This is a genomic window from Arthrobacter sp. THG-b23, assembly GCF_059091265.1.
The window spans coordinates 115344-228710 of record NZ_JBNHGM010000004.1; the positions used below are offsets into that span (position 1 = coordinate 115344).

Below are 113367 nucleotides of genomic sequence, written 5' to 3' on the forward strand. Positions count from 1 at the left end.
ATGCGACTCGATACCAACATGCAAAGCATCGCCCTGGGTTTGGCTCTCATTCTCGCGGTCGTGGCAGACCGCTTCCGAGCCTCAGCCAAGGCCCGCCTTATCGCTAGAGGGGTCACGTCATGACCGAGCCGCTCTTCGAATCGCTGATGGTAGCCAACCGGGGCGAGATTGCCCGGCGGATCATCCGGACGGCGAACGCCCTCGGCATCAGGACGATAGCGGTCTGCTCGGACGTCGACGTGGAGCTTCCCTTTGTGAAGGAAGCCTCGGAGTCCGTCTCCCTGGGACCTGCCAATCCTGCCGAATCCTACCTGAACGTCGACAAACTGATGGACGCAGCCCAATCGGTCCGGGCTTCGGCCATCCACCCGGGCTACGGTTTCCTCGCTGAAAATCCCGGCTTCGCCCGGCGGGTTATCGAAAGCGGCATCGCGTGGGTGGGGCCCTCACCGGAATCGATGGAAATGGTGGCGGACAAGATCAACGCCCGAAACCTGATGCAGGCCGCCGGCGTGCCGGTGGCGACCGGATCAGCCGAACCGGTAAGCGACCCCTCTGAAGCAGTCAAAATCGCCAATGCTGTCGGCTATCCCGTTATCGTCAAACCCTCCGGAGGCGGAGGCGGCATCGGCATGATAGTTGCCGACAATGACGAAGCCCTGAAGGCAGCTTTCGATACTGCACGGTCGCGAGCAGAGCGCTTCTTCGGGGACACGCGGATCCTCATTGAACAGTTCATCCAGCACGCCCGCCACGTCGAGGTTCAGATCCTCGGGCTCGCCGATGGCAGGGTCATAGCGCTCGGAGAGCGCGACTGCTCGGTCCAGCGCCGGCACCAGAAGGTCGCCGAGGAGTCGCCGTCTCCGGGAATCACACCCGAACTCAGGGCCCGGATGCTGGACGCCGCGGTAAGAGCGGGGACTGCTGTCGGGTACCGCAATGCCGGTACCGTCGAATGTCTGGTCGATCCCGAGCGCCAGACCTTCGTTTTCTTGGAAATGAACACCCGGCTGCAAGTGGAGCACCCTGTCACCGAAGCCGTGTTTTCCGTCGACCTTGTCGAAGAACAGCTCCGTGTCGCCGCCGGCCAGGAGGTTGGCTTTGACGCCCGCAACCTCCAGCCATCCGGACATGCCATAGAGATGCGCATCTATGCAGAAGACCCTAAACGCTTCCTGCCATCGCCCGGGCATATCAGTGAGTGGACGGAACCAACAGGAGAAGGTGTCCGCGTCGACAGCGGCTATGCAGCCGGCAATACCGTAACCACGGCCTACGATCCGCTCCTGGCAAAACTCATCGTTTGGGGGCAAGACCGGGAAGAAGCACTCGCACGTGCCGGGTCCGCCGTCGCAGCCTTCCAAGTATCGGGGCTAAAAACCAATCTCCCCTTTTTCCAGATGCTTTTGAACGATCCGGCATTCAAGTCGGGCCGCTACAGCACCGGCATCGTGGCCGAAGTGCAGGACCGGGCTGCGGAGTCGAAAGCAAAGGGCGAGACAGGTCAGGAGGAGTACTCGAGATGAAGCCCCACAAGGTCTCCAACCAGTACATCTCGGAACAGTGGGCAGGGGTTCCCTCTGCGCTTTACGAACAACGGGCGGCCACTGACGGAAAACCCGCTGTCACGTACCGGCTCGCAGGGGACAGTTATCTCCTGGTTGAGTTCGGTGACATGCATTTTGACCTGAACCTCAACTTCTTTGTGCACAACATCAACACCGAGGTGAACCAGTCCCGCCCTCCGGGACTGGTTGAAACATCCCCCGGTTTCCGTTCCATATTGCTCTCCTATGACCCGGCGGAAACAAACGTCGGGAATCTGGTTCGGGCACTGGATGAGGCCTACGACAATGCAGCAGGTACGGAAAACCTGGTGCTTCCCAGCCGAAGAGTAAATCTTCCTGCTGCTTTTCACGATTCGACGTCCAAGGCAGCTGTTGCCCGCTATGTCCGCAGCATCCGTTCGGATGCCCCCAACTGCGTGAATGATAACAACGTCGATTACACGATCGCCTACAACGGTCTTCGAGACGTTGACGAGTTGATTGCAGTCGTGACAGGGACAGACCTCTGGGTCGGATTCATCGGGTTTTTCCCCGGGCTACCCTTCACTTTCCCGTTGGATCCGAGGAAGGTCCTCTTCGCTCCCAAGTACAATCCGACACGTACTTGGACAGCGGAAGGAGCCATCGGTCTGGGCGGACCGTGCTACTCGATCTACCCCGTGGAATCGCCGGGCGGATATCAACTGCTCGGCAGAACGCTGCCTGTGTATGACATCCAACAGCGCAATCCTGCTTTCGCCCAGTCGCCTCTGCTGCTGCGCCCATGTGACCGCATAAGATTCCATGCCGTTTCCGAGCAGGAACTGGCGGATTCCTTCGAAACCGTCCACCGGGGCGAATACGTCTACGACATACAGGACGAAGACTTCGACGTCGCCACCTATAACGCCTGGTGCGCCTCGCTCGTGGCCGAAGCCGCAGACTTCACCGCCAAGCGGGACGCCGCTGCCGCGGCAACCGCCGTCCCGTGAGGAGTCACATGTCCATTGAAGTGGTTCAACCCGGCATCCAGACAACCGTTCAGGACTGGCCTGGACGAATCGGAATGCTGTCACGCGGTTATTTCCCCGCCGGCCCGATGGATGATTTCGCCTTCCGGCTCGGCAATGTAGCCGTCGGCAACAGCCCTGACGCTGCCGGTCTGGAAATCACACTAGGCAAGACCAAATTCCGGTTCCGTGCCCCTGCCACCGTGGCAGTAACCGGCGCCGCCGGCGAAGTGTCCGTCGACGGTAGCCCGGTGCCACAGTGGGCCGCTGTCGACGTTCCCGCAGGTGCCGAACTGAAAATTGGCCTGGCGGTATCCGGGTTCAGGTTTTATCTGGCGGTCAGAGGAGGAATCCATGTCCCCCGAATCCTCGGTTCCCGGTCCACCTACACGATGGGTTCGCTGGGAGGAGTAGAAGGGCGGGCACTCGTCAAGGGAGATGTCCTGGACATCGGAAGCTCGGATACCTCGCCTATAGCGGAACTGCGGCAGGAACGGATCCCCGAGTATCGGCACGACTGGGAAGTGGAAGTCGTGCCAGGGCCATTTGCCACACCTGAATTTTTCACGGAGGGAGACGTCGAGGATTTCTTTGCACGGTCCTGGACGGTTGACCAGAATTCAAACCGTACCGGTATCAGGCTGGACCCGGCGAGGCTTCAGTGGGCCCGGTCCGACGGCGGTATTGCCGGCGGACATCCATCCAACATCCTCGATACCGGCTACCCTGTGGGCGGGATCAACCTCAACGGTGACACTCCCGTGATCCTCGGACCAGACGGGCCCACTTCCGGCGGCTTTGTCGTATTCGGAGTCGTGCCGAAGGCGAGCCTGTGGAAGACCGGCCAGATGCGGCCGGGGACCGATACGATCCGGTTCAAGCCGATTTCCATCCACGACGCCTATGCATTGGACGAGGAACGTTCCTTGCTCATGTCTGCAGCAGGAGGGACCGAATAATGAACACAGCCATTGAAATCAACTGCGACATGGGAGAAGGTTACGGCCGCTGGCGCTTCGCGCCGGACGAAGAATTCATGCCCTATATCAGCGCCGCTAACATCGCCTGCGGCTTCCATGCGGGAGATCCGAGAATCATGCGCCGAACGGTCCGGGCGGCAGTCGGTCAGGGCCTCCAGATCGGAGCGCACGTCTCGCTGCCGGACCTTCTGGGCTTCGGACGGCGACGGATAGCGGTCTCAGCGGAAGAGCTCCAGGACTACACGCTGTATCAAATAGGCGCACTACAAGGCTTCGTTGAGGCCGAAGGCTCGAAACTTTCCCATGTGAAACCGCACGGGGTCATGTATCTGATGTCGCTGGAGGATGAAGAGCTGGCCGAAGCTGTCATAGCGGCGGTAGCCGAAATAGACAGTTCGCTCCCTCTCTACTGTTTCGACAAGCGCCACACGGAGCTCGCCGCTCGTTACGGCGTCCGGTTAGTCCAGGAAGGATTTGTCGACCTCGGCTATGACGACGCCGGCAACCTTATCATCGAGCGGGAAAAGCTGGCTTGGGACCCTGCGCTTGTGTCCTCACGCGCCATCAGGTTTGTGAGGGAAGGGAAAGTAGCCACGGTGTCGGGGCGGGATCTCGATATCTCCCCGGAAAGCATTTGTCTGCACGGGGACGCACCGAACTCGGTGGAGGTTATCCGCACGGTCTGGCATTCGCTGCAGGATGCCGGCATAGCTGTGCGTCCGTTGACGGAAGCCGAAAACGTGCCGCCGGAACCGGACTGATCCGGTGCGATTCGAGCTGCCCCCGGAAGGGTAGGAGCAACGAGTTGAGTGAGCCTGTACTGGAGCCGATTCTCATCGACGGAACAGTGGACACCATCGTCAACCGGCTGCGGGGCGCTATCGAAAAGGGCGCCTACTCGCCGGGCCAACAGCTGCGGGAAACCAGTCTTGCCCAGCAGCTGAACGTCAGCCGTTCGCCGGTGCGCGAGGCAATGCAGCGGCTCATACAGGAAGGTCTCCTGCACCGGGTGCGCAACCGCGGAGTTTTTGTTTTAGAACTATCCGAGGCGGATATGGATGACATCTCCGTCGCACGTCACTCCGTTGAAAAGACAGCTGCAGAGGAGCTTGCAAAGAATCCAAGGAAACAAATCTTTGATGAACTTCGCCGCATCATCGGCGACATGAAGACGGCGTCGGAAAGCGGACGCCCCTGGTCCGATCTGGTCGACTTGGACCTGGCGTTCCACACGGTCTTGGTCGGGAGCCTCGGCAACAAACGTCTCACGGTCTTCTACCAGACCCTCCTCACCGAAACGCGCCTGTCGTTGATGATGCTGGAGAAATCGTATCCACAACCAAAGGAGATAGTGGCCGAACACCAGGAGCTCCTGGCAAACGTGGAAGGAGGAAACATCGCGGACCTGGGCGAGCAAATCAAACAACACATGGACCACACGGGCCAGCGCCGCAGGTCCATGACGAATACAGCAACGTAATGGCCCGGTTTTTCGAGGAGGAACGCAAATTGAGTGAATTACGGTCGGATCTGGCGGCAAATGTTTGGAAAATCCTCGTGGCGCCGGGAGCGTCTGTGGAGGAAGACGAAACCATCATGATCCTCGAATCCATGAAGATGGAGATCCCGGTTGAAGCGCCCGAAGCCGGCGTTGTCGCGGACATCTCCGTGTCCGAAGGGGATGCGGTCGCGGAAGGACAGCTACTCGCCGTCCTCGACTAGCCGACGGGCACATGCCACACCCCCAGTGCCCGTCTAACTCCGCCTGAATGCATGCTGAATCGCTCGTCACACCCGCAAGCGACGCGCAAGATGGGACAGCCCATGAGGCGATGCGCAAGCAAATGGGGACAGCCCGTGAGGCACAAGGCAGTCTGGGGCGGGGCCTTTTACATGGGACTGCTCTATCGACCTGCCGAGGAGAACAAACAATGGCTACCAAAGCAACCGTTCTGAACCAAACAAACCGTCCCAAGGGTGTGGGCGAGTCACTATGGAGCGCCCAGGCGCACATGCCCTCGGTCCTGCAACGCCGCGTCGTCATTACCGAAGGCCGAGGCGCGTACCTCACGACCTCAGACGGACGCCGCCTGCTCGATGCCACTGCCGGACTGTGGCACGCAAATATCGGCCACGGCCGGGAATCAGTGGCGAAAGCGGCTTATGACCAGATGTGCAAACTGGAGACGTACCACGTATTCGGCCGGTTCGCGAACGATGTGGCACTCTCCCTCGCGGACCGGCTTGTGGCCATGGGCCCGATCCCGGACGCCAAAATAATCTTCAACAGTGGCGGGTCGGACTCCGTCGACCTGGCCTGCAAGATTGCACGGCGCCACTGGCAGTTGGAAGGCATGCCTGACAAAAAAATCATCCTCAGCCGTACTCACTCGTACCACGGCCTCCATGCCTTTGGTACCAGCATTGCCGGGCTTGACTTCAATCGATACGGCTACGGCTCAGATTCCCTTGTACCCGAAACCGCCCTTGTTCCCACAAACGATATTGAAGGCGTACGGGCCGTCGTAGACGAAATCGGCCCCGCAAATATCGCCGCCATTATTACCGAACCGATCATAGGCACTGGGGGGGTAATTCCCCCTGCCCCCGGGTATCTTGAAGGCCTGCAGGAAATCGCCCGGAAAGATGACATTCTTTTGATAGTTGATGAAGTCATCACCGGATTTGGCCGGACAGGCTTCATGTTCGCCTCCCAAAGATTCCATCTCCAGCCCGACATGATTCTGTTAGCCAAAGGAATAACGTCCGGCTACGCCCCGCTCGGCGGCGTCCTCGTCTCCAAGCGGATCTGGGGACGGTTCTACAGAGAACAGGACGCCCCCGTCCTCAGACACGGCATGACGTACTCGGGTCATGCAACAGCTTGCGCAGTTGCACACGCGAACCTCGACATCCTTGAGAACGAACAACTGGTTCTACGGGCCTTGGAACTTGAATCCGTCCTACATAAGGCCCTTGCCCCACTTGCCTCGCATCCCCTCGTGCAGGAAATCCGCAGCGGCACCGGTTTTCTCGCCGGCGTCCAGCTTGCACCCGAGGCAGACGCCGAGGTTGTAGCCAACTCATGCATCGACGACGGCGTCGTCGTGCGGCCTCTGCGCGGCAACACCCTCCAAATCAGCCCCCCCTTCGTCGTGGGCGACGAGGACGTTCACCTCATCGCGAAGACTATAGGGCACATCCTCGACGCGGGGAGTAGCACTCCCCCACCGACATCATCAGAGCAGGCAGGAACTTGAATGTCCTGCAACCATCTCCACTACGGAAAGAAGACCCAACGGGTTCCCGATGAACTGCTCGTCGGGAGGGGTCGCCGGCGACTTCGCTCGCAGGCCCTGGAAGTCTTCATACCAGGCGCATTGTCGGGCGCAGCGTGTGCTTTCAGGGGAAGTCCTGGCCCGCACGCACGACCCGGCAGCCTCAACGAGGCAGGTATCGCAGATACGCGATCCCGTTGTCGAACGTTCTGTGTTCAGCGAGGTTTAGGTCGAGGCGCACGTCGTCGGGCAGGGCGCGGAGGCCTCCGCCCACCATCTTCGGCACCACGAAGAACCTGAAGTCGTCAACCAGGCCCGCACGGATCGCGTCTGCCGCAACCGTGGGCCCGAAGATCTGGACCACACCCTCCGCCCGCTCCACGATCCGCTGCAGCTCTCCCAAGCTCAGGCGCGGCACGATGCGCGTTCGGTCCGACGTGAGCTCTTGGACCGTCATTGTCGACGACACCACGACCTTGTCTATGCCGCGCCAGCGCCGGGCGAACTCCCGCTCAGCCGCAGGTCGGTCCTCGCCGTCGGGGTAGGTGTCCCAGTACCCCATCAACGCATAGGTTTTCCGCCCGAGCACCTCGGTCGATATCTCGGCCATGCGCTCGAGGTGCACAGCAAACACTGCATCACTCGGGCCAGTCCACTGGAAATCGCCGTCGGCATCGGCGACGTAGCCGTCGATGGACACGGTCGCGACATAGGCGAGGGTTCCCATGGTCGTCACCCCTTCAAGGTGCTTACCGGTGCCGGCAGCGACACCGGCACATGTCAGTTCTACTTCAGCTCCTCGGCGAGCATCACAATGATGCCGCTGGGACCGCGGACGTACGTGAGCCTATAGGCGTCCTCGTAGGTTGCCACCCCGCGAAGCGGCCGGCAGCCGTGTTTCGCGGCTATTTCGAGGGTCTTGTCCAAATCATCGACTGAGAAAGCGACGCGGTGCATGCCGATCTCGTTCGGGCGAGTGGGCGTCGACTCGATCGCTTCGGGGTGGAGGTACTCGAAGAGCTCGAGCCGACCGTGACCATCCGGGGTCTGGAGCATCGCGATGTGGGCGTGGTTGCCATCAAGCCCGACGGCGGTGTCGGCCCAGTCACCGCTGACCGTGTCACGGCCGAGGACCGTCAGGCCGAGGTCGGTGAAAAAGGCGATGGCTGCTTCGAGGTCGCGAACGGCGATGCCGACGTTCTCCAGTTTGATGGCCATGCGCGACATGCTAGCGAGCCAAGGGGACAAAAAAGAAGCCCCCCCTGCCGGCCCCGCGCCGCGTCGGAGTTGGCACAATAATCGTGTGGACGACCTGCATGTGCCCCCGGGCCCCGGCGCGCCCCGCGGCCTCCGGGTACCGGCGGGAGAGCTGGTCGAGCAGTTCTCCCGAGCCTCGGGCCCGGGCGGGCAGAGCGTCAACACCGCCGACTCCCGTGTGCAGCTCAGTCTCGATCTGGGCACGACAACGGCGCTCAGCGAGGTCCAGCGCGAACGCGCTATCACCAGGCTCTCCGAGAGGATCTCCGGCACTGTGCTCACCATCAGCGCCTCGGAGCACCGCTCCCAGCGGCAAAACAGGGCTGCGGCGCGGCAACGCCTCGTAGCGCTCCTGCGGGACGCGGTGACTCCGCCCGTCGCCCGGCGGGCAACCCGCCCCACGGCTGGCTCGCGGCATCGCCGGCTCGAAGGAAAACGGTTGCGCTCCGAGACCAAGCGCAACCGCAGGCGCCCAGACTCCGAGTAACCTGCCTGTTTGCGCCGAACGCTGGGCTCTGTCTCAGACGTTTGACCGGAACTCCATAGCCCCCGGAGATGCTTCCGGTGACCGTGGCCTGGGGGGATTTCAGCGCTTGACACAGGTCCGGAGGCGGAGAAAAGTGTCGGCCATACCGCACCCTCGCGACTCCCGCCGCCCCGGTTAGCCGTCCCCGGGAGCCGGGTTTGGCCGCTTGATCATGGAAAGGGGTGAGCATGGGTAACGATCCTTTGGGAGCCAAACCGGCGCCATCTTCCCACGGAGGACATGCGGGACGCCTGATCGCCCGGCATCCGGTAACTGCCTTTGTGGTCATTGCGATCGGGCTGACTTGGGCAGCGCAGGTGATATCGATCGTTTTGCTGGGCAATGTTTTGCCCGGGCTCCTGGCAGAACTGCTGATCCTGCTGGGTACTGCGGTCCTGGTTACCGCAGCCTCAGGCGGCAGGAAGGCCGTCCGGGGCCTGTTCCGGCAGGCCGTCCGCTGGCGGGTAGGCGTCGGCTGGTATGTCGCCGCCCTGCTCGCCATACCCGTGCTGACCCTGCTGATCGCCGCGGCAACCGGCTCTTTTCGGCAACCGGAAGCCGGATGGGCCGCCGAAACGGGCAACTATTTCCTCAATACCATCCTCGTCGGGGCTGTGCTGGCGAATATCTGGGAGGAACTGGCCTGGACCGCCGTGGTACAGCACCGGCTGATGGAGCGGTGGGGCCTGATCGCCGGCTCGCTGCTGACAGCCGTACCCTTCGCCCTGATCCATCTCCCCCTCGCCTTCGCGGATAAGGGCTTCACCGGGACGCCCGTCCGGGAGGTGTTTTTCAACTGGGCGGTCCTGTTCCTCTTCGCCCCGATTTTCCGGCTCCTGGCGGGCATGGCGTATCTGGGCACGGGCGGAAGCATCCTCATCGTCGGCCTCCTTCACGGGTCCTTTAATGCCTCCGGCTCGGATAAGCTCAACGCGTTCGAGGGAGAGTGGCAGCAGATCGCCGCCGCGGCCGTGCTGGCCGGCGTGCTGGCGCTCTACCAACAGAGCGGGGCACGCGCTGAGGGGCGTCGAACAGGACCCCGACCGGATGGTTACGAAGCAACCCCGGACGACACCTGAACTGGATTGGTGCAGCGGCGGCGGAATCCCGGTATCCCATCGAGTTCGCACGGGCGGGATCGTTCGTAAACTCGTCTCATGAGTGAATCTTTGGTGCACTACGTGTCATGCGGCATGCTAATACGCGCAGGCCGAGTGTTGCTCGTGCATCGATCACCGTCGAAGGGACGGTATCCCAATGTCTGGGACTTCCCGGGAGGTCACCTCGAACCAGGCGAGAATAGTCGTCAAGCGCTTGCGCGTGAGCTTCGAGAAGAGTTGGGCGTAGAGATCAGTCTGCCTGTTGGGAATCCGCTACTGACCCGCCAAAATGCTGAGATATTCCAGGAAATATGGAGGGTTGAAGAGTGGGAAGGTGAGATCATCAATGCTGCGCCCGATGAACACGACGCCTTCGGATGGTTCAGCTTGGACGAGGCAATATTCCTGGACCTTGCCGATGACGGGTACCCAGCACTCTTCAATCAGGCGCTGACCTGATTCCGACCGGAAAGGTTATAGCTGCGGACACGGTGGTTCTGTGGAGTCGAGAACTGCAATTTGTTCAGCCGGCTTCTGACAACGAAAAAATTTCATGACTTGGGGTAGCGGCACCTGGTTGTTGCGGTGGGAGCCTGCGGGACCAATCCCTCGTAGTGCAGACAACCTAAACGTTGCAGCGGAACTCCACCACGTTTTGCACTCGAATAACCTCTGCTTCACCACGACAGAGGACGTTGGCGTAGCAAACCTCGACACGCCGGATTCTTTTCGGGAACACGTGCCCGGGCCGGGGTCGACGGTTCCCTTTTGCGCTACTTGCTGGCGACGCCCCTGCCGGCAGATTCAACTTGGCGGGCATCGTGCGTGAACCGTTCCAAAGTGCAGGTCTAGGTTACTGGGTGGATGGCGCCTACGCCGGCGGCGGTCTGGCAATCCCCTGCCGTCCAGATAATCGTCGAAACGGCACGTGACGTACTTGGGCTGTGGCGGTGCTGTGGCAGGCGGGCTTCCGGCAGATCGGGATGGCTCCGCGGTACTTGAAGGGAAATGGCAAGACCACAACCTACGGGGGGCGTCTGCGGGGACTAGCTAGAACTGTCCCTCTTACGTAGCGCGCGCCGCCGCAGGAGCACCGACATGGCGACAATAAAGAAAAGCAAGTACAGCCATGCGGGAATCAGCCGCGCCCAGGTGGGGGCGGATACGAGGATCAGAATCAGATTCGCCAATGTCAGCCCGAGCAGACAGATCGCAAAGGGCCACCACAGGGGGTCCGGCTTCCATGTCGCCATGCCCCGAGCCTAAACCTGAGGAGGAGGGAGGGGTACCTCCTTCGGCCGGCTATGGTCCCGCCCGCCTGCATAGCCATCGCGAAAGCGTGCGGGCACTGCCTCGGATGGACCCCTTGGGGATGGAACCCTAGGGCCGGCTGCCGGCCAGGCGCAGCAGTCGAGGCGAAGGCTGCTCGGCATTGCCGCAATTATCCTCGGTGTCATCACGGCTTCCTGCGCTGCCGTATCCCAGACTTCGGACCGCTGCGGCCAGTAACGGGCCTAAACTTCCCCGGATCATTTGCCCTGCATTCCAGTAACCACGTGGAAGTTGGACTTGGACGAGGCTAACCCCAACGGGGCGAAGCGCATTGCAGGCAGAAGTTTCGAGTCTGAAAATGCTCGTCGAGCGGGTGGAGAGGTCTTCCAAAAGACCGACGATCACCGGTATCACGGCAAGTAGTCCTTCGCTTACTTGTACGGCCGGCCTTTCATGTGCAGGTACTCAATATGCGGTCGGTCAACTTTGGGTACCGCGACCAAGGTTGGAGGCGCTAGGGAGCAAGAGAACAGGCATAATGCCAATAAACGAAAAGGTGAGACCATGCCGGCAGTCGTAAACCCAGGGCGACCTACTGCTGGACCAATCGCGGCGACGGTTGTGATTTTGGCTTCGTTGCTCCTCTTTTTCGTCACCGACAACGCGATTGTGGTTGTCGCCGTAGCTGGTGCCGTGGTGTTCTCACTGTTCGGACTACAGATGTCCAAGTGGTACTGGATCCCGTCTAGCCTCGGCGCATTGCTGCTGCTCTTGCTGCTTGCGCCCATGATTCTCATGTGGACTGGAGGCTAAATGGTCGAGGTCCGCACGACAGTCCCATCCGGCATGTCCCAGGTTTGCTCTCGGGAACACGCACCGGGCGGGGGTTGAGTGGACGATGTGTGCGAGGGCCTGGCGGGTCAGAACCCGCAAGGTTAGCGTTCCGACCCTCGAACTCGGGGAATCCGTCCACACGTGCACCCCGGCCCGTGTGAATCGCAGAGCGGTTTGGGCTGAGATTCGCAACGACAGGTCGCGGTGTTTTTCGCGGAGCTAAATGTCACTTCTGTTGGCCGAAAGCCGATCCATTACTGGGCGCTGCGGCTTAGGTGACGGAGTCAACAAGTTCGGGGGCAGTCCCAACCTGCCCGTTTTCGCTGCAGCCACTCCCTGTTCGTCCGTCCCTGCTGTGCCCAAAAGCCACGCGACGTCACACATGCTGGGCACTTATCACACGAACCTCTTCCACTGTCCTTCGGAAACCACCTCGACGGAGTCGTCGACGACCTTGATCGCTGTCTGTTCGTCGATGGCGTAGGCAGGGACACCTATGTCGGCGGCCCACCGCTCTGCGTGGGCCAGGGTGTTGCTCGGGAAAGCGTTCAGGTGCGGAAAGATTGAAAAATCCACCACCCCCAGAGTCCGGTCATCCGGAGCGGACGGCCACTCGACGAAGTAGTCCCCGACCCGCGGCGTCATCACCATGCTTCCGGCACTCACCCCCACCCACACCGTGTCGGGAAGTCTCGGGAGCAGCTCGGCCACTCCGGACTCCCGCATCCAATGGGACAGGTACGTCGCGTCGCCGCCGTCGACCAAGAGCACGTCGGTCTCCCGAAGCCACGGGACCCACCGATCCGCGCCAATGGTGGGCAGCGCAGTGAGCTCGAGAACGCCGAGCGACGCCCAGCCCAAGCCGGACAAATGACGGAAGTCGTGTTCGGCGGCCAGGAGGTTCCGCACCGATGCCGGTCCGCACATCGGGTGACCCCACTGCGCTGTCGGGACGATCAGGGCGCGGCACTGGGACACCGGCTTGTCGAGAAGCTGCACGAGCGCAGAGTGAATGCTCGGGTTCGTCACGCCGCCTGAGGTAAGCAAAAGTTTCAACGTGCCTCCAGAGTCCCCGCGTGGATGGTGGATGCGTCCGAAGCCGTGGGAACAGGCTGGAACTCACCGACAGATCCGGTAAGCACGCCCGTCTGCTGCTCGGCCTTTCAATAGGTACACACCCAGTCAAACTTTGTCCACAGTTCGACGTGGACGCAGACCTCAGGTTGGTCTGTCCCTTTATGAATGCTTTATTTGTTTGTTCGACGCGCGACCTGCGCGGTTCACGCCGCCATCGAGCGGGTGGCTAGGCTGGGTGGATGGCGACAGTTATTCTCGTGCGGCACGGCCGCACCACAGCCAATGCCACTGGACTGCTGGCCGGTCGGGCCGACGGCGTCTGCCTGGACCAGATCGGGCGCGATCAGGCGGCCCTGACCGGAGACCGCCTCGCGGCCGTGCCCGTAGCCGGGGTGGTGTCGAGCCCTATGGAGCGTTGTCGGCAGACCGCCCGGTTCATCCTCGATCGCCAGGCCGGCTCGCCGTACGCGCCGATCGATCTCGATCTCACCGAGTGTGATTACGGCGAGTGGCAGGGCCGGAAGCTCAGTGATCTCGCGACCGAGGATTTGTGGCCGGTTGTGCAGTCGCAACCGTCCGCCGTCGTTTTTCCCGGCGGTGAATCCCTGGCCGCGATGCAGGCACGGTCGGTGGCAGCGATTCGACGCCACGATGCAGCCTTTGAGGCCGAGTACGGGCCAGGGGCCGTGTGGGTTGCGGTCAGTCACGGTGACATCATCAAGTCAATCCTCGCCGACGCGCTCGGCATGCACCTTGACCTGTTCCAGCGTATCAACGTGGGCCCAGCGTCCGTATCGATCGTTCACTACGGCGCTAGTCGGCCAAGCGTCTACGCGACCAACACCGACGCCGGTGATCTCTCGTGGCTGGCGGACGGCATCGGCTCTGCCGAAGCGCCGGTGGGCGGCGGTGCGGGGCAAAAGGCGCCATGAACCTCATGTGCCTAAAATACTGACATGCCTACACGGGTTCACGAGTTCGCCTGGCCTGATCGAGTCGTCGTCGGCACCATTGGCCTTCCGGGGGCGCGGACGTTCTATCTCCAGGTGCGTTCGGGGACGCAGATCGTGAGCATTGCCCTGGAGAAGCAGCAGTCGGCCCTGCTCGCGGAGAAGATCGACGAAATTCTCGACCAGCTCATCACCGTGGAGGGCAACCCCTTCAGCGTTCCCACGAGTACTCCCATTGAACTTGTCGACGATGACAAGCTCGAGGCCGTTCAGGAGCAGTTTCGCACCGGCTCCATGAGCTTAGGCTGGGACCCGACGACGGCCCAGGTCGTCATCGAGGCCTACCCCATCACCGACGCCGACGACGACGAATCGCTTGATGAGAGCGACGCTGACGCGGCCGAAATGCTGCTGGTGCGAATGCCGGTCGGCACCGCCCGCGCATTCGCCAAGCGCACCCGCGAGGTCGTGGCCGCCGGACGTCCGACGTGCCCGCTTTGCGGTTACCCCATAGACGCCGACGGGCACATTTGCCCCCTTCCCGAGGTCTGATGCCAGCGCCGGACCTGGTGACCGCCGAACTGGAGCTCACCGGCCGCATCACGACGGCTTCAAACGCGACATTTCTGGGCAGCATCGGCGACGTAGTGGTCGTCTATAAGCCGATAGCAGGCGAAAGTCCGCTGTGGGATTTTCCCCACGGCACCCTGGCTCACCGGGAGGTGGCCGCCTACCTGGTATCGCAGGCCTTCGGCTGGGACGTCGTGCCGCACACCTGGCTCCGCGATGGTCCGCTGGGCGAAGGAATGGTGCAGCTCTGGCAGGAGCAAGACCCCGCCCAAAGCGCCGTGAACCTGGTCGCCGCTGACCAGGTGCCGGAGACGGGCTGGAAACACGTTCTCAAGGGTCGTGATGAGAGCGGACAGATGGTCGCCCTCGTTCACGAAGACTCGCCGGCGCTCAGACGCATGGCGGTGTTCGACATCGTCACCAACAACGCCGACCGCAAAGGCGACCACATTCTTGCCATGACGGACGGACGCCGGCACGGCGTGGACCATGGGCTCACCTTTCACCGTGACCACAAGCTGCGCACAGTGCTGTGGGGATGGCTGGGAGACGCTCTGACCGCCGAGGAACGCGACGGCATAGATCGTGTCAGCGAGGGACTGCACGGTGGGCTGGGCCGAAACCTGGCGGAGTTGCTCAGCGCCGAAGAAATCGCTTCGCTCGCCGCGCGCTGCGCCCGGTTGCGCTTGACAGGGCGGTTTCCGGCTCCGAGCGGTGCGATGTCTGCGGTGCCCTGGCCGCTGTTCTAATTCGTTATGAAGCAAAATGCGGTTGGCATTGTCGACTTGGCAACGGGTGGCCTACAACCGGGTCCCCGTTTAGCGCCCGACATCCGGTACGCGGCCTGGCTCCACTCGGCACGTCGTGTGAACTGAATTGCTGACCGCTCGAACTAAGACACCCCGAGCACAGCTGCTCGGGGTGTCCTTGGTTCATCGAAAGACGTTAGCCCAGAAGTGCTACTCCCCACCCCGTTCGGCGCCTTATGGGAAGCGTTGCGTTATCGGGTCAGTATGCTCAGTCACGTGCACGGTGACCTCATCACTTGCCCCTGACCACTCAGGGGCACCAATGAGGGCTGCCCCTGCGTGGTCAGATCACTCTTCGGCGACTCGATAACGTGCCAGACCGACGCCGTCGATGCTTACGCAAGTGCGTCACGCTCGCCGAACACTCACCGCTGGCATGACTAGTCAGCGCCGATTCCGATACGGCTCTGCCGCTAAGGTTAGGTGTCACTGCCTGCATGCCTGCCTGGCTAGCAGGCTGGCTGGCTTGCAATTGAGGAGCGTAACCCGCAGAACGGGAGGTGGCCGTTCCTTTGTCAGATTCCATTCTGCATGTCGACCACCAGCCGGCCCTGCACTTCACCCTTACGAAGCCGGTCGAGCCCGTCAGCGACCTGGTCGAACGTGACGGTCGAAACCATCGGGTCAAGTGCTCCAGAAGCCATCAGGTCATAGACGCCGCCGAGGTCGTCGAGTCCGCCACCCATCGACCCCTTGAGATCGACCTGCTTGATGATCAGGTTGTTGGTGTTGATCTCTGCCGTCAGCCGGCCCATGCCCACCTGGATAACCCTGCCGCCGGCGCGCACGACATCGACGGCGCCCGACGTGGTGCTACCAAAGCCAGCGAAGTCGATGATCACGTCCAACTCAATGTCGGCTAAATCGGTGATGTCTTTCTCGCACCGCACCACCCCGAGCTCCTTCGCCATAGGCCAAACCGATTCCTTCGGCTCTGCCGCGTAGACCGCCTCGTCCACACGATGTCCGCAGCACGTAAGATCTGGCGACTCAATTTGGGGAGCGGGTCTTCGTGTCGTAGCCGAAGCTCCAGCTTGCTGGGCCGAACACGTCGCACATGACCGAAGTAGATCGTGTCCCGCTCCGATTCGGCCTTCAGGTTTCCGTCCCTCAGCATCGGTGCGACGACGAGAGCTGCCATGAGCGCTCTTGACCCTATTAGTGCCATGCCGACGACAAATAGGAAGACCCAGCCTCCGCTGCGACGACCGCGGCTAGGAGCACTGAGGCGGTCGAACAGCTTGTTACTGGCCACAAGTGGTGCTGCTGTGACCTACTTTTTTGCCCAGACCGTCAGACATTGAAGCGAAATTCAACCACGTCGCCGTCGACCATCACGTAGTCCTTGCCTTCGATCCGCACCTTGCCGCGGGCCTTGGCTTCGGCCATGGACCCGGCCTCTACCAGGTCGGCGAAGGAAACGACCTCGGCCTTGATGAAGCCGCGCTGGAAGTCCGAGTGGATCACGCCGGCAGCCTGCGGAGCAGTGTCGCCGCGGTTGATGGTCCAGGCGCGTGCTTCCTTCGGCCCGGCCGTCAGATAGGTCTGCAGGCCCAGCGTGTGGAAGCCCACCCGAGCCAACTGGTCCAGCCCGGACTCGTCCTGGCCGTTCATCTCGAGCATCTCGCGGGCCTCTTCCTCGTCCAGCTCCACGAGGTCCGCTTCCAGCTTGGCATCCAAGAATACGCAGTCGGCGGGGGCCACCAGCCCCCGCAGCTCGGCCTGCCGCTCGGGGCTGCCGAGCACGGCGTCGTCGACGTTGAACACATAAATGAACGGCTTGGCGGTCAGCAGGCTCAGTTCCCGGAGGTTCTCCATGTCCAGCTTGTCGCTCTCGACGGAGGAAAAGACGGTGTCGCCGCGTTCCAGGACTTTCTGCGCTGCCTGCAGGGCAGCCAGCTCCGCGGCGTCGCGCTTCTTGATCTTTACTTCCTTCTCCACCCGCGGAAGGGCCTTCTCCAAGGTCTGGAGGTCGGCCAGGATCAGCTCGGTGTTGATGGTTTCCATGTCCGAGCGCGGGTCGACCTTGCCATCCACGTGGACCACGTCGGGGTCGTCGAAAACACGAATGACCTGGGCGATCGCCTGCGCTTCGCGGATGTTCGCCAGGAACTGGTTGCCCAGCCCCTCACCTTCGGAAGCCCCCTTGACGATGCCCGCAATGTCCACGAAGGACACGGTGGCGGGCAGGATCCGCTGCGATCCGAAGATCTCCGCCAGCTTCTCCAGCCGGGGGTCCGGCAGCGAGACCACACCGACGTTTGGCTCGATGGTGGCGAACGGGTAGTTTGCCGCGAGCACGCTGTTGCGGGTCAGTGCGTTGAAGAGGGTTGATTTGCCGACGTTGGGCAGTCCGACGATGCCAATAGTTAGAGCCACGGTAGTCAAGGATACCGTGGCCCGGACACATCGACCCGCGTGCCGTATTTTGTCCGAGGGGGCTGGCATGGTGAAGGTATGGATGCATCGCATGTACTTCTCGCCCTTCTGGCCCTGTTCGTGGGCGCCGCCGCCGGCGCCGCGGCCGTGGCCGTCCTTTTCCGCCGTCGGCTGGCCGATCTGCAGGACGCCGCGAAGGACGACGGCGATCGGCTGGCGGAGCTCTCGGCCCGCCTCGCCGGGGTGGAGGCGGAGCGCCGGATGCTCGCCGAGCAGAACGCACAGCTCTACGCCCAGGATGAGCAAGAGAACACTGTGCTGCGCGCCCTGATCCCGGTCGGCGAGAAGCTTAAGCTCGTCCAGCAGCAGGTCAGCCTGCTGGAACGGGACCGGGTGGAGCAGTTCGGCCAGTTGGCCGAACAATTGCGTGCAGCCCAGCGCAGCGACGAGGCGCTGATGCGTTCCACGCAGACGCTCGCCTCCGCGCTGCAGTCCAATTCCGCCCGCGGGCAGTGGGGCGAGGTGCAGCTGCGCCGCGTGGTGGAAGCGGCCGGCATGCTAGCCCGGGTGGATTTTGACGAGCAGGTGCATCTGGCCGGCGCGGACCGGACGGGCCGCCCGGACATGATCATCCGACTGCCCGGTGGAAAGTCGATTGTCGCGGATGCCAAGGTTCCGCTGCGCGCCTACCTGCAGGCCCAGGAAATTCCGGCGGCCGCATCGGCTGCGGAACAGCAGCAACGGGTGGATCTGCTGAACACCCATGCCAAGGCGGTGCGCGCCCACGTGGATGCCCTGGCGGCGCGGAAGTATTGGGAGAGCCTGCAGGCTTCCCCGGAGTTGGTGCTCTGTTTCCTGCCCTCGGAGGCTGTGCTCTCCGCCGCCCTGCATGCCGATCCCGGCCTGCTCGACCATGCCTTTGCCCGCAGCGTTGCGCTGGTCTCCCCCGTCTCGCTGCTGGCCACGCTGAAGTCGGTGGCCTTTACCTGGCGGCAGGAAGTGCTGAAGGACAACGCACGCGAGATTTTCGACCTTTCGCGGCAGCTCTACGAGCGGCTCGGAACGCTGGGCGATCATGTCACCCGGCTGGGCTCGTCGCTCAAGAGCTCGGTCGAGCGGTACAACTCGTTTGTGGGGACGCTGGAATCAAGGGTGTTGCCGACCGCTCGGAAGATCTACGCCTTCGACGGCACGTCCTTGGAGGAACCCGCGGCCCCGGCGGCCTTGGAGAACACGCCCCGGCTGCTCTCGGCCCCCGAACTGATCGAAGGCCGGGACCCGGCCGCTTAACGGCGCCAGCGGTGCCGCCTTGCAGAGTGGCACCGCCGTTTGGGGCCACCCTGCACAGCGGATGCCAGGGCTAGCGGGCCGGGCGGGTGACCCGGCCGCCGAGGCCGCGCGACTCGTCGCCGCGTTCCTTGAGCGTGGCGCGCAGTTCCTTCGGCAGCGAGAAAAGGATGTCCTCCTCGGCGGTGACCACTTCCTCCACGTCGCCGTAGCCGTAGTCGCCCAACAGGCGCAGCACCTCGCGCACTAGGACCTCCGGCACGGAGGCTCCGGAGGTCACGCCGACGGTGGCGACGCCCTCGAACCAGGACTCGTCAACCTCGTTGGCAAAGTCCACGCGGTAGGCAGCCTTGGCGCCGTACTCGAGGGCGACCTCTACCAACCGGACGGAGTTGGATGAGTTTTCGGAGCCAACCACAATGACCAAGTCCGCCAAGGGCGCTATCTTCTTGATCGCAGCCTGGCGGTTAGAGGTGGCATAGCATATGTCGTCGCTCGGCGGATCCTGCAGAGCCGGGAAGCGGTCGCGCAGGATGGACACGATTTCCATCGTCTCGTCGACCGAGAGCGTCGTCTGCGACAACCAGATCAACCTCTCCGGATCCCGCACTTCCACTGTCCGCGCCTCGTCCGGGTTGTTGACGATCGTGGTGTGGTCCGGCGCTTCCCCGTAGGTCCCTTCGACTTCTTCGTGTCCCTCGTGACCGATCAGGAGAATCTCGTTGCCGTCGCGGGCGAACCGGACAGCTTCGCGGTGCACCTTGGTCACCAACGGGCAGGTCGCGTCGATGGTCCGCAGCTGGCGGTCCTCGGCGGACTGCACCACGGCGGGCGAAACGCCGTGCGCGGAGAAAACGACCAGCGCGCCTTCCGGCACCTCGTCCGTCTCTTCAACGAAGATGGCGCCCTTTTCCTCCAGGGTGGACACCACGTGCACATTGTGGACGATCTGCTTGCGCACGTAGACGGGCGGACCATAGTGTTCCAGCGCCTTTTCCACGGCGATCACGGCGCGGTCAACGCCGGCGCAGTATCCACGCGGAGCCGCCAGCAGCACCTTCTTGTCACCGTCCACAGGTGCGGCAGCCGAGACCTCATCCGGGGTGCGGCGCTTGCGGGGAATGGTAGGCATGGAAAGGGAAACAGCAGTACTGGCCATGCCTCTATGCTAGCCCGTGGGGCCGGTCCGCCGGGCCCCGCCCGGCACCGCACGCAGAGTGAAACCAGCCACCGCGATGACCAATCCGGCGCCGGCAAAGACGGCGGCCCAGGGCCGGAAGTCGGCGACGGCCAACTCGACCAGCCTCCCCAGGAACACCTGGGCCAATGCACTTTCGCCTGCCGCGTTCTCCGCCAGGGGCGGTGCAAGCCCGGCCCCCAGCCAGAGGACCGCGCCCAGTAATGCCGCGCCAATACCGGCCCAGGCCAGTGCCGTGGCCGAACGCCGGGCGGCCAGCAGCATCAGCACCAGCGCCGCGGCCGCTGCCACCGCCGCGACCCACCACTTCGACGGCAGCTCCTGCACCGAGGACAGGATCCCGGCCGCCTCGGCAGAGCCCAAGGGCAACAACACCTGTTCGGGGCTCCGGATATTAGTGCCCAGCGCGTCCGCTACCCGCGAAACCGCCAGCGCCACTACGGGGGCGATATCCAGTGTGACGGCTGCCTCTCCCCCGGCTGTCCCGGAGAACGTATGTGCGTGCGACAACGCCAGGGTCTCATTCAAAGCCCGCGGAAATCCGGCCAGTTCGGTAATGGCTCCAGCGGTTCGCCCCACGATGGGCCGCACGAGGTCCTGCAGACCGGCGGGCAACTCGGGACTGCCTGCAACTTCTTCCGTTATGGTGGCGGCCAGCGCCGACCGGAACCCGGCGTCGTCGCCGAGCGGGGCGGCCAGCGACACGAAACCTTCACGGTCGAGCACCCGTTGGTTGGCCCAGGCTCCGCACAGCGCGGCGCCGGCGAGGAGCACGGCCAGCAGCCCACTGACAAAAGCCAACAATGCCCGCACGGTCGCCTCCGTTTCTTCGCTGCCGTCTGGCGGTCCGGCGGCACCGAAGGAGCGCCGCCCACCCCTACCCAGTACAACAGAGAATCGGATTGACGGGGATAACTGGTAAGAATGGAGAGTCTCCGGCAGCCGTCGGAATCACACCTCCGGAAGGGGCAATTCATGGAGTCAAGCGGGGTCCAAGGCGCCGGCACCGGACAATCGACCCTGCCCCCGACCGCCAACCAGACGACGGCCGACAACCCGTGGCCGCTGCGGCTGCTGTCGCAAAAGCTCAAGATGCACATCGACCGCGTGCCGCCCACCTGGGTCGAAGGCCAAGTGATCGAGCTGAACCGCCGGAACGCCACCACCTACCTGACGCTGCGGGACACCGACGCCGAGGCCTCCTTCAGCCTGGTGGTTTGGGGCAGCGTGATGGCGCGCCTGGAGATGCCGCTGGAGCCCGGTTCCCGGGTGGTGGCACAGATCAAGCCGGACCTGTACGTCAAGACCGGGCGGCTGACCATGCAGACCCGGGACATCCGGCCGGTGGGGCTCGGCGACTTGCTGGTGAGGCTGGAGCGGCTGCGCCGGGCGCTGGCCGCCGAAGGCCTCTTCGATCCGTCCCGCAAGCAGCGGCTGCCCTTGCTCCCGCACCGCATCGGCCTCATCACGGGACGGGATTCCGACGCCATGAAGGACGTCATCCGGAATGCCTCGCTGCGCTGGCCGGCCGTCGAATTCGAAGTCCGGGAAGTTGCCGTCCAGGGCGTGAACGCCGTAACCCAGGTGATGCGGGCACTCGCCGAGCTCGACGCCCACCGGGACGTGGACGTCATCGTCATCGCCCGCGGCGGCGGATCACTGGAGGATCTGCTGCCCTTCAGCAATGAGGACCTGGTCCGGGCGGTGGCTGCCGCTGCCACGCCGGTTGTGAGCGCGATCGGGCACGAAGCGGACCGGCCCCTGCTCGACGACGTCGCGGACCTGCGTGCCTCCACACCGACCGACGCCGCCAAGCGCATTGTCCCGGACGTCAGCGAGGAACTGCACCGCATCGGACAGGCCCGTGCCCTGCTTGCCCGGCGAGTGGAGCAGTTGATCCACCGCGAAACCGAGCGCCTGGCCGGACTGCGCAGCCGTCCGGTAATGGCGAACCCCGCGGGCATGGTGGACGTCCGGGCCGAAGATCTCCACCGGCTCATCTCGCGGGCCCATCAGGCCGTCTCGGCGGCCGTTCACCGTGACACCGACCGGGTCGCCCACCTGAAGGCACAGGTACGGGCGCTCTCGCCCCAGAACACCCTGGACCGCGGCTATGCCGTGGCCCAGCTTCCGGACGGCCGGGTTTTGCGTGACGCGGCGGACGCACCGGCAGGAACAAGGTTGCGTCTCCGGGTTGCCGTCGGCGAAGTCGCCGCCGAAGCCCTTCCCTGACGCCGTTCACGGAACCCCAGAAACCACCACAGCACCGGCACCGAAAGCGAGAACACCCCATGACAGAGCAGCCAGCAGCGCCCGCCGACGTCGCGTCCCTCTCCTATGAGCAGGCGCGCGAGGAATTGGTGGCCGTTGTCAGTCAGTTGGAAGCCGGCGGCGCCAGCCTTGAACAGTCCCTGGCGCTGTGGGAGCGCGGGGAGGCGCTGGCGGCCCGCTGCGAGGCGTGGCTGGAAGGCGCACGGCAGCGGCTCGACGCCGCACGCGAGGCGGCAGGCCCCGAGCCGTCGCCGGCCAGCCCGCGCAGCGCCGGTACTCCCGCATCTCCGGTGTCACCCCTCTAGTCCACCCCGGCCAGCCGGCTCCCGGGCATGAGGGACCGGCGGGCACGACGGACCGGCGGGCACGACGGACCGGCGGGCACGACGGACCGGCGCTACGAGGCTGCCAGCCGGGCCTTTTCCGCGGCGACATCGAAGTCCGCCGGCGGCCACTGCGGGTCGACGTCTTCCAGCGCCTGCAGCAGAAGCTCCTGCACGGCGATCCGCGCATACCATTTGTGGTCGGCCGGCACCACGAACCACGGCGCGTCGACGGTGCTGGTCCGTTCCAGCATTACCTGATAGGCCTGCTGATATTCGTCCCATCGCCGGCGCGCGTCGACGTCGCCAGGGTCGTACTTCCAGTGCTTCTCGGGCCGGTCGAGCCGCGCGCGCAACCGCTTGCCCTGTTCGCGCTTGCCCAGGTGCAGCATGACCTTGATCATCCGGATGCCCCGGCCGGCCACCATTGCCTCGAACTCGTTGATCTGCCCGTAGCGTGCTTCCACCTCCGCCATCGGCGAGAGCCGGTGGACGCGGTGGATGAGCACATCTTCGTAGTGCGACCGGTCAAACACCCCGATCATGCCGGGGCCGGGCAAGGCCCGCTCCACCCGCCAAAGGAAATCGTGCTCCAGTTCCTCCGGCGTCGGTGCCTTGAAGGCCCGGTGGGAAATGCCTTGCGGGTCGGCGGCTCCGACCACGTGCCGGACGATCCCGCCCTTGCCGGAGGTATCCATGCCCTGCAACACCAGCAGGACCGCGTCCGGTGCCCCGGCGCGGCTCTGCGCAAAGAGACGTTCCTGCAGTTCGGACAGCCGGCGGTCGGAGGCTCTGAGCAGGAGTTTACCCTCGGTCCTGCCGCCGAGGAATCCGGGCGTGGAGCCGGTATCGACACCGGCCAGGCCGAATCCCGGGCCGACCCGCAGCAGCTCCGATGGACTCCGCGTGAACACGGGCAATCCGGTCTCTTCCACCTGGTCCTCCTGGTTGGTTCACCCCCGTATGGCCTGGGCCAGGGGTGGCGACAGCCTACCGAGCCGCCGCCCGCCCGGCTACGCACACGCGGCAGTTACTGCCGGTACCCGGCCAGGAACTCCTCGATCCGCCCCACTGCTTCGGTCAGCACGTCCACGTTGGGCAGCGTGACCAGTCGGAAATGGTCCGGCTGCGTCCAGTTGAACGCCCGGCCGTGGGAAATCAAGATCTTCTGCTGCTTGAGCAGGTCCAACGCAAACTGCTCGTCGTCCTTGATCCCGTAGACCTCCGGGTCGAGCTTGGGGAACAAGTAGAGCGCGCCCTTGGCCTGCTGCGTGCTGACGCCGGGGATCGCGTTCAACAGCTCATAGGCTTTGTTACGCTGCTCGAGCAGCCTGCCGCCGGGCAGGATGAGGTCGTTGATGCTCTGGTGGCCGCCCAAGGCGGTTTGGATGGCATGCTGGGCGGGCACATTCGCGCACAACCGCATGTTGGTGAGCAGGTTGATGCCTTCGATGTAGTCCGCGGCCAGATGCTTCGGCCCCGAAATGGCCATCCAGCCGCTGCGGAAACCGCACACGCGGTAGGCCTTGGACAGCCCGCTGAACGTCATGACCAGCACGTCGTCGGCCAGCAGCGCCGTGTTCACATGCTCCGCATCCTCGTACAGGATCTTCTCGTAGATCTCGTCCGAGAACACCACCAGGTCGTGCCGGCGCGCCAGCTCCAGCATGCCCTCGAGGATGTGCCGCGGATAGACGGCGCCGGTGGGGTTGTTCGGGTTAATGATCACGATCCCCTTGGTGTTGGGCGTGATCTTCCGTTCGATGTCTTCCAGGTCGGGCAGCCAGCCCTCTTCCTCGACGCAGAGGTAGTGCACCGGGTGGCCGCCGGCCAGCGACACCGACGCGGTCCACAGCGGGTAGTCGGGCGCCGGGATGAGCACTTCGTCGCCGTTGTTCAGCAGCGCCTGCAGGCTCATGGTGATCAGTTCGCTGACCCCGTTGCCCAGGTACACGTCATCCACGCCGATCTCTTGGATGCCGCGGGTCTGGTAGTACTGCGACACGGCGGTCCTGGCGGAGAAAATGCCGCGCGAATCGCTGTAGCCCTGCGCCGTGGGCAGGTTGCGGATCATGTCCACCAGGATGGCGTCCGGGGCTTCGAATCCGAACGGCGCCGGGTTGCCGATGTTCAACTTGAGGATGCGCTGGCCCTCGGCCTCCATCCGCTGGGCATGCTCGAGGAGCGGACCGCGGATGTCGTAGAGGACGTTGTGGAGCTTGTTGGACTGCTTGAACTGGGCCATCCAAAGATCTTCGCACACAGCACGCGCCGCCCCGGTGACCGAGGCGGCGCGTGAACGGGAGCCAAGGCCCTAGCCGGCGAGGCCCTTTTCCGCTAGCCAGTCCGCGGCGGCGTCGGATGGGTTGCGCTTCTCGTCCCCGCTGACCTGGCGGTTGAGGTCGATCAGGTCCTCGGTGGTCAACGCTGCCGAAACCTCGTTGAGCACCTGGGCAGCCTGCTCGTCCACGGCCTCGCTGCGGATCAGCGGCAGCACCTGCTGGGCAATGAAGTTGTTCTTCGGGTCTTCCAGCACCACCAGGTCGTTGTCCTCGATGGACGGGGTGGTGGTGTAGATGTCGGCCACCTGGATCTTGTCGGTGATCAAGGCGTTCAGCGTGGTCGGTCCGCCGTAGTCGTTGATCGGTTCGAAGGACTTGGGCACGCAGCCGTAGTTGGCTTCCAGCCCCGGCAGCCCGTACTCGCGCTCGGCGAATTCCGGGTTGGCTCCGAGCACCAGTTCACCGCACACCGGGCCCATGTCCTCGATCGACGTCAGCTGGTATTCCTCCGCCGTCGCCTTGGTCACCACCATCGCGTCCTTGCTCTCCGCCGACGCGGGCTCCAACACACCGAGCCCCTCGGGCAGGGCGTCCGCCAGGGCTGTCATGACGTCCTCGGCGGAGGCCGCTGTCGCCTCGGTGTCCAGGAACAGCAGGAGGTTGCCGCTGTAGTCCGGGATGATGTCCACGGACCCTTCCTCCACGGCGCTGACGTAGACCTCGCGCGAGCCGATGCCCGGTTGGGTGGTGACGTCGTAGCCGGCAGCGGTCAGTGCGCCCGCATAGATTTCGGCAATGATCTGGCTCTCCGTGCCGCCGCTGGCCCCGACCACCAGGGATCCGCCGGCGCTGCCTTCGGGGGCCGACGTCGCGTCCTGCAGGGGGTCGGATCCCCCGCCGCAGGCAGCCAGCACCAGGGCCACGGCGGCCGCCCCGGCGGCGAGCACGCTGCGCCGTGCGGCCGGATTCTTGTAGCTCCCATGGTGGCGCGCGTTGTTCCCGGGGTGGTTCTTCATGCTCATCTCCTCATGTGCCGGCACTGGCTCCAACCTTACTTGTTCTGCCTTTCGGCCCGCCGCCGGCGCTGCGCACGCCGGGCGATACGGCGACTTTCTGCACCGCGGCCAGCAAGGCGTCCACGACCAGTGCCAGCGCGGCGATCAGCAGCGCTCCGGCAAACAGCCGCACGGAGTCGCGGACCGCCAGCCCGTCGATCAGGAACCGGCCCAGGCCGCCCAGATTGATGTAGGCCACGATGGCCACCGTGGCGATGACCTGCAGCACGGCGGCACGCACCCCGCCCAGCAGCACCGGCAGCGCGTTGGGCAATTCGGCGCGGAACAGGACCTGCCACTCGGTCATGCCCATCGCCCGCGCGGCGTCCACCAGCTGGCGGTCGACGGCGGCGACCCCTGAATACGTGCCGGCCAGCAGCGGCGGGATGGCCAGGATCACCAGGGCGTAGATCGGCGGCATCAGGCCCAGTCCCATCAGGATGACGAACAGCGTCAACAGGCCCAGCGTGGGCATGGCCCGCAGTCCGCTGGCAATGCCCACGACGGCGATGCGCCCCCTTCCGGTGTGGCCGACGAACAGCCCCAGCGGCACGGCGATTGCCGCGGCGATCACCAGCGTCAGGGCGCTGTAGTAAAGGTGCTCCGCCAGCCTGGCCGGCACGCCCGCCGGTCCGGCCCAGTTGGCCGGATCCGCCAGCCACGCCGCGGTCTCTTCGAACAGGTTCATCCGCGCACCGTCGCTTCAGCGGCGTCCGGCCGTTCCCCTCCGGCGGCGAAGGAGCCCGTCCCGGCACCACCGGCCTCCGGCAACGTGCCGGTTATGCCGCCTGTCCGCGGCCCGGTTCCGTCAGCAGCGGCACCCGGACGCCGCCACGGCGTGAGCACCCGCTCAAGCGCCAGCAGGAGCACGTCCATCAGCGCCGCCAGCACCAGGGTCATCAGGATTCCGACCACGATTTCGGTCATGAAATAGCGCAGCAGTCCATCGGTGAACAGGAAACCGAGGTTCCGGACGCCGATCAGAGCCCCGACGCTGGCCACCGAGATGTTGCTCACGGACACCACCCGCAGTCCCGCCACCAGCACCGGGATGCACAGGGGAAGGTCCACTCTGAAGAACCGGCGCACCGGCAGGTAGCCCATGGCCACCGCTGCCTGCCGGACGCCGTCGTCCACTGAGTTGAGCGCGTCCACCACCGCGCGGACCAGCAGCGCGACCGAATACACGGTTAGCGCCACGATCAGGTTGGACATTTCCAGGATGCCGGTGCCCAGGACCACCGGCAGGATCACGAACAGGGCCAGCGACGGGATGGTGTACAGCACCGAGGAGAGGGACAGAATCAGGCCGCGCACCGCACGGATCCGCCAGGCCAGGTAGCCCAGCGGCAGCGACACCACGAGCCCGAGCACCAGCGGAAGCGCGGACTGGAACAGGTGGAGGGCGCTCAGCTCCATCACATACGGCAGGTTCGCCAGGAACCAGTCCATCAACTGCCGCCCGTCCGGAGTTTCTGCAGCACCGCCGCGGGATCGACCAAACCGGCCACCCGCCCGTCGGCGTCGACGGCGACGCCGGCACCGGACGGCGACGACAACGCCGCATCCAGCGCCTGGCGCAGGCTGGACCCCAGGGTGAACAGCGAGCCGCCGATCCGGGCCCGGGCCGGGTCGCGTTCCCCGGGAGGCAGCCATCCCGCCGGCGCACCGTCGTCGTCGGTCAACAACAGCCAGCCCTCCCCGGACGCCTCGCCCACACCGTCCGCGGTCGCAGTGCGGGCAGGCAGCAGCGGCAGCCCGAGCGCGCTGTTAAAGGACAGCGAGCGGAAACCGCGGTCCCGACCAACGAAACCAGCGACAAAATCGTCCACCGGCGCCCGCAGGACCTCCTCGGGCGGGGCGAACTGGGCCAGCCTGCCCCCGGTGGCGAAGACGGCCAATTTGTCGCCGAGGAGGGCCGCCTCGTCGATATCGTGGGTGACGAAGACGATGGTTTTGGCCAGCTGCTGTTGCAGCCGCAGCAGTTCCTGTTGCAGCTCGGCGCGGACCACCGGATCCACCGCGCTGAACGGCTCGTCCATGAGCAGAATCGGCGGATCCGCCGCGAGCGCCCGCGCCACTCCGACGCGCTGCTGCTGGCCGCCGGAGAGCTGGGCCGGATACCTCCTGCCCAGCTCCCGGGACAGTCCGACGACGTCGAGCAGCTCGTCGGCCCGCTGGCGGGCCGCGGCCCGGCGGACTCCGTTCAGCCGAGGCACGGTGGCGATGTTGTCCAGCACCGTGCGGTGCGGCAGCAGCCCGGCAGACTGCATGACGTAGCCCATGGACCGGCGCAGGGCCGCTGCGGGCCGGTCGGAGACGTCGTGGCCGTCCACGAGGACGGACCCGGAGGTTGGCTCCACCATCCGGTTGATCATCCGCAGCGAGGTGGTCTTGCCGCAGCCCGAGGGGCCCACGAAGACCGTGATCGCGCCGCGGTCGATGTCCAGCGTCAGGTCTTGGACCGCGGGTTGTCCAGCGTAGGTCTTCGTGACTGCGCGGAACTGCACCATGGGGCCGTCTCCGGCCTCGGCGACGGCGGCCGGCAGGTCCGCCGGCCGGGCGGCCGGCCGCGTGGGCTCGGGCATGCTGAACCTTCCGTGGGGGGTCCTGGCGGCCGGCTGGGCCGCAGGAGTGCTGGCACCGAGTCTAGTCAACCGCGCGGCCCGCAAGCACACGATCAGCGCCTGCCGCGATGGTCCTTGGCCTGTGCTGCGGCCTTGGCCATCCTGGCGAACTGCCGGCCGGCCCGGCGCTGTTCCGCCACGTTCTGCCTCAGGTGCAGGCGGGCCAGTTCGCGTTCCATCTTCCGGTAGCTGTCCCAGCGCCGCTGCTCCAGGCTGCCGGCGTCGAGGGCCTGGCGCACCGCGCAGCCGGGTTCGGCGCCATGCGCGCAGTCGTTGAACCGGCAGCCGGAGGCCAGGTCCTCGATGTCGGCGAACATGGTCGCCAGCCCCTCCTCCGCATCCCACAGCGCGAAGCCGCGGATGCCCGGGGTGTCCATCAGGACCGCGCCGTTGGGCAGGGGAATGAGCTCACGCGCCGTGGTGGTGTGACGGCCCTTCCCGTCGCCGGCACGGACGGCTCCGGTGTCCTGCACCGCGCGGCCTGCGAGCGCGTTGATCAGGCTGGATTTCCCCGAGCCCGAGGGCCCGAGCAGCACCATCGTGCGGCCCGGACCCAGGTATCCGGCCAAGGCATCGAGTCCGTCGCCCGTTTCCGCGCTGGTCGCCAAGACGTCGGCGCCGGCGGCCTGGTCGACGATCTGGGCGGCGACCTCGTCATGGTGGCCGCTCAGGTCGGCCTTGGTCAGGATGACCACCGGCAGCGCGCCGGAATCCCACGCGGCCACCAGGGTGCGCTCCAGCCGGTTGGCCGACAGCGGGCGGTCGAAGGGCACCACGATGCCGACCATGTCCATGTTGGCGGCCAGGATCTGCTCGGCCGCAAGCGGATCGTAGGCCTGTTTGCGGGACAGGGCGGAAAACCGCGGAAGCAGCCCGGCGATGGCCGGGCCGCCTGCGGAAGCCGGGCGGGCGGCGTCGTACGCCACCCAATCACCGGTGGCCGGCTGCGGGCTGAGCCCTGCGGTGGGCAGGTGCAGCAGGCCGCCGTCGGCCGCCAGCAAAACGCGGCCCCGGTCGGTGCGCACCACCCGGGCGGGGCGGAGCGCCGGATCGGGAAAATGGAGGTTGAACTGCGCGGCGGTGTGTTGGGTATAGCCGTAGCTGCGCAGCAGGGAATGCGGGTGATGGGTGTCGGTCACGACGGTTACCTTTTGGAAATGAGGCCTCCGCGCCGGACGTCCCGGCCGCTAGCCGCGGCTTGGGCGGGGTACGGAGGCGTGGCTGGTGATGGCAGCAGGATCTGCGGCATGGACGGTCATCACACCCACCTCCTCTAGGTTGTCCGGCGGGCTGGTCAGCCCGGCAACTGGATCAGCTTAGCGCTCACCGGCCGTTTGCGGAATGGTCCGCCGGCACGCCGTCCGGGAAGTAGAGCCGCAGCCCCAGATCCACCAGGTCGACCCGGTCCAGCGTCGGAACCTGATGGAGCGGGATCCAGCGGGCCAGGTCCGTGGATCCGTCGGCCTCGTCGGTCAGTTCGCCGCCGACCACACTGGCCGCGTAGATGACGCGGAAGGCGTGCAGCGGCCGGTGCCCGTGCAGGCGCTTCGCGGCCGGAATGTGCTTGCTGTCCACGCCCAGCAACTGCTCGAGCCTGGCGGCATAGCCGGTTTCTTCCCGGATCTCGCGGACCGCGCCGGTTGCCGCATCTTCGCCGTATTCCAGGCCGCCGCCGGGCAGGGTCCACCGGGGCCAGCCTGCGCCGGTCCAGCGGACCAGCAGCACCGCGCCGTCGGCCACCATCACGCCGTAGGCGGCCACGCGCGTGTCGAATTCCATGCCCCCTAGTCTAGGGCGGCGGGCGGGTCGGCTACCGGCGCTGATGCCGCTGTGCGACGCGGCCAGGGCATCCGTGCGCAGTCCGTCGCGGGCGTGCAGCACGGCGTCTTGGCGGGGAGCGCCGGGGCATTGCGCCGACCCCTGTTGGCGGCTAGAACTAAGACCATGGGCAACGCGCCAGCAGGGTTCCACGGCACAGCGCTGCGGAAGCGGGGCCACCGTGCCTGAGTCCGCCGCAACGGTGCCGCGCGGCCTGATCGCCGACCGCCTGCGCGCCGTGCTGGAGAGCGCCGGACCAGATCCGGCACGGTTCCCGGCGGCTGCCAGGGATTGCCTGGACCGCGCTTACGAAGCAGCCTATGCGGAGAACCATGCGGGCGCCCGGGCCTTGGCGCAGGCCGGCCTCGCCCGGTCCTCGGACGCCGAGCTTGACGTCCGGCTGGGCTTGTATTCGGTGCTGATTGCGCTCGCCCAGCTGGCCGGCGAAGAGAAACAGGCCCGGGAGTATCTCCACGCCCGGATCGCCTTGCTCCGCAGCCACGGGCTGGCGGCCGAGGCCGCGGCAGGTGAACGGCTGGGGACGGCCCTGTTCCGCGAAGCCGGCGACGACGATCTCCCGCTCCTGGAAGCCGAACTCGCCCGCCTGCTGGAGACCCATGCCCCGGGGTCGGTGACGGCCGACGTTCAGCTGGCGATCGCCGTCGTCCGTTCCCAGCGCGGGGAAGCGAAGCCGGCGATCGCGCTGCTGGAAGACGCGGTTGCCGGTTACGAGCACTCCGGCCGGACCGACAGCTTGTCCGGCGCGCTGATGTACCTGGCCAACACCTATCTGCAGGCCGACCAGCCGGAACGGGCCACCGCAGTTGCCGACCGGATGCTGGCATTGCCAGGCAACCGCGCCACCACCGCCAGCATGTGGTTGCTGAAGGCCAATGCCGCCGGCGGCGACGGCGCGGCCGGGCTGGAGGAAGCGCTGACGGCGCTGGAACTGTACGCGGCTGCCGGGGTCCGCAAGGGTGCCATCAGCGCCGCCGTCGTGTTGGCGCGGCTGTGTGCCGGCATCGGCGACTACGAAGACTCGGTACTGGCCTGGCAGGCGGCGGTCGCCCAAGCCGAACGCGGTGAGGTCCAGGAAGAGCTCACGCTGCGCCTGGCGCTGGGAAACCAGCTGCTGGAGGCGGAAGAGTACGAACTGGCCGGCGAGGTGCTGTCCAAGCTGCTGCAGCGGCTGGAACACACCAAGGCGCCCCATGCGCAGGTGGCGCGGGCGTTGATGAGTCTGGGCCATGCGCACCGGCACGCCGGCCGGACGGCCGAGGCGCTGGACTGTTGGCGCCGGGCGGTGGCCGAATTCAGCCACGGCGGCGAGTTCGGCGAGGCGGCCCGCGGCCTGCTGGCGACGGGCACGCTGCTCTCCCGCGAGGACCGCGACAAGGACGCCCTGATCTGCTTCGAGGCGGCGGTGGCCGCCGCCCGCAAGGCCGAGGACGACGACGCCGCGCTGCCGCAGGCCCTGCACGCACTCGGACATGCCCTGTGCGAGGCCGGCGACCCGGACGGGCTCACGGTCTTGGACGAGGCCATCCGGCTGGCGCACCTCTACGGGGCGCGGTGGTACGAGGCGGATTACAGTGACACCCGGGCGAGGGGGCTGTGGGCGCTGGAGGACGGCACCGGCGCGGTCTCGGCGGCGCTGCAGGCGGCCGACCTCTACTCGGCCGCCGACGACGCAGCCTCGGCCGGCAACGCCGAACTTTTCGCGGCCCATGTGCTGGCGGAGATGGGGCGCGCCGATGACGCCGTGCCGATGTTCAAGCTGGTGCTGCAGGAGCCCGACGTCAGCCGCACGCTCCGCGTCGCGGCCCAGCTGGGTCTGGCCTCCGCACTGGACGCCCTGGGCAGGACGGTCGAGGCGGACATCGCCCGCCGGGCCGCGGACGCCGCGGCCGACAGCCCCGACTGACGCCCGGCTGACGCTTCCCGGCGGGATGCCCTGGCCACGCCGGCCGTTGCGCTGCCGGGCCGGGTTCTCATCTTGGTCTCATCTGCGCCGTGGATACTGGTGTCATGCCTCGTACAGCCATCCGCACCGTCCTGGTGGCGCTGGCCGTGCTGCTCGGACTGGGCGCCGGAGGCGCGGCACTGGCCGCCACCCTGCGCGAGCCCGGGCCCACCGACCTGGGCCCGTCCATCAGCGTCACGCAGTCCGGGTCGCCGGCCCCGGCCGGGAGTCCGGCGCCGGAAGCCAGCGCGCCGCCGTCGCCCTCGCCCACGCCGACCGCTTCCCCGTCTCCGTCCGCTCCGCCCCGCCCGCCGGAAGGCAACGGCCCGGTTCCGGTCCAGCCGGCGCCGCCACAGGACTACGACGACGACGGGGACGACTGGGATGACGACGGCGGGGATGATGACTGATTCCGGACTGCCCGGTCCTGCAGAAAAATCCAGGCCAACAGCCACGTCCCGCCACCACCGCCACGCCGCCCGGCGCCGCGGCGGCATGCGGTGTGGCAGCGGCGCCCTCTCCGGCGGCCGTGCATAGGCCGCCGGGCGGACTGTCCGTCCGCGTCCGGGTACTGGCCGCGGTGCTCGCCCTTTCGGCCCTGGGCCTGGTGGTGGCCGGATCGGTGGCGTTCGCATTGCAGCGGTCCCATATCATCCAGCGGGTGGACGACTCGCTGCAGCGCAGCGTCAGCGAGTTCAAGACCTTGGCGGCCACGGGCATTGACCCGGACACGGGCGAGCCCTTCACACAGGCGAGCCGGTTGGTTTTCCTGGCGATGGAGCGGACGCTTCCCTCCGCCAACGAAGGCATGCTCGGCCTCGTGGACGGCAGGGTGACGTACACGGCGAGCCCGTCCGTACAGCTAAGGCTCGAGCAGGATGCCGAACTCGTGGCCCTGCTGGGCCCGGACGCGACTGCGTCCGACCGGGTGGTGCTCACCACGATGCAGACGTCGACCACCACGTACCGAGTAGTCACCGTGCCGGTGCAGCTCTCCTCCGACCCGGCCCACAGCACGTTCGTGCTGGCCTATGATTACGACGCCGAACTGCAGCAGCTGGACAACATCTTCCTGACCTACGCACTGATCGGGTTCGGTTCGCTGGTACTGATCGGCGTCGTCGGCTGGCAGGTCGCCGGCCGGCTGCTGGCGCCGATCCGGCTGGTGCGCGAAACGGCACAACGGATCACCGACGCGGACCTGACCCAGCGCATTCCGGTGAGCGGCAACGACGACATCTCCGAGCTCTCCCGCACGTTCAACGACATGCTGGACCGCCTGGAGGCGTCCATGACGGCGCAGCGGCAGCTGCTGGACGACGTCGGACACGAACTGCGCACCCCCATCACCATCCTGCAGGGCCACTTGGAGCTGCAGGACTCGCGCGACCCGGCAGACGTGGAGTCAGTGCGCGGCATCGCCCTGGACGAACTGGACCGGATGCGGCTGCTCGTTGACGACCTGGTCTTGCTGGCCAAGGCTGAACGTCCGGGCTTCGTGAGCCCGTCCGACGTCGAAGTGGGGCAACTGACCGACGACGTGCTGGACAAGGCGCGGCCGCTGGGCAACAAGCGCTGGGCCGTGGACGCGCGGGCCGAAACCCGCTGGCCGCTCGACGGGCGGCGGATCACCCAGGCCTGGCTGCAGTTGGCGGCCAACGCCGTGAAATTTTCCGAGCCCGGTTCCACGGTGGCGATCGGTTCGGCCGTGCGCGGCAATGAGCTGCGGCTGTGGGTCAGGGACGAAGGAACCGGCATCCTTCCGGAAGACCAGGGCAGGATTTTCGACCGCTTCGCACGCGGCAGCAACGGCACACGGGCGGAAGGCTCGGGACTGGGGTTGACCATCGTCAGCGCCATTGCCGCGGCGCACGGCGGCACCGTGGAACTGGCCTCGGCGCCGGGCGCCGGTTCGACTTTCACCGTCGTGCTCACCGGCCCGGAGGCGGCCGCAGACAAGGAGGAGACAGCGTGAGCCAGATTTTGATCATTGAGGACGAGGACAGGATCAGCTCCTTCGTGGCGAAGGGCCTGAAGGCGGCCGGCTATGTGCCCACGGTCGCCGGCACCGGGCGGGAGGGCTACCAGCTGGCCATGACCGGGGACTTCGAGCTGGTCATCCTGGACCTCGGGCTGCCGGACCAGGACGGTTTCACCGTGCTGCGCCGCCTGCGCGAGGGCAGGAACGACACCCCGGTGATCATCCTCACGGCCCGCAGCTCGGTGGACGACACCGTCGCCGGGCTGGAGAACGGCGCGGACGACTACATGTCCAAGCCGTTCCGGTTCGAGGAGCTGCTGGCCCGGGTGCGGCTGCGCCTGCGCTCCGAGGCGCAACCGGTCGACCTGGCCATCCTGAGCAGCGGCACGCTGAGTCTGGACCTGCGGACCCGGCGGGCCACCGTGGGCGGCCGCGAGGTGGATCTCTCCGCCCGGGAGTTCGCCCTCGCCGAGGCCTTCCTGCGGAACCCGGGCCAGGTGCTCAGCCGCGAGCAGCTGCTCTCGCGGGTCTGGGGATACGACTTCGACCCCGGCTCCAACGTGGTGGACGTGTACGTCCGCTATCTGCGCAACAAGTTGGGGGCGGAGAAGTTCGCCACCGTCCGCGGCATGGGCTACCGGCTCGTCACCGACGCCTGAGGCGGGCGACGAATCAGGCCGCGCCGGCGGCCAGGTCCTCGGCGATGGCAAGCCGCTGCCGGGCATCCTGCTGCCAGCCGTCCCCCTCCCCGGGGGTCTTGGCTCCGGCAACCAGCGACAGCGCCACGCCGGCGGCCCGGCCGCGCAGGGCCGCCGGGTCCACCACGGTGTCGAAGACGGCGGTAAAACGCTCCAGCGCCGCCGGGACATGCACGTACCCCGGGTGTACGGCAGGCAGCACGGCCAGGTGCCCGAGGAAACAGGCCAGGTCGTCCACCAGATGGCCCGGTCCCAGCGAGTCCACGTCCATAAGGCCGGTGACCTTCCCGCCGTCCACCAGCAGGTTCGCCTCGTAAAAGTCGCCGTGGGTCGGAACCACCGGACCGGCGTCGGTGGCCGCCAGCAGCCGTTCCACCCGATCGGCCAGGCCAAATACCCGGTCCTGCTCGTCGGGGAGCACGGCCGCCGCCGCCTTGGCGTAGTCGGCGGCGCGGTCCGCCCAGGCCGGGCGCCGCGAGAGCTCCAGCACTCCGGCCGGGAGCGCATCCAGCAGTGCCAGGAGGGTTTCCGGCGCCAGGCCGGCGGCGCCGTCGTCCATCAGGGCCTGGGCCAGCGGCGTACCCTTCGCCTCCGTTAGCACCACCACGCCGTCGGCCGGGCCCGGGGAGGCTACGGGGGCCGGCAGGCCGGCGTCGGTCAGGAGACGGTGCCGGCGGATCAGCTGTGCGGCCCGGTCCGGACGGACCACCTTCAGGAAGACCTTGTGTCCGCCCTGCACGGCTTCCAGCACGGCCCGCCGCAGCGGCCGGTAGCTGACCATTTTCAGCTCCGCTTCTCCCCCGCCGAAGACGCTGCGTCCCACCGCGGCGGGGTCGCACGCCGCAGGCAGTCCGGCCAGCACCGGGTCGGCCGGGTACAGCCAGGCGGTCAGCGGGACGGGTCCGCCGTCCAGGCGTACCAGCGGAAGCCCGCATTCGGGCACCGGCGCGGTGGTGATGCAGACGTACTCAGTCCGCTCGCCGCCGTCGTGCGCGAGGAGCCGCACGGTGTAGATCCCGGTCGCGCCGGCCCCGGGCCGGTGCTGCAGCTTCGCCAGGTGCCAGGACTGGACCGTGCCGCCGAGGGTGCCGACGGCCAGTTCCAGCGGCTCACGCATGCCGGGACTTTCCAACAGGTCGATGCCGGCGGTCTCGGTGGCCATCAGGTCCGGGTTCGGTGAATCCATGCCTCCATTGCACACCATTGCGGCCCGGAACGCCCGGTACCGCGACCGCGGAGCGGACATGACTGCGGCCCGTCCGGTATGGACGGGCCGCAGTCAACCTGCCGGGGTGCCCCGGGTCAGGCGCGCCTGCGCTGCAGGACGTCGTCCAGGTTGAGGCGGTTCGCGGCCGACTGCTGGCCGGAGGCCTCGGCGGCTGAGGCGCCGTCCTCCGGCTGCTGTCCGGCGGCCGCCTGCTCGGATGTCCGGGCGGCCTCGTCGGTCCGCTGCGCGGCGGTCTGCTTGATCGACGTCTTGGTCTGCGGCTTCTTGACCTCGGGAGCCGGCAGCGGCGCCGGAGCGGGGCGCGTGGCCTTGGCCGCGCCGACGTACGTCGGCTTGGGCACGTCGACCGGCTGCCAGGGAGTGCCGGACGGTTGCCCCGGTGCGGCGGTGTCGCCGGCGTCTGCGGCCACCTTCAAGGCTTCCTCGCGCAATTCGGCGGCTGTCAACCGGGCCGGGCCGTCCTGGGCGGGCTGCGGCGCCGCCTCGGTGTCCCCCGCTGCACCGTCAAACAATTCCGTGGGCTTCGCGGGAGCCCTCGCGGCCCCCGCCGGCTGCGCTGCCGATGCCGCGCGGGCGGCCTGCCGGGCGCGTGCGGCGGCGCGGTTCCTGCGATCGCGGACTGCCAGGGAGCGCAGGGTGACGACGACGGCGACGGCCGCCAGCAGCGCGAAGCCCGGGACGCGGCCCGAGACTACGCCAGCCAGCGCGAGGGCTCCGCCGACGACGAAAACCAACAGTGCCGAGGCCCCGGCAAGTGCCAGCGCGGTCCGGCCGTAGCGGATGCGGAACTCGGGCTGCCGGGCGGGCCGGGGCACGGGCGACGAGGTCGAGGGTGCCGGCTGGGCGTTGTATTCCATGATGATCCCCTGGTTGCCGCCGGAGGCGGTTGCGGGTACTGAAACTAGTGGTGCTGCGTGTCCCGGCGCCGATTCAACCATCGCGGGACGGAATGCTCCGCGGAGCACATACGGTCCTACCCAGACAAACCACAGCCCGACGATGACCGCCAAGATCACAGAGCTCTGAATGTCCACTCTCAAAACCGTAGAAGCTCAAGCATGCCGTACGCGGCATTCATCACGGTGTGTCGGATAACGATTCCGCGCGGCGCTGCCTTATGGTGTCGGTCCGACGTCGCCGTGCTCCAGCCAGCGGTCCAGCAGGCCGCCGGGAACCTCCTCGGCAGTGAGCGCGAAACTGCGGTGGTCCGCCCAGGCCCCGTTAATGTGCAGGTACCGCGGGCGCAGCCCTTCGTCGCGAAAGCCGAGCTTCTCCACGACGCGCAGGCTGGGGCGGTTCTCCGGCCTGATGTTGATTTCCATCCGGTGCAGCCCGAGCGTTTGGAAGCAGTGGTCGGTCGCCATGGCCACCGCCGTGGGCGCTATCCCGCGGCCGGCACAGGCCTCATCCACCCAGTACCCCAAGGTGGCCGACATCGCAGAGCCCCAGACGATGTTGGAGACGGTCAGCTGCCCGACCATCGCCGGCTTGGGCCTTCCTGCCCGCAGTTCGGTGATGATCCAGGGCAGGGCCGTGGCCAGCCGCGCCTGGTGCTTGAGCGAGCGGACCATCTCGGAGAACGACGGCAGATACCCGCCCGGAGCCGGGTTCGTGGCTTCCCACGGTTCCAGCCAGCGGGCATTGCGGCGCCGCACGGCGGTCCACTCGCCCCGGTCCCGGTACCGGATCGGGCGCAGCGATAAGTCACCGCATGCAAGCGTCGCTGGCCAGATAGCCGGTCCGTACCCCATGTGAAGTTCTTCGCGGTCGCGACGGGCTCAGTCGCCCGAGCCGTCGATGAAGCCCTTCAGCCAGGAACGCAGTTCCGTGCCGATGTCTTCGCGCTCGGAGGCGATGGTCACGACGGCCTTGAGGTAGCTGAGCTTGTCGCCGGTGTCGTATCGGCGCCCGGTAAAGACCACGCCGTACACGCCGCCGCCCTCGCCTTCGCGGCCGGCCAGGGCTTCGAGCGCATCGGTCAACTGAATTTCGCCGCCCCGGCCCGGCTTGGTGTCCTCCAGCACGTCGAAGACGGCCGGGTGCAGCACGTAACGGCCGATGACCGCCAGGTTGGACGGGGCCTCGTCCGGCGAAGGCTTCTCCACCAGTTCGTTAATCCGTACGTAGCTGCCGTCCCCCATCGGGGTGACGTCGGCGCAGCCGTAGGCGCTGATCTGCGCGGGGTCGACTTCCATCAGGGCGACCACGGAGCCGCCGGTCTGCTGCTGGACCTCGATCATCTGGGTCAGCAGGTCGTCTTGTTCGTCAATCAGGTCGTCTCCGAGCAGCACGGCGAACGGTTCGTCGCCCACGTGCTGGCGGGCCCGAAGGACTGCGTGGCCGAGGCCCAGCGGATCCCCCTGGCGCAGGTAGTGGATGTCAGCCAGCTCCGAGGCCGCCTGCACGGCGGCGAGCTTCTCCACATCGCCTTTCTCCTCCAGGATCTGCTCGAGGTTGGGCACGCGGTCGAAGTGGTCTTCCAGCGGCCGCTTGTTGCGGCCGGTGATGACCAGGACGTCGCTCAAGTCCGCGCGCACCGCTTCTTCGACCACGTACTGGATGGCCGGCTTGTCCACTACAGGGAGCATTTCCTTGGGCATGGCCTTGGTGGCGGGCAGGAAACGGGTTCCCAGCCCGGCGGCCGGAATGACTGCTTTGCGTACCGTGCGATGAGGCGTCATGAATTCAGACTACCGAACGAAGCTGCGAAGCAAGCCGATCCGACGGGAAAGCAACTACGATGTCGGCCATGGAGAAGCAGACCGGCATGGACAAGGAAACCGCCCGCGCATTCTTCCGGGCCCGCCGCCGGGCACGTCCCGAGGAAGACCGGATTCGGGCCGGAACCGCCCTGGCGCGGCAGGTGCTGGACGGTCTCCGGCGGCTGAACGTCCCGGCCGGGACCACCGTGCCGGCCTACCTGTCCGTCGGTTCCGAACCGTCCACGCGCATGCTGCTGCCGGCCCTCGAGGAGGCCGGTTACAGGGTGGTGGTCCCGATCTGTGAACCGGACTACCGGCTCAGCTGGGCGCACTGGTTCAGCGGCGTGGAGCTGGCCCGCAGCCCTCGGGCCTGGATAGACGAGCCGGTCGGAGAACGCTTCGGACCGGAAATCATGGCCGGCCTGCCGCTGGTGCTAGTGCCCGGGCTGGCCGTGGACTCCGCCGGCAACCGGATGGGCCAGGGCGGCGGTTATTACGACCGGTTCCTGGCGTCGCTGGGCGACGGCGAAGCCCGCCCGAAGTTCGTCGGGGTTTTTTACTCCGACGAGGTGGTGGCGGCGGGCGCCTTCGAGTTCACCGCGCTGGACGCGCCGCTGGACGGCGCCGTGTCCCCCGAGGGCTGGACGTGGTTCCCCGGTCGGACGGTGTAGAATTGGCACTCTGAGCGGGTGAGTGCCAACGCCTGGCCGGGCGCCTCCTGCTCCAGCCAAGTTTTTTTCAGGAGGAATTACTGTGCCCACGTACGCCTACGCCTGCAAAGACTGCGCCCATGCCTTCGACATCCAGCAGTCCTTCAGTGATGAATCGCTGACCGTTTGCCCCGAATGCGGCGGCAACCTGCGCAAGAAGTTCAACAGCGTCGGGGTCGTCTTCAAGGGCTCGGGCTTCTACCGCACCGATTCCCGCGACTCTTCCACGGCCGGCTCCGTTCCCGCCGCCTCCCCGGGGTCCGCTGGCTCCGGGTCCGCTGCCTCTTCCGAGGCGGCGAAGCCAGCTGCGGCCGAGGCCTCGAAGCCTGCCGCCGCCCCGGCTCCGGCCGCAGCCGCCAGCTAGCCGCGCCGGGAGCCCGCGGCCGCTCCTACACTGCGAACCGGCGGCGGTACTGCATCCACAGGTGCGCTCACCCCGCTGACCGTGGGCGCCCGTGTGCTTCTAGCGTGGCCGCATGCCCACCGCTGCCGCCCCGTCCCGCACCGCCCGCCCTGCACTGTCGCCGCGCCGGCTGCTGCGGCGGCACTACCGGCTGCTTGCCGCCCTGCTGCTCTGCGCGGCCGCGGCACTGGTCGTGCAGCAGCTGACCCCGGCGCCGAACCCCACTGATTCCGTGGTGGTCGCAGCGTCCGATCTCCCGGCCGGCGCCCTCTTGTCCGCCGACGACCTGGAAGTGGCTGAACTGCCGGCCGGTGCCGTCCCGGAGGGTGCCGCCGACAGCCCGTCCCTGCTGGTGGGCCAGCGCCTGGCGACGGCGCTGCACGCCGGTTCTCCGGTCGTGGACACCTCGATCGTCGGGCCGGGCCTGTTAACGGGGGCGCGGCAGGGGACGGTGGCAGTGCCGGTGCGCCCCGCCGACCCCTCCACGGTCCAGTTGGTGTCGCCGGGCCGGTTGGTGGACATCGTCCTCAGCAGCGGCAACGGGTTCGAAGAACCGGCCGAAACCACAGTCCTGGCGCGGGCCGTTCCGGTGTTGTGGAAAGCCGACGACGGCGCTGCGCCGACTTCGCTGCTCGGCGCGGGCGTGCCCGACGGGCTGGTGGTCGTGGCAGCCGCACCGTCGGACGCCACCGCGCTGGCCGGCGCCTCCAGCCGGGGCAACGTCTTCCTCGTGTTGGTCGGCTGAGGACCGCCCCGGGTCGGCCGGCCCGCAGACCGGCTCCCGGCCTAGCCCCAGTGCGGCGGGCGCTGCTCGCGCAGCCAGGCGTCCCGGTCCTCTTCCCGGTCGCCCCACGCACGGGGGTCGTCCTCCGACGCCTTGGTGGGCAGCGTCGGCGACTGGTTGCGCCTGGCCCGGCGCGGCCGCAACCGGTCGTCGCCGGCATCGCCTGGCTCGTCTGCCGAACCCGCGGCGTGCGGGGACCCCTCCGCCTGCGGTGCCTGCTCCGCCGGCTCCGGCCTCCGCGGGGTGGCCGGACGGTCGTCCTTGTCTGCCGGTTCTTCCGGCTTGTGCAGTCCCAAGTAGCCTCCGATCAGGTCTGCGCACTTCTCCGGATCCGTGAACACCTCGATGGTCCACAGCGTCAGCGGCCGCCAGCCCAACCGCTCGAGCTGTTGCGGGCGCAGCCGGCTGCGCTCGCGCACGGTCAGCTCCTGGTACTGCTGGCTGCCGTCCGATTCCAAGGCCACCGGCAGGGTCGGTTCAACATCCGGCGAATACTGTACCGATCCCGTGCTGGCCGCGATGTCGATGACTCCGTAGTAATGATCCCAGACCCGTGCGCCGCGGGTGCGGATGCGCTCCACCAGGTCCGCGACCAGCGGGTCGTCGATTCCGGGAGAGATTTCGGGCGCCGTGAACCGGCCGTCGCCGAGGTGGCGGTCCAGCAGGTCATGGAAGTCGAGGGCTCCATGCCGCAGCCGCTCGGGGTCCAGGTCCTCGGGGCGGAAGCAGCTGAGCACGTGCAGCGACTGCCGGGAACGGGTCACCGCGGTCGCGAAGAGCGCCCGCCCGTGCGGCGCGGACAGGGGTCCGAAGTCGTGCACCGCACGCCCGTGCGGCGTGCGGCCAAAGCCGAGCGAGAAGATCACGTCGTCGCGGACCAACCCGGACGCGCGTTCGACGGGAACCACCCGGAAGGGCTCCTGGCGGCGGTGGAAGAAATCTGCCGCCGCCGGGTAATTGGGCATCTGCAGCCGGATGGCCTCCGCGACGCGGGCGGCGTGCCGGGCGCTGGCCGTCACCACCGCCAGCGACCGCGACGGCCGAAGGCTGATGTGCTCGAAGACGAGGTCCACCACGCGGTTGAGTTCGGCCGGGACGCTTTCCACGCCTTCGTGTCCGGCGCCGGGCATCCCGGTACCGTCGGGCAGATATTCCACTTCCAGCCCGCCCCCGCGGATGGAGCTGGCGCCGGGCAGCCGGGACAGCGAACCGCCGTAGAACTTCTCGCTCAACGACCGGGTCAGGTCCAGGTCCACGGCACGATAGGCGGTGGTCAGCGCCACCACCGGCAGCACCTCGGAGAGCGCGTGGAAGCAGCTGGCCAACGGTTGCGGGGCTTCGCCGGTAACGGGATCGTTCCGCCGGTCCACGTTGACTTCGAAAGGCTCGGCGCGGCCCAACTCGCCGTCGCCGAACGCCACCACCTGGTGCGCCCGGGAGAGCGCGGTCAGCGCCGACGGCAGGCTGGTGGCTTCGGCGTCGAGGACGATCACGGCATCGAAGTGCTTGCCTTCCGGGAGCAGCAGCGGCAGCACCAGCGGGGAGGCAGTCCAAATCGGCAACAGGGCCGAAACGAGGGACTCCGACTGCTGCCCCAGGGCGGCCAGTGTGGGTTCGCCGGCCTTGAGCAGGTCGCGCAACCGCTGCGCGGCTTTGGGCTTGCTCTTGAGCGAGTGCCGCCAGTTCTGTGCCAGTTCCCAGCGCAGCCGGGCGGGCCCGGACGCGATGTGCGCGTTGTCCGCGAGCCGGTAGACAGCCTCGAGCTTGCGCAGGTTGTCGCCGTCGGACATGGCGAGGTAGTCGTCGCCGCTGATCATCGCTTCGAGTGCCGACTGCCACCACGCCAGGTCCAGTTCCGCACTGACCTCGTTCGCGCCGACTTCGCGTTTGGCCAGATCGTCCAGCAGTTCGGTCAGGCCGTGTTCGCGCATCTGCTCCAGCAGCAGCGTCCGTTCGGGCAGGTTCACCAGCGTTTCGCGGTCCGCGGCCAGGGCGTCGAGCTGTTCCTGGAGTTCGCCGTCGGGCAGGGCCGCGAGGGCACGGTCTTCGGGCACCGGCGCCAGCAGTGCGGCCAGTTTCCCGAGGCGTTGTGCCACCTCCCGGTAAAAGCCGTTCAGGTCCGCCAGCCCGGAGGGCACCGCCGGATGGCGCTGCGACGTCGCGTAGTCGGCCCACTTTGTCCGCTGCTGCTGCACCTCGAAGAGGGATTCATGCAGGTCGGAGATGTGCACGCCCGGGCGGATGTATTCCTTGGCCACCTTGCGCAGCCGGGACCGCGTCATCGAACTCATTTCGATTCCGCGGTCGCGCCGCCAGGAACTCGGCGCGGTCGCGGAAATCAGGTCGGTGACCGGCCGGTCGAAGATGTCCGGGGTGAACTTGTCGAGGCTGCCGCGGACCTCCACCAGCAGCTGGAGCTGTTCCCCCCACTCGCGGAACGTCCCGGCGAGGGCGATCTGCGAATGTTCGGCGACCTTGTTCATCCGTTCGCGCAGCCGCGGAACGTCCTTGGCGAGGTCGGCGGCCAGCTGGTGGGCGTCTTCGGTTTCCTTGCGGTTGAGCAGCTTGGCACCGAACCACGGGCTGGTGGTGGCGGACTTGCTGAAGCTGCCCAGCTCGGCTGCCCGGACCAGCCGGGCCGCCAGCTCCGCCCGGTCGGTGATGCTGTCCAGCACCGACCGCTTCAGCCGCACGGTGGTCGCCGGCGCCGGATCGAGCGAGGTGAGCTTGGCCAGCGACTGCATAGCCTGGTAGGGGGAACAGCGCCAGCGGCTGCGCACGTTGTGCAGCGACTTCACATGCTCCAGGAGCTTGTGCCGGTGCTCGGTGAGGGTGGTGTGCAGCTTCTGAAGCTGCGGCTCCTGCGCCTTTTCGCTGCGGCTGATCGCGCGGATCAGCGCCCGGCGCAGCTGTTCCGGCGTCAGGTCCCCGCTCAGCTGCAGCGCCAGCGACCCCAGGTCCACGGTTTCCAGCTGCTGCGCGAACTCCGTCAGCGTGCCGCGGCGCTCGGCCACCACCAGCACGCTCTTGCCCTCGTAGGCCAGCGCCGCCGCAGCGTTGAGTGCGGTCTGGGTCTGCCCGGTGCCCGGCGGCGCCGAGACCACCAGCGAGTGCCCGGCCTGGACGAGGTCCAGCACCTGTTGCTGGGCGGCGTCGGCGTCGAGCAGCAGGAACTCGTCCTGCGGATCGCGTTCGTCGATCGGCGGCAGCTCCACCTCCGGCACGGGCACCGCGTTGCGGCCGGCCAGCGGACGGGGTCCGGCCTGGGAGCCGGCGCCGGCCTCGGCCAACGCGCGGATCACCGGATGGCCGGCATCGAGAAGGACCGGGTCCGTGACCGCTTCCAAGTCCGCAAAGGTCGACACCAGGAGATGGTGTTCGATGGTCATGTTCCGCACGTCGGCGGTGAGCAGGCGCAGACGTTCCAGCACGGGGTGCGGATCCAGGCGGGCGGTGCTGTAGGCCAGCCGTGCGGTCGCCTCGGCATCGATGCCGACCCCCTGCTCCGCGGACAGGTGGCGGACCAGGGCCGGGTTCAGCCGGGCGCGGTCGGTCAACTGCAGTTCGAAGTCGTCCTGGCTGGGGCGAACGGCCAGCGCCACCGGGATCAGCATCACCGGGGCGTTCAGCGCCTCCGACCGGCCGACCTCGGGAACCCGCCAGGACGCGGTGCCGGCGGCCAGGTACCCGACGTCGATGCCGCGGTCGGAGCCCAGTTCGTAGATCTTGGCGCGCAGGCTGCGGGCGGTGCGCATGGCCGCGGCGTACTGGTTCGGCTCGCGCAGCAAGGTGGAAAGACGGGTGCGGCGCCCGGCCAGCAGCTGCGCCAGGCCGGAGGGGTGGGCATGCGTCAGGTCAATGCTGTTCGACGACGTCGGGGCGAACCGCAGCAAGGTGTCCGACCCGGCAAGATCTCCCAGGTTTTCCAGCCACGATGCCACAACGTCTTCAGCAGCCTCAGCTACGCTGGCCAGCGACACGGCTGCCCCCTTTACTTCACTCTCGGCGACTTGCCTGGACCACAACGGCATGTCAAACAAGGTATCGGACTTTAAACGCCAAACGGGCGACCGCAACACTGCTCGGCGAAATTGCCTTGCAGTTCATCCGCAGCTGCGCCGCGGCTGGGCAGCGGTCGCCCGTTGTGGCTACTCCCACTCGATGGTTCCCGGCGGTTTGCTCGTCACGTCGAGCACCACGCGGTTGACGCCGTCCACTTCGTTGGTAATGCGGTTGGAGATCCGGGCCAGCAGGTCATAGGGGAGCCGCGACCAGTCTGCGGTCATCGCGTCCTCGGAGGAGACCGGACGGAGCACGATCGGGTGTCCGTAGGTGCGGCCGTCGCCCTGCACGCCCACGCTGCGCACGTCGGCCAGCAGGACCACCGGCATCTGCCAGACTTCCTGGTCCAGGCCGGCGGCGGTCAGTTCGGCGCGGGCGATCGCGTCCGCCTTGCGCAGCAGGTCCAGGCGCTCCTGCGTGACTTCGCCGATGATCCGGATGCCAAGGCCCGGGCCGGGGAACGGCTGGCGTCCGACGATTTCGGCCGGCAGGCCCAGCTGGGCGCCGACGGCACGGACTTCGTCCTTGAACAGCGTCCGCAGCGGCTCAACCAGCTCGAACTGCAGGTCCTCGGGCAACCCGCCCACGTTGTGGTGGCTCTTGATGTTGGCGGCGCCCTCGCCGCCGCCGGACTCGACCACGTCCGGGTAGAGCGTTCCCTGCACCAGGAACTTCACCGACTCCCCTTCGGCGGCGGCCTCGGCCAGCACCGCTTTCTCGGCGGCTTCGAAGGCGCGGATGAACTCGCGGCCGATGATCTTGCGCTTGGTCTCCGGGTCGGTGACGCCGGCCAGCGCCGACAGGAAACGCTGCTGCTCGTTGGCTACGTACAGCTTCACGCCCGTGGCCGCGACGAAGTCACGCTCCACCTGCTCGGCCTCGCCCTCGCGCAACAGTCCGTGGTCCACGAAGACGCAGGTCAGCTGGTCGCCGACCGCGCGCTGCACCAGGGCCGCGGCAACGGCGGAGTCCACGCCGCCGGACAGCCCGCAGATCACGCGGGAATCGCCGATCTGGGCGCGGATGCGCTCCACCTGCTCGTCCACGATGTTGCCGGTGGTCCAGTTGGGCTCCAGCCCGGCGCCACGGAAGAGGAAGTTCTCGAGCACCCGCTGGCCGTGGGCCGAATGCTTGACCTCGGGGTGCCACTGCACGCCGTACAGCCTTTTCTCGTCGTTCGCGAAGGCGGCCACCGGGGCGCCGGCCGTGCTGGCCAGCACGTCGAATCCTGCGGGGGCCTCCTGCACCGAATCGCCGTGGCTCATCCAGGTGTTCTGGACGGAGGGCACGCCGGCCAGGATGGACCGGCCCTCCCCCACCGCGGTGGCGTCCGTGGCGCCGTACTCGCGCAGGCCGGTCTTTGCCACCTTGCCGCCCAGGGCGTTCGCCATGGCCTGGAAGCCGTAGCAGATGCCGAACACCGGGACGCCGGCCTCGAACAGGTCCGCGCCGACGTTCGGCGCCCCTTCGGCGTAGACGCTGGAGGGCCCGCCGGAGAGGATGATGGCCACCGGGTTCTTGGCCATCAGCTGTTCGGTGGTGTAGGTGTGCGGAACGATTTCGGAATACACGTTGGCCTCGCGCACGCGGCGGGCGATCAGCTGCGCGTACTGGGCCCCGTAGTCAACGACGAGGACGGGCCGGTGGTCCGTAGTGGCGGGGGGAGGAGTAGTCACCCTTACAGGATAGTCGCCGCGTCCGGGGCCACGCACTTTGGCGTCCGGCCCCGCCGCGTGAGCTAGCGCACGACGGCGGGTGCCCACCCGCCGTCGCGCCCCGGCACCGCGGCGGGTGCCCGGCGCCTGTCAGTAGCGCTTGGCGGCCTCGGGATGGGCGGCCAGTTCTTCTTCCACCTCGCGGTGCACCTTGCGTTCCAGGATGATGGACAGGAACGGGATCACGCCGCCCAGGGCGATCAGCACGAACTTGCTGAACGGCCAGCGCATGAGCGACCAGAGCCGGAAGTCGGCAATCAGGTACAGCACGTACAGCCAGCCGTGCGCTATCAGCACCGCGATGGACAGGTTCATGCCGTCGATCACCGACGGTTCGGCCTGCGCCAGTCCCAGCGCGAAGGTCTCGCCCGTCAGGGTGTTGGTGGCCCCGGCGAACAGGAACAGGTTGAAGCCGTACCGCAGCACCATCTCCACGCAGAGCAGCAGCAGCATGATGCCGGTGATGTAGGAGGTGACCTTGTAGAAGGTCAGGGCGGAGCGGATCTGGGCGTGGGTTCCGCCGAAGCGGCGTTTGGCCGGACGCTGGGTCGCGGCGGAACGGTCGGGGGCGTTTTCGGTCACGTGGACTACCTCGTTGTGTGGGGTGTGCTGGGTGTGGTCTGGTCGGCGGCGTCGCCGCCGTGGCGGGCGCCTGCCTGGCCTGCCGCGCTCCCCCGCCCGGCTTCGGCAGCATGGCGGGCTGCTTCGGCCGCGTCTTCGGCTGCCTCCAGGTCGCGGCGGTAGTCGTCGGCCACCAGCCGCCACCAGAGGAAGATGGCGAATCCGGCGAACACCACCCATTCCACCGCGTAGAAGACGTTCATCCAGTTGACCGGCGCTTCCTGTGGCTGCGGCCCGACAACCACCGGCTGCATCGATGTCCCGTCGGTCGCGGTGCCCAGATCGGTGCCGCCCACGGTGAAGCCGGTCCCGACCACGAAGCCGGAGTAGCCGGGCGCGTTCCAGCGGTTGATCAGCTCGGCCGCGGACAGCGAAGCGACCTGGCCGGCGGGCAGGGTTCCGGGCAGCGGAGCTTCGGTGGGCAACAGGCGCCCGACGACGGTGGCCTCGCCTTCGGGGGCGGGAACGGCGTCCGCCGGTTCCTCGACCCAGCCGCGCACGACAGGGATGACCACGCCTTCGCCGAACTGCTCCACGCCGTCCACCGCGAACGGGTCGACCACCCAGAAACCTTCTTCCCCGTCCTGCAGGCGGTTTTGGACCAGCACCTGTCCGCCGGGGACGAAGCTGCCGTCGAAGGTGACCATTTGGTCCGCGGTGGCGGCCGTCATCGGGATGCCCGGTTCAAAGACGTCGGTGAGCGGCTTGACGGCTTCCGTCTCGCCGGGGGGCGGGGGCGGTTCGCTCTGCGACGTGGAAAACTGCCACTGGCTCAGCAGCACGAACACCGTGGACAGCGCCAGCGCAAGCACCAGAGCCGCTATCCAGCGGGGTTTCAGGGCAGTCTTGAGCACCCATTAAAGGTACTTCGCAACCATGTAGAAAACGAATCCTGCCCGGCGCCCTCAGGCCAGCGGAACGATGTCGTCAACGCCCATACGGGCGCTGTCGGCGGTGACGTCGTCAGGCTGCTCCTGGCTGAGCCGTTCGGCTTCCACGCGGGCCAGGTAGTGCTTCACCTCGCGTTCCACCTGCCCTTCACTCCAGCCGAGGAGGGGCGCCATCAGCTTGGCGACGACCGGCGCGGCGGAGACACCGCGGTCCCAGGCCTCGATGGAGATCCGGGTCCGGCGGGTGAGCACGTCGTGGATGTGCCGGGCTCCCTCGTGCGTGGTCGCATAAACAACCTCGGCCGCCAGGTAGTCGTCGGCACCGGGCAGCGGTTCGGCCAGCTCCGGCCGTTCGGTGATGATGTCCAGCACCTCGCCGACCATGGATCCGTAACGGTTGAGCAGGTGTTCCACCCGGGCCACGTGGATGCCCGTTCGGTCCGCCGTGCGGCTGCGCTTGTTCCATGCTGCCTTGAAACCGGAGGCGCCGAGCAGCGGGATGGTGTCCGTGCAGCTGGGCGGGACGCGCTCGTCGAGGGCCCGTGCCGCCTCGTCCACGGCGTCCTTGGCCATCACGCGGTAGGTGGTGTACTTGCCGCCGGCCACCACCACCAGTCCGGGGACCGGGTGCGCCACCACATGTTCGCGCGAGAGCTTGGCGGTGGAGTCGTTCTCGCCCGCCAGCAGCGGCCGGAGCCCGGCGTAGACGCCCTCGACGTCCTCCCGGGTGAGCGGACGCTGGAGCACTTGGTTGACATGGTCCAGCAGGTAGTCGATGTCCTTGGACGAGGCCGCGGGGTGGGCCTTGTCCAGGTTCCAGTCGGTGTCGGTGGTGCCGATGATCCAGTGCCGCCCCCACGGAATCACGAACAGCACGGACTTCTCGGTGCGCAGGATCAGCCCCACCGTGGACTGGAACCGGTCACGCGGCACCACCAGGTGGATCCCCTTGGAGGAACGCACGCTCAGCTGGCCCCGTTCGGTCACCATGGCCTGGGTTTCGTCCGTCCACACGCCGGTGGCGTTGACCACCTGCTTGGCCCGGATGTTGAACTCGCTGCCGTCCTCCTGGTTCCGCACCCGGGCGCCGACCACGCGTTCGCCCTCGCGCAGGAAATCGACCACCGCCAGTCGGTTCGCCGCGTGCGCCCCGAACGCCGCTGCGGTGCGGACAATGTTGACCACCAGCCGGGCGTCGTCCACCTGCGCGTCGTAGTAGCGGATGGACCCCACCATGGCGTCCTTCTTCAGGCTGGGCGCCGCCCGGAGGGTCCCCCGCCGGGACAGGTGCTTGTGGAAGGGGACGCCGCGGCCGCGGCCCGAGGCGATGGCCAGGGCGTCGTACAAGGCCACGCCCGCGCCGACGTAGGGCCGCTCCACGTACCGTTTGGTCAGCGGGTACAGGAACGGCACCGGCCGCACCAGGTGCGGCGCGATGCGCTCCAGCAGCAGTCCCCGTTCCTGCAGGGCCTCGCGGACCAAGGCGAAGTCCAGCATCTCCAGGTACCGCAGCCCGCCGTGGATCAGCTTGGAAGACCGGGAGGACGTGCCCGAGGCCCAGTCCCGGGCTTCGACGATGCCCACGTCGAGCCCGCGGGTCACCGCGTCCAGGGCGGCCCCGGCACCCACCACCCCGCCGCCGACGATCAGCACGTCCAGCTCGGCCCCGCGCTCCTGTGTGGCGCGCAGGGCGGCCAGCGCCTGCTCGCGGCTCTCGGGACTCAGGGCTCCGGTGGTCATCGCCTATCAGCCTCCCAGCATGATCAGATCAGTCGCCCGCCTGGATCGGCGCCAGCACCACTTCGCAGCGCTGGAACTCTTTCAGGTCGGAGTACCCGGTGGTCGCCATCGACCGGCGCAGCGCACCGACCAGGTTGGAGGTTCCGTCGGTGTGGTTGGACGGGCCGTGGAGCACCCGCTCCAGCGGTCCGACGGTTCCCACGTTCACGCGGTCGCCCCGGGGCAGTTCGTCGTGGTGGGCCTCCTGGCCCCAGTGCCAGCCCCGGCCCGGCGCTTCCTCCGCCCGGGCCAGCGCGGAACCGAGCATCACGGCGTCGGCTCCCATGGCGATGGCCTTGACGATGTCGCCGCTGAAGCCCACGCCGCCGTCGGCAATCACATGCACGTAGCGGCCGCCCGATTCGTCCATGTAGTCCCGGCGCGCGGCCGCCACATCGGAGATCGCCGACGCCATCGGGGCGTGGATGCCCAGCGCCCGGCGCGTGGTTGTCGTCGCTCCCCCGCCGAAGCCCACCAGCACGCCGGCGGCGCCGGTGCGCATCAGGTGCAGGGCCGGGGTGTAGCCGGCGGCGCCGCCGACGATCACGGGCGTGTCCAGCTCGTAGATGAACTGCTTCAGGTTCAGCGGTTCCTGCGTCTTGGAGACGTGTTCGGCGGAGACGGTGGTGCCGCGGATCACGAAGATGTCCACGCCGGCGGCCACCACGGTCTTGTAGAACTCCTGGGTGCGCTGCGGCGTCAGCGAGCCGGCCACGGTCACCCCGGCTTCCCGGATCTCGGCCAGCCGGGAGGTGATCAATTCCGGCTGCACGGGCGCGGAGTAGAGCTCCTGCATCCGCTTGGTCGCGGCCGGGCTGAAGTTCTCGGTGCCCAGCGCGGCGATCTCGTCGAGCACCGGCAGCGGATCCTCGTACCGGGTCCACAGGCCCTCGAGATTGAGGACGCCCAGGCCGCCCAGCTTGCCCAGCGCGATGGCGGTGGCCGGCGACATGACCGAGTCCATCGGCGCGGCGATGACCGGGGCGTCGAACGTATACGCGTCGATCTGCCAGCTGACCGAGACGTCCTTCGGATCGCGCGTCCGGCGCGAGGGGACGATCGCCACGTCGTCGAGGGAGTAGGCTCGGCGCCCACGCTTGCCACGGCCAATTTCAATCTCGTAAGTCACGGCTCTAGGTTATCCCACCGCTGGAACGCTTCACCGTGGAACGGGCAGGGACAGGACTTTCGCCGGCGCCCAGCGGACAGGGCGGACCCCCTCGTGTCGACCGCAAGGCACTCCTCTTCCGACTGCTGGCGTCGTCCCGGCGCAGGCGGTACGCTCGACCTGCCGCACGGCAGGCAAGCGCACCGTAGGCCCGCTCGCTATACGGTTGCCGCCGGCCGGCCGCAGGTAGCCGGAGCGGGAAGTGGTCAGTCATGGGAGGAAGATTCCGGCGGTCCGTTGAGCGCATGCGACCGTTCGCGAGTGGCGTGGCGGCCACCCTATGTTTTGGCGTCGCCGGGCTGGTCTGGTCCATGCCCTCCCGTCGTTCGCGCCGGTTGCGGAGAGCCGCATCGTGTACCGTTTGCGCTGTCCACCAGCGGGTGCAGGGTGTCGCCCTCTTTGTGGTGGCGGCCCTCCTGGTTGCGGGAGCCGGGGCCCGCTTCCAGGAGGCGCTCTCCCCGCCAATCGTTTGCCACAGCCATATCACCGCCGACGGACAGATCAAGCCCGAGCCGCGTCTGCAGATTTCACCACCGGCCCCGTGGCGCATCACCCGCAATTTCCTGGTCGCCCCTATCAGCGGCGTCGGGGTCCTGACCGGGCGCAGCCTTGATATGGAAGCGTGCACAGGACCGTCGCTGTTGGTCATGTTCTGGCCCCCGCCGCGAACCAGTGGTGGCGGAACAATGCTCGGCGACGTGTTCGTTGCGTGGATGCCGCCGGTAGACCCAGCGGGCCCATTGAGCGTCAACGGATATGGCATAGCCGATGAGGGCCAGTACGTCCGCTACGGCCCGAACATCTCCCAGACCCGGGCCGGGGACGAGGCCCTCGCCATCCACGAGTCGCGGCATGTTGACCAGTGGGCCGTAGCTAACTTGCTCGCCGGCCCGTTCGCATTTCCGGCGGCATACATCATCGACGGGGCACTGTTCCCCTCCTCACGCAACCACTTCGAGCGGGCCGCCGGATTGTCCTACGGGGCGTATCCGCCCGCGCCGGATAACTGGCCGGCGCCGCGCTGGCCCGACACCGCGGCCCTCGTGCTCATCGCGCTTCTGATCTTCCGACGCCGGCTCCGTTGGCTCACCCGCGTCGCGGTCGGCGGCCGCTTGCACACCCGTGCCCACGCACCGATGCGCTGTCCCGTCCATACGCGCGGCTGGTCGCGGCCCGTGGGCGCGCCCCCGGTGCTGTCGCCGCCCCGCTGACCGCCCCGGCTCACCGCCGGCGCGGTGTTGGCGAAAGTCCTGCCGCTGGTTAACGCGAGGGGCGCCGCTCCCCCTGTTGTGGGGAACGGCGCCGCCGAAGACTGCGGGACTACCGCTTGTAGTTCGGTGCCTCCACGGTCATCATGATGTCGTGCGGGTGGGACTCCTTCAGCCCCGCCGCCGTGATCCGCACGAACTTGCCTTTGGCCTTCAGCTCGGCGACGCTGCGGGCACCGGTGTAGAACATCGTCTGGCGCAGGCCGCCCACCAGCTGGTGCGCGACGGCGGAGAGCGGGCCGCGGTACGGCACCTGGCCTTCGATGCCCTCGGGGATCAGCTTCTCGTCGTCCGGCACGTCGGCCTGGAAGTAGCGGTCCTTGGAGTAGGAAGTGTTCTTGCCGCGCGTCTGCATGGCCCCCAGCGAGCCCATGCCGCGGTAGGCCTTGAACTGCTTGCCGTTGACGAACACCAGGTCGCCCGGGGACTCTGCGGCCCCGGCCAGCAGCGAACCGAGCATCACGGTGTCCGCGCCGGCGACCAAGGCCTTGCCGATGTCGCCGGAATGCTGCAGGCCGCCGTCGGCAATCACCGGGATGCCGGCCGGGATGGCCGCCTTGGCCGACTCGTAGATCGCGGTGATCTGCGGGACGCCCACGCCGGCGACCACGCGGGTGGTGCAGATGGAGCCCGGGCCCACGCCCACCTTAATGGCGTCGGCGCCGGCGTCGACCAGCGCCTGCGCGCCCTCGCGGGTGGCGGCCTGACCGCCGATCACGTCCACATGGGCCGCGGCCGGGTCCTTCTTCAGCCGGGCGATCATGTCCAGCACGCCCTGGCTGTGGCCGTTGGCGGTATCCACCACCAGCACGTCCACGCCGGCCTCGATCATGGTCATGGAGCGCTCGTAGCCGTCGCCGAAGAAGCCGACCGCCGCGCCGACGCGCAGCCGGCCGTCGTCGTCCTTGGTGGCCAGCGGGTACTGCTCCGCCTTGTCGAAGTCCTTGACGGTGATCAAACCCTGCAGCATGCCGGCGTCGTCCACCAGCGGGAGTTTCTCGATCCGGTTCTTGCCCAGCAGTTCAATGACTTCCGGACGGCTGATGCCCACCTTGCCCGTGATCAACGGCATGGAGGTCATCACCTCATGCACCTTGGTGGTGGGATAGTCGGCGCGGGGCACGAAACGGGTGTCTCGGTTGGTGCAGATGCCCACGAGCTTGCCCTCGGAGTCCACCACGGGCAGTCCGGACACGCGGTAGTTGTAGCAAAGCTCGTCCAGTTCGGCCAGCGTGGCATCCGGGGCGATGGTCACCGGATTGGTGATCATGCCGGACTCACTGCGCTTGACCCGGTCCACGTGCTCGGCCTGGTCCTGGATGGACAGGTTGCGGTGGATGACGCCCAGGCCGCCCTGGCGCGCCATGGCGATGGCCATCCGCGATTCCGTCACGGTATCCATGGCGGCGGAGAGGAGCGGGGTCTGGACCGTGATGCGGCGGGTCAGCCTGGAGCTGGTGTCGGCCTCGGACGGAATCACATCCGTCGGGCCGGGCAGCAGGAGCACGTCGTCGTAGGTCAGACCCTCGAAAGCGAACGGATTAAATTCTTCGGACACTGCAGGGCCTTTCGAACGATACCGGTGGCGGCCGCCAGTCACCGACAGCGAGAATCGGTTTCCGGGGTTGGTTACATCCTAAAACGATTCCGCCCCGCCCACTATTTCCCGCGGACACCGATGTGGCGGAGCTAACGCGGGCGGACAACACGTGGGCGCCCACGACGACGGAGGGGACCCTGCCACGGGCAGGATCCCCTCCGGACGGGCGAGGCCCGACCAGCAGCTGGCGGCGTGCGCTAGTGCTGGTGGTTGTGCTCGTCCTCTTCGGCCGGCTTCTCGACGACCAGGGTTTCGGTGGTCAGCACCAGTGCCGCGATCGAGGCTGCGTTGCGCAACGCCGAACGGGTCACCTTCACCGGGTCGATGATGCCGGCGGCGACGAGGTCCTCGTATTCGCCGGTGGCGGCGTTGAAGCCGTTGTTGACCTCCAGCTCGCCGACCTTGGAGACGACGACCATGCCCTCGTGGCCGGCGTTTTCCGCGATCCAGCGCAGCGGCTGGGCCAGCGCACGGCGGACCAGGCCGACGGCGGTGGCTGCGTCGCCCTCGAGCGCCAGCACGTTCGGGTCGGTCTCCAGAGCCTGGGCGGCGTGCACCAGGGCGGTGCCGCCACCGGCCACGATGCCTTCTTCCAGGGCAGCGCGGGTGGAGGACACGGCGTCCTCGATCCGGTGCTTCTTCTCCTTCATTTCGACCTCGGTGGCAGCGCCGACCTTGATCACGCCGATGCCGCCGGACAGCTTGGCCAGGCGCTCCTGGAGCTTCTCGCGGTCCCAATCGGAATCGGTGCGCAGCACCTCTGCCTGCAACTGGGCCACGCGGTCGGCCACGTCGGCCTCGGAACCGGCGCCGTCAACGATGGTGGTGTTGTCCTTGGTGACGGTGATGCGGCGTGCCGTACCCAGCACCTCGAGGCCCACCTGGTCCAGCTTCAGGCCGAGGTCCGCGGACACGACCTGGGCGCCGGTGAGCACCGCGATGTCCTGCAGCATGGCCTTGCGGCGGTCGCCAAAGCCCGGTGCCTTCACGGCGGCAACGTTCAGGGTGCCGCGGATCTTGTTGACCACCAGGGTGGAGAGGGCTTCGCCGTCGATGTCTTCGGCGATGATGAACAGCGGCTTGTTGGCCTGCAGCACCTTTTCCAGCAGCGGCAGGAACTCCTGCACCGTGGAGATCTTGCCCTGGGAGATCAGGATCAGCGCGTCCTCGAGGACTGCCTCCTGGCGCTCCTGGTCGGTGACGAAGTACTGCGACAGCAGGCCCTTGTCGAACTGCATGCCCTCGGTGAGCACCAGCTCGGTCTCCATGCTGGAGCCCTCTTCGATGGTGATGACGCCGTCCTTGCCCACCTTGTCGAACGCTTCGGCCAGCAGCTTGCCGACCTCGGGGCTCTGGGCGGAGATGGTGGCGACCTCGGCGACCTTGCCTCCGACCTCGCGGGCGTTCTCCAGCAGGCGGGCGGCCACGGCCTCGACCGCTACCTCGATGCCGTGCTTGAGGGCGCCGGGGGCGGCGCCGGCGGCCACGTTGCGGAGGCCTTCCTTCACCAGGGCCTGGGCCAGGACGGTAGCGGTGGTGGTGCCGTCACCGGCAACATCGTTGGTCTTGGTGGCGACTTCCTTGGCCAACTGCGCGCCGAGGTTCTCGTACGGATCGTCGAGTTCCACCTCGCGGGCGATGGTCACGCCGTCGTTGGTGATGGTGGGGGCGCCCCACTTCTTGTCCAGGACCACGTTGCGGCCACGTGGACCGAGGGTGACCCGGACGGTATTGGCGAGCTTGTCGACGCCGGCTTCCAGCGCCCTGCGGGCAGCGTCGTTGAACTCCAACTGCTTTGCCATGAATTTGTTCCTTTCACGCAAAATGCCCCGGCTGCGCTGCTATAGGAGGCAGCCGGGGCATTTCGGTTGTCCGTGATTCCGGCTGCGGGCGTCGACTGCGCGCGCCCGAGCCGCCGGACTCAGCTGATGGGCCTTACTTGGTGACGATGGCCAGCACGTCGCGGGCGGAGAGCACCAGGTACTCTTCCCCGCCGACCTTGACCTCGGTTCCGCCGTACTTCGAGTAGATGACGACGTCACCCTCGGCTACGTCAACGGGAACCCGGTTGCCATTGTCATCGACGCGGCCGGGGCCGATCGCGACAACTTTGCCTTCCTGCGGCTTTTCCTTGGCGGTGTCCGGAATGACCAGGCCGGAGGCCGTGGTCTGCTCTGCTTCGAGCGGCTGGACAACAATACGATCCTCAAGAGGCTTAATGGAGACCGACACTCGGCTCTCTCCTTTTCATGCGCTACGAATAGGTTGGCCAAGGAGATGTCTGCCGTCGTCGCGGTGCCGGCAGGCGGTTCCTTGTATTAGCACCCACACGGGGCGAGTGCTAACTGCGACTCTATGAGAAGGATTAGCACTCGGTCAAGGCGAGTGCCAACGGGCGGGTCGGCCCGACTTCCGCGGCCACCACCCGTGTGACGCAAATCGACGACGCCCACCGCCGGCCAAGTTGCGTAAGGCTAACCTAACCCGGTAGCTTTCAAGCTGCGCGCAAATAGCAAACGTTTATGTTGCCTAATGCCGGTCCCCGCCCGGGCCGGCGTTGACGAACGATGGAGAGTCAGTGAAAAAGCCCCTGAAGTCCGGCCTGGTGGCCTTGACCGCAGCCGTTTCCATGCTCGCGCTGAGCGCCTGCGGCCAGCAGACCGATGCCGCAGCAGGCACCGGCGCCGAGACGATCAGCGTAGAGCACGCCGCCGGCACCACCGACGTGCCGGTGAACCCGGAGACCGTCTACACCTTCGATCTCGGGGTGCTGGACAGCCTCACCGCCCTGGGCGTCGAGGTCGACGGCGTCCCGGAGGCAGCGGTGTTCCCCGAGTCACTGGCACAGTACGCCGGGGACGACTACACCAAGATCGGCTCCATGAAGGAACCCGACTTCGAGGCGATCAGCCAAGGCGCACCCGATTTGATCATCATCTCGGGCCGCACCGCCGAGGCCTACGGGGAGCTGAGCAAAATCGCCCCGACCATCGACCTGAGCGTTGATACCGCCGCTCCGATCGAGAGCTTCAAGGAAGTCTCCGCGACCCTCGGCGAGATCTTCGGCAAGGAAGCCGAAGTCGAAGAAAAGCTGGCAGCCATCGACACCCGGATCGAGGACACCAAGGCCGCCGCCGCCGACGCCGGCACCGGCCTGGTGCTGATGACGAGTGGCGGCGAGATGACGGCCTACGGGGCAGGGTCCCGGTTCGGCATCGTGCACGATGTCCTGGGCGTGCAGACCGCCGCGGACGTAAAGTCCGAGGGCCCGCACGGCGAGGCCATCTCGCACGAATTCGTCGCCGAGGCCAACCCGGACCACCTGTTCGTGATCGACCGCGACGCGGCCGTCGGCGAATCCGGGGAGGCCGCTGCGGCCGTCCTGGACAACGAACTGGTCAACGGCACGAGCGCCGCCAAGAACGACAGCATCACCTACCTGGATTCAGCATCCTGGTACCTGGTGGGCTACGGCCTGAATAATACGGACGCCATGATCAGTGCCGTCCAGGCAGCCATCACGAAGTAGCACCCGTACGGCCGCCGGCGACCCGCCGGCGGCCTGCGCGGTGGCCCGATCCATGGCTTCCTCCACGATTTCCAGTCCGGCCCCGGCGGCAGCAGCCGCGGCCGGACGCTCCCGCGCCCGCGGATCCGGTTCCCAGCTCGCCTGGGCGGGCACCGCCGTCGTTATCCTGGCAATTGCCAGCATGTTTGTGGGCGTCAGCGATGTGTCCCTGCCCGCCTTGCTGGCCGGTGACCAGACGGCCTGGGACATCTTCTGGATCAGCCGGCTGCCGCGCACCCTGTCGGTCATCCTGGCCGGCGCGGCGCTGGGTATTGCCGGGCTGATCATGCAGCTGATGGCGCGGAACAAATTCGTGGAGCCCTCCACCGTGGGCACCGTGGAGTCGGCCTCGCTGGGCATCCTGGTGGTCACGGTGGCGGTCCCCGGCGCCACACTCTTGGCCAAGATGTCCGTGGCGACCGTGTTCGCGGCCGCCGGGACCGGCCTGTTCCTGCTGGTGCTGCGCCGGATCCCGCTGCGCAACACGCTCATTGTGCCGCTGGTGGGCATCATGCTGGGCGGCGTCATCGCCGCGGTGACCACGTTCTTTGCCTACCGCTACGACCTGCTCCAGACGCTGAACAGCTGGATGATCGGCGACTTCTCCGGCGTGCTGCGCGGCCGCTACGAACTCCTCTGGATTGTCGCGGTGCTCGCGGTGATCGGCTACCTGTGCGCGGATCGGTTCACGATGGCCGGCATGGGCCAGGAATTCTCCACCAACCTGGGCCTGAACTACGGCCGGGTCCTGACGCTGGGGCTGGTCATCGTCTCGCTGATCAGCGCCGTGGTGGTGGTCAACATCGGCGCTATTCCGTTCCTGGGACTCGTGGTGCCCAACCTGGTGTCGCTGGCGTTCGGCGACAGCGCCCGCCGTTCAGTTCCCTGGGTGGCAGTCTTCGGCGCCGGCTTCGTGCTGCTGTGCGACATCATCGGCCGCACCATCCGCTACCCCTACGAGATCCCGGTGGGCGTCATCGTCTCCGCGGTGGGCAGCGCCATCTTCCTGTACCTGCTGCTGAGGACCCGCAAGAATGGCTGATTCGGTACTTCCCGCCGCGCTGACGCAGCACAAGCGCCGCACCCTCACCGCGGTCCGGCCGCGAACCTGGATCATCCTGCTGGGCCTCCTGACGGCCGTCCTTGTGGCCATCTTCATGACCATCGACCTGCGCGGCAACCTCGGCTACATCCTGCCCCGGCGGGCCATCAAGATCGGTTCGATGCTGCTGGTGGCGTACGCCGTGGGCGTGTCTACCGTGTTGTTCCAGACGGTGACCGCCAACCGGATCCTGACCCCGTCGATCATGGGCTTCGATGCCCTCTACATGCTGATCCAGACCGGACTGACCTTCGCCATCGGCGGGCAGGCGCTGCTGAGCCTGGGCGCGCCGGTGCGCTTCGTGATCGAAGTGATGCTGATGGTGGGCTTCTCCTTCCTGCTCTACCGCTGGCTGTTCACCGGCGGCGGCAAGAGCCTGCACCTGATGCTGCTGGTGGGCATCGTGTTCGGGACAATGTTCCGCGGCATCTCCTCGCTGCTGCAGCGGCTGATCGACCCGAGCGAATTCATCATCCTGCAGGACCTGTTCTTCGCCAGCTTCAACAACGTGGACGGCGTGCTGCTGGCCGCCTCCGCGGTGGCCGTCGCCGCTGCCACCGTCCCGGTCTGGCGGATGCGCCGGCAACTGGACGTCCTGGCCTTGGGCCGGGACACTGCGCTGAACCTGGGCGTAGACCACCGGCGGGCCGTCACCACCGTGCTGATGCTGTGCGCCATCCTGGTGGCCGTTTCCACCGCGCTGGTGGGCCCAATCACGTTCTTCGGCCTGCTGGTGGCCAGCCTTGCCTACCTGCTGTGCTCGCACTTCCGGCACGTGTACGTGCTGCCCATCGCCGTGCTGTTGGGCGCCATCGCCCTGGTCGGCGGCCAACTGGTGCTCGAGCAGGTGTTCAGCTTCGATACCGCGCTGAGCATCGTCATTGAATTCGCCGGCGGCCTCCTGTTCATCGCCCTGCTGCTGAAAGGCTCCATCAAATGATCCACGTCTCCGGAGTCTCCAAGACCTACGGCACGCAGACCGTGGTGGACGACGTCAGCTGCTACATCAAGGACGGCGGCATCACCTCGATCATCGGCCCGAACGGAGCCGGCAAGTCCACGCTGCTGTCCATGGTCTCCCGGCTGCTGCCCATGGACGCCGGGGCGGTGACCATCGACGGGCTCGACGTCGGCAGCACCCCGGGCAAGGAACTGGCCCGCAAGATGGCCATCCTGCGCCAGGACAACCAGCTGACCGTCCGTCTGACCGTGCGGGACCTGGTGGGCTTCGGCCGTTTCCCGCACAACAACGGTCGGCCGGGCCCCGCCGACCTCGCCCAGATCGAGCAGGCGCTGGAGTACCTGGACCTGACGTCGATGGCGGACAAGTTTGTGGACGAACTCTCCGGCGGCCAGCGGCAGCGTGCCTTCATCGCCATGGTGCTGGCGCAGGACACCGACTATCTGCTGCTGGATGAGCCGCTGAACAACCTGGACATGAAGCACTCGGTGGAAATGATGCGGCTGCTGCGCCGGCTGACCGATGAGCTGGGCAAGACCGTGGTGCTGGTCATCCACGACATCAACTTCGCCTCCTGCTACTCGGACTCGATCATCGCCATGCGCTCCGGCCGCCTGGTGCACCAGGGCCCGCCGGCCCAAATCATGCAGCCGGACGTACTGCGCGACGTCTACGACATCGACATCCGCATCGAGGAAATCGAAGGCAACCGGATCGGCGTCTACTTCGCCTGACGCAGGCTGGCGGGCTGCCAGCCGGCAAGGCTGCCCCGCGGACCGGCAAGGCGTCAGACCACGGAGAAATCGCCCGGCAGCATGGTCCGCCCGGTCAGGGCCAGCAGCACCAGCGCGCCGTCGCCGCGTTCCGAGGCGATCTCCATCGCCAGGCGCCCGGCTTCCAGCTCCACGCCGCGCGGCAGCTCGGCCACCAAGCCGCACGCCCGGGACAGGTCAAGAGTGTGCACGGCCAGTTCGAAGATCCGGGTGGGCAGATAGTCGCTGAAGCGCATCCCGCCGGCGGCGGTCTCGATGACCCGGTCTTCGGTCAACGGCAGCGTGTTCTCCAGCTGGGCCAGCAGCCGGTCCACCATGTCCACCGGGTCCGGCCCCAGCTCCCTGCCGGCGGCAATGGCCCGCTCGGTGACACCGGGATCATTTGCCAGTCCGGTGGCCAGATAATAATCGGCGGCGGATTCCACCTGGACTATCGCTGCGGGGCGCCCCAAGTACGTCAGCACCGTGGATAGCGCGCGGCTGGTATGTCCGGCGAGCGTCCGGACGCTCCAGTCGTCCAATCCGGGGGCATTCCACGCGGTCGGCGGCACGTTTGCCAGGACCTCGCGGAAATACCGGCCCGCGGACAGGAACGTTGCCGCCGATTGGATCATGCGCCCATGCTACGGCCGGCGGGCGGCAACGACCAGCGGCCCCCATGCATCGCGGCCGGTTCGGCCGGGAGCCACCGTGGCGTAACGTTCAGGCGAGGCGCCGGATCTCCGGCTGCCATCCCGGAACCGGTGCACCGACGCCCGCGGCGACGTCGTTCCAGAGGGCCTGCCAGCCCTGGTGGGCACGGTTGCCGGCCTCGATCAGCTTGCCAAGTTCCGCTTCAATCTCGGCTTGGCAAGCGTCGGTATCAATGTCGTACCCGTCAATGGATGTGGACATCATGCACGCCTCCTCACAGTAAGCTTCCTTACCGACTCTACGGAGTCCCAGCATATCCGGCCATGGGGAGAACTACCCATCGCCGCTTTTGGAGGCGAAAATGGGCCGGTCGGCTGGCCTGATTCTGCTGCACTAGGCTTGAAACCATGGCACCCGAGACCCACGCCGAGAGCATTGCACCGATCCTCACTCCGGAAGGCTGGGAGCTGCTGAATTCGCTCGGCCCGTATTCCGAGGCAGAGAGCCTGCACACCGGCACGGAGCTGCGCAAGGCCGGTCACTCCCCCGAACTGGTCTCCGCTGCCATGACACAGTCCCGGCTGCGGGCGAAGGCCGAGGCGAAGTTCGGTCCGTTCGCGGAGAAAATGCTTTTCACCCCGGCCGGACTGGAACAGGCCACCCGGCTGAACATCGCCGCCATGCACGCGCAGCGGTTCCAGGCCGCCGGAGTGGAGCACGTCGCGGACCTGGGCTGTGGAATCGGCGCAGACGCCATGGCGCTGGCCAGCCTGGACCGCAGGGTCACCGCCGTGGAACGGGATGAGACCACCGCCGCCGTGGCCACGATCAACCTGATGCCGTGGCCAACCGCCACCGTGGTCAACGCCGATGCGGAAGGACTGGACCTGACCGGGATCGACGGCGTGTGGCTGGATCCGGCGCGGCGGACGACGACGGCCTCGGGCACCACCCGCATCTTCGACCCGGAGGCGTTTTCTCCGCCGCTGTCCTTCGTGGAGGGGCTGGCCGACGGGGGCATGCCGGTGGGGGTCAAGATGGGTCCCGGGATTCCCCATGAGGCGCTGCCGGAGAATTGCGAGGCCCAATGGGTATCCGTCGACGGCGACGTGGTCGAGGCTGCGCTGTGGTTCAACCGGCTGGCCCGGCCGGGCATCCGGCGCGCGGCCCTGGTCACCGGTGCCGGCGGCACCGCCGAGCTGACCAGCGCCGTCAGCTACGACCCCGCCAACCAGGACGTGGCGATCGGGCCGGCGGCGGGCTACCTTTATGAGCCCGACGGCGCGGTGATCCGCGCGGGGCTGGTGGCCGACCTCGCCCGCGGCCTGGGCGGGCACTTGCTGGATGAGCACATCGCGTACATCTGCGCCCCGCACCTGCAGCAATCGCCGTTCGCCCGGGCGTACCGGGTGCTGGAGGTCAAGCCGTACAACGTCAAGAAGCTCAAGGCCTGGGTGAAGGCGAGCCGGATCGGCACGCTGGAGATCAAGAAGCGCGGCACATCGGTTGCACCGGACGAGCTGCGCAAGACCCTGTTGACCGGTTCCGGCAAGGGGCCGAACAAGGCCACCCTGGTGTTGACGAGGGTCGGTGAGGACCGGATCGCCATCGTCGTCGAACCCGTTCCCGCCGCCGGCACCCGCAGCCGCGAGCGCAGCGCCAGGCCCTGAAGCACTAGAATCAAGCTGTGTCTTGGCCCCGCTGGCGCCAGACGTGTACCTCCGGCGGCAGCCGGTCCCGCCAGAGACGGAGCAACGTTTGTACATCGATTTCGCACGGTCCGCCCAATCCTCCCTCGGGGTTGAGTGGGAGTTGGCGCTGGTGGATGCCCAGACCGGCGAACTGGTCTCGGTGGCCGAGCAGGTGCTGGACGCCGTCCGCGCCGGCCATCCCGAGCTGGGGGACGATGACGAGCACCCGCACGTGAAGCAGGAGCTGCTGCTGAACACCGTGGAGCTGGTCACCGGCATCTGCAACACCGTCAGCGAGGCCAAGGCGGACCTGAGCAGCGCCCTGGCGGCCGTCCGCGACGTCACCGACCCGATGGGCGTGGAGCTCTTTTGCGCCGGCAGCCATCCGTTTGCCGCACCGCGGTTGCAGCCGGTCACCGACAAGGAACGCTACGCAAAGCTGATCGACCGCACCCAATGGTGGGGACACCAGATGGTGATTTACGGCGTGCACGTGCACGTGGGCCTGGACCACCGGGACAAGGCCCTGCCCGTGTTGGACGGGCTGGTCAACTATTTCCCGCACTTCCAGGCGCTCTCCGCCTCCTCCCCCTTCTGGGCGGGAGAGGACACTGGCTACGCCTCGCAGCGCGCGCTGATGTTCCAGCAGCTGCCCACCGCCGGGCTGCCGTTCCAATTCCCCAGCTGGGCGGTGTACGAGGATTACGTCGAGGACATGTTCACCACCGGGGTGATCGACACGATCAGCGAGATCCGCTGGGACATCCGGCCGGTTCCCGCGCTGGGCACCATCGAGATGCGGGTGTGCGACGGGCTGTCCACCTTGCAGGACGTCGGGGCCGTCGCCGCGCTGACGCAGTGCCTGGTGGACGAGTTCTCCACCGCCCTGGACAACGGCTGGGCCATCCCCACCATGCCGCCGTGGCACGTGCAGGAGAACAAATGGCGTGCCGCCCGCTACGGCATGGACGCCATCATCATCCTCAACGCCGCCGGCAAGGAAATGCCGGTCACGGAGCACCTGCGCGAACACGTGCTGAACCGGCTGGAGCCGGTTGCCAGGAAGCTCGGCTGCAGCGAGGAGCTGGCGGACGTGGAGAAGATCCTCGAAGCCGGCGCCGGCTACCAGCGCCAGCGCAGGGTCGCCGCTGAGCACAACGGCGACCTGCGCGCCGTCGTCCTCGACGTGGTCGGCCAGCTTCGCGGGAGCAGCTGACCCGCCGGCCGCGGCCTCCGCGCCGGGCCCGGCTCCGCGCGCCGGCTCCGGCTCCGGCAGGATCCCGGCTGCCGCCGCGCCCCGGTTTCCGTCAAGGCGGCCCGCTGGAATTCGCTCCCGTTTCCGGCTGAATCCGGTCCCGTTTCGTGCTGAACAGGGGTAGGCTCTGCCCCAAGGAAAACCGGAGCCGGATGCGGGAAAGGGCTGGCCATGGCCGGGGAAAAGCACCCAGACGACGAGGCGCTGTACCAGGCGGATGCCGCGGCCTCGGACCAGGAATCCGACGGCCCGCCCCATGCCGGTTCCGCCGGTCTGGACGCTGCCATAGAACCGGACGTCGACCGTCGGTCCGAGGAGCAGCGGGAAGACGAGGACAAGAAACCGGCGTCCCCCAGGGATCCCGGCAACGGCACCTAGGACCAGCCGCACCCGTCCCGGGCAGCGCGGCCTCCCGGGCGGCTCCGGGGCCTTGACCGTTGCGGCCGGGCGTGTGAGGCTTGCGGGCACTCGACTATTCGCTTCCTCAAGGAGGCACTGCGCTGATGAGAGCCATGGTGTACCGCGGGCCCTACAAGACCCGGGTAGAAGAAAAAGACATCCCCGCGATCGAACACCCCAATGATGCCATTGTGCGGGTGACACTGGCCGCGATCTGCGGCTCGGACCTGCACCTCTACCACGGCATGATGCCCGACACCCGGGTCGGGATGACGTTCGGGCACGAGTTCATCGGCGTGGTCCACGAAGTGGGGCCGTCGGTGCGGAACCTCGCCCCGGGCGACCGGGTCATGGTGCCGTTCAACGTCTACTGCGGGTCCTGTTACTTCTGCGCGCGGGGCCTGTATTCCAACTGCCACAACGTGAATCCGAACGCCACGGCCGTGGGCGCCATCTACGGCTACTCCCACACCTGCGGAGGCTACGACGGCGGCCAAGCCGAATATGTCCGGGTGCCCTTTGCCGACGTCGGGCCCGCCCTGATTCCGGACTGGATGGAGGACGAGGACGCCGTGATGCTCACCGACGCGCTGCCCACCGGGTACTTCGGGGCGCAGCTGGGCGACATCGTCGAAGGCGACACCGTGGTGGTCTTCGGAGCCGGGCCCGTGGGGTTGTTTGCCGCAAAGTCCTCCTGGCTCATGGGAGCGGGGCGCGTGATCGTCATCGACCACCTGGAATACCGGCTGGAGATGGCCCGCACCTTCGCGCATGCGGAGACCTACAACTTCGCCGAGCATGACGACATCGTGGTGCACCTGAAGAAGGTGACCGATGACCTCGGGGCGGACGCGGCAATTGACGCCGTGGGAGCCGAGGCGGACGGCAACCTGACCCAGCACCTCACCTCGGCCAAGTTCAAGCTGCAGGGCGGCTCGCCGGTCGCCCTGAACTGGGCCATCGATTCGGTCCGCAAGGGCGGGACCATTTCCGTGATGGGCGCCTATGGACCGATGTTCAGCGCCGTGAAGTTCGGCGACGCCCTGAACAAAGGCTTGACGCTGCGCATGAACCAGTGTCCGGTCAAGCGCCAATGGCCGCGGTTGTTTGAGCACGTCCGAAACGGCTACCTGAAACCCAACGACATCGTCACCCACCGCATACCGCTGGAGCATATCTCCGACGGGTATCACATTTTCTCGTCGAAACTCGATGGCTGCATTAAACCGCTCATCGTGCCGAATGCCGGCTAGGAGACACCGCGATGCCGTACACAGCCGAAAAACCGGAGCGCAGGTATTCCAGCGAAGAACTCCGCGACCGGATCCCGGGCTGGGGTGCCGACCTGGATCCGGAGGACCGTCCGGCCGTGCCGAAGGAACGCTTCGATCCCGGCGCCACCGGCGCACACTGGGATTTCCCCGAGCGCCAGGAGGAGAAATGGCCGCGCGAGCGATCCCTTGAACACCGCATGCTGACGCCCGTCTTCGGCACGTCGACGCCGCCCAAGGGACTCTCGGGCGCGATGCGCCGGTACTCCTACCGCAAGTTCAGCGAGGCGCGGGCGGCGCACTGGCTGATCCTGCTGGCCGCCGACCGGGTCGATGCCTGGGAAAGCCACCTGCGCTCCTTCGCGACCCTGCGTCCGGACAATCCCGTCACCGAATCCGGTGTGCGCAGCGAGTTCAGCCATCACGGATTGGCCTCCCGAACCGGGACGAAGCGTGCCGACCTGAGCCACCAATGGCTCGACCCGGTCATCGTGGCCGGCCCCTGGCTGGCGGCAGGCGGCCTGGCCGCGCTGGCGGTCAAGGGCCTGGCCCGGCGCCTGCGCGCCTGAACGGGAAGATCCCCAGCGTTTACTCGAGGAGCTGCAGCAACTCCTGGTTGTCGGCAAACACCTCCGCGGCGTTCTCCTTGGTCACCGGCTCGGCTTCGGTCAGGTAGGCCGCTACGGTGGTTTGCGCGTTGCCGTAAGAGTCTTCGTCGTCGGCCTTGGGTGCATCGTCCTGCGCGAACCCTTTGACGAGCGTCAAGGCCTCGCCCACCATGGCCGCCGGGTCGGCGTAGGTGGTGGCGTACTGCTTGTCGGCCATGATTGATTCCACGGCTTCCGGGGCGGATCCGCTGCCGATGACGACGGCGGAATCCTGCCCGCCGTCTTCGGCGGCCTGGATGAGCACCTGGGCGGTGGCGTCATCGGCCGCCAGGATGCCGTGCAAATCGTCGGAGGCGTAGTCCTCCTGCAACATGGCGGCCAGCCGTTCTCCCGCGGCATCCGGGTTTTCGCCCGCGGTTGCCTCGAAATCCGACTGCCCGGACGCCACGGCCACGGTGCCGTCGTCGATCTTGGATTGCAGCACGCTCATCGCACCGTCGAACGCCAGGCGCGCCCCGCCGTCGTCCGGGTGGCCGCTGAACAGTTCGACGTTGTAGGGTCCCTCGCCCTGCCGTTCGGCCAGCCCGTCGAGCAGTGCCTGCGCCTGGATCTCCCCGTTTTGGAAGGCATCCACGCCCACCAGGTAGCCGACAACGCCGGTGTCCGTGACCATGGTGGCAAAGGCGATGACCGGGATTTGCGCCTCTTGCGCCGCGGCCAACTGCTCCCCCAGGCCTGCAGGGTCCGCCGCGTCCACGATCAGCACTTCCGGTTCACCCTCGAGCATGGAACTGATCTGTTGCTGCTGTTCGGCGGCAGTTGCCGCGACCTGGACGTTCGGTTCGAAGTTTGAGCCCTCGATCTGTTCGGTGAACAGCGCTTCGGCGTACGCGGTGTCGGCGGAGAGGGACACGCCGATCAACGAACCGGTCTCGAAGCCTCCGGCACCCCCCGCTTCCGGCCCCCCACCCGTCTCTTCACCGGTGCGGGTACAGGACGTCAGCAGGAGTGCCGCCGTGACGGCCACCGCCGCCGGCAGTTTCAGTCGTCCAGCCAAAGATCCCATGTCGTGTACCTCCGTCGTTTCCGCCGTCCGACCGGATGGAAGAGTTGCTGGGGAAGGAGCCGGCGTGCCCCGCCATGGTTTCAGCCTAGGTCGCCGCCGCGGATTGTGATAGACGGTGCCGGCCCGGGGTCCCGGGCGCGGGCGGGATCGCCCTAGAGGTGCACGCTGGTGACCGGCATCGACGAATCCGGGGCGAATTCGAGGCCGGAGGGCCTGCCGCCGGCCATGACCACCTGGGCGCCGAGCGCCGCTACCATCGCCCCGTTGTCCGTGCACAGGGACACCGGCGGCACCCGCAGGGAGATGCCGTGCTGCGCGCAGCGTTCCTCGGTCAACGCCCGCAGCCGCGAGTTCGCCGCAACGCCGCCGCCGAGCAGCAGGTTGGTGATGCCGTTTTCGGTGCAGGCCAGCATCGCCTTGGCGGTGATGACGTCCGCCACCGCTTCCTGGAAGGACGCGGCGATGTCGGCCACCGGCAGCGGCTCCCCCGCGGCTTCGAACTGCTCCACGCACCGGGCCACAGCCGTCTTCAGGCCGGAGAAGGACCAGTCGTAGCGGTGCGCTCCGGGGGCCTGCGCCGAGCCCATGTATTTGGGCTGGCTCAGTCCGCGGGGGAACCGGATGCGCTTCGGGTCGCCCTCCCGCGCCAGTTTGTCGATCGCCGGGCCGCCCGGATAGCCCAGGCCCAGGATGCGGGCCACCTTGTCGTAGGCTTCGCCCGCCGCGTCGTCGATGGTGGAGCCGAGCGGTTCCACATCGTCGGTGAGGGAGCGCACGCGCAAAATCTCCGTGTGTCCGCCGGAGACCAGCAGCGCGCCCAGGTTCTCCGGCAGCGCTCCCCCGTCCAGCACGCCCACGCCCACATGGGCGACCAGGTGGTTGATGGCGTACAGCGGCTTGCCGGTGGCCAGCGCAAGGGCCTTGGCCGCGCACACGCCGACCATCAGGGCGCCGGACAGTCCGGGGCCGGAGGTCACGGCGAGCGCGTCCACCTCCCCGAGGGTGACACCGGCCGTGTCCAGCGCCTGTTCCAGCGTCGGGATGAAGGCATCGAGGTGGGCGCGCGAGGCGATTTCCGGGATCACTCCGCCGAAGCGCACGTGTTCCTCCATCGAGGAGGACACGGTGTTGGCCAGGAGCCTATCCCCGCGGACGATGCCCACGCCGGTTTCGTCGCAGGAGGACTCGATGCCCACCACCAGCGGTTCGGTGCGGTTCATCGGGTGTCCTCCGTCGTCTCGGGTTCCTGGTTTGTCCTGCCGGTTGTGGCGCCGCCGTCGGTGCCGGCGCGGCCGGTCCTGGCGCCGCCGTCGGTGCCCGTGCGGGCATCCGGGGCATTGGTGCCGGGGCCGGCCTTCGGGGCATTGGTGCCGGGAGCACCCGCCCAGTCCTTGAGGCGCAGCCGCATGATCAGGGCGTCAACGCCGCCCCGGTAGTAGCGCGGCCGCACATGGATCTGCTCGAAGCCGAACCAGCGGTACAGCCGCTGCGCCCGGGGGTTGTCCGCGCGGACTTCGAGCAGGACGTCGTCGGCCCGCTGTCGCCGGGCCTGGTCGATCAGCAGGGTCAGCAGCGTGGTGCCTATGCCTTGCCCCTCGCGCTCGGGGACCACCGCAATGGTCTGCACGTCGGCGATGGGCCGCACACACATCAGCCCGGCATAGCCGATCACGGCGCCGAGCGCGTCCTCGGCCACGTAGTAGCTGCGGGTGTCCTGCGCCAGTTCCTCATAGAACATTTCCGTCGGCCACGCATCGTCCGGGAACAGCTTCCGTTCCAGCGCATCCACGACCGGCACGTCGGCCTCGGTCATCGGCCGGATGCCGCCCGCCGGCCGTGGCGTGCGGGCGGTCACAGCGCGCGCTTCCGCGGTCCGGGGACCTTGGCATCGGACTCGCGCAGGTACAGCGGCGTGGTGTCCGGCAGGGAAAGTCCCTTGTCCAGCCGGGCGACGGCGGTGCGGCCCAGCGCTTCGGCGGTGGGCTGGGTGCCGCTGTACTCGGTGACGGCCAGCAGTTGCTCCGGGTACAGCCCGGCGCCCATGCCGTAGGCCGGCAGGCGTGGCACGTCCGAGGGAGCGCCGACATGCGGGCCGTCGAGCAGTTCGTGCGTGCCGCCGGTGCTGCGGTAGCGCGCCCAGTACACTTCCTTGCGCCGGGCGTCGGTGGCCACAACGAACTCGTCCACGCCTGCGCGCCACGCGTCGGGTGCGGCGTCAACGGCGATGGCGTCCAGGCTCATCGCCCCGTGCAGCGGCTTGCCCCAGGCGAAGGCCAGCGCCCGTGCGGTGGCGATGCCGGAGCGCAGGCCGGTAAACGGTCCCGGGCCCACACCCACCACCAAGGCGTCGATGTCGGCGCCGGTGACGTCCGCCGTCGTCATGATCTTGCTGATCCCGAGGGCCAGCACCTCGGCGTGCGTGCGCGTGTCCTCGGTGGCGAACGCGGCCAGGGTCTCTCCTTGTCCGGCCAGCAATGCGGCGCTGGCGATGGCGGAGGTATCAATGGAGAGAATCAGCACGGATCAATTTTACTTGAGGTACGCGGCGTGCCTTTCGGGCGCGCAACGGGGACGGGTCAGGCCGCGGCCAGGCCCACTCCGCGGCCGCGGCGGGCCGGCCGTGGCTGCGCAGACCGGGCGGTCACGCCGGCGGTGGGCCGGCGATGTTGACCAGCCAGTGGATACCGAACTTGTCCGTGCACATGCCGAAGGTGTCGCCCCAGGGCGCTTTTTGCAGCGGCTCGGTGACGTCGGCGCCGTCGATCAGCTTGTCCCAGTAGCCGCGCAGTTCGGCCTCGTTGTCGCCGCTGAGCGAGAGGGAGTGGCTGGACCCGGGGGTGTACTCCATGGTGGCGGGGGTGTCCGCGGCCATGAGCACCAGACCGCGCTCGGTGGACAGTTGCGAGTGCATGATCTTATCGATCTCCGCCGGGTCGTCGCTGGCCTGGAAGTCGCCGAAGGTGTTCAGCGTCAGTTCCCCGCCGAACACCGAATGGTAGAACGTCATGGCTTCCCTGGCCTGGTCGCGGAATCCCAGGTACGGGTTCAGCTTGGTCTCCATGGCGGGCCTCCTCGTGGTCTGATGACGCCATCGATTATGGACCTGCACCGGGAGGCAGTGAAGACCGCGGGCTCCCGCAGGGTCCCTGCCCCGCAAAATTCGCGCGCCGCGAGGCACCCGGCTGCGCGCCAAGCCGGGCGCTGCCTCCGCGCCCGGCGAGGCGGGGCCCCTGCGGCTCAGGCAAACATGTAGGCGGCCCAGCGCGGCCCGTAGGCGGCCATGCGGATCAGCCGCGGCTCGCCGTCGTCGGGCTCTTCGAAATCCAGCACGACGCCGGTGCTCCGCCGCGCTCCCGCGGCACCCTCCGCGCCGCCCGGCCCGGCTGTGTCGCCCGTCCCGGCTGCCTCGGCCGGCGCCGCACCGTGCGGCCCGCCCGGCGCGGCGCCCCCGGCGGGCCGGTTCGCCAGGTCTGCCCCGGTGGCCCGGACCAGCGAGATGTCCAGCCAGCTGTCGGAGAGGTGCTCCACCCGGCCGCGGCCCCACTCCACCACAGTCACGGCCTGATCCATGGTGTTCTCCAGGTCGATGTCGTCGATCTCGCCGTCGGACTGCAGCCGGTAGGCATCCACGTGGACCAGGTCCGGCCCGCCGTTCATGCTGGGGTGGCTGCGGACCAGCACGAAGGTGGGGGAAATGATACCGGGGCGGACTCCGAGTCCTTCCCCCAGCCCTTGGGTGAAGGTGGTTTTCCCCGCCCCCAACCCGCCGCTGAGCACCACCAGGTCGCCGGCGCGCAGGATCCTGCCCAGCCTGGCGGCCAGCGCCTGCGTTTCCTCGGCCGAGGCCACCTGGAACTCGCGCTCCCACACCGGGGAGGCCGGTTGCTGCTGCATCATGGAAGGTGCTCCCCCTGTCCGGTCGGCGTCGTCCTTCATGCCAGTACCGCGCCGGGATCCCCGGCGCTGTCGGTGTTCCGGTCGTCGATCGCCGCCAGCGCTGCCCGGACCTGGGCCGCCGCCGCTGCCTGCTCGGCCGCGGACGGCGTGAGTGCGGGTGCCTCGGCCGCCGGGGCGTCCTCCCCGTCGCTCTCCGGGTCGTCGGCGGTTCCGGTGTAGTAGCGCGGGACGCGCTGGCTGACGCGGGTAACAATCTCGTAGTTGATGGTGCCGGCTCCCGCCGCCCAGTCCTGGGCGTCCGGGACGTCCCGGCCCGGGCCGAAAAGGACCACTTCCTCGCCCACGAGGTCTTCGGCGTCGTTGGTCCCCAGGTCCACCACGAACTGGTCCATGGCCACCCGGCCGACCACGTCATAGCGGCGGCCGCCGATGGACACCTGGACGTTGGTGGCGCTGCGCGGGATGCCGTCCGCGTAGCCCAGCGGCACCAGCACCAGCGTGGTCGGTCCGGAGGTCAGGTAGCTCAGCCCGTAGGAGACGCCCTGGCCACTGGGCACCTGTTTGCAGTTGGCCACCCGTGCGCGCAACGTCATGGCCGGAACCAGCCCGAGTTCCTCCGGGGCCTGCCCTTCGAACGGCGAGAGCCCGTAGATGCCCAGGCCCACGCGGACCATGTCGAAGTGCGCGTCCGGGCGGCTGAGCGTACCGGGCGTGTTGGCCAAATGGCGGACCTCCAGGTCCAGCCCGGCGTTCTCGGCCACCGCCACCGCCTCGCGGAAGCGGTCCACCTGCTCGTCGGTCTCCGGCCGGTGCGGTTCGTCGGCGACCGCCAGGTGGGAGAAGACGCCGACCACCCGCAACAGCCCCTGCTCCTGGTACTCCACGGCCCGGTTGATCAGGTCCTCCCAGAGCGCCGGCGGGCAGCCGTTGCGGCCCAGCCCGGTATCGATCTTCAGGTGCACGCGTGCCGGCCGTTCCAGTTGCCGGGCGGCCTTGACCACCGGCTCCAGCTCCCAGCCGGAAACGCCGACGTCGATCCCCGCCTCAATGCCCGCGGCGAAGTCCGTGTCCGGGGTGTGCAGCCAGGCCAGGATGGGCGCATCGATGCCCGCGGCACGCAGGGCCAGCCCCTCCGTGAAGTGGGCGACGCCCAGCCAGGACGCACCCGCTTCCAGGGCGGCCCGGGCCACCGGGACCGCTCCGTGGCCGTAGGCGTCCGCCTTGACCACGGCCATCACGCGGGCCGGCGCCGCGACCTCGCGCAGGTGCCGCACGTTGGCGCGGATGGCGGCCAGGTTGATCACGGCTTGGCGGTCATAGGGCAAAGGTGACGTTGTAGAGCTCACGGATCCATTCTCCCATCCGAAGCATGCTTCGGGCTGAAGGCCTGCGCCACGGAGCGGAATGCACCGGATCAAACGCCCCGGCCAAAGATTCTCGGCCGGGCCAGCCGCCAGGGCCTGTGGTTGGCCCTTGCTGGCACAATACAAGCAAGGGCCGCGTCCCGGGCTCCGGGCGGCCGATCGTTATCCAATGTCAATCGTTCGGGGGAAGCAGTGGCAACACTTGCCATACTGGGCGGCGGCGGGTTTCGGGTGCCGCTGGTCTACCGCGCGCTCGCCAACGGATCCGCGGCCTCCCTGGTGGACCGGCTGGTGCTCCACGATGTAGACGCAGGCCGGCAGCGGGCGATCGTCCGGGTGCTGGAAGATGCGCCCCTGCCCGGGGGCGGCCGCCCGCCGAAAATCGAGTCCGCCCGTGACCTGGATGGTGCGCTGGCCGGCGCCGACGTCGTCTTTTCGGCCATCCGTCCCGGCGGCACCCTGGGCAGGACGCTGGACGAACGCGTGGCAACCCGGCTGAACCTGCTGGGCCAGGAGACCACCGGAGCCGCCGGGATAGCCTCCGGCCTGCGCGCCGTCCCCGCCGCCCTGCACATCGCACGGCGGATGCGCGAGCTCAGCCCCGGCGCGTGGCTGATCAACTTCACCAACCCCGCCGGGCTGGTCACCGAAGCCATGCTGCCGCTGCTGGGCCATCGGGCGGTCGGGATTTGCGACACGCCCATGGGGCTGGTCACGCGTGCGGCGAAGGCCGCGGGTGCAAGGTTGCGCCGCGGCTCGTTGGCGGGCGTGGACTATGTGGGCCTCAACCATCTGGGTTGGCTGCGCGGACTGGAGCACCGGGGCCGGGACCTGCTTCCCGGTTTGCTCGACGACCCGGGGCTGCTCCAGTCGTTCGAAGAGGGCCGGATTTTCGGCACGCGGGAGCTGCAGGTGCTCGGCGCCATTCCGAATGCCTACCTGTTCTATTACTACTTCCGCCGGGAGGCCACCCTGGCGTTGGCCGGCGCCGCCCAGACCCGCGGCGAGTCCATCCACGAATTGCAGCAGGAGCTGTACGCCCGCCTGCAGGCTTCCGGCACCCCGTACGCGGACTGGGAGAACGCCCTGCGGCGCCGCGAGGAGAACTATTTGTCCGAAGCCCGCGAGATCGGCGTCTCGCGCGATGAACAGGATGCGGCGGCCGGCGGCTACGAACACGTGGCCTTGGACGTGATGCGCGCCCTGCTCTCCGGCGAGCGCACCGAGCTGATCCTCAACGTCCGCAACGCCGGCACCATCCCGCAGCTGCCGGACGACGCCGTGGTCGAGGTGCCGTCGGTGGTCGATGCGGGCGGCGCCCGCCCCCTGCCGGTGAAGCCGCTGACCTTGCATCAGGCCGGACTGATGACACAGATCAAGGCAGTGGAGCAGGAGGTCATCCGGGGCGGGCAGGGTGACCGCACGGCGGCCCTCCGGGCCTTCATGTTCCACCCGCTGATTACCTCCGGCCACGTGGCCCACCGCCTGCTTGAGGCCTACGAACAGGCCCACGGATACCGCTGGAGCTGAAAGGGGCCTGAAGCATGCCCACCGAGGACGACGTGCGCCGCCTCTGCCTGGCCCTGCCCGGCGTCACCGAGCGGCCAAGCTGGGGCCAGCCCGCCTGGTTCGCCAAGTCGCTGATGGCCCGGATCTGGGAGCGGGGCGTGCTGACCGTCAAGTCCGATGAGCGGGAAGCCCTGGCCGCAACTGCCCCGGACGTCTTCTTCTGGACCCCGCACCACGAGCGTTCGCCGCTGCTGGTGCTGATGCGCCTGGAGAAAGTCGAGCCCGACCATCTCGAAGAATTGCTCGACGAATCGTTCCGGCTCGCCGGAGGCCGGCACCGTCGGTGACCGACGCTGCCGGCCGCCGGCGAGGACCAGGCGCGCCCGGGACTTAGCGCACTCCGGCGGGCTGTGCCTCGGCCTGCTCGGGCCGGCGGGTGTGCTGCGCCAGGTTGGCGCCCTCCACATCCACGTCCGGGAGGATCCTGTCCAGCCACGCCGGCATCCACCAGGCGGCCTTGCCGAACAGGTGCATCGCCGCCGGGATCAGCGTCATGCGCACCACGAACGCGTCCAGCAGCACGCCCAGGGCCAGCGCGAAGCCGATCGGCCGGACCATGGTCAGGTGGGAGAAGATGAACCCGGCGAACACGGAGACCATAATGATCGCCGCGGCCGTGACCACTTTGGCACCGTGGTTGAAGCCGCTGACCACGGCGGCCCTGGCGTCCTCGCCGTGCGCGTAGGATTCGCGCATGCCGGAGACCAGGAACATCTGGTAGTCCATCGCCAGGCCGAACAGGACGCCGATCATGATCATCGGCAGGAAGCTCAGGATCGGTCCGGGGTCGTGGACGTCGAAGATGCCGCCCAGCCAGCCCCACTGGTAGATCGCCACCACGGCGCCGAAGCTGGCACCGAGTGACAGCAGGAACCCGGCGGTGGCCAGCAGCGGCACCAGGATGGAGCGGAAGACCAGCAGCAGCAGGATCAGCGAGAGCCCGATCACGATGGCCAGGTAGACCGGCATGGCGTCCGCCAGCTTGTCGGAGACATCGATCTGCATCGGCGGCTGCCCGGTCACCGAGAGTCCGACGCCGGTATTCTGCTCGAGTGTGCCCGCCTGCGCCCGCAGGTTGTGGACCAGCTCCTCGGTGCTTTCGGCCGCCGGGCCTTCTGCGGGAATGACCTGCAGGACGGCGGTGCGCCCGTCCCCGCTGGTGCCGGTCGGAACGGCTGCGGCGACGTGGTCCATCGCGCGCAGCTCCTGGGAGAGCCGCAGCAGCGTCTCGTCCGTCTCCGTGCCTTCCAGGCCCGCCGGGAGGTCGGCCACCACGATCAGCGGACCGTTGATTCCCTCGCCGAAGCTCTCGCCCAGCTGCCGGTAGGACTGGTAGGCCGTCGAGTCCGCAGGCTCGGAGCTGCCGTCCGGCAGGCCAAGCCGCAGCTCGGCGGCCGGTACCGCCATCACGCCGAGCACCGCCACGCCGGCGATCAGCGCGAGCCACGGGTGCTTCGTGACCGACTTGCCCCAGCTGCGCTTGGGGTCGTTGTGGAAGTCTGCTTCGCGCGCCGAAGCCTCCGCGCCGGCGGCGACCGGGCCGGGCAGGCCGGCCTTGGCCCACGCCCGTGTGGAGAGAATGCGCCTGCCCATGATGGCCAGCATCGCCGGGGTCAGGGTCAAGGCGACGACGACGGCGACCGCCACGGTTGCGGCTCCGGCCAGTCCCAGCACCGTCAGGAACGGGATGCCCGGCACCGCCAGCGCGGCCAGGGCGATGATCACGGTGAGGCCGGCGAAGAGCACTGCGTTGCCGGCGGTTCCGGTGGCGCGGCCGATCGATTCGATCAGCGGCACGCCGGAGAGCAGCTGGGTGCGGTGGCGGTTGACGATGAACAGGGAGTAGTCGATGCCCACGGCCAGGCCCAGCATCAGCGCCAGCACCGGCGAGACGGAGCTCATCTCGATGACACCGCTGAGCGCCATGGTGCAGCCCACGCCGACCCCGACGCCGACGAGCGCCATCAGCAGCGGCAGCCCGGCCGCGATGAGCGTGCCGAGCATCAGCACCAGCACGGCGGCGGCCACGGCGATGCCGATGATCTCGGCAGCTCCGAACAGGCTGGAGATGTCTTCGACGATGTCCTTGCTGTACTCCGCCCGCAGCCCCGGCACCAGACCGGCCTCGGTGACCCGCTGGACCTGTTCGCGGTCCTCCTTGGAAACCTCCATCATGCCCTGTTCGAACTGGACCTGGACGAACGCGGCCGCACCGTCCTCGGAGACGAACCGCAGCCCCTCCGAGGACTGCTGTCGCAGCTTCCCCGCCTCCAGATCGGCGACGCCTGACTCGTACTCCGCCCGACCGTCTGCCAGCCGCTGTTCGGCTTCCGCCAACCGGGCCTGGGCCGTTTCCAGCTGCGCACGCTGCGGCTCCAGCCGGGCACGTGCCTGCTCGGCCATCGCCGCCTGGCCGGATGCCTCCAGCTGCCCGATCTGCGCCTCGGCCGCCTTTAACTGCTGCAGGCCCGGCTCCAGTTGCGCCTTGCCCGCATCCAGCTCGGCCTGGGCGTCGTCCAGCCGTTGCGCGGCGGCTGCCAGCTTCTCTTCGCCGGCGGCGATGGTCTGTGGCGCACTGTCCAGGGCGGCCTGCAGTTCGACAGGGTCTGTGGCGTTTTTGACCGCGTCCAGATGTGTCAGGTCCGCGGAGATCCCCGCAATGGCGTCCTCCTGCCCGGCGGTGAACGCCCGGCCGTCCGCCGTCGTGAACACGATGGTGCCGAGCCCGCCCGCGGCGGCCGGCATTTTCTCCCGCAGTTCGTCCGCCACCGCCTGGGCGGGGGTGCCGGGAATGGTGAAGCTGTTGGAGAGGGTGCCCATGAAGGCCGCGACGGATCCGCCGACGGCGACCATCACCACCAGCCACGCGGAGACGAACCACCAGCGTTTCCGCGCGGCGAGTTTGCCGAGCTTGTAGAGCAGCGAAGCCATGGGGTCAGTCCTTGGGACGGGGGTTGAAGCCGGTGCGCAGCATGTCAAGGCTCTCGAGCAACTGCTGGCGGAAGGCCGACGGTTCCGGCGCCTCGCCGGCGGGGGTCTGGGTGGCGGCCATGCGCATGGCCGCCTGCGCGCAGGCGATCAGCGAACCGGCAAGCGCCGTGACCATCAGTTCGCCGGCGTTGTCCGGCAGCCGGGGGCGCAGGCCGTCTTCGAGCGACTGCCTGGCCTGGTTCCAGGCCTGCAGCTGCACGCGCTCCAACTGAGCGTCGTCGACACCCATCTGGTAGATCTCGCACAGCAGCGCGAGCCGGCCCTGGCTGATCTCCCCGCCGAAGGTGGCGAGGACCGCGTCCATGATCGGTTCGTCGTCCGGCCGCTCATCGAGCCGTTTGAAGGACTCGGCCAGGAACTCTTCAACCGGCCGCGTCACCGCCGCCTCGACGGAGGGGAAGTAGTTGAAGAAGGTCCGGCGCGACACGCCCGCCGCTGCTGCCACCTGGTCTGCCGTGAAGCCGCCCGGCCCCTGCTCCCTAGTCAGCCGCAGCGCGGCCGCGGTAATGGCGCCGCGCGTTGCCGCCTTGTTTCGTTCACGGAGCCCTTCCAACGGCACCGACGTTTCTGCACTCATCCGGCCAGTGTAGGGCTTAAATTGCACGCCATGCAAAGTTGCCTTCAATGCAGTTATTTCAGGCGGGGCCACATCCTCGGCTAAATTAGTGGGGTGTTCCCCCTCCCCCGGAGAACACCCCTGGCACCATTGCCGACGCCAACTAGTCTCCTAGGACGTTCATGTCTCCGCGCACTCTGTTCCGCACTGTCGCTTTCGCCGAAGCCGTGACGTGGACGCTGCTATTGCTGGCCCTGCTCCTGCGGGCGCTGGTGCCGGAGGCACGCCTAGCGGTCAGTATCGCGGGCGGCCTGCACGGCTTTGTCTTCCTCTGCTACGTCGTCAGCACCTGCTTTACGTGGGTGAACCAAAGGTGGTCTGCAGGCCGCGGCATCCTGGCCGTGGTCTCCGCCGCCATCCCGTACGCGACTATTCCCGTGGAGAAGTCGATGGACCGGCACGGCCTGCTCGGCGACGCATGGCGGCTGGGTGCCGGCGGTGAAGCGCCGCACGGTTTTCTCGAGAAGCTGCAGGCGGCCGTGCTCGCCCGCCCGGTGGCGGCCATCGCCGTCGTCGTAGTCGCCGTTGCCGCCGTCTTCGGCTTCCTGCTCTACATGGGTCCGCCGGATACCTGGTTCACCTAGGACTGGATCACCTCAGTGAGGAGCCGCCGGCGCCGTTTCGCGCCGGCGGCTCCTCTTGCCGTTAAGTGCTGTGGTGTCCCCAAGACGATGGGGAGGAACGCGAGATCCCGTCCCTTGCCGCCTTGGGTACCCCTGGCGGAATGATTTCCTTAAGGGTGATCTCCTAGTGGTGGCCGTTGTCGTGGTCGTCGCACCGGAACTTGACGCGGTCGCTCGACACCCATCCGTCGGCGCGGCTGTAGCTGACCGCCTTGTACGTCTTGCCGCACTTCAGGTCGTCGCCACGGACGGTGAAGTCGCCGTCATGGGTCCGGACGTAGAAATGATCCACGACCTTGTGCTTGGAAACGTTGATGATCCAGACATGGACGCGTTTCGCTTCGTAGTCCTCGCCCCTTACGCGGTAATCGCCGTCATCATAAATGCGCAGCGTCAGGGTAGCGTCGCCGTCGCCGTGGTCGCCTTTGTCTTCGTGGGAATGCGAAGCAGGCACCGCCACGCTGCCGGCACCGGCCGGTGCCGCGACGCCGATTGACGCGAGAAGTCCCAGGAGTACGCCGGTCACCATCAACCACACGCGCAGTCTTGCTGAAGTTTTCATTACTAAGAGTGCTTCCGTGCTTTTCCGGGAGGCCAGGAACGCGGAAGGCGCGTCCGCCTGTCATCGATGAACGGCCTGGCGGGCCCCCCGGGCTTCCTATCGCCGCTGCCGCTCACTGGTGCCGGAAGAACGACGGGACTGCCCCCGGCCCAACAGAAGTTACATGAGGTTGCCATCCCTCGGGAGGATCCTGCCTCCGGTGCCCCGCACCGTGCCCCAGCGGCGCGGTTGGCACGCTTACAGAGTAGTGGAAACAGGTATTTCCGGGTACCCCGTCACGCGGTTTTTCCTCGCTGGAATCCTTGGCCGGCGGATCGTTTACTCATCGTGGCGGGACCATCCGCCCCCTAGCCGTTCGGCTTCCAGATGTTGATGTCGGAGTCCACGGCGAACCGGTTGATCGCGTCGGCTTCCTCGGTCGTGAAGTCCAGTTTGGCCACGGCGGCGAGGCTGTCCTCCAGCTGCTGCACGCTTGAGGCCCCGATCAAGGCCGAGGCGACGGGGGCGCCCTTGGCTTGCCGGCGAAGCACCCAGGCGATGGCCAGCTGCGCCAATGACTGGCCTCGGTCGGCCGCCAGCTGGTTCAGGCCGCGGACGCGGTCCAGGTTTTCGTCGGAGAGCATCTGCGGGAACAGCGACTTGTCCTGCGCGGCGCGGGAGTCTTTGGGGATGCCGTTCAGGTAGCGGTCCGTGAGCATGCCTTGGGCCAGCGGCGAGAACGCGATGCAACCCATGCCTTCGTCCGCCAGGACTTCCAGCAGATTCGGGCTGCCGCCTTCCACCCAACGGTTGAGCATGGAGTACGACGGCTGGTGGATCAGCAGCGGGGTCCCCAGCGCGCGCATGATGCGTGCGGCTTCCCGGGTCTGCTCGGCCGTGTAGGAAGAGATGCCCGCGTACATGGCCTTGCCGGAGCGGACGGCTTGGTCCAGTGCTCCCATCGTCTCTTCAAGCGGCGTGTTCGGGTCCGGCCGGTGGCTGTAGAAGATGTCCACGTAGTCCAGGCCCATCCGCTTCAGCGAGGCGTCCAGGCTGGAGAGCAGGTATTTGCGCGATCCCCACTCGCCGTACGGGCCGGGCCACATCAGGTAGCCGGCCTTGGTGGAGATCACCAGTTCGTCACGGTAGGGCAGGAAATCCTTGCGCATGTGCCGGCCGAAATTGGTTTCGGCGCTGCCCTCCGGCGGGCCGTAGTTGTTGGCCACGTCGAAGTGGGTCACACCGAGGTCGAAGGCCCGGCGCAGGATGGCGCCCTGCACTTCGAACGGCTTGTCGTCGCCGAAGTTGTGCCAGAGGCCCAGCGAGACGGCGGGCAGCTTCAGGCCGCTGCGGCCCACCCGGCGGTAGGGAATGTTCTGGTACCGGTTCTCTGCAGCCTCATACGCCATCCCCTCATCATGCCATTGTGAGGCTACCGGTCCCGACCGGTGATGATCCTGCCCACAACCGCGGGGAGGACGGCACCGATATTGGAGGCGGCCAAGGGTGCACCCGGCGACGACGACGGCGATGCCCGCCTTCCGGCGCGTCCGCCACGGCTCCCCGTCGCCGACGGCTGCAGCGGCGCTCCGCTGTCCCGCCTCGCAGTGCACCGCCCCGATGCCTCCGTCGCGGCGAGCCCGTGCAGGCAGGCGGCCATGGCAGCCACCACCGCACCGTGCTCGGCCGCGGCGAACCCGGCCGCGTCCAGGTCTTCGGTCCGGATGGTAGCGGCGAGCGCGCCGAGGATCCCGGCCAGGGTGTCGCCCGACCCTGCCGTGGCCAGCCATGCCGGCCCGTCGTCCTGGCTGAACAGGGCGCCGTCCGGTGCCGCGATCACCGTCACGGAGCCTTTGAGCAGCACGGTGGCCCCGGTGAGCCCGGCGGCCAGCGCGGCGAATTCTGCGGGTGCCGCTTCGATATGCTCCCGGTCGGTCTCCACGCCTTGGGCTTCGAGGATGCGCACCAGTTCGCCGGCGTGCGGCGTCAGGACCACCCGGGGCCCCAACTCCGCGGGCAGCACGTCGAACGCACCGGCATCGGCGATGACCGGCAGCCCGGAAGCCAGGGCGTCCCGGGCGCGCTGGCGCTGGTCGGGGTCGCCGTCGGTTCCCGGACCCACCAGCCACGCCTGGACATGGGAGTCGGCGACGGCATCCTGCGAGCAGACCGCTTCGGGAGTCAGCACGTTGATCTGGCGACAAACCTCGGTCGGGCCGAGATAGCGGACCATGCCCACACCGGTGGCGGACGCCGCCCCGGTCGCGAGCAGCGCCGCCCCGGGATAGGACGCAGATCCAGCGGCGACGCCGAGCACCCCGCGGGTGTACTTGTGGTCCGTGCGGCGCGGCACGGGCCACAATCGGGCCAGATCCCGCGCCTGAAGCCGCCGCAGCCGCGGTGCCGGAAGCAGTTGCCCGATGCCGATATCCACCGTTTCGACCCGGCCGGCGAGCGCCGCGGCGGGATCCAGCAACAGGCCGGACTTGGCGCCGCCGAAGGTGACCGTGAGGTCCGCCGGCAGTACGGGGTGGATCACCTCGCCGGTCCCGGCGTTGACGCCGCTGGGGAGGTCGCACGCCACGACGCGCGGGCGGCGACGGTGGCCCGGCCCGGACTCAAGGAGCGCCTGAACCAGTTCCCGGGCCGGTCCCCGCAGCGCCCCGGACGCGCCGGTGCCCAGAATCCCGTCGACCAGCACGTCGGCGGCGGAACAAGTCTCGGCTGCCTCGCGGATTGCCTGCGTCGCCTCCCGGAGCTCCGGACCCTCGGAACCCTCCGGAGCCTGGCGGGCCGGGTCCCCGCCGGTTGCTTCCGCCGCCAGCCGCAGCACCGATCCGCCTGCCCGCTCGAAGGCGGCCAACGCCCCCGCGTGTACCCGCTCCGCCGTGAGCACCGCCGTCGCCATGGCGCCGCGGCGGGCCGCCGAAGCAGCGGCGAAGAGGGCGTCGCCGCCGTTGTTGCCGCTGCCGGCCAGCACCACCAGCCGGGAACCATAGACCCGGCCCCGGACGCGCTTCAGTTCCCGGATGACGACGGCCGCCAGTCCGGCCGCGGCGCGGTCCATCAGCAGCGGTCCTTGCCCGGCGTCCAGCAGCGGCCGTTCGGCGGCGCGGATGTCCTCCGGAGACCAGGCGCGGATCATGCCATCCTCCCGGTTCAGCTGGCGGGGCCGCTGCGGACTATGGCGGCCGAGTGTGCCGGCAGCACCAGCCCGCCGGATGCCGCGGCGTCCCCGGACGCGGTCCCGGCCGTGCCGGCGTTGCCCCCGGCGGCGAGCGCCGCGCCGTCGTCGGTCGCAGTCCCGGCCGTGCCGGCGTTGCCCCCGACGGCGAGCGCCGCACCGTCGTCGGTCGCCAGGACCAGCGTGCCCGTCCCGGCGGGGAGCCGCCGCGGCTCGGCGGAGAAGTTGCAGCAGATCGCGAAGGAGCCCCGACGCAGGATCAGCCAGCCTTCCTCCGCTTGTGACTCTACGGACGCGGACGCGAAGTCCGGTTTTGTCAGCTCCGGATGCTGCTTCCGGAGGGCGATCAGCCGGGTGTAGAGCTCCAGGAGCCGGGCATGGTCGCCTGTTTGCGGCTCTGTCCAGTCCAGTTTGGAGTTGCGGAACGTCGCCGGGTCCTGCGGATCGGGCACTGCCTCCGGGTCCCAGCCCATCCGCTCGAACTCTTTGAGCCTGCCGGCAGAGGTCGCCTCGCCCAGCTCCGGTTCGGGATGGGAGGTGAAGAACTGCCAGGGCGTGGACGCGGCGAACTCCTCGCCCATGAAGATCATCGGCGTAAACGGTGACATCAGGTTCAGCACCGCGGCCAGCGCCAACTGCCCGTAGCCGAGGGTACCGGTGAGCCGGTCCCCGGCGGCACGGTTGCCGATCTGGTCGTGGTTCTGGGTGCAGACGACCAGTTGCCGGGCGGTTACCCGGTCCTTGTCGATCGGCCGGCCGTGGTGCCGTTCCCGGAACGAGGAGTAGCTGCCGTCGTGGAAGAAACCCTCCCGCAGCACCTTTTCCAGCGCTCCCAGGCCGGCAAAGTCGGCGTAGTAGCCGCTGGTTTCGCCGGTGAGGTTCACGTGCACGGCGTGGTGGAAGTCGTCGCTCCACTGGCCGGCCAGGCCATAGCCGTTCACGTCCCGGGACTCGATCAGCCGCGGGTTGTTGAGGTCGGACTCGGCGATCAGGAACAACGGCTTATCCAGCTCGGCGGCGCATTCGTCCGTCGCCGCCGCGATCTCCTCAAGGATGTGCACGGCGCGCTCGTCCCGCAGCGCATGCACCGCATCCAGACGCAGGCCGTCCACATGGTAGTCGCGGAACCACATCAGCACGTTGTCGATGATGAAGCGGCGGACCTCGTCCGAACCGGGTCCGTCCAGGTTCACGGACTCGCCCCAGGTGTTGGCGCTGCCGCTGCTCAAATATGGCCCGAACCGCGGCAGGTAGTTTCCGCTGGGACCCAGGTGGTTGTAGACCACGTCCTGGATGACGCCGATGCCGTTGGCGTGCGCGGCGTCCACGAACCGCTGGTAGGCGGCCGGCCCGCCGTAGCTTTCCTGCACGGCGTACCAGAGCACGCCGTCGTAGCCCCAGTTGTGCGTGCCGTTGAACGCGTTGACCGGCAGCAGTTCCACATAATCCACCCCGAGCTCGGCCAGGTAGTCGAGCTTGGCCGCGGCGGAATCCAGCGTGCCCTCAGAGGTGAACGTGCCGATATGCAGTTCGTAGATCACCCCGCCCAGTCCGGGGGAAACCCAGTCCTGGTCCTGCCATGGGTGGGCCCCGGCATCGAAGGTCCGGGACATGCCGTGGACCCCGTCCGGCTGGCGGCGCGACCGGGGATCCGGCAGCACCGCGTCCCCGCCGTCCAGCAGATAGCCGTAGTCGGTATCCCCCTCGGGCGCGGCGGCGGAGTCGCCCAGACGCCACCAGCCGGCGTGGTCGGGCCCCTGCATCGGCAGCCGTGCGGCGCCGGCCTGCAATTCCAGCCTGCCGGCGCGGGGCGCCCACACCGCGAAGTCCCGGCTCATGACGACTCCTCCTGTTCGCGCACCAGCAGCGCCACCGGCAGTTCCGCCAGCAACCCGGCCACCGGCAGGACGCCGTCGCAGGCGTGGCTCCGCCCGCTCAGCACATCGCGGTATTCTCCGGCGGGGAGGACGACGGCGGTGTCCCGCCACCCGCCGTCGCGCTGCAGCCGCACCGGCAGCCTGGTGGCCAGCGTGATGGCACCGCCGCGGTCGAAGCCGAACGCGTGGTCGGCGGCGGGGCCTTGTACCGGAATGGCCTCGTAGCCGGTGAACAGCTCCGGCCGGTCCCGGCGCAGCCGAAGGGCCCGGGCGACCACCAGCATCTTGGCCGCCGCGCCTTCGTCCACCGGCGGCGTCCCGTCCCGGTCCAGGTTGTCCAGCGCCTGAAGCCTGGCGTTGAAGTCCACCGGCCGGCGGTTGTCCGGGTCCACCAGCGAATGGTCCCAGAACTCGGTTCCCTGGTAGACATCGGGCACTCCGGGCATGGTCAGCTGGATGAGCTTGGCCGAGAGCGAGTTGCTCCAGCCGAACGGCTTGGTTTTCTCCGCCAGCCCGACCAGCAGCCGGTTCACCTCCGGGTCGTCGAAGGCCGCGTCCACGGCGGCGTGGAGTTGTTTTTCGAAGTCGGGGTCCGGGTCGATCCACGAGGTGCTGTTGCCCGCTTCCCGGGCGGCCTTCTCCGCGTACGCATGGGCACGTTCCCGGCTGAATGGCCAGGCGCCCAGCGCTGCCTGCCAGAGCAGGTCGGCGAACGGCAGGTCTCCGAAGGGTGCCAGCCGGTTGAGCTCCGCCAGCCACTCCGGCCACTGGTCCGCCAGTTCGGCGAGCACCGAGATGCGGGCCCGGGTGTCCTCGCTGCGCTTCGTGTCGTGGGTGGACAGGGCGGTCATGGCGAGCGGCAGTTCCTGCTGCCGGCGAATCAACCGGGTGTGGAGCTCGAACGGCTCCACCGCGAAGATCGACGGGTCCGCCCCCACCTCGTTCAGGGACGTCAGGCGCGTATAGCGGTAAAACGCGGTGTCTTCCACTCCCTTGGCCATCACCATGCCGGAGGTCTGCTGGAACCGCACCGCGAGTTCGGTGAGCACCCCCTGCGGATGCAGCAGCGGCAGCAGGATGGTGACGGCTTCGGCCAGGTCCGGGCGGCGGACCTGGGCGGCGATCCCGGCTTCCTCCAGGTACTGCGCGCCGACCGGCAGGTAGCTCCGGTATACCGGGAAGCAGCTGAGCAGTTCGGCGATCGCATCCGCCGCCGTCTCGAAGTCCAGGCCGGCGCCGGCCGGAACCAGCCGGGCCAGGCGCAGCACCTCGGAGCGCAGGATACCGTCGGCGATGCCCCGCTTGGTGTCGTGGATCATGTGCTTGTACGGCTGGACGGGGGCCGCGTCGGTGAGTCGTTCCCGCCCGTCGGGATCGACCAGCAGCCGGTCCACGTCCGCCAGCGCGTCGTACCCAGTGGTGCCCGCGCAGGCCCAGTCGGCCGGCAGCTCCTCCCCCGGCTCCAGGATCTTCTCTACCAGGACGTAGGCGCCGCCGGTCAGCTCCTGCAGCCGCTGGAGATAGCCCTTCGGGTCCGCCAGCCCGTCGGGATGGTCCACGCGCAGCCCGTCGACCAGACCTTCGTCGAACCAGCGCTTGATCTCGGCGTGGGACTCATCGAAGACCCACGGCACCTCCACCCGGACTCCGGCCAGGGAGTTGACGCCAAAGAACCGGCGGTAATTGAGTTCGGCATCGGCCCGCCGCCAGTTCACCAGCTGGTAGTGCTGGCGTTCATGGACTTCGCGGGCAGTAGCGCCGTCGTCGCCGGTCCCCTCGGCTATGGGGAAGCGGTGGTCGTAGTAGCGCAGCTCCCCGCCGGCCAGTTCCAACGCCTCGAGCTCCGCGTCGCCGTCGCCCAGCACGGGAAGCCGGAGCTTGCCGCCGCCGGCGTCCCAGTCGATGTCGAACGCTTCGGCATAGCGCGACCCGCGGCCCTCGGACAGCAGCGACCACCACCAGCGGTTGTTGGCCGCAGTGGCCACACCCATGTGGTTCGGCACGATGTCCACCAGGACGCCCATCCCGGCCTTCCGTGCGGCGGCAGAGAGGGTCCGCAGTCCGTCGATCCCGCCCCGGGCAGGATCCACCGCGCCGAAGTCGACCACATCGTAGCCGTGATCGGAACCCGGCTCCGCGGTCAGAAGGGGCGACAGGTACACCCAGTCGATGCCGAGCCTGCGCAGGTAGGGCAGCAGCCCGGCGGCGTCATACAGCGTGAACGATTCCCTGATCTGCAGTCGGTAGGTCGACGCCGGGGCCCTCATCCTTTCGCCTGCCCCTGCTCGGCCCCGGCGGCCTGCTGCCCGGGTTCCCCGGCCGGCTCGGCCCCGGCCGTCCGCTCCGCCTCGGCCGTCCGCTCCGCCTCGGCCATCGCGGCAACGGAGGCGGCGACAGAGTGGTCTGGCTCTTCTTCCGGCGCCGTGTGGGCCTTCAGGACCACCGTGGACTTGGCGGCAACCGGCACCTTCGTACCGGCCTTCAGCGGGCCGGGCAGGTGCTCGCCGCCGGCCGTGTCGATGATGATGTCCCAGGCGGCTGAATATTCCACCGGCGGCAACACGAACGGCACCTCGTCGTCGGCAGCGTTGAAGTACACCAGGAAATGCTCATCGGTGATCCGTTGCCCGCGGTCGTCGCGCCCACGGATGCCCTGGCCGTTGAGGAAGACGCCGATGCAGCGGCCGAGGGCCTCGTCCCAGTCCTCGGGCTCCATCGGTGTTCCCTCCGTGGTGAGCCAGACAACGTCGCTCAACGGCTCGCCCTGGCCCCGGCGGACCGGCTTCCCGTCGAAGAACAACCGCCGCCGGAAGGTCGGGTGCTCGGCCCGCAACCGGTTGATGGTGGCGACGAACTCGAGCAGCGGCTGGTCCATGTTGTTCCAGTCCACCCAGGACAGCTCCGAGTCCTGGCAGTACACGTTGTTGTTGCCCTGCTGCGTACGTCCCAGCTCATCCCCGTGCGCGATCATCGGCACGCCCTGGCTCAGCAGCAGGGTGGCCAGGAAGTTCCGCTGCTGGCGGGCGCGCAGGGTGAGGACCGCCGGGTCATCGGTGGGTCCCTCCACTCCGCAGTTCCACGAGCGGTTGTGCGATTCGCCGTCGTTATTGTCTTCGCCGTTGGCCTCGTTGTGTTTCTCGTTGTAGGACACCAGGTCCCGCAACGTGAACCCGTCATGGGCGGTGACGAAGTTGATGGAGGCAACCGGGCGCCGCCCGGTGGCCTCGTACAGGTCCGAGGAGCCGGTGATGCGCGAGGCGAATTCGCCCAGGGTGGAGGGTTCGCCCCGCCAAAAATCGCGGACGGTGTCCCGGTACTGGCCATTCCACTCGGTCCACAGGGGCGGGAAGTTGCCCACCTGGTAGCCGCCCGGACCGATGTCCCAGGGTTCGGCGATGAGTTTGGTTTGGGACACGATCGGATCCTGCTGCACCATTTCGAAGAAGGTCGACAGCCGGTCCACGTCGTAGAACTCGCGGGCCAGGGTGGAGGCCAGGTCGAAGCGGAATCCGTCCACGTGCATCTCCGACGCCCAATAGCGCAGCGAGTCCATCAGCAGCTGCAGCGAATGGGGATGGCGCACGTTCAGCGAATTTCCCGTGCCGGTGTAGTCCATGTAGTACTGCTGCTGGTCCTCGACCAGCCGGTAGTAGGCCGCGTTGTCGAGTCCGCGGAAGGACAGCGTCGGGCCCAGGTGGTTGCCCTCGGCCGTGTGATTGTACACGACGTCGAGGATCACCTCGATGCCGGCAAGATGCAGTTCCCGGACCATCGCCTTGAACTCCTGCACCTGCTGCCCGGTATCGCCGGAGGAACAATACGTGTTCTGCGGCGCGAAGAAGCCGATGGTGTTGTAGCCCCAGTAGTTGGAGAGTCCCTTCTCCTGGAGCGTGCTGTCGTTGACGAACTGGTGGACCGGCATCAGCTCGATGGCGGTGACGCCCAGCTTCTGCAGGTGCCCGATGACCGCCGGATGCGCGATGCCGGCGTAGGTGCCGCGCTGTTCTTCCGGGATTTCCGGGTGCAGCTGGGTCAGGCCCTTCACGTGGGCTTCGTAAATCACCGAGCGGTGGTAGGGCGTGCGCGGCTTGCGGTCGCCGTCCCAATCAAAGAACGGGTTGACGACGACGCCGAGCATCATGTGCCCCGCCGAGTCCTCGTCGTTGCGGGAATCCTCGTCCCCGAAGTTGTAGCCGAACAGTGGCTGGGCCCAGTCGATCTGGCCGCTGACGGCCTTCGCGTAGGGGTCCAGCAGCAGCTTGTTCACATTGCAGCGCTGCCCTTGGCCCGGGTCGTAAGGCCCGTCCACGCGGAAGCCGTACTTCTGGCCCGGCTGGACTTGCGGAAGGTAGCAGTGCCATACGTAGCCGTCGACGTCCTTGAGTTCGATCCTCGTCTCGGCGCCGTCGTCGTCGAACAGGCACAGGAAAACGGCCTCCGCTGCTTCGCTGAACACGGCGAAATTGGTGCCGTTGCCGTCATACGTGGCACCCAACGGATAGGCGTCTCCCGGCCAAACTTCCATGTGCAAACTCCTGATGATCGGTTATGGTCCCTGATCCCTTCATACCCCATGGTCCCGACAATGGATATCCTCGGTTGTCCGCCTGGCGGGCAATTCGAGACGGCGCGGCAGGCGGTTCCTGCCATCGGCCCGGTGCTCGTTGCGTTGGACACACGGCGCGGTGGTCAACCCTTGACGCCCACCCGGCCCCGGCGGCATCACCGGGCCTGCCCAATGGTTTCAACCACTGTCGGGGGGACCAATGCGGGCGTATTGTTGAGCTACCATCAGGTTCTCGTGAGGCAGGGCTGGCCATGACTGGCAGCGATTCGACTGGCAGCGATTCCGGTTCCAGAGGCGTTGTCTCCCGGCGCCAATTCACGACGGCGACGGCCCTCACGGTGCTCGGCGCGGCAGGCCTGCTGGGCGGCAGCCTGCCCCGCGCCGCAACCGCCCCCGGTCCCGGCGGTCCGCTGGCACTCAGCCTCGCGGCGGCGGTCATCAACAGGGTTTACCGCATCACCGCCCGTGAAAGGGCGCGGGTCACGGACGCGCCCAAGCACGAGTTCCGGGGCTTCTGGCTCTCCACCGTGCTGAACATCGACTGGCCCTCACGCCCCGGCTTGGCGGCGGCCAATCAGCAGGCCGAACTGCGCAACTGGCTGGACCTTGCCCGCAGCCGAAACCTGAACGCCGTGCTGCTGCAGGTCCGCCCCGCAGCCGACGTCTTCTGGCCGTCGACCGCGGGAGAGCCCTGGTCCCGCTATCTGACCGGCACCCAGGGACGGAATCCAGGTTACGATCCGCTGGCCTACGCGATCAGCCAGGCGCATGCGCGCAACCTGCACCTGCACGCGTGGTTTAACCCGTTCCGCGTGTCCATGACGGCGGACCCGGCGGACCTGATCTCCTGGCATCCGGCGCGGAAAAACCCGAGCTGGACTTTCGCCTACGGTGGCCGGCGCTATTACAACCCGGGCATCCCCGCCGTCCGCAGCTACATCATCAAGGTGATCACCGAGGTTGTGGCCAAGTACGACGTCGACGGCATCCACCTCGATGACTATTTCTATCCCTACCCGGTCGCGGGGCAAAGCATCCCGGACTCCGCTGCCTACACTGCCCACCGGCTGGCCGGCGAGAGCGTGGCGAACTTCCGGCGGCGCAGCGTCAATACTTTCGTCCGCGACCTCAGCGCCGCGATATATGCGGCCAAACCGCGGATGCTGTTCGGCATCAGCCCGTTTGGGATCTGGCGCAACCGATCGACGGATAGTTTGGGCTCCGCTACCTCCGGCCTGCAGAGCTACGACGCCACGTTCGCCGACTCCCGGCTCTGGGTGAAGCAAGGCTGGCTGGACTACGTGGTCCCGCAGCTGTACTGGCACCAAGGCAATGCGGCTGCGGATTACAACACGCTGGTGAATTGGTGGGCGGCCCAGGTGAACGGCACCGTCTGCAAGCTCTACATCGGGGAGGCGGCCTACAAGGTGGGCGACCCCGCCCAGGGGGCCGACTGGCAGGACCCCCGCGAGCTGTACAACCACACGGCGAAGTGCCGGGCAACGCCGGGGGTGAGAGGCCAGGTCTACTTCTCCGCCAAGTCCGTCCGGGCCAATCGGCTGGACAGCATCGGCCTCGTCAAGGACAAGTTCTACCGGCGCGTGGCGATGACTCCGGTGATGTCCCATCTGGGCGCCCAGCGTCCCTACGCGCCGCTGATCACCAGCGCCCGGTGGAGCGGATCCGGCGTCGAGCTCATCTGGCGGGGTGCAACGAGCGGGACGCTGCCCCGGCACTATGCCATCTACCGCTGGGAGTCCACGGGCGCCGAGGCGGCGTTCATTCCCTCGCAAGCGGGAGCCCTCCGGCGCGTGCATCGCCGCCGCGGCAATCCCGAGAGGTTCGTGGACACGGGCGCCGTGCGGGGACGCACGTATTGGTACGTTGTGGTCGGCATGAGCGATCTCATGGTCGAATCGGCCGCGGCATCCGCCATCTTCATACGAGCCTGATGCTTTGGAGGAAGCCATGACGCCCGCCTCCCCTCCAGATGGCGATCAGGACCTTGTCCTGCTGGAGACTCTTGCCCGCCGGTTTTCGGATGACCCGCTGGTCGAAAGCGGCACGATGTTCCGCAGTCCAGGCCTGAGGGTGGGTGGAAAGATCTTCGCGTTCCTCGGTCACGACGACCGCCTGATCGTGAAGGTTCCGCGGCACCGCGCGGAAGAGTTTGTTGCTTCCGGAGCGGCGGAACCGGTCACCATGGGAAAGAGGACCATGAAGGAATGGGTCGCTTTCCCTGCCACGGCCAACAATTCGCCGGCGACCGAGCAGCTGTGGCTCAGTGTCGTCGACGAGGCCTATGCGTACGTCAAGAGCCTGGGCGGCAACTGATGGCCGGCCACCGGAACAATGGGCGGACCCTCCCCCGCCGTGCCGAATAGCCCAGGAGTCACCGTGGCGAAGCTGCTGTATTCCGCAATCATGTCTCTCGACGGCTACATTGCCGACCAGGACGGCAACTTCGACTGGAGCGTCCCCGACGAGGAGGTGCACTCCTTCGTCAATGACCTGGAACGACGCGTAGGCACCTATCTCTTCGGGCGCCGCATGTACGAGGTCATGGTCGTCTGGGAAACCGTGCCCACGGCGCCGGACGTCGCGCCGGTGGAACGGGACTTCGCCGAGTCGTGGCTGCGGAAGGACAAGGTCGTCTATTCCCGAACCCTAGAGAAGGCCTCAAGCGCCCGCACACGGATCGAGCGGGACTTCGAGCCGGAGGCCGTGCGGCGCATGAAGGCAGCGGCGTCGGCGGACCTGAGCATCAGCGGGCCCGGCCTCGCCAGCCACGCGTTCAAGGCAGGTCTGGTGGATGAATGCTTGTTTTTTGTTTCGCCGGTCGTGGTGGGGGGCGGGAAGCGCTTTCTGGCCGAGGACCTGAAAGTGGGCCTCGAGCTGCTGGACGAGCGTCGCTTCGGCAACGGCGTCGTGTACCTGCACTATCGGGTGGCAAGTTAGCCGCCTCAACGGGGCGTCCGCCAGCCGGCCGCTACTTCTCGGCGACCGCCATGGCTGTCGCCAGATCGCCGTCGTGGCTCATGGACAGGTGCCAGAACTTCACGCCCTTGGCCGCCGAGGCCGCGGCCACCGTGCCGGTAAATTCCGGGTACGGGTCTCCGCCCGCGTCGACGCAGATGGTGCAGTCCTGCCAGTTCATGCCGGACGGGGCGCCCAGTGCCTTGGCAATCGCTTCCTTGGCAGCGAAGCGGGCGGCCAGGGACCGGGTGTTGAGTTCCCGCTCGGCCGGCGTGAACAGTCGCTCGAGCAAAGCCGGGGTGCGCTGCAGCTGCCGGCGGAACCTGGAAACTTCCACCACGTCCACGCCGATGCCCACGATCATTTTTCGGCTCCCGCCCGAACGGACCACGGCGAGCGGGCACACCGCGGTGCCAGCACCGGCTCCCCCGTGGAGATCAGGGTGCACCGCACGGGCGGCACGGACAGCAGCCGGACGCGCCGCCGCAGCGCCGCCCGGCGGGCGCGGACGCGACGCTTCGGAACCGAGCAGTCCCCGATCCTGTTGTACGGAGCTCGGGGCGCTGCAAAGAGTAATCGGGTGGACATGCCTGCCAAATGCCTATTACTCGACGGTGACGCTCTTGGCCAGGTTGCGCGGCTGGTCCACGTCGTAGCCCTTGGCCGTCGCGAGTGCGCAGGCGAAGATCTGCAGCGGGACCGTGGTCAGCAGCGGAGCCAGCAGCGTCGGCGTCTCGGGAACGTAGAAGACGAACTCCGCAAAGTCCTTGACCGCGTCGTCGCCCGCCTCGGCGATGACAATGGTTTTGGCACCGCGGGCGCGGATCTCCTGGATGTTCGAGACGACCTTGGCGTGCAGCGAGTTGCGGCCGCGCGGGGAAGGCACCACCACGAAGACCGGCTGGCCTTCCTCGATCAGGGCGATCGGGCCGTGCTTGAGCTCGCCCGCGGCGAAGCCTTCGGCGTGGATGTAGGCCAGCTCCTTCAGCTTCAGCGCGCCCTCCATGGCGACGGGGAAGCCAACATGCCGGCCCAGGAACAGGACCGACTTGGTCTCGGCCATCCGCACGGCCAGGTCCTTGATGTCCTGGGCGTTGTCCAGCACGCTCTGGATCTTCGCCGGGATCTTGCCCAGGTCGGCCAGGATGTCCTTGATCTCGCCCTGGAACTTGTTCCCGCGCAGCTGCGCCAGGTAGAGGCCCAGCAGGTAGGCGGCGGTGATCTGCGCCAGGAAGGCCTTCGTCGAGGCGACGGCGATCTCGGGTCCGGCGTGCGTGTAGAGCACGGCGTCGGCCTCGCGCGGGATGGTGGAACCGTTGGTGTTGCAGATCGCCAGGACCTTGGCTCCCTGCTCCTTGGCGTACCGGACGGCCATCAGGGTGTCCATGGTCTCGCCGGACTGGGAAATTGCCACGATCAGGGTGTTGGCATCCACGATCGGGTCCCGGTAACGGAACTCGTGCGAAAGTTCCACCTCCACCGGAATACGGCACCAGTGCTCGATCGCGTACTTCGCCACCTGGCCGGCGTAGGCCGACGTTCCGCAGGCCAGCACAATAATCTTGTTGGCGGTCTTGAGCAGTTCCGGGTCGATCCGCAGCTCATCCAGGGTCAACCGGCCGTGCAGGTCCGAACGGCCCAGCAGGGTCTGGCCGACCGCCTCGGGCTGGTCGTTGATTTCCTTCTCCATGAAGGACGGGTAGCCACCCTTCTCCGCGGCAGCGGCGTCCCAGTTCACCTCGAATTCGGTGCCCTTGGCGGGATTGCCGAAGAAGTCGGTGATCTCGAAGGAGTCGGGGGTGATGGTGACGATCTGGTCCTGCTCCAGCTCCACGGCGCGGCGGGTGAAGTCGATGAAGCCGGAGACATCGGAGCCCAGGAAGTTTTCACCCTCGCCCAGTCCGACGACGAGCGGCGAGTTACGGCGCGCGGCGACGACGACGTCGGGCTGGTCCTGGTGGATGGCCAGCAGCGTGAAGGCGCCCTCCAGCTTCTGGCAGGCGAGCTGCATGGCCTTGGACAGGGTCGCAGTGGCGGGATCCTCCGCGACCAGGGAACGGTAGAGGTCCCCGAGCAGCACGGCGGCCACTTCGGTGTCTGTTTCCGAGCGCAGCGTGTGGCCCTTGGCGAGCATGGAGGCACGGATCTCGGCGAAGTTCTCGATGATGCCGTTGTGAATCACGGCGAGCTTGTCGTCATCGGCCAGGTGCGGGTGCGCGTTTTCGTCGGTGGGTCCGCCGTGCGTGGCCCAGCGGGTGTGGCCGATGCCGGTCAGCGACTCGGGCAGCGGGTCGGACTCGAGCTCGCCCAGCAGATTGCTCAGCTTGCCCGACTTCTTCCGCGCCTCGATACCGTCACTGGAGATGACCGCCACCCCCGCGGAATCGTAACCGCGGTATTCCAGGCGGCGAAGGCCCTCGAGAACGACGTCCAGGGCGCTGTGATCAGCAGCGCTGACTCCGGCCCCGCCGTCGCGGCGGCCAACATAACCTACGATTCCACACATGGGGTTAAGGGTACCTGCCCGCGGGACCGTCACAGACAGCGCGTTCCACATGCCATCCCGGCGGCGCCTGCGGCGGGGGCCGGGGCAAACACGGCGCGCCGCTGTGGTGCGCCTTTTGGGATTTGATTCCCGCAGCAGGCACAATTCATAGGTGACTGATGCGACACCGAAGACGACGGCGTCCAACGGTGAGAGTAACTTCACACCATTCGTTGAGCTGGACCGGCAGACCTGGTCCCGGCTGTCCAACGAGATTGAACAGCCCCTGGACCAGGACGATATCGAGCGACTCCGGGGCCTGGGTGATGCCCTGAACCTGGACGAAGTCCGCGAGGTGTACCTGCCGCTCTCCCGGCTGCTCAACCTGTATGTGGGCGCGGCCGGCGAGCTGCACAAGGCCACCACCACATTCCTGGGCGAAACCAGCCGACGCACGCCGTTCGTGATCGGCGTGGCCGGATCGGTCGCCGTCGGGAAGTCCACCACTGCCCGCGTGCTGCGCGAGATGCTGCGCCGCTGGCCGGACACCCCGAACGTTGAGCTGGTCACCACCGACGGTTTCCTCTACCCCAACGCGGAACTGGCCCGGCGCGGGCTGATGGAGCGCAAGGGCTTCCCCGAGTCCTACGACCAGCGCGCGCTGCTGCGGTTCGTGTCCGAGGTGAAGTCCGGAGCCGAGGAAGTGCATGCCCCTTGGTACTCGCACCTGACCTACGACATCGTGCCGGACAAGGAAGTGGTGGTCCACCGCCCGGATGTGTTGATCGTGGAGGGGCTGAACGTCCTGGCTCCCGCGCGCCCGCGGGCGGACGGACGCACCGGGCTGGCGCTCAGCGACTTCTTCGATTTCTCCATTTATGTGGATGCCAAGACCTCCTATATTGAGCAGTGGTACGTCAACCGCTTCCACAAGCTGCGGCGGACGTCCTTCACGGATCCGGAATCCTATTTCCACCGCTACGCCTCGCTCACGGACGACGAGGCCACCGAGACGGCGCTGGGGATCTGGCGCCGGATTAATGAACCGAACTTGAGGGAGAACGTGTTGCCGACACGCGGGCGGGCGCAACTGGTGCTCACCAAGGATGCGGACCACTCGATCCGCAGAATGCTGCTGCGGAAAACCTGACATGGCGGCTTTGAGGGCTCCGGTGCTTGCAGCCGGCGTAGCCGCCGTGCTGGCCCTGCTCACCGGTTGCGCCCCGGCGGGGGAAACCGCTCCCCCTCCCGCCGATTCCGCCGGCACGACGACGGCCGCACCGGCCCCGTCCGAGGACACCACGTCCCTGCCGGTCCCCGAACAGAGCCCGAAGGCTTCCCGGAAGGACGGCGACGCCACCGGTGGAGGTAAGAAGGACGGCGGAAACAAGGGCGGAGCCCAGGGTGGCGGACAGAAGGACGGCGGGAAGCAGGACGGCGGTGCGAGCGGCGGCGGGAAGAAAAACGGCGGCGCGCCCGGCGCCGGGGAGGACCACACAGACCCGGCGAGCATCGCCGTCGTCGTCAACAAGGCGCGGCCCCTCAATCCGCTGAACTACTACCCCGTGGACCTGCGCCAGCCGGCGGTGAACCTGGGTACCGGCGGGGAATCCGCGCTGCTGCGCGACGCCGTGGCGACCGCCACCGAGGACATGTTCAACGCCGCCGCTGCCGACGGGGCGTCCATGATCATGGTCAGCGGTTTCCGGTCCTACGCCACGCAGGTGAGCACCTACAACCACTGGGTGCGGCAACACGGCAGCGAGATTGCCGCGGACATGATCTCGGCGCGGCCCGGTTATTCGGAGCACCAGACCGGGCTGTCCCTGGACATCGGCGACGCCACCGGGGTGTGCAACCTGCAGCAGTGCTTCGCCGAGACGGCAGCGGGCAGCTGGGTGGCCAACAACGCCGCGCGCTTCGGGTTCATCATCCGCTACCGGCCCGGCGCCGAGGCTGTGACCGGTTATTCGCCGGAGCCTTGGCACCTGCGCTACGTGGGAAAGAAAGTGGCTGCGGAGATGGCCGAACGGGGCATCGAGACGCTCGAAGAGTACTTCGGTTTGCCCGGAGCCGCCCGCTATTCGTGAGCGGCGACGAGGCAGCGCCACCTTGTAGCGGCCTCAGGGCCCGGCCCCGAGGCGTTACATTTGGCCACATGATAAACGGATTCAAAGAGTTCATTATGAAGGGCAATGTCATTGACCTTGCCGTGGCCGTGATCATCGGCGGAGCCTTCGGGAGCGTGGTCAATGCCTTGGTCAACAGCGTGCTGATGCCGTTCATCGCCGGGCTGGTCGGTTCGCCGAACTTCGACAGCTTCCTGCTGTGGGACTTCAACGGCAACAACGTCGCATTCGGCGTCCTGCTGACCGCCATCGTGAACTTCCTGCTCATTGCCTCCGCGATCTACTTCGTCATTGTGGCACCGATGAACCACATGATCGAGCGGCGCAACCGCCGCCTGGGGATCAACAGGGAAGAGGAGGCTGTCGACCCGCAGGTCGCGCTGCTCACCGAGATTCGGGACGCGCTGAAGGCGCGCAACCAGGCGTAAAGGCGGCCTCCGGAAGCCCGCCGCTACCGTCGCGCGGGGCGTTCCCGCAGCGCCGTAGGGAGGGCCTGACGTTTCGGCCCGCTCGGCGTACGCTGTGATCATCACCATCGGGAGCCTGCTGGAGGGAACTCCCGACACCCCTCGCGCAAGAATCAGGTGAAACCTCCATGCGACCTCATCTCCCCCTTTCCTTGACGGCAAGATTTGCCGCCGCGCTGCTGACCGCCCTCGCTCTGATGCTGGCGGGGCTGCCGGCCTCCGCCGGCCACGTTGCCTCCGACACCCCCGGTTCGACGTCGGGGTGCACGGACCGAATCATCGACCTGCCGGACGCAACGTCTGCGGAGGGCATCGCCGCCGGGCGGGGCAGCACCTTCTACGCCGGCGATCTGCTGGCGGGCGACATCTTCCGTGGCGACATACGGCGGGGCACCGCCGAGAAGTTCATCGACGCACCGGACGGGCGGTTCGCCGTCGGCATGGCTGCCGACACGCGGCGGAACCTGCTCTTCGTGGCCGGCGGGCCTACCGGCAAGGCGTATGTCTACAACACACGGACCGGAGAACCGGTGGCCGAGTTCCAACTGAACGACCCCGCCAGTTCCTTCATCAACGACGTAACCCTTGGCCGGGGCGGCGCGTGGTTTACGAACTCGCGTGAAGGCGAGCTGTACTTCGTGCCGATCGACCACCGCGGGCAGCTGGGCAGCCCGCGGACACTGCAACTGAGCGGTCCTGCCGCGGAAATCCCGAGCGCGTTCAACCTGAACGGCATCGTGGCGGCCGACCACGGGCGGAAGCTGATCGTGGCCCACTCGGCCAACGCGGCGCTGTACACCGTCAACCCGAGGACCGGTGCCAGCGAGATAATCTCCGGCGTCAGCGTCCCCAACGTCGACGGGTTGGTGCTGAAAGGCCGCTGGCTCTGGGCGGTCCAGAACATGGACAACCAGATCAGCGTGATCAAGCTGGACCGCCGCTTTGACTCCGGGGAGGTCCGGTCCGTGATCACCAGTGACGCCTTCCAAACCCCGACCACCGCCGCGCTGTTCGGCCATCGGCTTGCCGTCGTGAACGCGAAGTTCGACACCGGCAACCCGCCGACGGCGGACAGCTACGAGGTTGTGGTGGTGAAGGCCTGGCGCTGAGAGCTACCCGGCACGAGACGGCGGCTTGGCCGGACCGCAACCACCGGACCGGCAGCTCGCCCGCCCTACTCGGAGGCGGCGGCCGTCTCCAACGACAGGTGCGCCTTCACGGTCCGGGCCAGTTCCTCGGCGGTAGCCTGGGCGGTCTCCATGTCCGCGGCTTCGACCATCACGCGGACGACGGGCTCGGTGCCGGACGGGCGTAGCAGCACCCGGCCGGTGCCACCCAGCGCGGCGGACGCGGCCGCCACGGCCTGCTGGAGCGGCTGGTTGGTTTCGACCCCCGACTTGTCCACGTCCTTAACGTTGATCAGTACCTGGGGAAGCCGGACCATCCGCTGCGACAGCTCCGAGAGGGGCTTGCCGGACTTGGCCACCTGGGCGGCCAGCTGCAGCCCGGTCAGGACGCCGTCGCCGGTGGTGGCGTAGTCCGAGAAGATGACGTGGCCCGACTGCTCGCCGCCCAGCGAGTAGCCGTGGGCGCGCATGCATTCCAGCACGTACCGGTCGCCGACGGCGGTTTCCTGGATGCGGATGCCGGCGTCCTGCAGGGCGAGCTTCATGCCGAGGTTGCTCATGACCGTGGCGACCAGGACATCGTCCTTGAGCCGGCCGGCTTCACGCAGGGCCAGCGCCAGGATCGTCATGATTTGGTCGCCGTCCACGACTTCGCCGCGCTCGTCCACGGCCAGGCAGCGGTCGGCGTCGCCGTCGTGGGCAATGCCCAGGTCGGCGCCGTGCTCGACGACGGCGGCCTGCAGCTTCTCCAGGTGGGTGGAACCCACGCCGTCGTTGATGTTCAGCCCGTCCGGCTCGGCACCCATCACCACAATGTCCGCACCGGCGGCGCGGAACACCTCCGGCGAGCAGCCGCTGGCTGCACCGTGTGCGCAGTCGAGAACGACTTTCAGGCCCTCCAGGCGGGCCGGCAGCGTCTGCAGCAGGTGCAGGATGTAGCGGTCTTCCGCGTCCGCGAAACGCTGGATGCGTCCAATCTCCGCGCCCGTGGGCCGGACGCGCGGCTGCGCCATCTCATGCTCGATCGCGTCCTCGACCTCGTCCGGCAGCTTGTGCCCGCCGCGGGCGAAGAACTTGATGCCGTTGTCCGGTGCCGGATTGTGCGAGGCGGAAATCATCACGCCAAAGTCCGCCGCCAGATCCCCCACGAGGTACGCGGCCGCCGGGGTGGGCAGCACCCCGGCGTCGTAGACGTCGACACCCGCACTGGCGAGGCCGGCCTCCACGGCAGCGCTGATGAACTCGCCGCTGGCGCGCGGGTCGCGGGCGATCACCGCCGTCGGGCGCTTGCCGTCTTCAACTTGCCGGTGGCCAAGGACCACTGCGGCGGCCTGTGCGACCTCGAGCGCGAGCTCTGCAGTGATCAATCCGTTGGCCAGTCCGCGGACTCCGTCGGTACCAAATAATCTAGACATCGCGACCCATTTTACGGCAGGGTGCCAAGCAGTCGGTCCACCTCCGGCCGGCAGTCGCGTGGGAAGCCCCGTTTTGGCCCCGGCCACGTCCCCGGATACGGCCACTTAAACGCCAGCGAGGCCCCGCAGCCATGCTGCGGGACCTCGCGGTGGAAGCCAAAGCTCCGGAAGCGGTTTAGCGCTTCGAGTACTGCGGCGCCTTGCGGGCCTTCTTGAGACCGGCCTTCTTGCGCTCGATGATGCGAGCGTCGCGGGTGAGGAAACCGGCCTTCTTCAGGGTCGGGCGGTTGTTCTCGCGGTCGATCTCGTTCAGTGCGCGGGCAACGCCCAGGCGCAGCGCACCGGCCTGGCCGGAGGGGCCGCCGCCGTGGATGCGGGCGATGACGTCGTAAGCGCCTTCCAGATCCAGGATCTTGAACGGATCGTTCACTTCCTGCTGGTGCAGCTTGTTCGGGAAGTAGTTCGCCAGCTCACGGCCGTTGATGGTCCAGTTGCCGGCACCCGGAACCAGACGCACGCGGGCGATAGCCTGCTTGCGGCGACCCACGGCGCCTCCGCCTACGGTGAGGGCGGGGCGTTCCTTCTTGGCGGTCTCGGTGACCTCGGATGATTCCGAGGTGTAGCTGGTGAGGGTTTCGCCCTCAGCAGCAGTGTTCAGCTCTTCAGCCACGATGCTCCTTGAATTAAGTTTCTAGTGGTGGCCGGCGCTACTGGGCGACCTGGGTGATTTCGAAGGTCTTCGGCTGCTGGGCAGCGTGCGGGTGCTCGGCGCCCGTGTAGACCTTCAGCTTGGACAGCTGCTGGGCAGCCAGGGAGTTCTTCGGCAGCATGCCCCTGATGGCCTTCTCAACTGCACGAACCGGATTCTTCTCCAGCAGTTCGGCGTAGTTGACGGAGGACAGGCCACCCGGGAAACCGGAGTGGCGGTAGGCACGCTTCTGTTCGAGCTTGGCGCCGGTCAGGGCGACCTTCTCAGCGTTGATGATGATGACGAAATCGCCCATGTCCATGTGAGGAGCAAAGGTCGGCTTGTGCTTTCCGCGCAGCAGTGTTGCGGTCTGGCTGGCAAGACGACCCAGGACGACGTCGGTGGCGTCAATGACGTGCCACTGGCGGTTGATATCGCCGGGCTTCGGAGTGTACGTACGCACGGTTTTTGCCTTCGTTTGGTGTTCTAAGGTAGCGGCGCATCCTTCACAGAACGCACGCGCAAAGTTGGTGATGCGCTACCGGAACTTCAGGTGAGGACTGAAATGTAACCAGTGGCCCAGAAAGTCTCGGCTATCTCCGTGGACCAGGTTGGCCCTGCAACTGGGCCGCCACACGGACATAGCGTATCGAGGTTGGACACGCACAACGACTACCAAGTTTATCCTGCCGTGCGGGGTTAGGTCAAAAAGACCCAGAACAGCACGACGACGCCGGTTCCTGGCCGGGGCCCCTGGGGCCGCCGGTGGCGCGGTTTAGCTGCCAGTGCGGTTTGGCTGCCAGTGCGGTTTGGCTGCCGGCGCCGTTTAGCTGCCGGCGCTCCCGGCTCCGCCGCTGCCGGGGAGGCTGAGGCCCAGCAGGGCCTTGATGCGTTCCTCGGCCTCCGGGCCGCTTTGCGCGGCTGCCACGTTGGCTTCGCTGACCGCCTGGACCACTTCATCGCGCTGGATCTTTACGCCGCGCGGGGCCTCGATGCCCAGGCGGACGCCGTCGCGGCGGGCATCCAGCACGGTGATGACAATGTCGTCACCGATCAGGATCCGCTCTCCGGGTTTTCGCGTCAGCACCAGCACGCGTCAACTCTATCGCAGCTGAACTTGGCGCCGGGGCAGGCCGCGCAACCCGTCGCGGGCGTCAGAGCCAGGCGGCCTCGGCCGGCTCGCCGTCCACCCAACCCACCGGCACCCCGAGTGTGTTGACCGTCTTCGGCGAGCCGGTGTGCCTCGTTCCGGTGACCGCCAGGCCGTCGGGAACGACGACCCGCTGCACGGCCTGCACCCAGCGGTCGGTGTCCTCGGCCTTCCGCCCGGCGTCCACCGCCAGCCAGATCTGGTCGGCTCCCAGTGCCGGCAGGAGCGCGAGCAGCTCCAAAGACGGCGTGAGCGCCTGACCCAAGCCAAAGGCCACGAAGACGCTCTGTCCGCGCTCCACGCCTCGGGCACGGGCACCTATCGCACTGTTGCGGTCCTGCACCGGTCTCCGGACATCGGCGGCATGCGCACCGGCCATCTTCACCATGTTCCCGCCGCCGTAAATCCAATCGGCGGCCTCGGACGGCGCACCGTTAACCGCTGGCGCCGCGGCGGCCATGGAAGTGGCAGCCTCCAGGGCAACATCGCCCTGGCCGATCACCAGCACCAGGTCCCCCGGACCGTACAGCGGCACCGGGATGGCCGGCTTGCCGGCCGGGCCCGCGCCCGCGGCCCGCTGGGCCTCCTGCGGCTGCGCCGGCCCGTCCTCTGTGACTGTGCCGACGACTACGCCGGTGCCTCCCCCGGCGTCTGCGTGGCCTTCAGTGTGGGCCGAGCGGCGCGGAGCCGGGTCGGTGGCCTCCGTGCCGGCCTGCTCAACCTCCTGCCCGGCCTGCTCCGCCTGCCCATGCTCCCGCTCAAAAGCCTCGGTTGCCGGGGGTCCGGCCGCCGCGCGGCGGCCCGTACCGGCCGGCCGGGTCCGGGATCCGGTGGCCTCCAGGGAACCGCCGGCCACTGCTGCCGCCGGCATGGCCGAAGCTGCCGTAATTGGGACCGGGGCTGCTGCGGCTGCGGTGGCTGCGGCTGCCGTGGCTGGGGCTCCCGTGGCTGGGGCCTCCGTGACGGGGGCTTCCGTGACGGGGTCTTCGATGGCCGCTGCACGGGCCTCCGGCCCCAGCGCGGCCGCGCCGCCGGCATCTGTGCCCGCGTCCTTCGGGGGTTTCGGGTCGATCCGCCGCCGTCCCGAGCCGGGCCCTGCCGCGGCGGCTCCGGAGCCCTCCGCCTGCCCGCCGGCGGCTTCCGGCAGCGGTTCCTCCAGGCGGGCGCCCTTGGGTAGCCGGGTGGGCCGCGCCGTGTTGAAGGTCAGGTTGTCCATGATGACCGCGAACTGGTCGGTATGCGTGGAGACGTGCAGTTCGGGCGCCTTGCCGTGCAGCCTTGATTCGGTGCGCTCGGCGTCGGCCAGCAGCGCGGCGATTCCGGCGCGTGCCTTCTGGTCCAGGGCGTGCTGGCCGCGCACGGTCGAGGCCGGCAGTTCCACGGTGACTTCGTAGTGCTCGCGGGCGAAGAAGCCGCGGATGCCGCCGACCGTGACCTTTTCGGCCGCGACGATCTTCGCGTCGGGCCCGTGGTCGGCCAGGACCTTGGCCTTGAGTTCCTGGAGGGATGCGCCTTTAAGCTGCAGCCGTCTGGCCGACACGTACTACCCCCACGGTCTCGATCTTCACGTTGGCGGAGGTGACCTCCTGGTAGGACAGTACCGGAAGTCCCCCGGCCTGCGCCGAGACGAGCCGCCGGATGGCGGGGCGCAGCGCGGGCGCGCACACCAGCACGGCGGTGAGGCCGTTGGCTTCCACCTTCTCCAGCGCGTTCCGCAGCGAGGCCAGCACGGCTTCGGTCCGTTCCACCGAGAGCAGGATCTGCGTGCCGTGTTCGGACGGGCGCATGCCCTCCAGCATCGACTGCTCCAGCGTGGGATCGATCATGATCACGCGCAGCAGCTGCCCGTCCAGGTACTGCGCGGTCAAGGCCGGGCCCAGCGCCTGCCGGGCGGCCTCGATCAGCCCCTCCGGGTCGGTGGACGACTTGGCCTTCAGCGCCAGCGCCTCGTAGATGCGCGGCAGGTCGTTGATCGGGATCTGCTCCGCCAGCAGCCCCTGCAGCACGCGCTGCACCTCGGCCAGCGACAGCAGGGACGGGGTGAGTTCGTCGACGGCGGACGGGTTCACCGACTTCACGCCCTCGGTCAGCACGCGCACGTCCTCCCGGGTCAGCAGCCGCGCGGCGTTGGCGGAGATCAACGAGGACAGGTGCGTGACCAGCACGGAGACCCGGTCGATCACGGTGGCTCCGGCCATCTCCGCGCTGTGCCGCATCTCCGCCGGGACCCATTTGCCGGCCAGCCCGAACACCGGCTCCACCGTGGCGACGCCCGGCAGCGATTCCAGGTTGTCCCCCAGCGCCAGGACCTTGCCCGCCGGTGCGTCGCCGCGGCCGGCCTCCACGCCGGCAATCCGGATCACATACGTGGACATCGGCAGGTCGATGCTGTCGCGGGTGCGCACCGGCGGCACCACCACGCCCAGCTCCATGGCAATCTTCCGGCGCAGCGCGCGCACCCGGGCCAGCAGGTCGTCGGAGGCGCCGGAGACCAAATCCACCAGGTCCGGGGCCAGCTGGATCTCCAGCGCGTGCACCCGCATCTGTTCGATCAGGTCCTCGGTAGTCTCCGAAGCGGGAGCCGCCTGACCCGCTTCGGCGGCAGCGGCGTCGTCGTCCTTGGCTTTGGCCGCCTCCGTGGCCTTGAGCCGCTGTGCCATGAAGATCAGGAACGCGCCCACCAGGATGAACGGGATCTTGGGCATGCCCGGGATCAGGGCCAGCAGAATGGCCGCGCCGCCGGCGATCATCAGCGCCTGGCGGGACTGGGTCAGCTGGTCGGAGGCGTCGGAGCCCATTTCGGAGTCGGCATTCGACCGGGTCACGACCATGCCGGTGGACACGGCCATCAGCAGCGCCGGGATCTGCGTGACCAGGCCGTCGCCGATGGTCAGCAGGGTGTAGGTGCTGACCGCGTCGCCGATCTCCATGCCGCGCTGCAGCATGCCGATGGCGATGCCGCCGATGATGTTGATGATGATAATGATGATGCCGGCGATCGCGTCGCCCTTGACGAACTTGGACGCGCCGTCCATGGCGCCGTAGAAGTCGGCTTCGGCGGACACCTCGGCACGGCGTTCGCGGGCCTGCGCGTCGGTGATCAGGCCGGCGTTCAGGTCGGCGTCGATCGCCATCTGCTTGCCCGGCATCGCGTCCAGCGTGAAGCGCGCGCCCACCTCGGCCACCCGCTCGGCGCCCTTGGTGACCACCACGAACTGGATGACCACCAGGATCAGGAACACCACCGCGCCGATGATGATCGAGCCGCCCACGGCCACGTGGCCGAAGGCCTCGATCACCTGCCCGGCGTAGCCGTCGCCCAGCACCAGCCGGGTGGACGCCACGTTCAGGCCCAGCCGGAACAGCGTGGCCACCAGCAGCAGCGACGGGAACACGGAGAAGTCCAGCGGCTTCTTCACGAACATGGTGGTCAGCAGGATCACCAGCGCCAGCAGGATGTTCACGATGATCAGCACATCCAGCAGTCCCGCCGGAATCGGCACCACCAGCAGCAGGATGATGCCCACCACCCCGATCGGGACGGCGAGCTTGGAGAGGTTGCGGTTCATCAGTCACCTCCGGGTGACGGTAGGGACAAGGCACGGCGGCCCTGCCGGGTTGAAGCGTGGGCGGCGGCATCGGCGTCGGTCATGGCCGGCTCCGCCATGGTGTGGACGCCGACGGCCGTGCCGCGGGCCTTCAGGCTCATGACGAAGGCCAGCACGCGGGCCACGGCGTTGTAGAGCTCCATGGGGATTTCCTGGCCGATCTCGCAGGCGGCGTGCAGCGCCCGGGCCAGCGGGACATCGCGCACCACCGGCACGCGGGTGGTTTCGGCTTCCTCGCGGATGCGGGCGGCAATGTTGCCCGCCCCCTTGGCCACCACGCGCGGCGCCGACTTTCCCGGTTCGTACTTCAGCGCCACCGCGTAGTGGGTCGGGTTGACCAGCACGACGTCGGAGCCTCCCACCGCGGCGATCATGCGGTTGCGGCTCATCGCCAGCTGCCGCGAGCGCCGCTGCGACTTGATCAGCGGATCGCCCTCGGAGTTCTTGTTCTCGTCGCGGACTTCCTTCTTGGTCATCCGGGTTTTCTTGCGGTTGCGCCGGATCACCACCATCACGTCCAGCACGGCCAGCATCAGGCCGGCGATGATCGCGGTCTGCAGCAGGCCGGCGGTGCCGCCGCCCGCAGCCTCGAGCAGCGAGGCGACCGAAAGCCCGCCGGCGGTCATCAACACCGGGACCAGCCCCTGGATCACAAAGTACAGGGCCAGTCCCACCACCACGGTCTTCAGCAGCGCCTTGGCACCCTGCCAGAGCGCCTGCATGCCGAACACCTTCTTGAGCCCGTTGACCAGGTTGAACTGCTGGGTCTCGGGTTTGAACTTCTTCCAGTGGATGCCGCCCTGCAGCGCCGCACCCGCGATGACCACGGCGACCACGGCCAGGAACATCGGTGTGAGCGTGTACGTGATGGTGCCCAGCCCGTCCTCGAGCACCTTGACCACCAGCCCCGGGTCCGGCGACTGGATCATCCGGGTGACGGTGAACATCTGGTCAGTGCCGGCCTGGGAGGCCCGGTCGATGGTCATCGGCAGCATCAACGCGGCCGCGCCCACGCCAAGCCAGGCGGTGAGGTCCTGGGATTTGGAGAGCTGGCCCTTCTGGCGGACGTCCTTCATCCGCTTGGGGGTGGCTTGCTCTGTCCGTTCTTCGGACGTTTCCTGCGACATCTAGCCCACCCCCGTCAGCGCCGTCACGGCCTGCCCGGCGAGCGAGGAGACAATCCGCGGCAGCGCCACGAACACCACGCCGGCCAGGGTCAGGGTCAGGAAGATCTTCAACGGAAAACCCAGCGCAAACGCGTTCAGCGCCGGGGCCACCCGCGTGAGCAGACCCAGGCCGGCGTCGGCCAGGAACAGCACCACCAGCAGGGGTCCGGCAATCTGCACCGCCGCCAGGAACATCTGCGTCACGCCGGTGATGATCAGCTGCACGGGCTCGGCCAGGTCGACTCCCCCGCCCAGCGGCAGCGCGGTGAAACTGCGCGCGAGCCCGCCAATGATCAACTGGTAGCCGTCGGAGGCGAACAGCAGCACCAGGGCGGCCATCTGGAACAGCCGGGTGAACTGGGCGCCGTTGACCATCGACTGCGGGTCGAACGCCTGCGCCATGGAGAAGCCGCCGAACAGGTCGATCAGCGTGCCCGCCGACTGCACCGCGGAGAACACCACCAACACGAGGAAGCCCAGCAGCGCGCCCACCAGGATCTCCAGCACCAGCGCGCCGAAGAACCCCGCCGTGCTCATCGGCTCGTACCCGTTGGCCACCCGCGGGGAGACCGCCAGGGCCAGTCCGACGCCGAGCATCGCCTTGATGCGGGTCGGGATGGCTCCGTAGGAGAACGGCGGGGCAATCAGCAGGAAAGCCACCATGCGGACACCTGCCAGCATGGTGGCCTCGATCCACGCCTGGTCGAGCGGGAGGTTCATTATCCGCCGCCGAGCAGGCCGGGGATTTTCTCGAACATTTCCTGGGTGAAGGAGACCATCTCGGAGATCATCCAGTGTCCGCAGATCAGCAGCGCCACGGCCACCGCCACGGCCTTGGGCACGAAGGACAGCGTGATTTCCTGGATCTGCGTCATGGACTGCACCAGGGAGACGGCGAAGCCCACCACCAGCGCGGTGACCAGCACCGGGGCGGAGAGTTTGGCGGCGACCAGCAGGCCCTGCAGGCCGATGTCGAGGACGGCGTTTGTATCCACGGCTAGGTACCGTAACTTCCGACCAGGGCGGTGATGATCAGGCCCCAGCCATCCACCAGCACGAACAGCAGGATCTTGAACGGCAGCGAAATCATCACCGGCGGGAGCATCATCATGCCCATGGACATCAGCGCCGAGGCCACCACCAGGTCGATCACCAGGAACGGCACGAAGATGACAAACCCGATGATGAACGCGGCGCGCAACTCGGAAATCATGAACGCCGGGATCAGGGTCTGCAGCGGCACCGCCTCCGGATTCTCCGGGTTGGGCAGGTCGGCAGCGCGCATCATCAGCGCCAGGTCTTCCTCGCGGGTGTGCGCCAGCATGAAGTTCTGCAGCGGAGCGGCGGCGGCACCCACCGCGTCCGTGAAGTTCGTGGTCCCTTCCATGTACGGCTGCACGCCCAGCTCGTTCACTTGGGTCAGCACTGGCCACATGATGAACAGCGACAGGAACAGCGCCAGCCCGGCCAGCACCTGGTTCGGCGGGATGGAGGGCAGGGACAGCGCGTTCCGGGTCATCGCCAGCACCACGAAGATCTTGGTGAAGGACGTCATCATCAGCAGCAGCGCGGGAGCCACCGACAGCAGCGTGATGCCCAGCAGAGTGATGACGGCGGACGACGGCGTCCCGTTGGGCCCGTTGATTTCCACCGAGAACCCGCCGTCGCCGTCCGGCGACCCCGGTTCCACGGGGGCCAGCGGGTCCACGGGGGGAACCGGGGCGACCGGCGACGCGAAGGCTGAAGGCGCGCTCAGGATGGCGGCGACGACGGCAAAGACCACCGCCAGCAGTAACGCCAGCAGTGCTGTGGTGGCCAGACGCGGCCAGCGGCCCGCCGTCAAGGCCATAATGCCGGTGCTTCTCAACGCGAACGGACCTGCTTCAGGGCTTCGGCGGTCTGCTTCCAGGTCGACGGCGAAAGGATGGAGCCGGCCAGCGGGGAATCCGGCGCCTGCTCCGCCCAGCCGGCCGGACGCGACGCCCGGCGGCCGGTGCGGACAGAACGCCGTCCGCCGTCGATCGGATACAGTCCGGCCTGCCGGATGGGAATGACGTCGTTGTCGTGGTTCGCCTCGTCGAACTCCTGCGCGGCGACCGGGTGCTCTTCAATCGCTTGTTCGACGAGCGGCTCGGGCATGGGCGCGGCGGCACGACGGGCCGCGCGGCGCGGGAAACCGGAGTCGGCGACGGAGGAAACTGCCGTTCGGGGGGCGGCCGCAGCATCGGACGAGCCGGACGGGACCGCCGCCTCTGCGGCGGCCTGGTCCTGGCCCGATGGGCGGCCGGTGGCAAGCTCCAGCAGCCGGGAGAAGCTGTCCGCCGTGGTCTGTGGAGCGCGGTGGGCGGGCTCGGCCGCCTCTTCGACCGGCGCCTCACGGCTGTCCAGCACGTGCACGGCCTGATCCGTCACGCCCAGCACGAAGCGCTGGCCGTCGGCGTCAACCACCACGACGGCCGCCTTGGGCCCGATGGTCTGGCGTTCCACCACGCGCACCAGCTTGCGGGCGCCGGTGCGGGCGCCGCGGCTGAAGCGGCGCTGCAGCACCCAGAGCAGCCCCAGCACCACGGCCAGCGAGAGCGCTACCCGCAAAGCGAGGACTACTGTCTCCATTTAGAGGAGTCCTTCGGGCACGTCGAGGATCTTGGTGATGCGCACGGCGTAGTCCTGGTCGACGACGACGACCTCGCCGTGGGCGATCAGGCGGCCGTTGAGCAGCACGTCGGCGGGGGCACCGGCCGAGCGGTCCAGTTCGATCACGCCGCCCGGCTCCAGGTTCAGCACGTCGCGCACGGACATCCGCGTGCGGCCAATCTCCACCGTCAGCGCCATTTCCACGTTGTTGATGCGGCCCAGCTTGGCCAACACCGAGTCGTCCGCGCCGTGCCCGGCCGGGTTACCGCGCAGCCGGATGGCGAACCAGCCGCCGGCCTCGCCGTCGCCGCCGGTTAGCTTGAACACTGCGGCTTCCGGATCGGAGAACAGCGCCGCGGCGTTGCCGACGCGTGCTTCACCCAGCACACCGGCACCGAGAACGGACGTGGCCGCTTCCAGCGCCGGGCGCAGCAGGTCGGCGGCGGATACCAACGGGGAATCCGTACCCGCGGCGGCGGCCAGCGCGGCCTGGTCGGCCACCACCAAGGCGACGTCGGCCGAGGTACCGCCCACAAAGGATCCGACGACGGCGGAGGCCACCTGCCCGGGCAGCGGCCCGCCTTCGTCCTGGCGAACCGCGTAGAGCGGCGTGTTGGTGGGCAGCAGCCCCAGGAGCGCGTCGGCGGCAGCAGCCTGGAGGGTCTGGGTCTGTGTCATCGGGCGTTCTCCTCGGTTGTAACAATGACTCCGGCCAGGCGGTTGCCGTTGGCGCCCACGGCGGCATGCGCCAGCCGTTCGCCGTTGACGGCAACATCCAGCGGGCGGTGTTGCGGGTGCGGCAGCGGCAGCAGGTCGCCTATGGCCAAGTCAAGGACCTGGCCGGGACGGACGCGCATGGGGGCGAATTGCAGGGCCACGTCCACCGGGATCTGCACCAGCTGGGTCTCCAGCAGCTTCCGTGCGTTGGCCGGGCTGCTCATGGCGAACGAATCACGCAGCTGGGTCAGCAGCACCTCGGCCGGGATTGCTACCGTAGCGGGCGCGGACATGTCGCCGACCCGGATTTCGAAGGTGGCAACGATCATCAGGTCGTTGGTTGCCGCCGCCTGCGCGAACTGCGAGTTGTAATGGATCTGGTCCAGGCTGATGGGCGTGGTGAGCAGGGAACCCAGCGAGTAGCGCAGGTCCTCCAGCGCGTCCTCCATGAGGCGGCTGACCAGGGCCTGTTCAATCTGGGTGAACTTGCGGTCCGGATAGTCGTGGCTGCCGTTGCCGCCCAGCATGTGGTCTACCCACGTCATCGCAGCCTTGGTCGGGAACTGGATCACGGCCTTGCCGGTGATGTCGTCGAGGGCGCAGAGGACCATCGCGGTACTGGCCGGCAAAGAGGCCGCGTACTCGTCGTAGGTTTGCATCTGGACCTGCTCCGACGTGACCGTGCAGATCACGCGGACCTTGGCGGTCAGCTGGGTGCCCCACTGTCGGGCGAATGTTTCGAAGGCCAACTCCAGCACGCGGGAATGCTCCCGCGCCAGAGTGGTGGGCCGCCGGAAATCGTAAACTTCGACGGCTCTGGCCGGCTTTTCGGGCGCGCTAGAGTGCGCATGTTCCTGGACCGTCACAGCAGGCACTATCGGCAGCCTGATTCGGGATGTTAGCAGTTTCGGGAATGCAGGTGGGCGGGTCCCCGGCGGCACGTCCGACGTCGGCCGCCCGGTGCCAGAGCCGAGCCCTCAGTGGTCGGAGGAGGTCGCGCCGGGCGCCGGCGCGTAGGTGGCGTCCGGCCCAGGGCCGCCGCTGTGGCCATCGCCGGTGACGACGTCCTTCCCGGAGCTTCCACCCGGTTCTCCTGCCACGCGCTCGGCAGGTTTGTCCTCAGCGGCTTCAGCCTCAGCCGACTCGGCCTCGGCCTTTTCCGCAGCTTCAGCTTCGGCGGCCTTCTTGGCCAATTCCGCCCGTTCCGCAGCGGCCTCCTTGGCGGCGCCGGCAGGATCCTTCATGACTTCCGGGATCAGGTTGCGGATGGCTTCCGGCTGGCCGGAAAGCACCACGATGTCCACGCGACGGTTCATGGTGAGATCTTTGTCGCTCCCGCTGGTGGTCAGCGGCCTGGATTCACCGAAGCCAACGGCGGAGATGCGGTTCGAAACCACGCCGCTGTCTTCCACCAGATGGCGCAGCACATTCACGGCACGCTCCGAGGAGAGCTCCCAGTCCAGAGCGTTCGGGTCCAGATGGCGCACCTGCGCCGTGTGGCCTTCCACCTTCAGCTCGTAGCCGACCGGCCTCAGCACCGGACCCACCACGTTCAGGACCTTGATGGTCTGCCGGGTGAGCGCCGGTGAGTCGGGCTCGAAGAACGTCTCGCTGCCAATCAGGCGAACGGTCAGCCCGCGTTCGTCAAGCTGGAAGCGGACAGCTTTTTCGAGGCCTTCTTCCTGCAGCCCCTTGGTGATCTTCTCCTGGATGTTGCGCAGGTCATTGACTTCCTTGATGGCCACGTCGAGATCGGTTTTCAGCTCGCCCTCGGTGTCCTCTTCGGCGTCACCGCTGGTAAACCCCTGGCCCTCCGCGTCAACGAGTTCCGGCGGGACGACTACCCCTTCCGCCGTATCAACCGCTTGGGTGCGTTCCACGCCGAAACCAGTGGCCAACGAGTTGGCCAGCTTCTCGAACTTCGCCGCATCCACCGTGGACATGGCGAAGAGCACGATGAACATACACATCAGCACGGTGACCATGTCCATGTAGGAGGCCATCCACCGCTCGTCCGGGTGCTCGTCTTCTTCCGCGCCGAGCGGCCGGCGCGGGCGCCGCGACTTCATGCTGCCTTGACCGCAGGCTTGTCGTCGGACTTGCCGGATTTGCCTTCCTTGCCCGGCTTCCCCGCGCTCATCTCATGCTCCGGAACCATGGCACGCAGTCGTTCGCCCAACAGCCGAGGCTGGCTGCCGGCCTGGACCGCCAGCATGCCTTCCATTAGCAGGGTCATGCGTTCGGTTTCCAGGTCGGACAAGCGCCTCAGCTTGCCGCCGATCGGCAGCCAAATGAAGTTGGCGGAGAGCAGGCCCCACAGGGTTGCAACGAACGCCGTCGCAATCATCGGTCCCAAGGTATCCGGGGTGGAGAGGTTTTCCAGCACGTGCGTCAGCGATACAACGGTGCCGATGATGCCGATGGTCGGGGCGTAGCCGCCCATGCCCATAAAAAACTTGGAGGATTGACGATCGGTGCGCGCTTTGGTGCTGATCTCGTCTTCGAGGAGGATCCGCAGTTCCTCGCCGTCGGTGCCGTCGGCGATGTTCTGCAGCGCCCGCTGCATGAATGGGTCCTTCTCCTCGGTCGCCTCTGCATCCAGTGCCAGCAGGCCCTCGCTGCGCGCTTTCTCGGCCAGTTCCACCACTCGGTCAATGACTACCTGCGGCTTCGCGACCTTGCCGGTGAAAGCCCGGGGCAACGCTTTGAAGGCGTGCAGGCCGTCCCTGAGGGTGGTGCTGGCCAAACCCACGGCGATAGTGGCACCAAAGACCAGAATCATGGGTGCCGGGATGAGGAGCGCCGAGACGTGGGCGCCCTCGAGGGTGATCATGGCGTAGAGCGAGCCGAAGGCCAGCAGGAGGCCTATAAGTGTTGCGGGATCCATTTACGTATTCCTAGGGCGCAGCGGCACAGTGTTGCCGGAGTCCGCGGAGTCTTCTCCGGGGGCAGGCGCGGCGGGTGGCACGAGGCCGAGCTGGGGGTGACCGTGCTGGTGGACTGAAGGCGGCAGCTCACGGGCCAGGTGCAGCACGTATGCGCGGTAGCTGGCGATCATCTCGATGACCTGGCTCATCGTCTCGGTGACGATGTACTTCGCGCCGTCGACCATCACCAAGGTGGTGTCAGGGTTGGCATGGACGCGCTCAATGAGGTCAGGGTTGACCGCAAACTGGCTGTCGTTCAGCCGCGTTACTACGATCATTGGCCCCGTCCCAGGTTTTCTCGAGGGCTCCGGTGAGCCGCTACCTACTACCTTCGGCCGCGCGCGCCCCGCGGTTAGCTGCTCAGGCCGCTTGTCGCGTGCGTTCCCGGTCACGCCGGCTGGGCTGGGACTTGATTCCACTTTCTCCTGCAGCAGGACATGCGCCCAGTGGCGGTAATAGGGAGCCACGCCTGCTGTTGGGTGGTGAGTGATCCCGCCCCAAAACCGGACCGCTGGCATTGCGGGAGGCCTGCTTCATCACGTGACTTGGAGCGGTTGGGGTGGGACGTGGGTTTGCCAGTAGGAGTTGCGCAGCGGTTTGCGGCGGGGGTCGATGTAGTCCGGCGGGGTGAACCAAGGGATGCCGTCGAGGACGTTGATCTGCCAGTTGCCTTGCTCGATCAGGTCGTGGTGGAGCAGGCAGAGGCACACCCCGTTATCGACAGTGGTGCGACCGCCGGCCCACCACGGGATGATGTGGTGCGCTTCGGTCCAGAACGCGGGCATGCTGCACCCCGGGAAGGCACACCCCTTGTCCCGGACGACCAAGGCCCGGCGGATGGCCCGGTTGAAGAACCGTTGCGACCTGCCCAGGTCCAGGATTTCGCCCTCGGACCCGAGGACGGCCGGCATGATTTCCGCGTCGCAGGCCATCCGGCGCACCGTGGTGGCCGACACCGGTCCGTTAAAGACCGCGCTGCCGCCGCCGGAGAGCAGCCCGGCCAGCTGGTCATACCCCGTGGTAACGATCACCTGCGTCCGGTGCCCGCCCGAGTCCGGAAGCCTGCCGGTGTTCAACGCGATCCGGCAGGCCCCGACCAGGCCCGCGAGCAGCTTCTGCGCCCGGGTGGCATCATCCATCGCCTCCACCACGGCCGGATCCACCACCCCGCGGCCATCAGCCCCTGCAGACACAGCACCTTCAGCCGGAATCATTTCCGGGCCGGCAGCGTCGATGGCGGATGCAGCGTCTGCCACGCCGGTCCCGGCCGCACCAGCATGATCCGTGCCTGCCGCTGCAG

110 protein-coding genes and 1 pseudogene (2 of these 111 running past the window's edge) are annotated in these 113367 nt (G+C 67.6%); 45 read left to right on the forward strand and 66 right to left on the reverse strand.

The genetic code is table 11. The features are described from left to right. The 8 genes from AC5RVD_RS09450 to AC5RVD_RS09485 form a co-directional block, all read left to right on the forward strand. A protein-coding gene (locus AC5RVD_RS09450) for an ABC transporter permease (RefSeq protein WP_494112959.1) crosses the window boundary here: on the forward strand, positions 1-123 show its 3' end. Its footprint begins 936 nt before the window's first position; the window shows 123 of its 1059 coding nt (coding positions 937-1059); the start codon falls outside the window, past its left edge; it ends in the stop codon at positions 121-123. Further along, entirely contained in the window at positions 120-1526 is a 1407-nt protein-coding gene (locus tag AC5RVD_RS09455) for an acetyl-CoA carboxylase biotin carboxylase subunit (RefSeq protein ID WP_494121738.1), read from the forward strand. The genes AC5RVD_RS09450 and AC5RVD_RS09455 overlap by 4 nt, the downstream gene beginning before the upstream one ends. Further along, positions 1523-2539 carry a carboxyltransferase domain-containing protein gene (locus AC5RVD_RS09460; RefSeq protein WP_494112957.1) on the forward strand — a complete coding sequence of 339 codons (1017 nt, stop codon included), beginning with the start codon at positions 1523-1525 and terminating at the stop codon, positions 2537-2539. The genes AC5RVD_RS09455 and AC5RVD_RS09460 overlap by 4 nt, the downstream gene beginning before the upstream one ends. Before the next feature lie 8 nt (positions 2540-2547). Then, positions 2548-3516, forward strand: a complete 969-nt coding sequence (locus tag AC5RVD_RS09465; RefSeq protein ID WP_494126795.1) for a 5-oxoprolinase/urea amidolyase family protein — start codon at positions 2548-2550, stop codon at positions 3514-3516. Continuing rightward, positions 3516-4298: a LamB/YcsF family protein gene (locus AC5RVD_RS09470; protein WP_494126796.1), complete on the forward strand. Its 783-nt coding sequence runs from the start codon at positions 3516-3518 to the stop codon at positions 4296-4298. Before AC5RVD_RS09465 ends, AC5RVD_RS09470 begins: the two co-directional genes overlap by 1 nt. Positions 4299-4342: 44 nt before the next feature. Then, a complete protein-coding gene (locus AC5RVD_RS09475; protein WP_494126797.1) occupies positions 4343-5017 on the forward strand; it encodes a GntR family transcriptional regulator in 675 nt (224 codons plus the stop codon). A 29-nt stretch (positions 5018-5046) separates the two neighbouring features. After that, entirely contained in the window at positions 5047-5259 is a 213-nt protein-coding gene (locus tag AC5RVD_RS09480; RefSeq protein ID WP_494126798.1) for a biotin/lipoyl-binding carrier protein, read from the forward strand. 209 nt (positions 5260-5468) lie between these two features. Next, positions 5469-6797 (forward strand): aminotransferase family protein, encoded by a 1329-nt coding sequence (locus tag AC5RVD_RS09485; RefSeq protein WP_494126799.1) that lies wholly within the window; start codon positions 5469-5471, stop codon positions 6795-6797. Between the two features lie 181 nt (positions 6798-6978). On the opposite strand, the gene AC5RVD_RS09490 is transcribed toward AC5RVD_RS09485, so the two are convergent. Next, positions 6979-7542 carry a dihydrofolate reductase family protein gene (locus AC5RVD_RS09490; RefSeq protein WP_494112951.1) on the reverse strand — a complete coding sequence of 188 codons (564 nt, stop codon included), beginning with the start codon at positions 7540-7542 and terminating at the stop codon, positions 6979-6981. A 59-nt stretch (positions 7543-7601) separates the two neighbouring features. Continuing rightward, entirely contained in the window at positions 7602-8033 is a 432-nt protein-coding gene (locus AC5RVD_RS09495; protein ID WP_494112950.1) for a VOC family protein, read from the reverse strand. 85 nt (positions 8034-8118) lie between these two features. Here AC5RVD_RS09495 and arfB point away from each other — a divergent pair, with 85 nt between their 5' ends. The 3 genes from arfB (at position 8119) to AC5RVD_RS09510 (ending at position 10157) form a co-directional block, all read left to right on the forward strand. Continuing rightward, positions 8119-8559: an alternative ribosome rescue aminoacyl-tRNA hydrolase ArfB gene (gene arfB / locus AC5RVD_RS09500; protein WP_494126800.1), complete on the forward strand. Its 441-nt coding sequence runs from the start codon at positions 8119-8121 to the stop codon at positions 8557-8559. 227 nt (positions 8560-8786) lie between these two features. Beyond that, positions 8787-9677 carry a CPBP family intramembrane glutamic endopeptidase gene (locus tag AC5RVD_RS09505; RefSeq protein ID WP_494126801.1) on the forward strand — a complete coding sequence of 297 codons (891 nt, stop codon included), beginning with the start codon at positions 8787-8789 and terminating at the stop codon, positions 9675-9677. 78 nt (positions 9678-9755) lie between these two features. Then, positions 9756-10157, forward strand: coding sequence for an NUDIX domain-containing protein (locus AC5RVD_RS09510; RefSeq protein ID WP_494126802.1), 402 nt, complete (start codon positions 9756-9758; stop codon positions 10155-10157). Between the two features lie 587 nt (positions 10158-10744). Here the strand turns inward: AC5RVD_RS09510 and AC5RVD_RS09515 are convergent. After that, positions 10745-10951 (reverse strand): hypothetical protein, encoded by a 207-nt coding sequence (locus tag AC5RVD_RS09515; protein ID WP_494121747.1) that lies wholly within the window; start codon positions 10949-10951, stop codon positions 10745-10747. 583 nt (positions 10952-11534) lie between these two features. Here AC5RVD_RS09515 and AC5RVD_RS09520 point away from each other — a divergent pair. Next, positions 11535-11783 (forward strand): hypothetical protein, encoded by a 249-nt coding sequence (locus tag AC5RVD_RS09520; RefSeq protein WP_494112945.1) that lies wholly within the window; start codon positions 11535-11537, stop codon positions 11781-11783. A gap of 417 nt (positions 11784-12200) precedes the next feature. On the opposite strand, the gene AC5RVD_RS09525 is transcribed toward AC5RVD_RS09520, so the two are convergent. Beyond that, positions 12201-12860, reverse strand: a complete 660-nt coding sequence (locus AC5RVD_RS09525) for a Type 1 glutamine amidotransferase-like domain-containing protein (RefSeq protein WP_494112944.1) — start codon at positions 12858-12860, stop codon at positions 12201-12203. Between the two features lie 260 nt (positions 12861-13120). On the opposite strand from AC5RVD_RS09525, the gene AC5RVD_RS09530 reads away from it, so the two are divergent. From AC5RVD_RS09530 to AC5RVD_RS09540, 3 genes are read left to right on the forward strand one after another with little or no spacing between them, the layout of a single operon-like run. Then, positions 13121-13813: a histidine phosphatase family protein gene (locus AC5RVD_RS09530; protein WP_494067382.1), complete on the forward strand. Its 693-nt coding sequence runs from the start codon at positions 13121-13123 to the stop codon at positions 13811-13813. 24 nt (positions 13814-13837) lie between these two features. Continuing rightward, complete coding sequence (locus AC5RVD_RS09535) at positions 13838-14383, forward strand: DUF3090 domain-containing protein (RefSeq protein WP_494112943.1); 546 nt, start codon at positions 13838-13840, stop codon at positions 14381-14383. After that, complete coding sequence (locus tag AC5RVD_RS09540; protein WP_494112942.1) at positions 14383-15150, forward strand: SCO1664 family protein; 768 nt, start codon at positions 14383-14385, stop codon at positions 15148-15150. The genes AC5RVD_RS09535 and AC5RVD_RS09540 overlap by 1 nt, the downstream gene beginning before the upstream one ends. A gap of 575 nt (positions 15151-15725) precedes the next feature. Here AC5RVD_RS09540 and AC5RVD_RS09545 read toward each other — a convergent pair. From AC5RVD_RS09545 to ychF, 3 genes are read right to left on the reverse strand one after another with little or no spacing between them, the layout of a single operon-like run. After that, the gene (locus AC5RVD_RS09545) at positions 15726-16169 is read right to left on the reverse strand and encodes a zinc-binding dehydrogenase (protein ID WP_494126803.1); all 444 of its coding nucleotides are present in this window, start codon (positions 16167-16169) and stop codon (positions 15726-15728) included. Continuing rightward, the gene (locus tag AC5RVD_RS09550; protein ID WP_494126804.1) at positions 16070-16465 is read right to left on the reverse strand and encodes a Pycsar system effector family protein; all 396 of its coding nucleotides are present in this window, start codon (positions 16463-16465) and stop codon (positions 16070-16072) included. The genes AC5RVD_RS09545 and AC5RVD_RS09550 overlap by 100 nt, the downstream gene beginning before the upstream one ends. A 38-nt stretch (positions 16466-16503) precedes the next feature. Continuing rightward, positions 16504-17589, reverse strand: coding sequence for a redox-regulated ATPase YchF (gene ychF, locus AC5RVD_RS09555; protein WP_494000361.1), 1086 nt, complete (start codon positions 17587-17589; stop codon positions 16504-16506). A gap of 78 nt (positions 17590-17667) precedes the next feature. Here ychF and AC5RVD_RS09560 point away from each other — a divergent pair, with 78 nt between their 5' ends. Next, the gene (locus tag AC5RVD_RS09560) at positions 17668-18879 is read left to right on the forward strand and encodes a DNA recombination protein RmuC (protein WP_494112938.1); all 1212 of its coding nucleotides are present in this window, start codon (positions 17668-17670) and stop codon (positions 18877-18879) included. A gap of 70 nt (positions 18880-18949) precedes the next feature. On the opposite strand, the gene AC5RVD_RS09565 is transcribed toward AC5RVD_RS09560, so the two are convergent. Both AC5RVD_RS09565 and AC5RVD_RS09570 read right to left on the reverse strand, forming a co-directional pair. After that, a complete protein-coding gene (locus tag AC5RVD_RS09565; RefSeq protein WP_493989003.1) occupies positions 18950-20035 on the reverse strand; it encodes a 4-hydroxy-3-methylbut-2-enyl diphosphate reductase in 1086 nt (361 codons plus the stop codon). A gap of 9 nt (positions 20036-20044) precedes the next feature. Then, on the reverse strand, positions 20045-20887 hold the full coding sequence (locus AC5RVD_RS09570; protein WP_494049599.1) for a hypothetical protein: 843 nt from the start codon (positions 20885-20887) through the stop codon (positions 20045-20047). 162 nt (positions 20888-21049) lie between these two features. Between AC5RVD_RS09570 and xseA the strand changes: the two genes are divergently transcribed. Together xseA and AC5RVD_RS09580 are read left to right on the forward strand one after the other, a co-directional pair. Beyond that, the gene (gene xseA / locus AC5RVD_RS09575) at positions 21050-22306 is read left to right on the forward strand and encodes an exodeoxyribonuclease VII large subunit (protein ID WP_494126805.1); all 1257 of its coding nucleotides are present in this window, start codon (positions 21050-21052) and stop codon (positions 22304-22306) included. Between the two features lie 59 nt (positions 22307-22365). Further along, the gene (locus AC5RVD_RS09580) at positions 22366-22650 is read left to right on the forward strand and encodes an exodeoxyribonuclease VII small subunit (RefSeq protein WP_493989000.1); all 285 of its coding nucleotides are present in this window, start codon (positions 22366-22368) and stop codon (positions 22648-22650) included. A 92-nt stretch (positions 22651-22742) separates the two neighbouring features. Here the strand turns inward: AC5RVD_RS09580 and AC5RVD_RS09585 are convergent, their stop codons facing one another. The 8 genes from AC5RVD_RS09585 to AC5RVD_RS09620 form a co-directional block, all read right to left on the reverse strand. Continuing rightward, the gene (locus AC5RVD_RS09585) at positions 22743-23603 is read right to left on the reverse strand and encodes a PPK2 family polyphosphate kinase (RefSeq protein ID WP_494049597.1); all 861 of its coding nucleotides are present in this window, start codon (positions 23601-23603) and stop codon (positions 22743-22745) included. Positions 23604-23698: 95 nt separating this feature from the next. Beyond that, positions 23699-24913 (reverse strand): pyridoxal phosphate-dependent aminotransferase, encoded by a 1215-nt coding sequence (locus tag AC5RVD_RS09590; protein WP_493988998.1) that lies wholly within the window; start codon positions 24911-24913, stop codon positions 23699-23701. Between the two features lie 69 nt (positions 24914-24982). After that, positions 24983-25966 carry an ABC transporter substrate-binding protein gene (locus AC5RVD_RS09595; protein ID WP_494126806.1) on the reverse strand — a complete coding sequence of 328 codons (984 nt, stop codon included), beginning with the start codon at positions 25964-25966 and terminating at the stop codon, positions 24983-24985. Positions 25967-25976: 10 nt separating this feature from the next. Beyond that, complete coding sequence (locus AC5RVD_RS09600; RefSeq protein WP_494049595.1) at positions 25977-26693, reverse strand: ABC transporter permease; 717 nt, start codon at positions 26691-26693, stop codon at positions 25977-25979. Continuing rightward, entirely contained in the window at positions 26690-27457 is a 768-nt protein-coding gene (locus AC5RVD_RS09605) for an ABC transporter permease (RefSeq protein WP_494049594.1), read from the reverse strand. Before AC5RVD_RS09605 ends, AC5RVD_RS09600 begins: the two co-directional genes overlap by 4 nt. Beyond that, complete coding sequence (locus AC5RVD_RS09610; protein ID WP_494113728.1) at positions 27457-28518, reverse strand: ABC transporter ATP-binding protein; 1062 nt, start codon at positions 28516-28518, stop codon at positions 27457-27459. The genes AC5RVD_RS09605 and AC5RVD_RS09610 overlap by 1 nt, the downstream gene beginning before the upstream one ends. 167 nt (positions 28519-28685) lie before the next feature. Further along, complete coding sequence (gene rsgA / locus AC5RVD_RS09615) at positions 28686-29771, reverse strand: ribosome small subunit-dependent GTPase A (RefSeq protein ID WP_494049593.1); 1086 nt, start codon at positions 29769-29771, stop codon at positions 28686-28688. A gap of 184 nt (positions 29772-29955) precedes the next feature. Then, positions 29956-30411, reverse strand: coding sequence for an NUDIX hydrolase (locus AC5RVD_RS09620; protein WP_494126807.1), 456 nt, complete (start codon positions 30409-30411; stop codon positions 29956-29958). A gap of 220 nt (positions 30412-30631) precedes the next feature. Between AC5RVD_RS09620 and AC5RVD_RS09625 the strand changes: the two genes are divergently transcribed. From AC5RVD_RS09625 to AC5RVD_RS09640, 4 genes are all read left to right on the forward strand, one after another. Next, positions 30632-32374: a tetratricopeptide repeat protein gene (locus AC5RVD_RS09625; RefSeq protein ID WP_494126808.1), complete on the forward strand. Its 1743-nt coding sequence runs from the start codon at positions 30632-30634 to the stop codon at positions 32372-32374. 104 nt (positions 32375-32478) lie between these two features. Continuing rightward, entirely contained in the window at positions 32479-32823 is a 345-nt protein-coding gene (locus AC5RVD_RS09630; protein WP_494126809.1) for a hypothetical protein, read from the forward strand. 92 nt (positions 32824-32915) lie between these two features. Further along, on the forward strand, positions 32916-34388 hold the full coding sequence (locus AC5RVD_RS09635) for a sensor histidine kinase (RefSeq protein WP_494126810.1): 1473 nt from the start codon (positions 32916-32918) through the stop codon (positions 34386-34388). Further along, positions 34385-35053: a response regulator transcription factor gene (locus AC5RVD_RS09640; RefSeq protein ID WP_494121865.1), complete on the forward strand. Its 669-nt coding sequence runs from the start codon at positions 34385-34387 to the stop codon at positions 35051-35053. Before AC5RVD_RS09635 ends, AC5RVD_RS09640 begins: the two co-directional genes overlap by 4 nt. Before the next feature lie 13 nt (positions 35054-35066). Here the strand turns inward: AC5RVD_RS09640 and AC5RVD_RS09645 are convergent, their stop codons facing one another. The 4 genes from AC5RVD_RS09645 to galU form a co-directional block, all read right to left on the reverse strand. Further along, the gene (locus AC5RVD_RS09645; protein WP_494113727.1) at positions 35067-36278 is read right to left on the reverse strand and encodes a phosphotransferase; all 1212 of its coding nucleotides are present in this window, start codon (positions 36276-36278) and stop codon (positions 35067-35069) included. Between the two features lie 116 nt (positions 36279-36394). Further along, the gene (locus AC5RVD_RS09650; RefSeq protein ID WP_494126811.1) at positions 36395-37354 is read right to left on the reverse strand and encodes a hypothetical protein; all 960 of its coding nucleotides are present in this window, start codon (positions 37352-37354) and stop codon (positions 36395-36397) included. An 81-nt stretch (positions 37355-37435) separates the two neighbouring features. Continuing rightward, positions 37436-38071, reverse strand: a complete 636-nt coding sequence (locus AC5RVD_RS09655) for a GNAT family N-acetyltransferase (RefSeq protein WP_494113634.1) — start codon at positions 38069-38071, stop codon at positions 37436-37438. Between the two features lie 27 nt (positions 38072-38098). Further along, positions 38099-39001 (reverse strand): UTP--glucose-1-phosphate uridylyltransferase GalU, encoded by a 903-nt coding sequence (galU, locus tag AC5RVD_RS09660; RefSeq protein WP_494113635.1) that lies wholly within the window; start codon positions 38999-39001, stop codon positions 38099-38101. A 68-nt stretch (positions 39002-39069) separates the two neighbouring features. Between galU and AC5RVD_RS09665 the strand changes: the two genes are divergently transcribed. From AC5RVD_RS09665 to cpaB, 3 genes are all read left to right on the forward strand, one after another. Beyond that, on the forward strand, positions 39070-39693 hold the full coding sequence (locus AC5RVD_RS09665; RefSeq protein ID WP_494126812.1) for a 5-formyltetrahydrofolate cyclo-ligase: 624 nt from the start codon (positions 39070-39072) through the stop codon (positions 39691-39693). Positions 39694-39775: 82 nt separating this feature from the next. After that, complete coding sequence (locus AC5RVD_RS09670; RefSeq protein ID WP_494126813.1) at positions 39776-40096, forward strand: FmdB family zinc ribbon protein; 321 nt, start codon at positions 39776-39778, stop codon at positions 40094-40096. Positions 40097-40208: 112 nt separating this feature from the next. Continuing rightward, positions 40209-40880, forward strand: coding sequence for a Flp pilus assembly protein CpaB (gene cpaB, locus AC5RVD_RS09675; RefSeq protein WP_494126814.1), 672 nt, complete (start codon positions 40209-40211; stop codon positions 40878-40880). Positions 40881-40921: 41 nt separating this feature from the next. On the opposite strand, the gene AC5RVD_RS09680 is transcribed toward cpaB, so the two are convergent. The 6 genes from AC5RVD_RS09680 to AC5RVD_RS09705 all read right to left on the reverse strand — a co-directional run bounded on the left by AC5RVD_RS09680 (position 40922) and on the right by AC5RVD_RS09705 (position 51115). Further along, entirely contained in the window at positions 40922-44950 is a 4029-nt protein-coding gene (locus AC5RVD_RS09680) for a DUF4011 domain-containing protein (RefSeq protein ID WP_494126885.1), read from the reverse strand. A gap of 117 nt (positions 44951-45067) precedes the next feature. Beyond that, the gene (gene guaA, locus AC5RVD_RS09685; RefSeq protein WP_494113639.1) at positions 45068-46657 is read right to left on the reverse strand and encodes a glutamine-hydrolyzing GMP synthase; all 1590 of its coding nucleotides are present in this window, start codon (positions 46655-46657) and stop codon (positions 45068-45070) included. Between the two features lie 129 nt (positions 46658-46786). After that, a complete protein-coding gene (locus tag AC5RVD_RS09690) occupies positions 46787-47278 on the reverse strand; it encodes a DUF3817 domain-containing protein (protein WP_494113640.1) in 492 nt (163 codons plus the stop codon). Between the two features lie 5 nt (positions 47279-47283). Continuing rightward, positions 47284-48171: an SURF1 family protein gene (locus AC5RVD_RS09695; RefSeq protein WP_494126815.1), complete on the reverse strand. Its 888-nt coding sequence runs from the start codon at positions 48169-48171 to the stop codon at positions 47284-47286. A 51-nt stretch (positions 48172-48222) separates the two neighbouring features. After that, complete coding sequence (locus AC5RVD_RS09700) at positions 48223-49947, reverse strand: glycerol-3-phosphate dehydrogenase/oxidase (RefSeq protein WP_494113642.1); 1725 nt, start codon at positions 49945-49947, stop codon at positions 48223-48225. A 28-nt stretch (positions 49948-49975) separates the two neighbouring features. Next, positions 49976-51115, reverse strand: coding sequence for a GuaB3 family IMP dehydrogenase-related protein (locus AC5RVD_RS09705; RefSeq protein ID WP_493988978.1), 1140 nt, complete (start codon positions 51113-51115; stop codon positions 49976-49978). Positions 51116-51534: 419 nt separating this feature from the next. Between AC5RVD_RS09705 and AC5RVD_RS09710 the strand changes: the two genes are divergently transcribed. Further along, the gene (locus AC5RVD_RS09710; protein WP_494126816.1) at positions 51535-52365 is read left to right on the forward strand and encodes a hypothetical protein; all 831 of its coding nucleotides are present in this window, start codon (positions 51535-51537) and stop codon (positions 52363-52365) included. 109 nt (positions 52366-52474) lie between these two features. Here the strand turns inward: AC5RVD_RS09710 and guaB are convergent, their stop codons facing one another. From guaB to groES, 3 genes are all read right to left on the reverse strand, one after another. After that, positions 52475-53980 (reverse strand): IMP dehydrogenase, encoded by a 1506-nt coding sequence (guaB, locus tag AC5RVD_RS09715; RefSeq protein ID WP_493988976.1) that lies wholly within the window; start codon positions 53978-53980, stop codon positions 52475-52477. Between the two features lie 239 nt (positions 53981-54219). After that, positions 54220-55824, reverse strand: coding sequence for a chaperonin GroEL (groL, locus tag AC5RVD_RS09720; protein ID WP_494113644.1), 1605 nt, complete (start codon positions 55822-55824; stop codon positions 54220-54222). 133 nt (positions 55825-55957) lie between these two features. Next, on the reverse strand, positions 55958-56254 hold the full coding sequence (gene groES, locus AC5RVD_RS09725) for a co-chaperone GroES (protein WP_127511177.1): 297 nt from the start codon (positions 56252-56254) through the stop codon (positions 55958-55960). Positions 56255-56600: 346 nt separating this feature from the next. Here groES and AC5RVD_RS09730 point away from each other — a divergent pair, with 346 nt between their 5' ends. The 4 genes from AC5RVD_RS09730 to AC5RVD_RS09745 are packed head-to-tail and all read left to right on the forward strand — an operon-like array spanning position 56601 to position 60387. Next, a complete protein-coding gene (locus AC5RVD_RS09730; protein ID WP_494126817.1) occupies positions 56601-57551 on the forward strand; it encodes a siderophore ABC transporter substrate-binding protein in 951 nt (316 codons plus the stop codon). A gap of 52 nt (positions 57552-57603) precedes the next feature. Beyond that, complete coding sequence (locus tag AC5RVD_RS09735; protein WP_494113646.1) at positions 57604-58632, forward strand: ABC transporter permease; 1029 nt, start codon at positions 57604-57606, stop codon at positions 58630-58632. After that, positions 58625-59632 carry an iron chelate uptake ABC transporter family permease subunit gene (locus AC5RVD_RS09740; protein WP_494126818.1) on the forward strand — a complete coding sequence of 336 codons (1008 nt, stop codon included), beginning with the start codon at positions 58625-58627 and terminating at the stop codon, positions 59630-59632. The genes AC5RVD_RS09735 and AC5RVD_RS09740 overlap by 8 nt, the downstream gene beginning before the upstream one ends. After that, entirely contained in the window at positions 59629-60387 is a 759-nt protein-coding gene (locus AC5RVD_RS09745) for an iron ABC transporter ATP-binding protein (protein WP_494113648.1), read from the forward strand. The genes AC5RVD_RS09740 and AC5RVD_RS09745 overlap by 4 nt, the downstream gene beginning before the upstream one ends. A 53-nt stretch (positions 60388-60440) precedes the next feature. Here the strand turns inward: AC5RVD_RS09745 and AC5RVD_RS09750 are convergent, their stop codons facing one another. Together AC5RVD_RS09750 and AC5RVD_RS09755 are read right to left on the reverse strand one after the other, a co-directional pair. After that, positions 60441-61040 carry a maleylpyruvate isomerase N-terminal domain-containing protein gene (locus AC5RVD_RS09750; RefSeq protein WP_494113649.1) on the reverse strand — a complete coding sequence of 200 codons (600 nt, stop codon included), beginning with the start codon at positions 61038-61040 and terminating at the stop codon, positions 60441-60443. A gap of 88 nt (positions 61041-61128) precedes the next feature. Further along, on the reverse strand, positions 61129-61320 hold the full coding sequence (locus AC5RVD_RS09755) for a hypothetical protein (protein ID WP_494126819.1): 192 nt from the start codon (positions 61318-61320) through the stop codon (positions 61129-61131). A gap of 146 nt (positions 61321-61466) precedes the next feature. Here AC5RVD_RS09755 and AC5RVD_RS09760 point away from each other — a divergent pair, with 146 nt between their 5' ends. The 5 genes from AC5RVD_RS09760 (at position 61467) to AC5RVD_RS09780 (ending at position 66244) form a co-directional block, all read left to right on the forward strand. Further along, entirely contained in the window at positions 61467-62729 is a 1263-nt protein-coding gene (locus AC5RVD_RS09760; RefSeq protein WP_494113651.1) for a THUMP-like domain-containing protein, read from the forward strand. Positions 62730-62817: 88 nt separating this feature from the next. Then, positions 62818-63966, forward strand: coding sequence for a glutamate--cysteine ligase (locus AC5RVD_RS09765; RefSeq protein WP_494113652.1), 1149 nt, complete (start codon positions 62818-62820; stop codon positions 63964-63966). A gap of 210 nt (positions 63967-64176) precedes the next feature. Then, a complete protein-coding gene (locus tag AC5RVD_RS09770) occupies positions 64177-64383 on the forward strand; it encodes a hypothetical protein (RefSeq protein WP_494113846.1) in 207 nt (68 codons plus the stop codon). A gap of 125 nt (positions 64384-64508) precedes the next feature. Next, a complete protein-coding gene (locus tag AC5RVD_RS09775; protein WP_494126820.1) occupies positions 64509-65657 on the forward strand; it encodes a zinc-dependent alcohol dehydrogenase in 1149 nt (382 codons plus the stop codon). Between the two features lie 11 nt (positions 65658-65668). After that, positions 65669-66244: a hypothetical protein gene (locus AC5RVD_RS09780; protein ID WP_494121887.1), complete on the forward strand. Its 576-nt coding sequence runs from the start codon at positions 65669-65671 to the stop codon at positions 66242-66244. A gap of 19 nt (positions 66245-66263) precedes the next feature. Here the strand turns inward: AC5RVD_RS09780 and AC5RVD_RS09785 are convergent, their stop codons facing one another. From AC5RVD_RS09785 to alr, 7 genes and pseudogenes are all read right to left on the reverse strand, one after another. After that, positions 66264-67349: a substrate-binding domain-containing protein gene (locus AC5RVD_RS09785; RefSeq protein ID WP_494121888.1), complete on the reverse strand. Its 1086-nt coding sequence runs from the start codon at positions 67347-67349 to the stop codon at positions 66264-66266. A 152-nt stretch (positions 67350-67501) separates the two neighbouring features. Beyond that, the gene (gene tsaD / locus AC5RVD_RS09790) at positions 67502-68569 is read right to left on the reverse strand and encodes a tRNA (adenosine(37)-N6)-threonylcarbamoyltransferase complex transferase subunit TsaD (protein ID WP_494126821.1); all 1068 of its coding nucleotides are present in this window, start codon (positions 68567-68569) and stop codon (positions 67502-67504) included. Positions 68570-68709: 140 nt separating this feature from the next. Beyond that, positions 68710-69162 (reverse strand): annotated as a pseudogene (rimI, locus tag AC5RVD_RS09795) (ribosomal protein S18-alanine N-acetyltransferase); the annotation flags it as partial. Between the two features lie 38 nt (positions 69163-69200). Beyond that, a complete protein-coding gene (tsaB, locus tag AC5RVD_RS09800; protein WP_494121890.1) occupies positions 69201-69869 on the reverse strand; it encodes a tRNA (adenosine(37)-N6)-threonylcarbamoyltransferase complex dimerization subunit type 1 TsaB in 669 nt (222 codons plus the stop codon). Between the two features lie 121 nt (positions 69870-69990). Next, a complete protein-coding gene (locus AC5RVD_RS09805; protein ID WP_494126822.1) occupies positions 69991-70410 on the reverse strand; it encodes a VOC family protein in 420 nt (139 codons plus the stop codon). A 176-nt stretch (positions 70411-70586) separates the two neighbouring features. Next, the gene (gene tsaE / locus AC5RVD_RS09810; protein ID WP_494126823.1) at positions 70587-71246 is read right to left on the reverse strand and encodes a tRNA (adenosine(37)-N6)-threonylcarbamoyltransferase complex ATPase subunit type 1 TsaE; all 660 of its coding nucleotides are present in this window, start codon (positions 71244-71246) and stop codon (positions 70587-70589) included. A 35-nt stretch (positions 71247-71281) separates the two neighbouring features. Next, a complete protein-coding gene (gene alr, locus AC5RVD_RS09815; RefSeq protein ID WP_494126824.1) occupies positions 71282-72592 on the reverse strand; it encodes an alanine racemase in 1311 nt (436 codons plus the stop codon). A gap of 210 nt (positions 72593-72802) precedes the next feature. On the opposite strand from alr, the gene AC5RVD_RS09820 reads away from it, so the two are divergent. Further along, positions 72803-74140, forward strand: coding sequence for a family 4 glycosyl hydrolase (locus AC5RVD_RS09820; protein WP_494126825.1), 1338 nt, complete (start codon positions 72803-72805; stop codon positions 74138-74140). Between the two features lie 14 nt (positions 74141-74154). Further along, positions 74155-74466, forward strand: a complete 312-nt coding sequence (locus AC5RVD_RS09825) for an MmcQ/YjbR family DNA-binding protein (RefSeq protein WP_494126826.1) — start codon at positions 74155-74157, stop codon at positions 74464-74466. A 43-nt stretch (positions 74467-74509) separates the two neighbouring features. Here AC5RVD_RS09825 and AC5RVD_RS09830 read toward each other — a convergent pair whose 3' ends face one another. Together AC5RVD_RS09830 and AC5RVD_RS09835 are read right to left on the reverse strand one after the other, a co-directional pair. Beyond that, entirely contained in the window at positions 74510-77110 is a 2601-nt protein-coding gene (locus AC5RVD_RS09830; RefSeq protein ID WP_494126827.1) for an MMPL family transporter, read from the reverse strand. 4 nt (positions 77111-77114) lie between these two features. After that, complete coding sequence (locus AC5RVD_RS09835; protein WP_494113823.1) at positions 77115-77747, reverse strand: TetR family transcriptional regulator; 633 nt, start codon at positions 77745-77747, stop codon at positions 77115-77117. A 161-nt stretch (positions 77748-77908) separates the two neighbouring features. Here AC5RVD_RS09835 and AC5RVD_RS09840 point away from each other — a divergent pair, with 161 nt between their 5' ends. After that, positions 77909-78370 carry a DUF3817 domain-containing protein gene (locus AC5RVD_RS09840; protein WP_494113822.1) on the forward strand — a complete coding sequence of 154 codons (462 nt, stop codon included), beginning with the start codon at positions 77909-77911 and terminating at the stop codon, positions 78368-78370. Between the two features lie 163 nt (positions 78371-78533). Here AC5RVD_RS09840 and AC5RVD_RS09845 read toward each other — a convergent pair whose 3' ends face one another. From AC5RVD_RS09845 to glgX, 6 genes are all read right to left on the reverse strand, one after another. Continuing rightward, complete coding sequence (locus AC5RVD_RS09845; RefSeq protein ID WP_494113821.1) at positions 78534-78971, reverse strand: hypothetical protein; 438 nt, start codon at positions 78969-78971, stop codon at positions 78534-78536. Positions 78972-79318: 347 nt separating this feature from the next. Next, the gene (gene mgrA / locus AC5RVD_RS09850) at positions 79319-80359 is read right to left on the reverse strand and encodes an L-glyceraldehyde 3-phosphate reductase (protein ID WP_494126828.1); all 1041 of its coding nucleotides are present in this window, start codon (positions 80357-80359) and stop codon (positions 79319-79321) included. Between the two features lie 23 nt (positions 80360-80382). Further along, the gene (locus AC5RVD_RS09855) at positions 80383-82095 is read right to left on the reverse strand and encodes a bifunctional ADP-dependent NAD(P)H-hydrate dehydratase/NAD(P)H-hydrate epimerase (RefSeq protein ID WP_494126829.1); all 1713 of its coding nucleotides are present in this window, start codon (positions 82093-82095) and stop codon (positions 80383-80385) included. Positions 82096-82109: 14 nt separating this feature from the next. Beyond that, complete coding sequence (gene treZ, locus AC5RVD_RS09860) at positions 82110-83972, reverse strand: malto-oligosyltrehalose trehalohydrolase (protein ID WP_494126830.1); 1863 nt, start codon at positions 83970-83972, stop codon at positions 82110-82112. Next, positions 83969-86278 (reverse strand): malto-oligosyltrehalose synthase, encoded by a 2310-nt coding sequence (treY, locus tag AC5RVD_RS09865; protein WP_494113460.1) that lies wholly within the window; start codon positions 86276-86278, stop codon positions 83969-83971. Before treY ends, treZ begins: the two co-directional genes overlap by 4 nt. Further along, positions 86275-88536, reverse strand: a complete 2262-nt coding sequence (gene glgX, locus AC5RVD_RS09870) for a glycogen debranching protein GlgX (RefSeq protein WP_494113461.1) — start codon at positions 88534-88536, stop codon at positions 86275-86277. The genes treY and glgX overlap by 4 nt, the downstream gene beginning before the upstream one ends. 293 nt (positions 88537-88829) lie before the next feature. Between glgX and AC5RVD_RS09875 the strand changes: the two genes are divergently transcribed. From AC5RVD_RS09875 to AC5RVD_RS09885, 3 genes are all read left to right on the forward strand, one after another. After that, positions 88830-90530, forward strand: coding sequence for a glycoside hydrolase family 10-like protein (locus AC5RVD_RS09875; protein WP_494126831.1), 1701 nt, complete (start codon positions 88830-88832; stop codon positions 90528-90530). 16 nt (positions 90531-90546) lie between these two features. Next, on the forward strand, positions 90547-90912 hold the full coding sequence (locus AC5RVD_RS09880) for a TfoX/Sxy family protein (protein ID WP_494126832.1): 366 nt from the start codon (positions 90547-90549) through the stop codon (positions 90910-90912). A gap of 63 nt (positions 90913-90975) precedes the next feature. Next, positions 90976-91536: a dihydrofolate reductase family protein gene (locus tag AC5RVD_RS09885; protein ID WP_494126833.1), complete on the forward strand. Its 561-nt coding sequence runs from the start codon at positions 90976-90978 to the stop codon at positions 91534-91536. A 31-nt stretch (positions 91537-91567) separates the two neighbouring features. On the opposite strand, the gene AC5RVD_RS09890 is transcribed toward AC5RVD_RS09885, so the two are convergent. After that, complete coding sequence (locus AC5RVD_RS09890; protein ID WP_493988942.1) at positions 91568-91918, reverse strand: holo-ACP synthase; 351 nt, start codon at positions 91916-91918, stop codon at positions 91568-91570. A gap of 240 nt (positions 91919-92158) precedes the next feature. After that, on the reverse strand, positions 92159-94060 hold the full coding sequence (gene glmS / locus AC5RVD_RS09895) for a glutamine--fructose-6-phosphate transaminase (isomerizing) (protein WP_494113466.1): 1902 nt from the start codon (positions 94058-94060) through the stop codon (positions 92159-92161). Positions 94061-94211: 151 nt separating this feature from the next. On the opposite strand from glmS, the gene coaA reads away from it, so the two are divergent. The 4 genes from coaA (at position 94212) to AC5RVD_RS09915 (ending at position 97744) form a co-directional block, all read left to right on the forward strand. Next, positions 94212-95189 carry a type I pantothenate kinase gene (coaA, locus tag AC5RVD_RS09900; RefSeq protein ID WP_493988940.1) on the forward strand — a complete coding sequence of 326 codons (978 nt, stop codon included), beginning with the start codon at positions 94212-94214 and terminating at the stop codon, positions 95187-95189. A gap of 1 nt (position 95190) precedes the next feature. Continuing rightward, positions 95191-96129: a M15 family metallopeptidase gene (locus AC5RVD_RS09905; protein WP_494126834.1), complete on the forward strand. Its 939-nt coding sequence runs from the start codon at positions 95191-95193 to the stop codon at positions 96127-96129. 68 nt (positions 96130-96197) lie between these two features. Next, on the forward strand, positions 96198-96596 hold the full coding sequence (gene mscL, locus AC5RVD_RS09910; protein ID WP_494126835.1) for a large conductance mechanosensitive channel protein MscL: 399 nt from the start codon (positions 96198-96200) through the stop codon (positions 96594-96596). A gap of 167 nt (positions 96597-96763) precedes the next feature. After that, positions 96764-97744, forward strand: coding sequence for an SMP-30/gluconolactonase/LRE family protein (locus AC5RVD_RS09915; protein ID WP_494126836.1), 981 nt, complete (start codon positions 96764-96766; stop codon positions 97742-97744). A 65-nt stretch (positions 97745-97809) separates the two neighbouring features. Here AC5RVD_RS09915 and glmM read toward each other — a convergent pair whose 3' ends face one another. The 17 genes from glmM to AC5RVD_RS10000 form a co-directional block, all read right to left on the reverse strand. Further along, a complete protein-coding gene (gene glmM, locus AC5RVD_RS09920) occupies positions 97810-99177 on the reverse strand; it encodes a phosphoglucosamine mutase (RefSeq protein WP_494126837.1) in 1368 nt (455 codons plus the stop codon). Positions 99178-99352: 175 nt separating this feature from the next. Continuing rightward, a complete protein-coding gene (gene rpsI, locus AC5RVD_RS09925) occupies positions 99353-99847 on the reverse strand; it encodes a 30S ribosomal protein S9 (RefSeq protein ID WP_493979144.1) in 495 nt (164 codons plus the stop codon). A 37-nt stretch (positions 99848-99884) separates the two neighbouring features. Continuing rightward, positions 99885-100328, reverse strand: a complete 444-nt coding sequence (rplM, locus tag AC5RVD_RS09930; RefSeq protein WP_493979145.1) for a 50S ribosomal protein L13 — start codon at positions 100326-100328, stop codon at positions 99885-99887. Between the two features lie 363 nt (positions 100329-100691). Continuing rightward, positions 100692-100958, reverse strand: a complete 267-nt coding sequence (locus AC5RVD_RS09935) for a carbon storage regulator (protein WP_494126838.1) — start codon at positions 100956-100958, stop codon at positions 100692-100694. Between the two features lie 61 nt (positions 100959-101019). Then, a complete protein-coding gene (locus AC5RVD_RS09940) occupies positions 101020-102555 on the reverse strand; it encodes a hypothetical protein (RefSeq protein WP_494126839.1) in 1536 nt (511 codons plus the stop codon). Continuing rightward, entirely contained in the window at positions 102530-104584 is a 2055-nt protein-coding gene (flhA, locus tag AC5RVD_RS09945) for a flagellar biosynthesis protein FlhA (protein WP_494113473.1), read from the reverse strand. Before flhA ends, AC5RVD_RS09940 begins: the two co-directional genes overlap by 26 nt. Next, positions 104584-105750, reverse strand: a complete 1167-nt coding sequence (locus AC5RVD_RS09950) for an EscU/YscU/HrcU family type III secretion system export apparatus switch protein (protein ID WP_494126840.1) — start codon at positions 105748-105750, stop codon at positions 104584-104586. The genes flhA and AC5RVD_RS09950 overlap by 1 nt, the downstream gene beginning before the upstream one ends. After that, positions 105751-106509, reverse strand: a complete 759-nt coding sequence (locus AC5RVD_RS09955; protein WP_494126841.1) for a flagellar biosynthetic protein FliR — start codon at positions 106507-106509, stop codon at positions 105751-105753. Next, positions 106509-106784, reverse strand: a complete 276-nt coding sequence (gene fliQ / locus AC5RVD_RS09960) for a flagellar biosynthesis protein FliQ (RefSeq protein ID WP_494000437.1) — start codon at positions 106782-106784, stop codon at positions 106509-106511. Before fliQ ends, AC5RVD_RS09955 begins: the two co-directional genes overlap by 1 nt. A 2-nt stretch (positions 106785-106786) precedes the next feature. After that, positions 106787-107638: a flagellar type III secretion system pore protein FliP gene (gene fliP, locus AC5RVD_RS09965; RefSeq protein WP_494113476.1), complete on the reverse strand. Its 852-nt coding sequence runs from the start codon at positions 107636-107638 to the stop codon at positions 106787-106789. A gap of 14 nt (positions 107639-107652) precedes the next feature. After that, positions 107653-108402, reverse strand: coding sequence for a FliO/MopB family protein (locus AC5RVD_RS09970; RefSeq protein WP_494126842.1), 750 nt, complete (start codon positions 108400-108402; stop codon positions 107653-107655). Next, entirely contained in the window at positions 108403-109101 is a 699-nt protein-coding gene (fliN, locus tag AC5RVD_RS09975; protein ID WP_494107664.1) for a flagellar motor switch protein FliN, read from the reverse strand. Next, a complete protein-coding gene (locus tag AC5RVD_RS09980; protein WP_494107663.1) occupies positions 109098-110015 on the reverse strand; it encodes a flagellar motor switch protein FliM in 918 nt (305 codons plus the stop codon). Before AC5RVD_RS09980 ends, fliN begins: the two co-directional genes overlap by 4 nt. Before the next feature lie 102 nt (positions 110016-110117). Then, positions 110118-111209: an OmpA/MotB family protein gene (locus AC5RVD_RS09985; protein WP_494126843.1), complete on the reverse strand. Its 1092-nt coding sequence runs from the start codon at positions 111207-111209 to the stop codon at positions 110118-110120. After that, positions 111206-112027 (reverse strand): motility protein A, encoded by an 822-nt coding sequence (locus AC5RVD_RS09990; RefSeq protein ID WP_494126844.1) that lies wholly within the window; start codon positions 112025-112027, stop codon positions 111206-111208. Before AC5RVD_RS09990 ends, AC5RVD_RS09985 begins: the two co-directional genes overlap by 4 nt. After that, positions 112028-112345 (reverse strand): flagellar FlbD family protein, encoded by a 318-nt coding sequence (locus AC5RVD_RS09995; RefSeq protein WP_494126845.1) that lies wholly within the window; start codon positions 112343-112345, stop codon positions 112028-112030. A gap of 258 nt (positions 112346-112603) precedes the next feature. Then, on the reverse strand, positions 112604-113367 hold the end of the coding sequence (locus AC5RVD_RS10000) for an HNH endonuclease signature motif containing protein (protein WP_494126846.1). Its footprint extends 1057 nt past the window's final position; 764 of the gene's 1821 nt are visible here — the last part of the coding sequence; its start codon lies off the right edge, out of view; it ends in the stop codon at positions 112604-112606.

Bases quoted from the DNA above. Each gene is read 5' to 3' on its own strand.
- AC5RVD_RS09455 (WP_494121738.1), top strand. From the start codon at position 120: ATGACCGAGCCGCTCTTCGAATCGCTGATGGTAGCCAACCGGGGCGAG.
- AC5RVD_RS09460 (WP_494112957.1), top strand. From the start codon at position 1,523: ATGAAGCCCCACAAGGTCTCCAACCAGTACATCTCGGAACAGTGGGCA.
- AC5RVD_RS09465 (WP_494126795.1), top strand. From the start codon at position 2,548: ATGTCCATTGAAGTGGTTCAACCCGGCATCCAGACAACCGTTCAGGAC.
- AC5RVD_RS09470 (WP_494126796.1), top strand. From the start codon at position 3,516: ATGAACACAGCCATTGAAATCAACTGCGACATGGGAGAAGGTTACGGC.
- AC5RVD_RS09485 (WP_494126799.1), top strand. From the start codon at position 5,469: ATGGCTACCAAAGCAACCGTTCTGAACCAAACAAACCGTCCCAAGGGT.
- AC5RVD_RS09490 (WP_494112951.1), bottom strand. From the start codon at position 7,542: ATGGGAACCCTCGCCTATGTCGCGACCGTGTCCATCGACGGCTACGTC.
- AC5RVD_RS09495 (WP_494112950.1), bottom strand. From the start codon at position 8,033: ATGGCCATCAAACTGGAGAACGTCGGCATCGCCGTTCGCGACCTCGAA.
- AC5RVD_RS09505 (WP_494126801.1), top strand. From the start codon at position 8,787: ATGGGTAACGATCCTTTGGGAGCCAAACCGGCGCCATCTTCCCACGGA.
- AC5RVD_RS09510 (WP_494126802.1), top strand. From the start codon at position 9,756: ATGAGTGAATCTTTGGTGCACTACGTGTCATGCGGCATGCTAATACGC.
- AC5RVD_RS09515 (WP_494121747.1), bottom strand. From the start codon at position 10,951: ATGGCGACATGGAAGCCGGACCCCCTGTGGTGGCCCTTTGCGATCTGT.
- AC5RVD_RS09520 (WP_494112945.1), top strand. From the start codon at position 11,535: ATGCCGGCAGTCGTAAACCCAGGGCGACCTACTGCTGGACCAATCGCG.
- AC5RVD_RS09530 (WP_494067382.1), top strand. From the start codon at position 13,121: ATGGCGACAGTTATTCTCGTGCGGCACGGCCGCACCACAGCCAATGCC.
- AC5RVD_RS09535 (WP_494112943.1), top strand. From the start codon at position 13,838: ATGCCTACACGGGTTCACGAGTTCGCCTGGCCTGATCGAGTCGTCGTC.
- AC5RVD_RS09540 (WP_494112942.1), top strand. From the start codon at position 14,383: ATGCCAGCGCCGGACCTGGTGACCGCCGAACTGGAGCTCACCGGCCGC.
- AC5RVD_RS09560 (WP_494112938.1), top strand. From the start codon at position 17,668: ATGGATGCATCGCATGTACTTCTCGCCCTTCTGGCCCTGTTCGTGGGC.
- AC5RVD_RS09565 (WP_493989003.1), bottom strand. From the start codon at position 20,035: ATGGCCAGTACTGCTGTTTCCCTTTCCATGCCTACCATTCCCCGCAAG.
- xseA (WP_494126805.1), top strand. From the start codon at position 21,050: ATGGAGTCAAGCGGGGTCCAAGGCGCCGGCACCGGACAATCGACCCTG.
- AC5RVD_RS09580 (WP_493989000.1), top strand. From the start codon at position 22,366: ATGACAGAGCAGCCAGCAGCGCCCGCCGACGTCGCGTCCCTCTCCTAT.
- AC5RVD_RS09590 (WP_493988998.1), bottom strand. From the start codon at position 24,913: ATGGCCCAGTTCAAGCAGTCCAACAAGCTCCACAACGTCCTCTACGAC.
- AC5RVD_RS09595 (WP_494126806.1), bottom strand. From the start codon at position 25,966: ATGAAGAACCACCCCGGGAACAACGCGCGCCACCATGGGAGCTACAAG.
- AC5RVD_RS09600 (WP_494049595.1), bottom strand. From the start codon at position 26,693: ATGAACCTGTTCGAAGAGACCGCGGCGTGGCTGGCGGATCCGGCCAAC.
- AC5RVD_RS09605 (WP_494049594.1), bottom strand. From the start codon at position 27,457: ATGGACTGGTTCCTGGCGAACCTGCCGTATGTGATGGAGCTGAGCGCC.
- AC5RVD_RS09610 (WP_494113728.1), bottom strand. From the start codon at position 28,518: ATGGTGCAGTTCCGCGCAGTCACGAAGACCTACGCTGGACAACCCGCG.
- AC5RVD_RS09620 (WP_494126807.1), bottom strand. From the start codon at position 30,411: ATGGAATTCGACACGCGCGTGGCCGCCTACGGCGTGATGGTGGCCGAC.
- AC5RVD_RS09630 (WP_494126809.1), top strand. From the start codon at position 32,479: ATGCCTCGTACAGCCATCCGCACCGTCCTGGTGGCGCTGGCCGTGCTG.
- AC5RVD_RS09645 (WP_494113727.1), bottom strand. From the start codon at position 36,278: ATGGATTCACCGAACCCGGACCTGATGGCCACCGAGACCGCCGGCATC.
- AC5RVD_RS09655 (WP_494113634.1), bottom strand. From the start codon at position 38,071: ATGGGGTACGGACCGGCTATCTGGCCAGCGACGCTTGCATGCGGTGAC.
- galU (WP_494113635.1), bottom strand. From the start codon at position 39,001: ATGACGCCTCATCGCACGGTACGCAAAGCAGTCATTCCGGCCGCCGGG.
- AC5RVD_RS09665 (WP_494126812.1), top strand. From the start codon at position 39,070: ATGGAGAAGCAGACCGGCATGGACAAGGAAACCGCCCGCGCATTCTTC.
- cpaB (WP_494126814.1), top strand. From the start codon at position 40,209: ATGCCCACCGCTGCCGCCCCGTCCCGCACCGCCCGCCCTGCACTGTCG.
- AC5RVD_RS09680 (WP_494126885.1), bottom strand. From the start codon at position 44,950: ATGCCGTTGTGGTCCAGGCAAGTCGCCGAGAGTGAAGTAAAGGGGGCA.
- AC5RVD_RS09700 (WP_494113642.1), bottom strand. From the start codon at position 49,947: ATGACCACCGGAGCCCTGAGTCCCGAGAGCCGCGAGCAGGCGCTGGCC.
- groL (WP_494113644.1), bottom strand. From the start codon at position 55,824: ATGGCAAAGCAGTTGGAGTTCAACGACGCTGCCCGCAGGGCGCTGGAA.
- AC5RVD_RS09735 (WP_494113646.1), top strand. From the start codon at position 57,604: ATGGCTTCCTCCACGATTTCCAGTCCGGCCCCGGCGGCAGCAGCCGCG.
- AC5RVD_RS09740 (WP_494126818.1), top strand. From the start codon at position 58,625: ATGGCTGATTCGGTACTTCCCGCCGCGCTGACGCAGCACAAGCGCCGC.
- AC5RVD_RS09745 (WP_494113648.1), top strand. From the start codon at position 59,629: ATGATCCACGTCTCCGGAGTCTCCAAGACCTACGGCACGCAGACCGTG.
- AC5RVD_RS09750 (WP_494113649.1), bottom strand. From the start codon at position 61,040: ATGATCCAATCGGCGGCAACGTTCCTGTCCGCGGGCCGGTATTTCCGC.
- AC5RVD_RS09755 (WP_494126819.1), bottom strand. From the start codon at position 61,320: ATGTCCACATCCATTGACGGGTACGACATTGATACCGACGCTTGCCAA.
- AC5RVD_RS09760 (WP_494113651.1), top strand. From the start codon at position 61,467: ATGGCACCCGAGACCCACGCCGAGAGCATTGCACCGATCCTCACTCCG.
- AC5RVD_RS09770 (WP_494113846.1), top strand. From the start codon at position 64,177: ATGGCCGGGGAAAAGCACCCAGACGACGAGGCGCTGTACCAGGCGGAT.
- AC5RVD_RS09775 (WP_494126820.1), top strand. From the start codon at position 64,509: ATGAGAGCCATGGTGTACCGCGGGCCCTACAAGACCCGGGTAGAAGAA.
- AC5RVD_RS09780 (WP_494121887.1), top strand. From the start codon at position 65,669: ATGCCGTACACAGCCGAAAAACCGGAGCGCAGGTATTCCAGCGAAGAA.
- AC5RVD_RS09785 (WP_494121888.1), bottom strand. From the start codon at position 67,349: ATGGGATCTTTGGCTGGACGACTGAAACTGCCGGCGGCGGTGGCCGTC.
- tsaD (WP_494126821.1), bottom strand. From the start codon at position 68,569: ATGAACCGCACCGAACCGCTGGTGGTGGGCATCGAGTCCTCCTGCGAC.
- AC5RVD_RS09805 (WP_494126822.1), bottom strand. From the start codon at position 70,410: ATGGAGACCAAGCTGAACCCGTACCTGGGATTCCGCGACCAGGCCAGG.
- tsaE (WP_494126823.1), bottom strand. From the start codon at position 71,246: ATGATGCAGCAGCAACCGGCCTCCCCGGTGTGGGAGCGCGAGTTCCAG.
- AC5RVD_RS09825 (WP_494126826.1), top strand. From the start codon at position 74,155: ATGCCCACCGAGGACGACGTGCGCCGCCTCTGCCTGGCCCTGCCCGGC.
- AC5RVD_RS09830 (WP_494126827.1), bottom strand. From the start codon at position 77,110: ATGGCTTCGCTGCTCTACAAGCTCGGCAAACTCGCCGCGCGGAAACGC.
- AC5RVD_RS09835 (WP_494113823.1), bottom strand. From the start codon at position 77,747: ATGAGTGCAGAAACGTCGGTGCCGTTGGAAGGGCTCCGTGAACGAAAC.
- AC5RVD_RS09840 (WP_494113822.1), top strand. From the start codon at position 77,909: ATGTCTCCGCGCACTCTGTTCCGCACTGTCGCTTTCGCCGAAGCCGTG.
- AC5RVD_RS09845 (WP_494113821.1), bottom strand. From the start codon at position 78,971: ATGAAAACTTCAGCAAGACTGCGCGTGTGGTTGATGGTGACCGGCGTA.
- mgrA (WP_494126828.1), bottom strand. From the start codon at position 80,359: ATGGCGTATGAGGCTGCAGAGAACCGGTACCAGAACATTCCCTACCGC.
- AC5RVD_RS09855 (WP_494126829.1), bottom strand. From the start codon at position 82,095: ATGATCCGCGCCTGGTCTCCGGAGGACATCCGCGCCGCCGAACGGCCG.
- treZ (WP_494126830.1), bottom strand. From the start codon at position 83,972: ATGAGCCGGGACTTCGCGGTGTGGGCGCCCCGCGCCGGCAGGCTGGAA.
- treY (WP_494113460.1), bottom strand. From the start codon at position 86,278: ATGAGGGCCCCGGCGTCGACCTACCGACTGCAGATCAGGGAATCGTTC.
- glgX (WP_494113461.1), bottom strand. From the start codon at position 88,536: ATGGAAGTTTGGCCGGGAGACGCCTATCCGTTGGGTGCCACGTATGAC.
- AC5RVD_RS09875 (WP_494126831.1), top strand. From the start codon at position 88,830: ATGACTGGCAGCGATTCGACTGGCAGCGATTCCGGTTCCAGAGGCGTT.
- AC5RVD_RS09880 (WP_494126832.1), top strand. From the start codon at position 90,547: ATGACGCCCGCCTCCCCTCCAGATGGCGATCAGGACCTTGTCCTGCTG.
- AC5RVD_RS09890 (WP_493988942.1), bottom strand. From the start codon at position 91,918: ATGATCGTGGGCATCGGCGTGGACGTGGTGGAAGTTTCCAGGTTCCGC.
- glmS (WP_494113466.1), bottom strand. From the start codon at position 94,060: ATGTGTGGAATCGTAGGTTATGTTGGCCGCCGCGACGGCGGGGCCGGA.
- AC5RVD_RS09905 (WP_494126834.1), top strand. From the start codon at position 95,191: ATGGCGGCTTTGAGGGCTCCGGTGCTTGCAGCCGGCGTAGCCGCCGTG.
- mscL (WP_494126835.1), top strand. From the start codon at position 96,198: ATGATAAACGGATTCAAAGAGTTCATTATGAAGGGCAATGTCATTGAC.
- AC5RVD_RS09915 (WP_494126836.1), top strand. From the start codon at position 96,764: ATGCGACCTCATCTCCCCCTTTCCTTGACGGCAAGATTTGCCGCCGCG.
- glmM (WP_494126837.1), bottom strand. From the start codon at position 99,177: ATGTCTAGATTATTTGGTACCGACGGAGTCCGCGGACTGGCCAACGGA.
- flhA (WP_494113473.1), bottom strand. From the start codon at position 104,584: ATGAACCGCAACCTCTCCAAGCTCGCCGTCCCGATCGGGGTGGTGGGC.
- AC5RVD_RS09950 (WP_494126840.1), bottom strand. From the start codon at position 105,750: ATGTCGCAGGAAACGTCCGAAGAACGGACAGAGCAAGCCACCCCCAAG.
- AC5RVD_RS09955 (WP_494126841.1), bottom strand. From the start codon at position 106,509: ATGAACCTCCCGCTCGACCAGGCGTGGATCGAGGCCACCATGCTGGCA.
- fliP (WP_494113476.1), bottom strand. From the start codon at position 107,638: ATGGCCTTGACGGCGGGCCGCTGGCCGCGTCTGGCCACCACAGCACTG.
- AC5RVD_RS09970 (WP_494126842.1), bottom strand. From the start codon at position 108,402: ATGGAGACAGTAGTCCTCGCTTTGCGGGTAGCGCTCTCGCTGGCCGTG.
- fliN (WP_494107664.1), bottom strand. From the start codon at position 109,101: ATGACACAGACCCAGACCCTCCAGGCTGCTGCCGCCGACGCGCTCCTG.
- AC5RVD_RS09985 (WP_494126843.1), bottom strand. From the start codon at position 111,209: ATGAAGTCGCGGCGCCCGCGCCGGCCGCTCGGCGCGGAAGAAGACGAG.
- AC5RVD_RS09990 (WP_494126844.1), bottom strand. From the start codon at position 112,027: ATGGATCCCGCAACACTTATAGGCCTCCTGCTGGCCTTCGGCTCGCTC.
- AC5RVD_RS09995 (WP_494126845.1), bottom strand. From the start codon at position 112,345: ATGATCGTAGTAACGCGGCTGAACGACAGCCAGTTTGCGGTCAACCCT.